This window comes from Streptomyces sp. BHT-5-2, assembly GCF_019774615.1.
GTDB lineage: Bacteria > Actinomycetota > Actinomycetes > Streptomycetales > Streptomycetaceae > Streptomyces.
In genome coordinates, this window is sequence record NZ_CP081497.1 from 2065242 (window position 1) to 2176623 (window position 111382).

At 71.1% G+C, this 111382-nt stretch carries 103 protein-coding genes and 4 pseudogenes; 56 read left to right on the forward strand and 51 right to left on the reverse strand.

The window, feature by feature from the left end; translation table 11 throughout:
* Positions 1-27: 27 nt before the first annotated feature.
* The 4 genes from ccrA to K2224_RS36835 form a co-directional block, all read right to left on the reverse strand.
* On the reverse strand, positions 28-1365 hold the full coding sequence (ccrA, locus tag K2224_RS36820) for a crotonyl-CoA carboxylase/reductase (RefSeq protein WP_221911443.1): 1338 nt from the start codon (positions 1363-1365) through the stop codon (positions 28-30).
* Positions 1366-1736: 371 nt separating this feature from the next.
* Positions 1737-4292, reverse strand: coding sequence for an NB-ARC domain-containing protein (locus tag K2224_RS36825; RefSeq protein ID WP_221911444.1), 2556 nt, complete (start codon positions 4290-4292; stop codon positions 1737-1739).
* Positions 4293-4371: 79 nt separating this feature from the next.
* On the reverse strand, positions 4372-5175 hold the full coding sequence (locus K2224_RS36830) for a TetR family transcriptional regulator (protein ID WP_221911445.1): 804 nt from the start codon (positions 5173-5175) through the stop codon (positions 4372-4374).
* A gap of 145 nt (positions 5176-5320) precedes the next feature.
* Positions 5321-7183 (reverse strand): 3-hydroxyacyl-CoA dehydrogenase family protein, encoded by a 1863-nt coding sequence (locus K2224_RS36835; RefSeq protein WP_221911446.1) that lies wholly within the window; start codon positions 7181-7183, stop codon positions 5321-5323.
* Between the two features lie 441 nt (positions 7184-7624).
* On the opposite strand from K2224_RS36835, the gene K2224_RS36840 reads away from it, so the two are divergent.
* Positions 7625-8305: a HEAT repeat domain-containing protein gene (locus K2224_RS36840; protein ID WP_221911447.1), complete on the forward strand. Its 681-nt coding sequence runs from the start codon at positions 7625-7627 to the stop codon at positions 8303-8305.
* A gap of 50 nt (positions 8306-8355) precedes the next feature.
* Here the strand turns inward: K2224_RS36840 and K2224_RS36845 are convergent, their stop codons facing one another.
* A complete protein-coding gene (locus tag K2224_RS36845) occupies positions 8356-8880 on the reverse strand; it encodes a GNAT family N-acetyltransferase (protein WP_221911448.1) in 525 nt (174 codons plus the stop codon).
* Between the two features lie 225 nt (positions 8881-9105).
* Between K2224_RS36845 and K2224_RS36850 the strand changes: the two genes are divergently transcribed.
* Together K2224_RS36850 and K2224_RS36855 are read left to right on the forward strand one after the other, a co-directional pair.
* Positions 9106-9897, forward strand: coding sequence for an SDR family NAD(P)-dependent oxidoreductase (locus K2224_RS36850; protein WP_221911449.1), 792 nt, complete (start codon positions 9106-9108; stop codon positions 9895-9897).
* Positions 9898-9976: 79 nt separating this feature from the next.
* Entirely contained in the window at positions 9977-10345 is a 369-nt protein-coding gene (locus K2224_RS36855; RefSeq protein ID WP_221911450.1) for a MerR family transcriptional regulator, read from the forward strand.
* A 16-nt stretch (positions 10346-10361) separates the two neighbouring features.
* On the opposite strand, the gene K2224_RS36860 is transcribed toward K2224_RS36855, so the two are convergent.
* A complete protein-coding gene (locus K2224_RS36860) occupies positions 10362-11399 on the reverse strand; it encodes an Rv2578c family radical SAM protein (protein WP_221911451.1) in 1038 nt (345 codons plus the stop codon).
* A 176-nt stretch (positions 11400-11575) separates the two neighbouring features.
* Between K2224_RS36860 and K2224_RS36865 the strand changes: the two genes are divergently transcribed.
* On the forward strand, positions 11576-12019 hold the full coding sequence (locus K2224_RS36865) for an SRPBCC family protein (RefSeq protein ID WP_221911452.1): 444 nt from the start codon (positions 11576-11578) through the stop codon (positions 12017-12019).
* 413 nt (positions 12020-12432) lie between these two features.
* Here the strand turns inward: K2224_RS36865 and K2224_RS36870 are convergent, their stop codons facing one another.
* The 3 genes from K2224_RS36870 to K2224_RS36880 form a co-directional block, all read right to left on the reverse strand.
* Complete coding sequence (locus K2224_RS36870) at positions 12433-13173, reverse strand: Clp protease N-terminal domain-containing protein (RefSeq protein WP_221911453.1); 741 nt, start codon at positions 13171-13173, stop codon at positions 12433-12435.
* Between the two features lie 155 nt (positions 13174-13328).
* Positions 13329-14213, reverse strand: coding sequence for a serine hydrolase (locus K2224_RS36875; protein WP_221911454.1), 885 nt, complete (start codon positions 14211-14213; stop codon positions 13329-13331).
* Between the two features lie 377 nt (positions 14214-14590).
* On the reverse strand, positions 14591-16273 hold the full coding sequence (locus tag K2224_RS36880; RefSeq protein WP_221911455.1) for a glycoside hydrolase family 13 protein: 1683 nt from the start codon (positions 16271-16273) through the stop codon (positions 14591-14593).
* 445 nt (positions 16274-16718) lie between these two features.
* Here K2224_RS36880 and K2224_RS36885 point away from each other — a divergent pair, with 445 nt between their 5' ends.
* From K2224_RS36885 to K2224_RS36900, 4 genes are all read left to right on the forward strand, one after another.
* The gene (locus tag K2224_RS36885; protein WP_221911456.1) at positions 16719-17225 is read left to right on the forward strand and encodes a PadR family transcriptional regulator; all 507 of its coding nucleotides are present in this window, start codon (positions 16719-16721) and stop codon (positions 17223-17225) included.
* Between the two features lie 219 nt (positions 17226-17444).
* Positions 17445-18278, forward strand: a complete 834-nt coding sequence (locus tag K2224_RS36890) for a M55 family metallopeptidase (protein WP_221911457.1) — start codon at positions 17445-17447, stop codon at positions 18276-18278.
* Positions 18271-19662: a M20/M25/M40 family metallo-hydrolase gene (locus tag K2224_RS36895; protein ID WP_221911458.1), complete on the forward strand. Its 1392-nt coding sequence runs from the start codon at positions 18271-18273 to the stop codon at positions 19660-19662. Before K2224_RS36890 ends, K2224_RS36895 begins: the two co-directional genes overlap by 8 nt.
* Before the next feature lie 300 nt (positions 19663-19962).
* Entirely contained in the window at positions 19963-21750 is a 1788-nt protein-coding gene (locus tag K2224_RS36900) for a CocE/NonD family hydrolase (protein WP_221911459.1), read from the forward strand.
* A gap of 113 nt (positions 21751-21863) precedes the next feature.
* Here K2224_RS36900 and K2224_RS36905 read toward each other — a convergent pair whose 3' ends face one another.
* On the reverse strand, positions 21864-22892 hold the full coding sequence (locus K2224_RS36905; RefSeq protein ID WP_221911460.1) for an Lrp/AsnC family transcriptional regulator: 1029 nt from the start codon (positions 22890-22892) through the stop codon (positions 21864-21866).
* A 190-nt stretch (positions 22893-23082) separates the two neighbouring features.
* On the opposite strand from K2224_RS36905, the gene K2224_RS36910 reads away from it, so the two are divergent.
* On the forward strand, positions 23083-23799 hold the full coding sequence (locus K2224_RS36910; protein WP_221911461.1) for an SDR family oxidoreductase: 717 nt from the start codon (positions 23083-23085) through the stop codon (positions 23797-23799).
* A 129-nt stretch (positions 23800-23928) separates the two neighbouring features.
* On the forward strand, positions 23929-24903 hold the full coding sequence (locus K2224_RS36915) for an amidohydrolase family protein (protein WP_221911462.1): 975 nt from the start codon (positions 23929-23931) through the stop codon (positions 24901-24903).
* A gap of 198 nt (positions 24904-25101) precedes the next feature.
* Here the strand turns inward: K2224_RS36915 and K2224_RS36920 are convergent, their stop codons facing one another.
* The 3 genes from K2224_RS36920 to K2224_RS36930 all read right to left on the reverse strand — a co-directional run bounded on the left by K2224_RS36920 (position 25102) and on the right by K2224_RS36930 (position 27392).
* Entirely contained in the window at positions 25102-25296 is a 195-nt protein-coding gene (locus K2224_RS36920) for a ferredoxin (protein ID WP_221911463.1), read from the reverse strand.
* A gap of 49 nt (positions 25297-25345) precedes the next feature.
* On the reverse strand, positions 25346-26533 hold the full coding sequence (locus K2224_RS36925) for a cytochrome P450 (RefSeq protein WP_221911464.1): 1188 nt from the start codon (positions 26531-26533) through the stop codon (positions 25346-25348).
* Between the two features lie 178 nt (positions 26534-26711).
* A complete protein-coding gene (locus K2224_RS36930; protein WP_221911465.1) occupies positions 26712-27392 on the reverse strand; it encodes a TetR/AcrR family transcriptional regulator in 681 nt (226 codons plus the stop codon).
* A gap of 46 nt (positions 27393-27438) precedes the next feature.
* Between K2224_RS36930 and K2224_RS36935 the strand changes: the two genes are divergently transcribed.
* From K2224_RS36935 to K2224_RS36950, 4 genes are all read left to right on the forward strand, one after another.
* Positions 27439-28347, forward strand: coding sequence for a DUF2867 domain-containing protein (locus K2224_RS36935; RefSeq protein WP_221911466.1), 909 nt, complete (start codon positions 27439-27441; stop codon positions 28345-28347).
* Between the two features lie 59 nt (positions 28348-28406).
* Positions 28407-29849 carry a CoA transferase gene (locus K2224_RS36940; RefSeq protein ID WP_221911467.1) on the forward strand — a complete coding sequence of 481 codons (1443 nt, stop codon included), beginning with the start codon at positions 28407-28409 and terminating at the stop codon, positions 29847-29849.
* 135 nt (positions 29850-29984) lie between these two features.
* Positions 29985-30599: a GNAT family N-acetyltransferase gene (locus K2224_RS36945; protein WP_221911468.1), complete on the forward strand. Its 615-nt coding sequence runs from the start codon at positions 29985-29987 to the stop codon at positions 30597-30599.
* On the forward strand, positions 30596-31000 hold the full coding sequence (locus K2224_RS36950) for a glyoxalase superfamily protein (protein WP_221911469.1): 405 nt from the start codon (positions 30596-30598) through the stop codon (positions 30998-31000). The genes K2224_RS36945 and K2224_RS36950 overlap by 4 nt, the downstream gene beginning before the upstream one ends.
* 183 nt (positions 31001-31183) lie before the next feature.
* Here K2224_RS36950 and K2224_RS36955 read toward each other — a convergent pair whose 3' ends face one another.
* Together K2224_RS36955 and K2224_RS36960 are read right to left on the reverse strand one after the other, a co-directional pair.
* Positions 31184-31339 (reverse strand): hypothetical protein, encoded by a 156-nt coding sequence (locus K2224_RS36955; RefSeq protein WP_221911470.1) that lies wholly within the window; start codon positions 31337-31339, stop codon positions 31184-31186.
* Between the two features lie 122 nt (positions 31340-31461).
* Positions 31462-32559 (reverse strand): hypothetical protein, encoded by a 1098-nt coding sequence (locus tag K2224_RS36960; RefSeq protein ID WP_221911471.1) that lies wholly within the window; start codon positions 32557-32559, stop codon positions 31462-31464.
* A gap of 403 nt (positions 32560-32962) precedes the next feature.
* Here K2224_RS36960 and K2224_RS36965 point away from each other — a divergent pair, with 403 nt between their 5' ends.
* From K2224_RS36965 to K2224_RS36975, 3 genes and pseudogenes are all read left to right on the forward strand, one after another.
* Complete coding sequence (locus tag K2224_RS36965; protein ID WP_221911472.1) at positions 32963-33298, forward strand: deoxyxylulose-5-phosphate synthase; 336 nt, start codon at positions 32963-32965, stop codon at positions 33296-33298.
* Between the two features lie 94 nt (positions 33299-33392).
* Entirely contained in the window at positions 33393-33647 is a 255-nt protein-coding gene (locus K2224_RS36970) for a DUF6332 family protein (RefSeq protein ID WP_221911473.1), read from the forward strand.
* Positions 33648-33729: 82 nt separating this feature from the next.
* Positions 33730-33925: pseudogene (locus tag K2224_RS36975) on the forward strand (transposase); the annotation flags it as partial.
* 86 nt (positions 33926-34011) lie between these two features.
* On the opposite strand, the gene K2224_RS36980 reads toward K2224_RS36975, so the two are convergent.
* Both K2224_RS36980 and K2224_RS36985 read right to left on the reverse strand, forming a co-directional pair.
* Positions 34012-34476, reverse strand: coding sequence for a GNAT family N-acetyltransferase (locus K2224_RS36980; protein ID WP_221911474.1), 465 nt, complete (start codon positions 34474-34476; stop codon positions 34012-34014).
* A gap of 71 nt (positions 34477-34547) precedes the next feature.
* The gene (locus tag K2224_RS36985) at positions 34548-35054 is read right to left on the reverse strand and encodes an NUDIX hydrolase (protein ID WP_221911475.1); all 507 of its coding nucleotides are present in this window, start codon (positions 35052-35054) and stop codon (positions 34548-34550) included.
* A 55-nt stretch (positions 35055-35109) separates the two neighbouring features.
* Between K2224_RS36985 and K2224_RS36990 the strand changes: the two genes are divergently transcribed.
* Positions 35110-35301, forward strand: a complete 192-nt coding sequence (locus tag K2224_RS36990) for a hypothetical protein (protein ID WP_221911476.1) — start codon at positions 35110-35112, stop codon at positions 35299-35301.
* 241 nt (positions 35302-35542) lie between these two features.
* Here the strand turns inward: K2224_RS36990 and K2224_RS36995 are convergent, their stop codons facing one another.
* Positions 35543-35797, reverse strand: coding sequence for a hypothetical protein (locus K2224_RS36995; RefSeq protein WP_221911477.1), 255 nt, complete (start codon positions 35795-35797; stop codon positions 35543-35545).
* Between the two features lie 301 nt (positions 35798-36098).
* Here K2224_RS36995 and K2224_RS37000 point away from each other — a divergent pair, with 301 nt between their 5' ends.
* On the forward strand, positions 36099-36542 hold the full coding sequence (locus K2224_RS37000; protein WP_221911478.1) for a hypothetical protein: 444 nt from the start codon (positions 36099-36101) through the stop codon (positions 36540-36542).
* A gap of 62 nt (positions 36543-36604) precedes the next feature.
* On the opposite strand, the gene K2224_RS37005 is transcribed toward K2224_RS37000, so the two are convergent.
* Together K2224_RS37005 and K2224_RS37010 are read right to left on the reverse strand one after the other, a co-directional pair.
* Positions 36605-36835 carry a hypothetical protein gene (locus K2224_RS37005; RefSeq protein WP_221911479.1) on the reverse strand — a complete coding sequence of 77 codons (231 nt, stop codon included), beginning with the start codon at positions 36833-36835 and terminating at the stop codon, positions 36605-36607.
* 401 nt (positions 36836-37236) lie between these two features.
* A complete protein-coding gene (locus K2224_RS37010) occupies positions 37237-37572 on the reverse strand; it encodes a DUF6204 family protein (protein ID WP_221911480.1) in 336 nt (111 codons plus the stop codon).
* Between the two features lie 139 nt (positions 37573-37711).
* Between K2224_RS37010 and K2224_RS37015 the strand changes: the two genes are divergently transcribed.
* From K2224_RS37015 to K2224_RS37045, 7 genes and pseudogenes are all read left to right on the forward strand, one after another.
* Positions 37712-38617, forward strand: coding sequence for an arginase family protein (locus tag K2224_RS37015; RefSeq protein ID WP_221911481.1), 906 nt, complete (start codon positions 37712-37714; stop codon positions 38615-38617).
* A 108-nt stretch (positions 38618-38725) separates the two neighbouring features.
* Complete coding sequence (locus tag K2224_RS37020; protein ID WP_221911482.1) at positions 38726-40801, forward strand: DUF5107 domain-containing protein; 2076 nt, start codon at positions 38726-38728, stop codon at positions 40799-40801.
* A 152-nt stretch (positions 40802-40953) separates the two neighbouring features.
* Complete coding sequence (locus tag K2224_RS37025; RefSeq protein WP_221911483.1) at positions 40954-41874, forward strand: NADP-dependent oxidoreductase; 921 nt, start codon at positions 40954-40956, stop codon at positions 41872-41874.
* Between the two features lie 341 nt (positions 41875-42215).
* Positions 42216-42469 (forward strand): annotated as a pseudogene (locus K2224_RS37030) (cold-shock protein).
* Between the two features lie 605 nt (positions 42470-43074).
* Entirely contained in the window at positions 43075-43641 is a 567-nt protein-coding gene (locus tag K2224_RS37035; protein WP_221911485.1) for a LuxR C-terminal-related transcriptional regulator, read from the forward strand.
* A 206-nt stretch (positions 43642-43847) separates the two neighbouring features.
* Entirely contained in the window at positions 43848-46535 is a 2688-nt protein-coding gene (gene lanKC, locus K2224_RS37040; RefSeq protein WP_221911486.1) for a class III lanthionine synthetase LanKC, read from the forward strand.
* A gap of 301 nt (positions 46536-46836) precedes the next feature.
* Positions 46837-48906: a prolyl oligopeptidase family serine peptidase gene (locus tag K2224_RS37045; RefSeq protein WP_221911487.1), complete on the forward strand. Its 2070-nt coding sequence runs from the start codon at positions 46837-46839 to the stop codon at positions 48904-48906.
* 152 nt (positions 48907-49058) lie between these two features.
* Here K2224_RS37045 and K2224_RS37050 read toward each other — a convergent pair whose 3' ends face one another.
* The 4 genes from K2224_RS37050 to K2224_RS37065 all read right to left on the reverse strand — a co-directional run bounded on the left by K2224_RS37050 (position 49059) and on the right by K2224_RS37065 (position 51083).
* A complete protein-coding gene (locus tag K2224_RS37050; RefSeq protein WP_221911488.1) occupies positions 49059-49370 on the reverse strand; it encodes a calcium-binding protein in 312 nt (103 codons plus the stop codon).
* Positions 49367-49687, reverse strand: coding sequence for a hypothetical protein (locus K2224_RS37055; RefSeq protein ID WP_221911489.1), 321 nt, complete (start codon positions 49685-49687; stop codon positions 49367-49369). Before K2224_RS37055 ends, K2224_RS37050 begins: the two co-directional genes overlap by 4 nt.
* Positions 49688-49794: 107 nt before the next feature.
* Positions 49795-50148, reverse strand: coding sequence for a VOC family protein (locus K2224_RS37060; protein ID WP_221911490.1), 354 nt, complete (start codon positions 50146-50148; stop codon positions 49795-49797).
* Positions 50149-50267: 119 nt separating this feature from the next.
* Positions 50268-51083: a methyltransferase domain-containing protein gene (locus tag K2224_RS37065; protein ID WP_221911491.1), complete on the reverse strand. Its 816-nt coding sequence runs from the start codon at positions 51081-51083 to the stop codon at positions 50268-50270.
* 454 nt (positions 51084-51537) lie between these two features.
* Between K2224_RS37065 and K2224_RS37070 the strand changes: the two genes are divergently transcribed.
* From K2224_RS37070 to K2224_RS37080, 3 genes are all read left to right on the forward strand, one after another.
* On the forward strand, positions 51538-52026 hold the full coding sequence (locus tag K2224_RS37070; protein ID WP_221911492.1) for an N-acetyltransferase: 489 nt from the start codon (positions 51538-51540) through the stop codon (positions 52024-52026).
* Between the two features lie 332 nt (positions 52027-52358).
* Positions 52359-53699, forward strand: a complete 1341-nt coding sequence (locus tag K2224_RS37075; protein WP_221911493.1) for an aminotransferase class I/II-fold pyridoxal phosphate-dependent enzyme — start codon at positions 52359-52361, stop codon at positions 53697-53699.
* 207 nt (positions 53700-53906) lie between these two features.
* Positions 53907-55166, forward strand: a complete 1260-nt coding sequence (locus K2224_RS37080; RefSeq protein WP_260693711.1) for an MBL fold metallo-hydrolase — start codon at positions 53907-53909, stop codon at positions 55164-55166.
* Between the two features lie 104 nt (positions 55167-55270).
* Here the strand turns inward: K2224_RS37080 and K2224_RS37085 are convergent, their stop codons facing one another.
* Positions 55271-56032, reverse strand: coding sequence for a DedA family protein (locus tag K2224_RS37085; RefSeq protein WP_221911494.1), 762 nt, complete (start codon positions 56030-56032; stop codon positions 55271-55273).
* The gene (locus K2224_RS37090) at positions 56029-56886 is read right to left on the reverse strand and encodes an MBL fold metallo-hydrolase (RefSeq protein ID WP_221911495.1); all 858 of its coding nucleotides are present in this window, start codon (positions 56884-56886) and stop codon (positions 56029-56031) included. The genes K2224_RS37085 and K2224_RS37090 overlap by 4 nt, the downstream gene beginning before the upstream one ends.
* 186 nt (positions 56887-57072) lie before the next feature.
* On the opposite strand from K2224_RS37090, the gene K2224_RS37095 reads away from it, so the two are divergent.
* The 5 genes from K2224_RS37095 (at position 57073) to K2224_RS37110 (ending at position 63080) form a co-directional block, all read left to right on the forward strand.
* Positions 57073-59184 (forward strand): phage holin family protein, encoded by a 2112-nt coding sequence (locus tag K2224_RS37095; protein WP_221912187.1) that lies wholly within the window; start codon positions 57073-57075, stop codon positions 59182-59184.
* Positions 59185-59327: 143 nt separating this feature from the next.
* Complete coding sequence (locus K2224_RS37100; protein ID WP_221912188.1) at positions 59328-60731, forward strand: amino acid permease; 1404 nt, start codon at positions 59328-59330, stop codon at positions 60729-60731.
* A gap of 277 nt (positions 60732-61008) precedes the next feature.
* A complete protein-coding gene (locus K2224_RS37105; RefSeq protein WP_221911496.1) occupies positions 61009-61407 on the forward strand; it encodes a nuclear transport factor 2 family protein in 399 nt (132 codons plus the stop codon).
* 415 nt (positions 61408-61822) lie between these two features.
* Positions 61823-61948: a hypothetical protein gene (locus tag K2224_RS41145; protein ID WP_260693712.1), complete on the forward strand. Its 126-nt coding sequence runs from the start codon at positions 61823-61825 to the stop codon at positions 61946-61948.
* A gap of 445 nt (positions 61949-62393) precedes the next feature.
* Complete coding sequence (locus K2224_RS37110; protein WP_221911497.1) at positions 62394-63080, forward strand: hypothetical protein; 687 nt, start codon at positions 62394-62396, stop codon at positions 63078-63080.
* Between the two features lie 168 nt (positions 63081-63248).
* On the opposite strand, the gene K2224_RS37115 is transcribed toward K2224_RS37110, so the two are convergent.
* Both K2224_RS37115 and K2224_RS41150 read right to left on the reverse strand, forming a co-directional pair.
* Positions 63249-63653, reverse strand: coding sequence for a hypothetical protein (locus tag K2224_RS37115; protein ID WP_221911498.1), 405 nt, complete (start codon positions 63651-63653; stop codon positions 63249-63251).
* A gap of 79 nt (positions 63654-63732) precedes the next feature.
* Positions 63733-64008 (reverse strand): cupredoxin family copper-binding protein, encoded by a 276-nt coding sequence (locus K2224_RS41150; protein ID WP_260693713.1) that lies wholly within the window; start codon positions 64006-64008, stop codon positions 63733-63735.
* 1376 nt (positions 64009-65384) lie between these two features.
* On the opposite strand from K2224_RS41150, the gene K2224_RS37125 reads away from it, so the two are divergent.
* Positions 65385-65597 carry a hypothetical protein gene (locus tag K2224_RS37125; RefSeq protein WP_221911499.1) on the forward strand — a complete coding sequence of 71 codons (213 nt, stop codon included), beginning with the start codon at positions 65385-65387 and terminating at the stop codon, positions 65595-65597.
* A 162-nt stretch (positions 65598-65759) separates the two neighbouring features.
* On the opposite strand, the gene K2224_RS37130 is transcribed toward K2224_RS37125, so the two are convergent.
* A complete protein-coding gene (locus K2224_RS37130) occupies positions 65760-66572 on the reverse strand; it encodes a helix-turn-helix domain-containing protein (RefSeq protein ID WP_221911500.1) in 813 nt (270 codons plus the stop codon).
* A gap of 233 nt (positions 66573-66805) precedes the next feature.
* Here K2224_RS37130 and K2224_RS37135 point away from each other — a divergent pair, with 233 nt between their 5' ends.
* Positions 66806-67117: a 4a-hydroxytetrahydrobiopterin dehydratase gene (locus tag K2224_RS37135; RefSeq protein ID WP_221911501.1), complete on the forward strand. Its 312-nt coding sequence runs from the start codon at positions 66806-66808 to the stop codon at positions 67115-67117.
* 47 nt (positions 67118-67164) lie between these two features.
* Here the strand turns inward: K2224_RS37135 and K2224_RS37140 are convergent, their stop codons facing one another.
* The gene (locus K2224_RS37140) at positions 67165-68085 is read right to left on the reverse strand and encodes a YihY/virulence factor BrkB family protein (RefSeq protein WP_221911502.1); all 921 of its coding nucleotides are present in this window, start codon (positions 68083-68085) and stop codon (positions 67165-67167) included.
* 188 nt (positions 68086-68273) lie between these two features.
* Positions 68274-69395, reverse strand: a complete 1122-nt coding sequence (locus tag K2224_RS37145; RefSeq protein ID WP_221911503.1) for a DUF1266 domain-containing protein — start codon at positions 69393-69395, stop codon at positions 68274-68276.
* 131 nt (positions 69396-69526) lie between these two features.
* Here K2224_RS37145 and K2224_RS37150 point away from each other — a divergent pair, with 131 nt between their 5' ends.
* Positions 69527-70489: a trans-aconitate 2-methyltransferase gene (locus K2224_RS37150; RefSeq protein ID WP_221911504.1), complete on the forward strand. Its 963-nt coding sequence runs from the start codon at positions 69527-69529 to the stop codon at positions 70487-70489.
* A 63-nt stretch (positions 70490-70552) separates the two neighbouring features.
* On the opposite strand, the gene K2224_RS37155 is transcribed toward K2224_RS37150, so the two are convergent.
* The 4 genes from K2224_RS37155 to K2224_RS37170 form a co-directional block, all read right to left on the reverse strand.
* On the reverse strand, positions 70553-71338 hold the full coding sequence (locus K2224_RS37155) for a VOC family protein (protein ID WP_221911505.1): 786 nt from the start codon (positions 71336-71338) through the stop codon (positions 70553-70555).
* A gap of 244 nt (positions 71339-71582) precedes the next feature.
* Positions 71583-72416 (reverse strand): aldo/keto reductase, encoded by an 834-nt coding sequence (locus tag K2224_RS37160; protein WP_313904826.1) that lies wholly within the window; start codon positions 72414-72416, stop codon positions 71583-71585.
* A 100-nt stretch (positions 72417-72516) separates the two neighbouring features.
* Positions 72517-74343: a long-chain fatty acid--CoA ligase gene (locus tag K2224_RS37165; RefSeq protein ID WP_221911506.1), complete on the reverse strand. Its 1827-nt coding sequence runs from the start codon at positions 74341-74343 to the stop codon at positions 72517-72519.
* A 462-nt stretch (positions 74344-74805) separates the two neighbouring features.
* The gene (locus K2224_RS37170; RefSeq protein WP_221911507.1) at positions 74806-75669 is read right to left on the reverse strand and encodes a LysR substrate-binding domain-containing protein; all 864 of its coding nucleotides are present in this window, start codon (positions 75667-75669) and stop codon (positions 74806-74808) included.
* A gap of 185 nt (positions 75670-75854) precedes the next feature.
* On the opposite strand from K2224_RS37170, the gene K2224_RS37175 reads away from it, so the two are divergent.
* Positions 75855-76943, forward strand: coding sequence for a bile acid:sodium symporter family protein (locus K2224_RS37175; protein WP_221911508.1), 1089 nt, complete (start codon positions 75855-75857; stop codon positions 76941-76943).
* On the opposite strand, the gene K2224_RS37180 is transcribed toward K2224_RS37175, so the two are convergent.
* The 3 genes from K2224_RS37180 to K2224_RS37190 all read right to left on the reverse strand — a co-directional run bounded on the left by K2224_RS37180 (position 76884) and on the right by K2224_RS37190 (position 80414).
* Entirely contained in the window at positions 76884-78818 is a 1935-nt protein-coding gene (locus tag K2224_RS37180; protein ID WP_221911509.1) for a sialidase family protein, read from the reverse strand. The two genes, K2224_RS37175 and K2224_RS37180, sit on opposite strands and share 60 nt — an antisense overlap.
* 217 nt (positions 78819-79035) lie before the next feature.
* Positions 79036-80070 (reverse strand): hypothetical protein, encoded by a 1035-nt coding sequence (locus K2224_RS37185; protein WP_221911510.1) that lies wholly within the window; start codon positions 80068-80070, stop codon positions 79036-79038.
* Complete coding sequence (locus K2224_RS37190) at positions 80067-80414, reverse strand: PadR family transcriptional regulator (RefSeq protein WP_221911511.1); 348 nt, start codon at positions 80412-80414, stop codon at positions 80067-80069. The genes K2224_RS37185 and K2224_RS37190 overlap by 4 nt, the downstream gene beginning before the upstream one ends.
* An 80-nt stretch (positions 80415-80494) precedes the next feature.
* Between K2224_RS37190 and K2224_RS37195 the strand changes: the two genes are divergently transcribed.
* Genes K2224_RS37195 through K2224_RS37210 form a run of 4 tightly spaced genes read left to right on the forward strand, consistent with a single transcriptional unit; the run spans position 80495 to position 83889 of the window.
* Complete coding sequence (locus K2224_RS37195) at positions 80495-82384, forward strand: glycosyltransferase family 39 protein (RefSeq protein ID WP_260693714.1); 1890 nt, start codon at positions 80495-80497, stop codon at positions 82382-82384.
* Positions 82381-83148, forward strand: a complete 768-nt coding sequence (locus K2224_RS37200; RefSeq protein WP_260693715.1) for a hypothetical protein — start codon at positions 82381-82383, stop codon at positions 83146-83148. The genes K2224_RS37195 and K2224_RS37200 overlap by 4 nt, the downstream gene beginning before the upstream one ends.
* Positions 83135-83575 carry a hypothetical protein gene (locus K2224_RS37205; protein ID WP_221911513.1) on the forward strand — a complete coding sequence of 147 codons (441 nt, stop codon included), beginning with the start codon at positions 83135-83137 and terminating at the stop codon, positions 83573-83575. Before K2224_RS37200 ends, K2224_RS37205 begins: the two co-directional genes overlap by 14 nt.
* Positions 83572-83889, forward strand: a complete 318-nt coding sequence (locus K2224_RS37210; protein WP_221911514.1) for a hypothetical protein — start codon at positions 83572-83574, stop codon at positions 83887-83889. The genes K2224_RS37205 and K2224_RS37210 overlap by 4 nt, the downstream gene beginning before the upstream one ends.
* On the opposite strand, the gene K2224_RS37215 is transcribed toward K2224_RS37210, so the two are convergent.
* On the reverse strand, positions 83868-84902 hold the full coding sequence (locus K2224_RS37215; RefSeq protein ID WP_260693719.1) for a hypothetical protein: 1035 nt from the start codon (positions 84900-84902) through the stop codon (positions 83868-83870). The two genes, K2224_RS37210 and K2224_RS37215, sit on opposite strands and share 22 nt — an antisense overlap.
* A 366-nt stretch (positions 84903-85268) precedes the next feature.
* On the opposite strand from K2224_RS37215, the gene K2224_RS37220 reads away from it, so the two are divergent.
* Complete coding sequence (locus K2224_RS37220) at positions 85269-86003, forward strand: helix-turn-helix domain-containing protein (protein ID WP_221911515.1); 735 nt, start codon at positions 85269-85271, stop codon at positions 86001-86003.
* Between the two features lie 63 nt (positions 86004-86066).
* Here the strand turns inward: K2224_RS37220 and K2224_RS37225 are convergent, their stop codons facing one another.
* Complete coding sequence (locus tag K2224_RS37225; RefSeq protein WP_221911516.1) at positions 86067-87008, reverse strand: zinc-binding dehydrogenase; 942 nt, start codon at positions 87006-87008, stop codon at positions 86067-86069.
* A gap of 149 nt (positions 87009-87157) precedes the next feature.
* On the opposite strand from K2224_RS37225, the gene K2224_RS37230 reads away from it, so the two are divergent.
* From K2224_RS37230 to K2224_RS37240, 3 genes are all read left to right on the forward strand, one after another.
* Positions 87158-87601, forward strand: coding sequence for a MarR family winged helix-turn-helix transcriptional regulator (locus K2224_RS37230; RefSeq protein WP_221911517.1), 444 nt, complete (start codon positions 87158-87160; stop codon positions 87599-87601).
* A gap of 169 nt (positions 87602-87770) precedes the next feature.
* Positions 87771-88115, forward strand: coding sequence for a helix-turn-helix domain-containing protein (locus K2224_RS37235; protein WP_260693720.1), 345 nt, complete (start codon positions 87771-87773; stop codon positions 88113-88115).
* Between the two features lie 50 nt (positions 88116-88165).
* Positions 88166-88459 carry a hypothetical protein gene (locus K2224_RS37240; RefSeq protein WP_260693927.1) on the forward strand — a complete coding sequence of 98 codons (294 nt, stop codon included), beginning with the start codon at positions 88166-88168 and terminating at the stop codon, positions 88457-88459.
* Here the strand turns inward: K2224_RS37240 and K2224_RS37245 are convergent.
* Together K2224_RS37245 and K2224_RS37250 are read right to left on the reverse strand one after the other, a co-directional pair.
* Positions 88431-89174, reverse strand: coding sequence for a hypothetical protein (locus K2224_RS37245; RefSeq protein WP_221911518.1), 744 nt, complete (start codon positions 89172-89174; stop codon positions 88431-88433). The genes K2224_RS37240 and K2224_RS37245 overlap by 29 nt on opposite strands.
* A pseudogene (locus K2224_RS37250) lies at positions 89171-92092 on the reverse strand (virulence factor); the annotation flags it as partial. The gene K2224_RS37245 and the pseudogene K2224_RS37250, both read right to left, overlap by 4 nt.
* A gap of 142 nt (positions 92093-92234) precedes the next feature.
* Here K2224_RS37250 and K2224_RS41155 point away from each other — a divergent pair.
* Positions 92235-92363: pseudogene (locus tag K2224_RS41155) on the forward strand (ATP-binding protein); the annotation flags it as partial.
* A gap of 607 nt (positions 92364-92970) precedes the next feature.
* Positions 92971-94170 carry a hypothetical protein gene (locus tag K2224_RS37255; RefSeq protein ID WP_221911520.1) on the forward strand — a complete coding sequence of 400 codons (1200 nt, stop codon included), beginning with the start codon at positions 92971-92973 and terminating at the stop codon, positions 94168-94170.
* 45 nt (positions 94171-94215) lie between these two features.
* Here the strand turns inward: K2224_RS37255 and fdhD are convergent, their stop codons facing one another.
* Positions 94216-95070: a formate dehydrogenase accessory sulfurtransferase FdhD gene (gene fdhD / locus K2224_RS37260; protein ID WP_221911521.1), complete on the reverse strand. Its 855-nt coding sequence runs from the start codon at positions 95068-95070 to the stop codon at positions 94216-94218.
* A gap of 189 nt (positions 95071-95259) precedes the next feature.
* On the opposite strand from fdhD, the gene K2224_RS37265 reads away from it, so the two are divergent.
* The 6 genes from K2224_RS37265 to ligD all read left to right on the forward strand — a co-directional run bounded on the left by K2224_RS37265 (position 95260) and on the right by ligD (position 99276).
* The gene (locus K2224_RS37265) at positions 95260-95943 is read left to right on the forward strand and encodes a GntR family transcriptional regulator (protein ID WP_221911522.1); all 684 of its coding nucleotides are present in this window, start codon (positions 95260-95262) and stop codon (positions 95941-95943) included.
* Positions 95944-96113: 170 nt separating this feature from the next.
* Positions 96114-96479, forward strand: a complete 366-nt coding sequence (locus K2224_RS37270) for a chorismate mutase (protein WP_221911523.1) — start codon at positions 96114-96116, stop codon at positions 96477-96479.
* Between the two features lie 481 nt (positions 96480-96960).
* Positions 96961-97206, forward strand: coding sequence for a hypothetical protein (locus K2224_RS37275; RefSeq protein ID WP_221911524.1), 246 nt, complete (start codon positions 96961-96963; stop codon positions 97204-97206).
* 11 nt (positions 97207-97217) lie between these two features.
* A complete protein-coding gene (locus K2224_RS37280) occupies positions 97218-97832 on the forward strand; it encodes a DNA polymerase ligase N-terminal domain-containing protein (RefSeq protein ID WP_221911525.1) in 615 nt (204 codons plus the stop codon).
* A complete protein-coding gene (locus K2224_RS37285) occupies positions 97829-98365 on the forward strand; it encodes a hypothetical protein (RefSeq protein WP_221911526.1) in 537 nt (178 codons plus the stop codon). Before K2224_RS37280 ends, K2224_RS37285 begins: the two co-directional genes overlap by 4 nt.
* Entirely contained in the window at positions 98362-99276 is a 915-nt protein-coding gene (ligD, locus tag K2224_RS37290; protein WP_221911527.1) for a non-homologous end-joining DNA ligase, read from the forward strand. Before K2224_RS37285 ends, ligD begins: the two co-directional genes overlap by 4 nt.
* 110 nt (positions 99277-99386) lie before the next feature.
* Here ligD and K2224_RS37295 read toward each other — a convergent pair whose 3' ends face one another.
* The 3 genes from K2224_RS37295 to K2224_RS37305 all read right to left on the reverse strand — a co-directional run bounded on the left by K2224_RS37295 (position 99387) and on the right by K2224_RS37305 (position 102359).
* On the reverse strand, positions 99387-100160 hold the full coding sequence (locus K2224_RS37295) for a GntR family transcriptional regulator (RefSeq protein ID WP_221911528.1): 774 nt from the start codon (positions 100158-100160) through the stop codon (positions 99387-99389).
* Positions 100161-100518: 358 nt separating this feature from the next.
* Complete coding sequence (locus K2224_RS37300) at positions 100519-101394, reverse strand: AraC family transcriptional regulator (RefSeq protein ID WP_221911529.1); 876 nt, start codon at positions 101392-101394, stop codon at positions 100519-100521.
* A gap of 173 nt (positions 101395-101567) precedes the next feature.
* On the reverse strand, positions 101568-102359 hold the full coding sequence (locus K2224_RS37305; RefSeq protein ID WP_221911530.1) for a phytanoyl-CoA dioxygenase family protein: 792 nt from the start codon (positions 102357-102359) through the stop codon (positions 101568-101570).
* A gap of 318 nt (positions 102360-102677) precedes the next feature.
* On the opposite strand from K2224_RS37305, the gene K2224_RS37310 reads away from it, so the two are divergent.
* Both K2224_RS37310 and K2224_RS37315 read left to right on the forward strand, forming a co-directional pair.
* Entirely contained in the window at positions 102678-103277 is a 600-nt protein-coding gene (locus K2224_RS37310; RefSeq protein ID WP_221911531.1) for a hypothetical protein, read from the forward strand.
* A 207-nt stretch (positions 103278-103484) separates the two neighbouring features.
* Positions 103485-103814, forward strand: coding sequence for a hypothetical protein (locus K2224_RS37315; RefSeq protein WP_221911532.1), 330 nt, complete (start codon positions 103485-103487; stop codon positions 103812-103814).
* Positions 103815-104027: 213 nt separating this feature from the next.
* On the opposite strand, the gene K2224_RS37320 is transcribed toward K2224_RS37315, so the two are convergent.
* The 5 genes from K2224_RS37320 to K2224_RS37340 all read right to left on the reverse strand — a co-directional run bounded on the left by K2224_RS37320 (position 104028) and on the right by K2224_RS37340 (position 111153).
* On the reverse strand, positions 104028-104312 hold the full coding sequence (locus tag K2224_RS37320; RefSeq protein WP_221911533.1) for a hypothetical protein: 285 nt from the start codon (positions 104310-104312) through the stop codon (positions 104028-104030).
* Positions 104313-104533: 221 nt separating this feature from the next.
* Positions 104534-105919: an OFA family MFS transporter gene (locus K2224_RS37325; RefSeq protein ID WP_221911534.1), complete on the reverse strand. Its 1386-nt coding sequence runs from the start codon at positions 105917-105919 to the stop codon at positions 104534-104536.
* Between the two features lie 179 nt (positions 105920-106098).
* Positions 106099-108261, reverse strand: a complete 2163-nt coding sequence (locus K2224_RS37330; RefSeq protein WP_399021096.1) for an acetate--CoA ligase family protein — start codon at positions 108259-108261, stop codon at positions 106099-106101.
* Positions 108261-109490, reverse strand: a complete 1230-nt coding sequence (gene frc / locus K2224_RS37335; protein WP_221911536.1) for a formyl-CoA transferase — start codon at positions 109488-109490, stop codon at positions 108261-108263. The genes K2224_RS37330 and frc overlap by 1 nt, the downstream gene beginning before the upstream one ends.
* Positions 109491-109509: 19 nt before the next feature.
* Entirely contained in the window at positions 109510-111153 is a 1644-nt protein-coding gene (locus K2224_RS37340; protein WP_221912193.1) for a thiamine pyrophosphate-binding protein, read from the reverse strand.
* Positions 111154-111382 lie beyond the last annotated feature (229 nt).

The window sequence follows — 111382 nt, forward strand, 5'->3', positions numbered from 1 at the left end:
CGTGTTTGTCAGTCCGCTCCGTTCCGCTTACGCGTCACGGAACAGGTTGATGGCATCGATGTGCTTGGCGCGCATCTGCTCGTCGCGCACGCCCATGCCCTCCTCGGGGGCCAGGCACAGCACACCGACCTTGCCCTGGTGGAGGTTGCGGTGCACGTCGTAGGCGGCCTGGCCAGTCTCCTCCAGGCGGTACGTCTTCGACAGCGTCGGGTGGATCTTTCCCTTGGCGATCAGCCGGTTGGCCTCCCACGCCTCCCGGTAGTTGGCGAAGTGCGAGCCGACGATCCGCTTCAGCGACATCCACAGGTAGCGGTTGTCGTACTCGTGCTGGTAGCCGGAGGTCGAGGCGCAGGTGACGATGGTGCCGCCCTTGCGGGTGACGTACACCGAGGCGCCGAAGGTCTCCCGCCCCGGGTGCTCGAAGACGATGTCCACGTCCTCTCCGCCGGTCAGTTCGCGGATGCGCTTGCCGAAGCGCTTCCACTCCCTGGGGTCCTGGTTGTGCTCGTCCTTCCAGAACCGGTACCCCTCGGCGTTGCGGTCGATGATCGCCTCGGCGCCCATCTTCCGGCAGATCTCCGCCTTCTGGTCGGAGGAGACCACGCAGATCGGGTTGGCGCCGCCGGCCAGCGCGAACTGGGTCGCGTACGAGCCGAGGCCGCCGCTGGCGCCCCAGATCAGGACGTTGTCGCCCTGCTTCATCGCGGCGCCGTTCTGCGAGACCAGCTGCCGGTAGGCGGTGGAGTTGACCAGCCCCGGCGCGGCCGCCTCCTCCCAGCTCAGGTGCTGCGGCTTGGGCATCAGCTGGTTGGACTTGACCAGCGCGATCTCCGCCAGGCCGCCGAAGTTGGTCTCGAAGCCCCAGATCCGCTGCTCGGGGTCGAGCATGGTGTCGTTGTGGCCGTCGGAGGACTCCAGCTCCACGGAGAGGCAGTGCGCGACGACCTCGTCACCGGGGTGCCAGGCGTTGACGCCGGGACCGGTGCGCAGCACCACGCCGGCCAGGTCCGAGCCGATGACGTGGTACGGCAGGTCGTGGCGCTTGGTGAGCGGCGAGAGCCGCCCGTAGCGCTCCAGGAAGCCGAACGTGGACATCGGCTCGAAGATCGAGGTCCACACCGAGTTGTAGTTGACCGAGGAGGCCATCACGGCCACCAGCGCCTCGCCCGGCCCGAGTTCGGGCACCGGCACGTCCTCGACGTGCAGCGACTTGCGGGGGTCCTTCTCACGGGTGGAGAGGCCGGCGAACATCTCGGTCTCGTCCTTGTGCACGGTGACCGCGCGGTAGGACTCGGGGAGGGGGAGGGCGGCGAAGTCCTCGCGCGTGCTGTCGGGCGCGAGGATCGCATCGAGTATCTGGTTCACGGTATGCCTCCGGCGAAGCGCGTCTGCGGAACGGCTTGAGGGAACGTCGGGGGTGGTGCGCGGGGTGGTGCCGTCGGTTCGGCCGGTGGTGCTCGGCATGTGCGCCGGTGAGCGCGATGGGTGCCTGTGACGCAGGCGTCCGGGCGCGCAAGGTGCTTGCGGGGACAGTCGGCGTGCCACGGTTGGGTGGTGCGCCGGCCGCCCGGACACCCACAACGTATGACACCGCGTGCCAGCCGACAAGACACTGAGTGCCAAGAATTTCTCTCAGATGTCATGCGTTGGGCACGCATGAGCAAAGAACGAGCCGAAGAAGGGTGGAATCGTCCCGCTGTGCACCGGCTCGTATGCGGACGGTATTGGCGCGTTCCTTACGCCATTCGGGTGAGGCATCGGCCGGATCGAGGGCGCTGCCGACGGAGCCGCCGGCTCCGCAACGCCGGCCACAGCTGGGCGGCGGAGTGCAGGGTCAGGAGGGCTACGGGGACGGCGGCGGTCCGCGGGGCCCCAGCCCAGGCGCCCACGGGGAGCAGTGCGCCGGCCGCCACCGCGTGCCACCGGTGCGCGACGGTCGCGACGAGAGCGCCCGTCCGCCCGCCCGAGCCGCGCAGCCACACCCGCCGGGCGGCCCAGGCGGTGACCCCGGCCAGGCCCAGCTGCGCCAGCCACAGCGCGATCGGGCGCGCTCCTCCTCCGGACGCTTCCGCGAGACACCCGGCGGCCCATAGGGCGGCGCAGAGCGGGAGCGCGAAGAGGCGGAGGAGCACGGGGTGGACGTGGGACGCGTGCCGGACAGGGGGAGCGGGGGCCGCGGGTGGCGCCGGCGGCTCGGAGGCGCCGAGTCCGGCCCGCAACCGCTCCGCGGCCGCCAGGTCCCCCGCCCGCTCTAGCCGGACCCCCTCCCGGGTCTGCAGCCGGAACCGGAGCAGCAGCAGGTTGTTCTCGCCGGCCATGTCGAGGGCTTCCTTGAGCAACGGCCCGGCGTCCGCCGGCCGGTCGTTCTCGATCAGCGCCTCGGCCTGCGCGGCCAGCGCCTCGATCGTCGCGCGGACGTCACCGGCCTTCCGCGCCGTCGCCAGACCGGTCTCGATCAGGTGCAGCCGGCCGTGCGGATCGTCGGCCCGTCGGGCCAACTGTAGCCAGACGTACGCCTGGACCGTGCGGTCCCCGGCCTCGAGGGCGGTCCGCCCCGCCAGCCGGTACGACACGGCCGCCGCATCCGGGTGGCCCTGCTTCTCCAGGGCCTCGCCCAGGGCGCTCAGGGATGCCGCCGCCCGCCGCGCCTCGTGCTGCGGCCACCGCGCCAGAGCCCGTTCCAGATGGTGTACCGCGTCGGCGAAATCCCCCTGGTCTGCTGCCTGTTCTCCCAGATCGTCGTGGAACGCGGCCGGTCGCACGCCCGCCCGCACCCAGGCCAGATGGCCTGCCTCCGCACACGCCTCGGCCTCCGCCGGCCGCCCCACGGCGCGGTACTGCTGCCGCATCGTCCGCAGCAGCTCCGCCTCCTGCTCGTGATCGTCCCGCCGCTGTGCGGCCCGCACCCCGGACTCCAGTACCGCCAACGCGTCCAACGCCAGCCCGCGGCGTGCGAGGGAGGCGCCAAGCGGGCGGGCGATCGGCCCCACCCGCCCGTCCAGTCCCTGCTCGTCCGCCGTCGCCAGGGCGGCCGTCAGTGCCTCGTGCTCGCGGTCGAACCACTCGTCGTCCTGGGCGGCATCGGCGTCGGCGTCGGCGCGCATGTAGTGGTCCAGTAGCCGGCTCAGCGCTGCGGCACGGACGGACTCCGGTTCACCGGCGGCAAGTTCACCCGCGTAGAGCCGGAGCAGGTCGTGGAAGCGCAGGTGGCCGTCCGGTCCGTCGGGGCGGAGCAGGTGCGCCCGGGCGAGGCGGCGCAGCGTACGGTCGGCTTCGGCCTCCGGGACGCCGGCCAGGGCGGCGGCGGACCCGGCGTCGATCCGGGGACCGGGGTGCAGGCCCAACCGGCACAGCATCCGCGCGTCGTCGTCGCCCAGGGCCTCGTAGGACGCGGTGAACGCCCGTCGTACGGGCCCGAGTTCGGCCAGCCGCTCACGCGGCGGGCGTAACGAGGACAGTACCCGCTCGGCGCTCTCGGCGGCGTGTCCCAGCCGCGCCGCGACGACGTACAGGGCGAGCGGCAGGTGCCCGCAGAGCCCGGCGATCTCGGCGAGTCGGGCGCGCGGTACCCGGGCGGCGGTCAGGGACTCCAGCAGGGCGACGGAGTCCTCGGGAGCGAGCGAGTCCAGCGGAAGGACGGTGACCGCCGGGTCGGTGGGCGCGGTGCGGACGGTGACCAGCAGCAGGTGGCGGCCGTCGGGCGGTACCACTGAGGCGATGTGGTCCTCGGCTGCCGCGTCGTCGAGCAGGATCAGCATCGGGTCGGGTGCCTCACCGAGCTTGGTGTGGAACTGGCTTTTCAAGCCGCTCCGGTGGGGCTCGAGCTGGTCCCCGGGGATGCCGATCGCCCGCAGATACGTACCCAGCAGTTCCTCGGCGGTCAGCGCATCCCGCCGGCTGTGTGCGCCCGCGTCTGCGGCGAGCACGCCGCCGGGAAACCGGGGCCGCACCGCGTGGGCGGCGACGGCCAGCAGAGCGGTTTTGCCCACTCCTCCCTCTCCGGCGAGTGCGATCACCCGCGGTGGTTCGTCATGCTGGCCGGGCACCAGGAGGCCGAGGAGTTCGGCGAGTGCTCCGGAGCGGCCGAGGAAGGCGGTGGGACGCGGGGGTAGAGCGTTCAGTGCGACGTGGTGGGAGGGACCGGGGAAGCCTATGGAGACCTGCCCGGCCTGGATGATGAGCCCTGCCGTTCCACCGTCGATCGTGTTGTACGTAGCTGGAGTTGGCCCGTCCCCGTTCGTGTCCCCCGCGTCGCCGCTCATGTCCGAGTTGTCCCCGCTCGCGTCCTCCACGTCCCGTGGATAGCACGAGCGGGGCGGGCCCGTCAGCCGCTCCGCGGATCTTGTCCGGGCCCGCCGGTGCGGGAGGCGGTCAGTGCCGTTCCTTGAGGGCCTTGCGGATGGTGCGCATGACCTCGTCGAGCGGGGCGTCGGTGCGGGCGACCGCGACCAGTACCTCGCCCTCTCGGGAGACCTTCGCCGAAGGCGTCTCCGTGGAGGTCGTCCGGCCCGCGCCGATGCCCGCGCCGAAGGTCTCCCGGACGATCTCGAAGGCGTGGTCCAGCTGCGTCTCGACGTCGCCCTCCGCGCCGGCCCGCAGCCAGCGGCGCAGGACGTGGTTGTGCGCGGTGACCACGGCGGACGCGGCGACCTCGGCGAGCAGCGGGTCGTCGTCGCCCTCGCGGTGCGCGCCCTCGTCGAAGTGGCCCAGGAGATAGCGGGTGAACAGCCGCTCGTAGCGGGCCACCGAGGCGATCTCGGCCTCCCGGAGGGTGGGTACCTCGCGGGTGAGGCGGTAACGGGCCACCGACACGGCCGGGGAGGCCGCGTACATCCGCATGACTTCCTTGATGCCGCGGCAGACCGTGTCGAGCGGGTTCTCGTGCGGCGGGGCGGCGTCCAGGACGGCCTCGGCGCGCACCAGAGTGTCGTCGTGGTCGGGGAAGATGGCCTCTTCCTTGGAGCGGAAGTGGCGGAAGAAGGTGCGCCGGGCGACGCCCGCGGCCGCCGCGATCTCGTCGACCGTGGTGGCCTCGTAGCCCTTCGTCGCGAACAGTTCCATGGCGGCCGCCGACAGTTCGCGGCGCATTTTGAGACGTTGGGCGGCCGCCCGGCGGGTGCCGGGAGTGGGGGCGTCGGAGGCGTCGGAGGACTGCGGGCGAGCGGGCTGGGACATGTGGGGAAGGTACTGCATATTCTCGCGGCCTGCGGCATGAGATACCGCTCCGGCCCCCGTGACCTGCGGCGGGCCGCCGGGGCGGGTGCCGGCCGGCTCCAGCAGCCCGCCCCACCCGCCCCGGTCCCGGGGGCGTCGCCGCGCGTCAGCGCCGGGCGTACTCACGGAAGCCGCGGCCGGTCTTCCGGCCCAGGCAGCCCGCCGCGACCAGGTGCTCCAGCAGCGGTGCCGGGGCCAGCCCCGGGTCGCGGAACGCGGCGTGCAGCACCTTCTCGATGGCGAGCGAGACGTCCAGGCCGACCACGTCCAGCAGCTCGAACGGCCCCATCGGGTAGCCGCCGCCCAGCTTCATCGCGGCGTCGATGTCGTCCAGTGAGGCGTAGTGCTCCTGGACCATCTTGACCGCGTTGTTCAGGTACGGGAACAGCAGCGCGTTGACGATGAAGCCGGCCCGGTCGCCGCAGTCCACCGGGTGCTTGCGGACCTTGGTGCAGACCGCGCGGACCGTGGCGTGCACGTCGTCGCCGGTCAGGACGGTGCGGACCACCTCGACCAGCTTCATGGCCGGCGCCGGGTTGAAGAAGTGCATCCCGATGACGTCCTGCGGGCGCGAGGTGGCCCGGGCGCAGGCGACGACCGGCAGCGACGAGGTGGTGGTGGCCAGCACGGCGCCCGGCTTGCAGACCTTGTCCAGCGTGCGGAACAGCTGCTGCTTGACGGCCAGGTCCTCGGCCACCGCCTCCACGGCCAGGTCGACGTCGGCGAAGGCGTCCAGCGAACCGGCCGGGGTGATCGCCGCGAGTGCCGCGTCGCGTGCCTCGGCGGTCAGCCGGCCCTTGTCCACCGAGCGGGCCAGCGACTTCGCGATCCGGTCCTTGGCCCGCTCCGCCTTCTCCTGGCCGCGGGCGGCGAGCACCACGGCGAAGCCCGCCTTGGCGAACACCTCGGCGATGCCGCTCGCCATCGTCCCGGAGCCGGCGACGCCGACGCTGCGGACCGGGCGGCCGGCCGCCGCGCCGCCTTCGGCGCCGTCCGCCGGGGTCTGGGCGTCCGGCACGACCGTCGCGGAGCCGGGCGCCTCGTAGGTGTAGAAGCCGCGGCCCGCCTTGCGGCCGGTCAGGCCCGCGTCGGCGAGCTGGCCGAGGATCGGCGCGGGCGCGTGCAGCCGGTCGCGGGACTCGGCGTACATGGCCTCCAGGACCGTGCGGGCGGTGTCCACGCCGATCAGGTCGAGCAGGGCCAGCGGCCCCATCGGCAGGCCGCAGCCGAGCCGCATCGCCGCGTCGATGTCCTCGCGGGTGGCGTACTTTGACTCGTACATCGCGGCGGCCTGGTTGAGGTAGCCGAAGAGCAGGCCGTCGGCGACGAAGCCGGGGCGGTCGCCCACCGCGATCGGGTCCTTGCCCAGCTCGTGGGCGAGGGTGGTGACGGCCGCGACGGCGGTCGGCGCGGTCAGCACCGAGGAGACCACCTCGACGAGCTTCATGGCCGGCGCCGGGTTGAAGAAGTGGACGCCGAGCACCCGCTCGGGGCGCAGCGAGTCGGCGGCGAGCCGGGTCACCGACAGTGCGTTGGTGCCGGTAGCGAGGATGGTGTCGGGGCGGACGATGCCGTCCAGCGCGGCGAAGACCTCCCGCTTGAGCTCGTAGTCCTCCGGCACCACCTCGATGACGAGGTCGGCGTCCCGGGCGGCCCGCAGCTCGCCGAACGTGCGGAAGCGGGACAGCGCGTCCTGGCGCTCCCGTTCGGTCATCCGCTCGCGCCGCACGGCGCGGGCGGTGGTGGCTTCGAGGGCGGTGCGGGCCCGGCGCACGGCCGCTTCGTCGGTGTCGATGCCGATGACCTCGCGGCCGGCCCGGGTCAGCACCTCGGCGATGCCGGTGCCCATGGTGCCCAGGCCGACGACGGCGATGGTGGCGAGGGCCGGCGAGGCGGGTGCGGCCGGCGGCGCTGCGGCGGGTGCGGCGGAGGGGGCAGTGGCGGGATCAGGGGTGGACTGACGGCCCATCGCGAGACTCCTGAGGGTGTTCCCCTGCGGCAGGGGAGAACGTGACGACTGAGGGGTTGAGGCGCACCGGTGCGTCCTGCGGCGACACGTGGCCGACCGGCGGCAGAAAGGCCGCGGAATGCCACGGCACTGCGGGCAGCGCCTGCGGTGGAGGAGCGCTGCCGGCCCTGTCCCGAGGCCGTGGCGCTTCCCCCCTGAGGGGCGTGCTGTGAGGATGTCTCGCGCGGGCTGCCGTGCCCGCGCGGACGGTGGTGCTGGGTGGTGTGCCGAACCGACGTCACACTCCGGCGGCTGCGTCACCAGGCCGCCCGAGCAGGGGTGCTGCTCGTTCCAGCAGGTTAACCGGTGGGTAACCGTAGCGCCAGGGGTAATGCGGGTCATTAGGTTGTGGTGCCGGCCACGCCCTGCGAACCAGGGCGGCCGGCAGGAGGGGAGCGGCAAATGGAAGACGAATTCCACGAGTTGACGGACCGGGTGCGGGCCGAACTCCGTTCCCCGCAGGATCTGGTCGCCTACGAGCGGCTGCTCGGGCTGGCCCGCAAGAACAGCCCCGCCGGACGCGAGGAACTCGCCCGGATGCTGACCGCGGTGGAGCGCCCCCTGTGGGCCCGGGAGATCGCCGCCTTCATCCTCGGCTGCGCCGGCGACAAGCGCGCCTTCGAGACCCTGGTCTTACTGCTCAACTACCGCGAACCGGTCCGCTGTGCCACCGCCGCGCACGCCCTCGGCAGGCTCAACGACCCCCGCACCGCCCGCGCCGCGGCCGCCCTCGCCACCAACCCGCTGCGCACCGCCTACGCCCTGCACCCCGTCCGGCTGCTCGTCGAGCTCCGCGCCCCGCAGTCCGTCCCCGCCCTGGTCGCCACCCTGGAACGGCTGTTGACCCCGCACACCCCGTACTGGCGTGTGGCGCTGGCCTGTGTGGAGGGCCTGGGCGCGCTCGGCGACAAACGGGCGGTGCCGGCGCTGCGGGCGGCCACCGGCCACCCCCGGCTCGCCGCGGCCGCCGCCGCGTCGCTGGCCCGGCTGGGCGTCCACGAGGACCCGCCCGTCCCGGGCCCGGGCGGGGCGCCGGCCGAGGGCGCGGCGGGAAGGGCGGACGGCACCGGTCCGGCCGGTTGAAGGCGCGGGTGCGGACCACCGGCCCAGGGGAGCGGACGCGGACAATCGGCTTACGGGAGCGGGCGCCGGTAGCGCACCTCCGGGACGCGCCACCCGCCCACGTCATACGCCTCCTCGGCCCCGTCCGGTGCAAAACCGGCCCGCTCGTAGAACCGCCGGGCGCGGGCATTGCCCCGGACCACCCACAAGGACAGCGTGCCGAACCCGCGGGCCCCGGCCCGGGCCGTCCCGGCCGCCAGCAGTGCGCGGCCGACACCCGTCCCGAGCAGCGCCGGTGTCACATAGAGGGCCAGCACCTCGGCCGCGGGCGGTGCTCCGGCCGGCAGAGCGCCGCCCGGCGCGAGATCGGTGTCCCGGGCGGGCCCGGCGGCCAGCCAGCCCACGACCTCGCCGCCCCGCTCCGCCACCTGCTCCCACGCCTCGGGCCGACGGCGCGCGAACCGCTCTCGGCGCCTGCGGGCGTCCTCCGCCACGCTCAACGCGTCCAGATACGCCTGCGGCATCAGCCCCCGGTACGCCGCCTCCCAGCCTTGGACCCGCACCGCCGAGACCGCGTCGACATCGGCCTCCGTCATGTCCCGTAGTCCGACTCCCCGCGGTGGCTGCCCATTTGTACCCTCGCGAGCCCCGTCCGCACCCCGCACTTCGGCCCCTGTCATGTCCGCCTCCCCGGTCCGGTCCCTGCCGCAGAGGGTCGAAGGCGCGGTGGACATCGGTCAACCGGGATTTCCCACCGGACGGCCGCCCTCCGGACACGGCGCTTGACCCTGCCCCTGGGGACAGGGTTCGAGACTTCCCGCATGGCACACACACCTCTGGAGACCACCCGCGTCCCGCACGCCCCGCACCGGGTCGTCGTCATCACCGGGGCCGGCACCGGCATCGGCCGGGCCACCGCCCGCGCGTTCGCCGCGGAAGGGGCGCACGTGGTGGCCGTGGGCCGCCGCCCCGGGCCGCTGGCGGAGACCGCCGCCCTCGCCGCCGGCACCGACGGAGCGGTCACCCCGTACGCCGCCGACATCACCGCGGACGGCGCGCCCGAGGCCGTCGTCCGGCATGCCGTGGAGACCTACGGGCGGCTGGACGTCCTGGTCAACAACGCCGCGGTGGTCGGCGACGGCGCCCTCGGCAGCCACACCAAGGAGTCCATGGCGTCCCAGATGGCGACCAACCTGATCGCACCCGTCCTGCTGACCCAGGAGGCGCTGCCCCAACTGGAGCGCGCCGGCGGGGTCGTGGTGAACATCAGCACCTCGGTGGGTCAGCGCGGCTGGCCCGGCAACTCCGTCTACGCCGCCACCAAGACCGGCCTGGAACTGCTCACCCGCAGCTGGGCGGTGGAGCTGGCGCCGCGCGGCGTGCGGGTGGTGGGCGTGGCACCCGGTGCGATCGACACCCCGATCGGGGACCACCAGGGCTTGACCCCGGAACGCCGGGCGGCCGTGCGCGCCTGGCAGATCGAGCACACCCCGATGGGTCGCATCGGCCGCCCCGAGGAGGTGGCCTGGGCCGTCACCCGCCTCGCCGCCCCGGAAGCGGCCTTTGTGACCGGGGTGATCCTCCCCGTGGACGGGGGCGCGGTGGTCGGCTGAACGGGGCCGGTAGCGTACGTCCGGGCCGGGAGGAGCGGCCGGACGCGGTGCGGCCGGCCCGGAGGACGGGAGGCGATCCGTGCGGATCGGAGAGCTGGCGGACCGTACGGGGACGACGCCGCGGGCGCTGCGCAAGTACGAGACCGCGGGCCTGATCGGCTCGCAACGGGCGGCGAACGGCTACCGGGTCTACGACGACCGCGCCGCAGTCCGGGTCCGCAACATCAGGTACCTGTTGGACGCCGGCCTCACCCTCGCCGACGTCGACTGCTTCCGGGGCTGCCTGGACGGCGACCTGTCCACCGCGCCGCCCTCGCCGGAGGGCCTGCGGATCGCCCGCGAGCGGCTCGCCGTCATCGACCGGCGGATCGCCGCCCAGACGGCCGCCCGCGACCGCCTGGCCCGCGCCCTGGACACCGCCCCGCCCGCGGCCGCCACGGGCGCCTGAGGGGCCGGAGGCGGCGCTACAGCAGCGTCAACTGCGTCGCCTGCGGGCCGTGTTGGGAGACCTCGTCGGGCTGGGCCGCCTCCTCGGTCCTCGGCGGTATCCGCCGTGCCCGTCCCGGCCGGAACGGCCCGAGACCGTACTCGGCCGCCAGCTCGTGGACCTGCCGGGTGATCCGGCGCTGGTACCACGTGGGGGCGTAGGAGCCGCCGCCGTACAGCGCCTCGTAGCGGCGCACCAGGTGCGGGTGGTGGTGGCCCAGCCAGGCCAGGAACCACTCGCGGGCGCCGGGCCGCAGATGGAGCACCAGCGGTGTGACCGAGTCGGCGCCGGCCTCTGCGACCGCCCGCACCGTGGCCCGCAGCTGCTCCGGCGCGTCGGACAGGAACGGGATCACCGGCGCCATCAGCACCCCGCAGGGGATGCCGTGGGAGGTGAGGGTCCGCACCACGTCGAGCCGCCGACCGGGCGCGGGCGTACCGGGCTCGACCGTCCGCCACAGTGCCTGGTCCAGGAAGCCGACGGAGACCGAGATGCCGATGTCGGTGACCTCGGCGGCCTGCCGCAGCAGCTCCAGGTCGCGCAGGATCAGGGTGCCCTTGGTGAGGATCGAGAACGGGTTGGCGCGGTCCCGGAGCGCGGTGATGATGCCGGGCATCAACTGGTAGCGGCCCTCGGCCCGTTGGTAGCAGTCGACGTTGGTGCCCATCGCGATGTGGTCGCCGCGCCAGCGGGCCGCGGCCAGCTCCCGGCGCAGCAGCTCCGGGGCGTTGACCTTGACCACGATCTGGGAGTCGAAGCCGAGACCGGTGTCCAGGTCCAGATAGCTGTGCGTCCTGCGGGCGAAGCAGTAGACGCAGGCGTGGCTGCACCCGCGATACGGGTTCACGGTCCATTCGAACGGCATACGGGAGGCGCCTGGCACGCGGTTGACGATGGAGCGGGCGCGCACCTCGTGGAAGGTGATGCCGCGGAACTCGGGGGTGTCCACCGTTCGGGTGACGACATCCGTACCGAACAGGGCGGACGGGCCTTCTCCCAGTTTGTCCCAGCGCATCGGGCCTCCTGTTGTGATCCTGGCGAGCCCCCCACCTCGCTAATAGAACACATGTTCGCGCCGAGGGTGTCAACCCGGATTTGGGCCCGCTGCCCAGTGGTGGTTGGCTTGGCCGCGCGCACCGCAGGTTGGCGGCGCACTCAGGTCCGGCAGCCGACTACTGGAGGAAGACACACATGGGGCAGGTAGAGGCCACCACGCAGCGCGAGATCGCGGCGGACCCGGAGGACGTGTTCGACGCCCTCGCCGACTACAGCGGCACGCGTCGGCAGCTGCTGCCCGAGCACTTCAGCGAGTACGAGGTCCGCGAGGGCGGCGACGGCAAGGGCACCCTGGTCCACTGGAAGCTCCAGGCCACCAGCAAGCGGGTCCGGGACTGCCTGCTGGAGGTGGACGAGCCCACCGACGGCCAGTTGGTGGAGAAGGACCGCAACTCCTCGATGGTGACCACCTGGGTCGTCACCCCGGCCGGGGAGCAGCGTGCCAGGGTCGTCGTCACCACCACCTGGCAGGGCGCCACCGGCATCGGCGGTTTCTTCGAGCGGACCTTCGCCCCCAAGGGGCTCGCCCGCATCTACGACGCGCTCCTCGCCAACCTCGCGGCCCACATGGAGAAGTGAGAAGCGTCGCCCCGTAAACCGCTCGGGGTGTTTTCATGCTCACCGGATCGGGTGGTTTTCATCGCTCGGGGCCGTCCGCTCTCCCGGGCGGCCCGCCGGCCGGAAACCCCTGATGGGAGCCCAAGTGCCTCACCCCGCACGGCACTTGACGTCCGTTCCCGCCCACCCTGCGCCGATCCTCCTCGGTTGAGCGCTGTTGTCGCCCGGTGCGAGAAACGGGCGCCCGTAGCAGCGTGACGAAGGGGAGCGGGACGTGGGCGGGACCACCCTGGGCGAACGCGACCGGCCCACCGAGGCACCCGCCGTCGAATACCGGGCCTCTCCGGGGCTTCGGCGCTAGCCGAATGAGCTCAGATTGGTGCAGGGGCTCCACAGTTGGCACCGTCGAGCCCCCGACTCCCCGAATGGTGCGGCTACTTCTCCATGCGGGCGGCGAGGATCGCGGCCACTTCCTTGGCGACGAACGCCTCGGCGGCCGCCTTGTCGACGCCGAGGCCGCTGAGCGGACCGGAGCCGTTCTCCTGCTCCAGCAGGGCCAGTAGGAGGTGTTCGGTGCCGATGTAGTTGTGACCCAGCCGCAGGGCCTCCCGGTAGGTGAGTTCCAGGGCCTTCCGGGACTGGGCGTCGAACGGGGTGAGGGCGGGCAGGGACTCGGCCGCAGGCGGCAGCGCCGCGGTCGCCGCCTCGCGGAGCGCCTCCGCGGTCACGCCCTGTGCGGCGATGGCCCGCATGGCGAGCGCCTCCGGTTCGCAGAGCAGGCCGAGCACCAGGTGCTCGGGGCGGATCTCGTCGTTGTGGGCCGCGTGGGCCTCGTTCTGCGACGCCACCACGACGTTCCGGGCGCGTTCGGTGAACCGGCTGAAGCCCTGGCCGGGACTGAGGTCGGACCCGCCGGCCGGGTCCTTGGGGACGAAGCGCTTCTGGGCGGCCTGCTTGGTGACGCCCATGCTCTTGCCGATGTCGGTCCAGGACGCGCCGGAGCGCCGGGCCTGGTCCACGAAGTGCCCGATGAGGTGGTCGGCCACCTCGCCGAGGTGGTCCGCGGCGATCACGGCGTCGGAGAGCTGCTCCAGTACGTCCGACTGGTTCTTCTTGATGGCCTCGATCAGATCGTCGAGACGGATGGGATGCGTCGTACGGACGGGTTCGGTCATGCGTCAACCATAAGTTGACGATCTCGGGAGCGTCAACCCTTGGTTGACGATCAGGTGTCGTCGCTCCTTCTGCGTTCGGCTCGTCGTCCCTGTGTGGTGTCCGACTCCTCGTGGTGCCCGACTCCTCGCCTCGGTGCGCGTCGCCGCTGTCCCGGCTACCGGCCGCCCGCCGCCAGATCCCGGTGGATGACCTTCGCCGCCGCCTCCACCGTGGCCACCCCGTGGTCCATGGTGTCGCTGCCGCTGGAGAGGACGGCCATCGAGTAGTCGTTGCCGCTGTCGGTGAACGAGCCGACGCTGTGCACCCGCCAGCCCTGGTCGGCGCGCGGCAGCCAGCCGTTCTTGAGGTACGCGGTGGCCGAGGCGGGCGCGCCCGCCGGCACGCCCCACCGCTGCTCGGGTACGACCCGCCGCATGAGGTCGAGGGCGTAGGCGCGGGACGTCGGGTCGAGCGCGTCGTTGTCCGAGGCCAGCAGGCGCATCAGGGTGAGCTGGTCGGCGGCGGTGATCTGGGTCAGGCCCCAGGCGCCGCCGGGCCCGGGCACCGTGTTCCGCATGCCTGCCAGGTCCAGGAAGTGCTGCACCCCGGACCGTCTGACCTGATGCCACAGGGCGTCGGTCGAGGCGTTGTCGGACTTGGTGATCATGGCGGTGGTCAGTGCGACCTCGTGCGCCGTCAGTGCGCGGTGCGCCTCCTCCGTCTGTCGCAGCAGTGCCCCGAGAACGGCGACCTTGACCACGCTCGCGGAGTCGAAGTGGGTGTCCGCCTGGAGCGTGCAGCTGGTGCCGGAGGTCCGGTCGTAGAGGGCGACCGCCGAGGTGCCCTGGCGCCCCTGGAGCGCGCCGGCGAGGTCGTGGGACAGGGTGAGGGCCAGGTCCGGGCGGTCGGAGGTGCAGACGACCTCGGCGCCGCCCACGGTGTCGCTGCCGGTGCTCGCCGAGGCGGGGGGCGCCGCGCCGCAGACCGTGAGCGCCGCTCCGGCGGCGATCAGGGCGGCCAGCCCGCGACGGGTCCGGCGAGTGCTGGGTGATCCGTGCATGAGGGGTTTCCTGTCCCGCTGCGGCGCCGCCCGCCCGGCTCCCCTGGGGGGCCCGCCCGGTATCCCACCGGCTGCGGCGATCAAGCGACGCCAGGTGCCCGACGACGGGCACCTCGCCAGAATGGCGGGCGATCGGCCGAGGGGAGAAGAGCGACCCGGTGTGACATTCGCTAACCGGACATCGAGGGCATTGCGCCTCGGGGTGCCCGTCGCCCACTCGGCGCTGTCATGTCCGCGCACCCCGCGGTCCGTTGTCGGGACGCCGACAACCTGCCTCCCCTGGGCCGCCGTTCAACGGCCACGGCCGCGCCTGCCGCCGTCATGCCCCGATCCGGCCCCGGTGCCACACCGCACCGGGGCTCGAACTCCCGCCCGCCTTACGGCAGCAACGGCCGGCCCGGGGCCATCCACCAAGCGGCCGTGGCCCCGGGGAGCGTCCCGGCCGGGCAGTCACCACTGGCCAGCAGCGGCACGCCGGGCACCGGGGCGGGCACCGACGCGGTGCCGAAGTTCACCGCGCACACCAGGCCGTCGCCGCGTTCGAACGCCAACACCTGTGGCGCCGACTCCAGCCAGCGCAGCGTGCCGTCGCCGAGCTGGGGAAGGCCCCGGCGCAACTGGAGCGCCTCGCGGTAGAGATGCCAGAAGGACCCGGTGTCGGCCACCGCCCGCTCCGCGGTGTGCTCGGCGAACGACGCGGGCTGCGGCAGCCACGTCCGCGCCGGCTCGCCCGTGCCGAAGCCGTACGGGGCATCCTCGCCCGACCAGGGCAGCGGCACCCGGCAGCCGTCCCGGATGTGCTGCCGGCTGCCCGTGCGGTGGAAGATCGGGTCGGTGAGCACCTCGTCCGGCAGGTCGTCGACCTCGGGCAGGCCCAGCTCCTCGCCCTGGTAGACGTACGCGGCCCCGGGGAGGGCCAGCATCAGCAGCGCCGCGGCCCGGGCCCGGGCCGGACCCGACGCGGCCTCCGGCGTGCCCGGTTCGCCGGCGTAGCGGGTGACGGTCCGGACCTGGTCGTGGTTGTTGAGCACCCAGGTGACGGTGGAACCGGTGTCGGCGATGTCGGTCAGCGCCTCGGAGATCACCCGGCGGAAGAGGTCGACGTCCCAGCGCGCGGTCAGCAGGTGGAAGAAGAACGCCTGGTGCAGCTCGTCGGGCCGGACGTAGGCGGCCTGCTCGCCCGGGGTGCGCACCGAGACCTCGCCCACCAGCAGCCGGTCGTGGCCGTCCCGGGCGGTGTACTCCTCGCACAGTGCCCGCCAGTCGCGCCACACCTGGTGCACCTCGGGCTGGTTCCAGGCCAGCGGATTGACCGAGTCGCGGGTCCGCTCGTCGGCCGCCGGGTCGGGGGAGTCGGGGAGTTCGGGGTGCTTGAAGAGCCCGGCGGCGACGTCGATGCGGAAGCCGTCCGCCCCGCGGTCCAGCCAGAAGCGCAGCACCTTGTCGAAGTCGGCGGCGACATCGGGGTTGCGCCAGTTCAGGTCGGGCTGCTCGGGCGTGAACATGTGGAGGTACCACTGGCCGGGGGTGCCGTCCTCCTCGGTGATGCGGGACCAGGCGGGCCCGCCGAACATCGCCCGCCAGTTGTTGGGCGGCAGTTCACCGCTCTCCCCGAGGCCGTCGGCGAAGTGGAAGAGCGCACGGGACGGACCGCCCGGCCCCTCTTCCAACGCCGCCTGGAACCAGGGGTGTTCGCTGGAGCAGTGGTTGGGGACGATGTCCAACAGCACCTTCAGGCCGAGCCGGTGGGCGTCGGCCACCAGGCGGTCGAACTCGTCGAGATCACCGTAGGCCGGGTCCACTCCGCGGTAGTCCGCCACGTCGTAGCCGTGGTCGTGCTGCGGGGACGGGAAGAACGGGCTCAGCCAGATCCCGTCCACGCCGAGCTTCTTGAGGTACGGAAGACCGCCGCGGACCCCGGCGAGGTCTCCGGTACCGTCACCGGTGGTGTCGCGGAAGCTGCGTACGTAGACCTGGTAGATGACCGCATCGCGCCACCAGCGCTGGGCCGTGTCCTGGGCGGGGGTCGGTTGGCCGCGTTCTGCGGTGGCTGTGAACATCTGCCGGTTCCACTTCGTACGGCGCAAGTCGGCGCGGCGCCTTGCGAGTTGCTGTTATGCATGCATGTTAGGTAGCCGCGTCTTTTCGGTGTCAACTGAATGACGAAAGTCGAACGATACGTGCCCGGATTTGTGGGGAATGGCATCGGGATCCTGCACCGAACGGCCCCTGTTTCTTTCTCGTCTTCCCCCTGCTCAGAACCTCAACTCCCGTATGTGGCAGGCGAGTACGGGAGTGTGAACGGAGGTTGATGGTAGGGGCTGCGCCGCCTCGGGAGCCCGTCGGACGACGCGACGAGCTCCGTTCGCCTCCCGGTTGCCCAGGCCCGGTGTCGGCTGCCAGGACGCGCCGATGTATAGCTGTTGGCCATACAGGGGAGAGGGACAGCGGGCACGGAACACGGGCACGGACAACAGGCGACGACGGCACAGGGAGAGGGAAGGCGTGCGGTTGCCACTCCTGGCGCTGCTGGTCAGCGGACCCGCGCACGGCTATGAACTCAAACAGTCCCTGGAGGCACTCCTGGGCGCGGCCTACCCCCGGCCCAACGTCGGCCAGATATACGTCACCCTGGGGCGGCTGGAGAAGGCCGGCCTCATCGAGGGCGAGGAGGTCGAGCAGCCGGACCGCCCGAACAAGCGGACCTACCGGATCACCGCGGCCGGCCGGGAGACGGTGGCCGTGTGGTTCGAGGAGGCCACCGTCGAACCCCGCGTCCGCGACGAGTTCTTCATGAAACTGGCGCTCGCCACCCGCGCCGGGACCGCCGGCCGGACCTCCCTCATCAACCGGCAGCGCCGGCGCTACCTCAAGAGCCTGCGGGAGCTCTCCCGGATGGCGGCGTCCGAGGACCGTGACAACCGGGTCGCGCAGCTGCTCATAGAGGGCGCGATGCTGCACCTCCAGGCGGACCTGGAGTGGCTGCAGCGCTGCCAGGAGGAACTGGAATGAGGAGAAAGGTACTTGTGCTGCGGCGCGGCGGAGCTCGTGGTGCAGGGGCGCCCGCGCGGGCGGGTGTGGCCTGAAGCCTATGGCCGTGCGCCATGGATGATCTTCAGTGGTCTGGACCGCCGGAGTTTTCCACAGTCCTGGCAGGGGCGTTGGGCGCCGCGTAACGTGATCGGTCGAGGGCCGCGCCAAGCCCTCTCACCTGCGAGGGGGCTGATAGCAGTGAAGATCCTCATCTCCGCGGACATGGAGGGTGCCACGGGCGTGACATGGCCCGCCGACGTCCTGCCGGGCACCCCGCAGTGGGAGCGCTGCCGCCATATGTTCACCTCCGACGTGAACGCGGCCATCGCCGGTTTCTTCGCCGGCGGAGCGGACGAGGTGCTGGTCAACGAGGCCCATTGGACGATGCGCAACCTCCTGCTGGAACAGCTCGACGAGCGCGCCGAGATGCTGACCGGGCGCCACAAGGCGCTGAGCATGGTCGAGGGCGTCCAGCACGGCGACGTCGACGGCATCGCCTTCGTCGGCTACCACACCGGAGCCGGCACGGAGGGCGTTCTGGCACACACCTATCTGGCCAACACCCTCACCGGCGTCTGGGTGAACGGCACGCGGGCCAGCGAGGGCCATCTGAACTCCCTCGTCGTGGCCGAGTACGGCGTGCCCGTGGTGCTGGTCACGGGCGACGACCGGACGTGCGAGGACGCACAGGGGTACGCCCCGCGGGCGCCCGCCGTGGCGGTCAAGGACCACGTCTCCCGCTATGCGGCGGTGTGCCGGCCGCCGGCCCGTACGGCGGCCGGGATCCGGGACGCGGCCCGTAGGGGCGCCGCGCTCGCGGTGCGCCACGAGCCGGTCCGCGGCGGCCCGTTCCGGTTCGAGTTGGAGTTCGACGCCGAGCATCTGGTGGGCGCCGCGACATGCGTGCCCGGCGTGGAGCGCTGCGGTGAGCGCCGCGTCGCGTATACCAGTCAGGAGATGTACGACGCCATCCGGTGTTTCAAGGCGGTCACCACGGTCGTCTCGTCCGCCGTGGAGGAACAATATGGCTGAGATCGAATGTGCAGAGCACCCGTCCGCCCCGGAGACCGGGGCGGTGGATCAGCAGGCGCTGGACGAGGTGGTGCGGTTCACCTCGGACCTGATCCGCATCGACACCGCCAATGCCGGCGACGGCGGCTGCCGGGAGCGACCGGCCGCCGAGTACGTCGCCGAGCGGCTGGCCGACGTGGGCATCGAGCCGGTCCTGCTGGAGCGCACCCCGGGGCGCACCAATGTCGTCGCCCGCATCGAGGGCACCGACCCGTCCGCCGACGCCCTGCTGGTGCACGGGCATCTGGACGTGGTCCCCGCCGAGTCCGCCGACTGGCAGGTCCACCCCTTCTCGGGGGAGGTCCGCGACGGCGTGGTCTGGGGCCGCGGCGCCGTCGACATGAAGAACATGGACGCGATGATGCTCGCCGCCGTCCGGCAGTGGGCCCGCAGCGGGGTGCGCCCCCGGCGCGACATCGTGCTGGCGTTCACCGCCGACGAGGAGGCGAGCGCCGAGGACGGCTCGGGATTCCTGGCCGACCGGCACGCCGAGCTCTTCGAGGGCTGCACCGAGGGCATCAGCGAGTCGGGTGCCTTCACGTTCCACGCCGGCGGCGGCATGCGGATCTATCCGATCGCGGCCGGGGAGCGCGGCACCGCCTGGCTGAAGCTGACGGCCCGGGGCCGGGCCGGGCACGGCTCGAAGGTCAACCGCGACAACGCGGTCAGTCGGCTGGCCGACGCGGTGTCCCGGATCGGCGCGCACGACTGGCCGGTGCGGCTCACCCCCACCGTCCGGGCGGCGCTGCGCGAGCTCGCCGCGCTGCACGGCATCGACGTCGACCCCGAGCGGCCCGATGTCGACGTCGACGCCCTGCTGGAGAAGCTGGGCCCGTCCGCCAATCTGGTCGGGCCCACGGTGCGCAACAGCACCAACCCCACGATGCTGGCGGCCGGTTACAAGGTCAACGTGATCCCCGGGTCCGCCGTCGCCCATGTGGACGGCAGGGTCGTCCCCGGCGCCGAGGCGGAGTTCCGGTCGACCCTGGACGAGCTGACGGGGCCTCATGTCGCCTGGGACCACGAGCACCGGGAGGTCGCGCTGGAGGCCCCCGTCGACTCCCCGTCGTTCGCCGCGATGCGGGCCGCGATCGAGCGCTTCGACCCGGACGGCCACACCGTCCCGTACTGCATGTCCGGGGGCACGGATGCCAAGCAGTTCTCCCGGCTGGGCATCGTCGGCTACGGCTTCTCCCCGCTGAAGCTGCCCGAGGGGTTCGACTACCAGGCGCTCTTCCACGGCGTGGACGAGCGGGTGCCGGTGGAGGGCCTGCACTTCGGCGTGCGGGTGCTCGACCACTTCCTGCGGAACGTGCCGGGGCGCGGACGGCGCGCCGCGGGCTGACGGTGGGCGCGCGGCCGACCGGTCGGCCGCAGCACACCGGCCGGCCCGGGCGTCCCGGAAGGACCCGCGCCGGAGGCGTCCGAAGACCCGCTGACCACCGCCGTTCCAACGCCTTCTTCGTCCGCGTTTTCCGACGGACGACCGTGAACTGACGTCCTATCACCGGCGCGTGTCAAGAGCGTTGACATGTCCGTTACTCGTGTCACAACATGATCCGTTACCGACTGGTTGGTGCGAAGTGTCCTTGTGGAGGTCTGCGTGCCCAGCGTGTCCCGAGCCGCATCCCGTCCCGTGATCCGCATGTCCCTCGCCCTGCTGGCCGGCACCGCCCTGACCGCCCCCCTCGTCCTCAGCGCCTCCGCCGCCGCCACGGACGGCGCCGATCCGTACACGGTCACCGCGCTGAAGGCGACAGTACGGGCCGGCTCGTACAACTGCACCGTGGACGCCGACCTCTACCGCCCGCGGGGCGTCGACGCCGCGCACCCGGCGCCCGCCGTGCTGACCACCAACGGCTTCGGCGGCAGCAAGGCGGACGGCTCGACCGACGCCATCGCCCGGACGTTCGCCGACCGCGGCTATGTCGCGCTCGCCTACTCCGGCCTGGGCTTCGGCAAGACCGGCTGTCCCATCTCGCTCGACGACCCCGGGATCGACGGACGGGCGACGAGCCGGCTGATCGACCTGCTCGCCGGGACACGCGCCGCCGACGACGGCACCCGGGTCGACTTCGTCGCCGAGGACGGGCCCGGCGACCCCAGCGTCGGCATGATCGGCGGGTCCTACGGCGGGGCGATCCAGATGGCCACCGCCTCGGTCGACCACCGCGTCGACGCACTGGTCCCACTGATCACCTGGAACGACCTCTTCTACGCCGTCACCCCGAACAACGCCGACCGTTCGCACGGCGCCGGCGGCTCCCTCCCGGGGGCGTACAAGCACGAGTGGACGAACGGGTTCTTCCTCATCGGCGAGGCACAGGGGCTGCTGCACCCCGGCCTGGACCCGTCGCGGCTCGGTGGCGCCGGTTGTCTGCACTTCGTCGCACCGGCCTGCCGCATAAAGCGCCTGCTGGACTCCCGCAGTTACCCGGCCGACGAGACGGGGGCGATGCTCCGGTACGCCCGGAGCGTCTCGCCGGTGTCCTATCTGAAGTCCGTGAAGGCGCCCACCCTGCTCGTCCAGGGCCAGGCCGACACCCTCTTCAACCTCAACGAGGCCGCGGCCACCTACCGCACGCTCGCCGCCCAGGGCACACCGGTCAGGATGATCTGGCAGTCCTGGGGGCACAGCGGCGGGATGAAGAACCCGGCGCCGGGCGAACTCGACCTGGCCAAGGGAAACTTGGAGAGCAGCTATGTGGGGCGGCGGATCCTCGCCTGGTTCGACCGCTATCTGCGACACCGCACGTCAGCCGCCACCGGACCGGCCTTCGCCTACTACCGGGACTGGGTCACCAGCGGCCCCGCCTACGCCACCTCGTCCACCTTCCCCGCCGCCGGCACCCGCCGGCTCTACCTCTCCGGGGACGGCACGCTCGTCGACGAGCGCGCCGGTGTGACCCGCGGCAGCCGTACGTACCGCAATCTGCGGCTGCCCACCAGCCACTCGGAGAGCTCGCTGGCCGGCCTGGTCGGGCTGCCCGACCCGGAGCCGTACGACATCCGGGGCACCTATCTCGACTGGACCTCGGCGCCGGTGGCGGGCGGACCGCTGGACGTGGTGGGCGCGCCCACGGTGACCCTGAAGGTCTCCTCACCGCAGGCCGAGCAGGACCAGCACTCCTCGGACGCGGCCGACAGGCTGGTGCTCTTCGCCAAGCTCTACGACGTCGCGCCGGACGGGGACAAGACACTGGTGCACCGGCTGGTGGCCCCGGCCAGGGTGCCCGATGTGACCCGTCCGTTCACCGTGGAACTCCCGGGCATCGTGCACCGCTTCGAGCCGGGGCACCGGCTGCGGCTGGTGATCGCCGCGAGCGACTCCGCCTACGCGGGAAATCGCGGGGTGAAGCGGGTGACGGTCACCAGCGCGCCCGAGGACACCGGGATCCTCGAACTCCCCGTCACCCAGGGCGCCGTGCCCTAGGCCGTGTGCGAAACGAGGTCGCGGGGACTGTCGGACGGGGGTGAGTCGGAGGCGCCTCGTGGCGGACGACGGGCTTTGCCGTAAGGCATCGCGACGCGGCGGGCCTGCCTACGTCACGCCCGAGTCGGTGACACGACGAGGCGATCGCCGGACAGTAGCGTGCCTGCTTGCTTGATGTGCCGTAGGACAGGCGAGACTTCCATGCTCTGCAGGCCGGGCAGAGCCCCGATGCGTTCCGACGTGAATTCGAAGAGTTCGTCGAGGTTCCGGCAGTGGGCGACGGCATGGAGGTTGTAGGGGCCGGAGATGGCCGCGGCGAAGGCGATCTCCGGTTCTCGTGCCAGCGAGCGTCCCACGCTCTTCACTTTTGACGGATGTACTCGCAGCCACAGGTTGGCCCGCGCGTGATAGCCCAGGGCTGCGGGGGCGATCTCGACGTCGATGTGGACGACGCGTTGTTGCAGCAGGACCTGGAGCCGGCGGGATACGCGGCCGGGTGTGGAGTCCGCCGCCGTGGCGAGGTCGACGAGACTGGCCCGGCCGTCGGCGGCGAGCGCGTCGAGAATCCTCTCGTCCTCGGCGCTGAGGTGTACCGGGTCGTCAGCGACGACCGGAGACTCCGTGAACGGGGGGCTGTCGCTCCCGAGCATGGCTTCCTGCTCCGGGGACAGTGCGCCATGGAGTGCGGCCCAGTAGTGGCCGCGGCCTCCCATGAACTGGCGGAGCATGGCGAAGGCGCTGATGTCGAGCACCGCCGCGGTGCGCGGAAGCCGTTGGCCGAGCAGTTCTTCCCGCTGCGCCGGATCCCGCGACTGAGTCGCACACGTGACTTCGGAGCCGGCTGCGCCGAGGGCCACCCAGTTGACGTCGTCCCGCTTGGCGAGCGCGCCCGCGATCGCCGCGACGCTGCCGGGCCGGCAGCGCAGTCGTACCAGCCATCTGCTCTGGCCCAACGCTCCCGGGTTGACCACGCCGGCGACGCGGATGACGCCGTCGGCGTGCAGGCGTCGATAGCGGCGGTTGACGGTGCCCTCGGTGAGGCCGAGCGCGGCTGCCATCGAGGCGAAGGAGGCTCTCGGGGCGACTTGCAGCGCACGAATGATTCGCACATCGTCGGGCTGGATCGCGAGGGATTGAGACATGGACACACCTCCTGTAGCCGGAATCCTACAAATTGACCTGCTGGGACCGCAGCTGCGGCAGCCCGGCCAGCAGACTTGCTCCGTCCCGATGAAGAGCCACAACAGTGCGCACCCCGGTGTCGCCCCGCGGCGGTCCGGGCCGAGGGCGCACGAAGCGTGCTCGCAATGCAAAGGAACGGAGATGACGCGTATGTCATTGGATGTCACAGGGCAGCGCACGCCGACCGCCCTCATCGTCGGGGCCTCGCGCGGCCTCGGACACGCGATGGCGGCCGAGTTCCTCGGCCGAGGCTGGGATGTCGTCGGCACGGTCCGCGACACCTCTGCGCGAACCCCCCTGCACGATCTCGCCGACCGGGCCGAGGGCCGCGTCGCCGTCGAGCATCTCGACGTCAACGAGCCCGACCACCTTGCGCCTCTGCACGAGCGGCTTGCGGAGCGTCAGCTCGACCTGCTCTTCGTCAACGCCGGTACCACGAACAATGAGTGGACACCGATCGGCACGGTGGCGACAGAGGATTTCGTCGAGGTGATGATCACCAACGCGCTCGGCCCCATGCGCGTCATCGAGGCGCTCGAAGACCTGGTGTCCCCCACGGGCCTCATCGGAGCGATGTCGTCCGGGCAGGGCAGCATCACGAACAACACGACCGCAGGCCGTGAGGTCTACCGGGGAAGCAAAGCGGCCCTGAACATGTTCATGCGCAGTTTCGCGGTCCGTCAGGCCGCTACGCAGCGCGGCTTCGCCCTGCTGGCACCGGGCTGGATCCGCACCGCGCTCGGGGGGCCGGACGCGCCGTTCACCGTCGAGGAGAGCGTCCCGCTGCTGGTGGACGTTCTGCTGTCCCAACTGGGCACGCCTGGCCTGGCATATCTGGACCGCTCGGGCCGGACCGTGCCCTGGTGAGCCCCGCCGAGCACCCCTTGCGGACAGTCCGACGACCGGCAGCCACCGTAAGCGGCCCCATCATTCCAAACGCCTCGTCACCCGCGTCTGACGTGGCCGCCATGCAGGAGACCGCAAAGGACGACGACCATGCCTCTCATCGCCATCGAAGAACACTGGATCATGCCGGACGTGACCTCCGCGCTCCGAGCCGAGCCACAGCCCGACGAAAGCCTTGCTTTCCATGAGGTGGGCGACAACCGGGAACGCCTGGAGGATCTGGGGGCCGGCCGCATCGCGGCCATGGACGCTCAGGGAATCGACATGTCCGTCCTGGCCCTGGCACCGCCGGGAGTTCAGCCGCTGCCGCCCGGAAAGGCACTGGCTCTGAGCCGCGCCGCGAACGATATGGCCGCAGCTGTCGTCGCCCGGCACCCGACCCGTTTCCGAGCGCTGTCCACTCTGCCCATGTCGTCACCGAAGGACGTCGCGGGCGAATTGGAAAGAGCTGCGGGCATGGGGCATGCAGGCACCATGGTCCATGGCCGATCGGGGGACCTGTTCCTCGACGACCCGGCCTACGACGACTTCTTCTCCGCTGCGGCAGAACTCGGCCAGCCCGTGTTCATCCATCCGCAGTTGCCCTCGACCGCGGTCCGAGACGCCTCATATCGCGGATTCGATCCCATGACGGACCTCGCCCTCGCCACTTTCGGGTGGGGGTGGCACCTGGACACCGCGACTGCGGCGCTCCGGCTGGTACTGCGAGGAACGTTCGACCGCCATCCCGACCTTCAAGTCGTACTCGGTCACTGGGGAGAGATGCTGCTCTTCTGGCTCGACCGAGCTGACGGCCTCTCCCGTATCGCCGGATTGGAGCGATCCGTATCGGACTACATCCGGTCGAACTTCTACATCACCAGCTCCGGCGTGCTCAATCCGGCACTCCTGCAGCACGCCCTGTCCGTCACCACCGTGGACCGGTTGATCTTCTCGACCGACTACCCGTTCCAACGGCCGACCAGGAAGGAAATCGATTCCTTTCTGAGCCACTTCTCGTCGGACGCGGAACGCGAGCGGTTCTCGTCGGCCAACGCGGCATCCCTGTACGGCATTGCCTTGTAGGCAAGTGGCCAAGGTGTGGAACAAGGTCGAGTGCCGGATCGGCCTGTCGAGCAGGCCCGCGGCGTCGCGGCACGTGACGCCAGGCTCGCCGTCCGCCGCGAGGCGACCGTCCGGCTCGCCGAGGCTGCCGGGTGCCGGCCGGGGGCCGGCGTCTTCCGTGACGTCCGCGGGCGGGGTCCTGCCGGCGTCAGAGGCGCCCTAGTCCTCGGTGACCGAGATGGCCTGCACGGGGCAGGCGCGGACGGCCTCGGCCACCATCGGGTCGCCGCCGCCGTCCTCACGGCCCGGCAGCAGGGCGCTGAAACCGTCGTCGTCCTGGGTGAAGACCGACGGGGCCGTCAGCGCGCACTGGCCGGCACCGATACAGAGGTTTGTGTCAATGGTGATCCGCATCTCGGGACCCCTTTCGTTGGCGGTGCCGCCTCCGGTGGTGCCGATCGCGCTACCAGGCCAGCGGCAGTTCGATCATTCCCTGGAGAGTGTCTCCCGGCTTGAACGGAATCTCGGCAGCCGGCACGGCGAGTCGCAGATCGGGGACTCGCCGGAAGAGCGAGCGTAGCGCGATCTCCATCTCGGCGCGGGCCAGATTCTGGCCGAGGCACTGGTGGATGCCGAAGCCGAACGCGACGTGGTGGCGGGCCGAGCGGCCGACGTCCAGCTCGTCCGGTGCCGGATAGGCCGCCTCGTCGCGGTTGATCAGCGAGGTCGGGAACACCACGCCGTCCCCGGTGCGGATGGTGCGGTCGCCGATCTCGATGTCTTCGGTCGCAACCCGCAGCATGCCGTCTGCTATGGACAGGAACCGCAGCAGCTCCTCGACCGCGGCCGGCACCAGGCTGTCGTCGGACCTCAACTGGGCGAGCTGCTCGGGGTGTTGGAGCAGGGTGAAGGTGCCGAGCGAGATCATGTTGGCGGTGGTCTCGTGGCCGGCGACCAGCAGGACCATGGCCAGCCGGACCAGTTCCCCGCGCCGCAGCGAGCCGCTGCGGAGCCGCTCCGCGATCAGCTCGTCCAGCAGGCCGTCGCCGGGCTCGCTCTCCTTACGGGAGATCAGTTCCCCCAGGTATCCCTCCAGTTCGAGCCGGGACGCCTCGCTCTCCTGGGCCGAACGCCCGCGCAGGAGGCGGCGGGAGCAGTCCTCGAAGAACTCGTGGTCCGCGTACGGGACGCCGAGCAGCAGGCAGATCACCATCGAGGGGACGGGCACGGCGAAGGCGGAGACCAGTTCGGCGGGCGGGCCCTGGGCCAGCATCCGGTCCAGCAGTTCGTCGACGATCCGCTGGATCCGCGGCCGGAGGGCGGCGGTCCGCTTGAGGCTGAAGCTGGGGATCAGCATCCGCCGCTGGGCGTTGTGTTCGGGATCGTCGACGCCGAGCAGCGGGGTCCGCACCCGACGGGCCGTCTCGAACCGCTTCAGGGTGATGGGGAACGCCGGATTCTGCCGGTTGGAGGAGAGACGCCGGTCGACCAGCAGGGCCCGCGCCGTGGCATGGCCCGTCACCGCCCAGATTCTGCGGCCGTCGTAGAGCGTGACGTGGGCGAGCGGGCCCGACTCGCGCAGCGGCCGGTAGTTGGTCGGCGGGTGATAGGGGCAGGTGCGGTCCTGGGGGAAGGAGATGGTGTTGGTCACGGATCCTCCCGTGCGGGTGGCGTGAGGTACTCGTCACCGGGACGTCACCGGGGTCCGCCGTGTGACATGCCTGGAGCGAGCGGTCTGTGCCGCGCTGATCTCCGTGGGGTGCGGTGGGTCGGGTGCCGCTGTGGCGCCTGCGGTCAACGCGGCGCGACGGCGGTGCGGTTGGGCGCGGTCACCTCCCCTCGGCGGCTGCTTTCGCTGCTCGGTGCGGCGGGTTCGCCTGTCGAACGTCCGGGCCCGCGCCGGGCGTTCCCGCCGGGCGCAGGAGAGTTTCCAGCACTCCGTCCACGTGTCGTTCGCGGTCCGGGCCGTCCGGCAGGGAGCGCGGGACGGAGTGGCTGAGCTGGGTGTGGCCGAGGTAGGCGGTGTACGCGAGCAGGCCGCGGTGGTGGGCCTCGTCCTCCGGGAATCCCAACTCGACGAAGAGGTCGGCGATATGGCCGATCCGGCGGTCGGTGACCCGGGCGAGTGCGGTGGCCACCCGGGGATCCGTCGCGGAGGCCAGCAGTGAGACCTCCAGGGGGTCCTCGGCGGCCCGGCGGGTGGCGCGCCGGAAGAGGAGGCGGAGCCGCTCGCCGGGGTCGGGCTCGTCGGCGAGGTCGTCGATCACGGCTTCGGTGCGGGATTCCGCCCAGCGGTCCAGGGCGGCCTCGATGAGTGCGTCGCGGTTGGCGAAGTGCCAGTAGAAGCTGCCCTTGGTGGTGCCCAGGCGGGCCGCCAGCGGCTCCACGGCGACCGCCGCGAGGCCGCCCTCGCCCATGGCCGCCAGGGCCGCATCGGCCCAGTCCTGCACGGTCAGTCGCTGCCGCGCCGTGCCGCCGTTCGCCTTCGTCCGCTCTCGCACCATGACCATACGCTACCGTACGGTAAAAACATACGCCACCGTACGGAGGTGTCCTGTGCACATGGTCCGCGACGTCCACACCCGCACCGTCCAGGCCCCGGCGGAAGCCGTGGGCGCCCTGGTCGACCGGCTCGGCGGCGAGCCCGACCCGCTCTTCCCGACACCCGTCTGGCCACCCATGCGCTTCGACCGCCCCTTGGCCGTCGGCGCCGACGGCGGCCACGGAACCGTCCGCTACCACGTCGCCGCCCACGAGCCGGGCCGCCGCATCCGCTTCGCCTTCGCCCCGGGCCCCTCCGGGGACAGTCCCGGCCACCACGAGGTCACCGTCCACCCCCTGGGCCCGGACCGCTGCCGGGTCGACCATGTCCTGGAGTCCCGGCTCCCGTTGGGCCGCCGGATCGCCTGGCACCTGGGCATCGGCGCCGTCCACGGGACGGTCGTCGAGGAGCTCTTCGACAACCTCGAACGGGCGGCCACCGGAAGCCTCCGCACCCCCGCCCGCCGCTCGCCCCGGGTGCGGCTGCTCAACCGCCTCCTGTGGGACCGGCCGACGCCCGCCGCCCTCCCGGAAGGGGCGCTCCTGGCACGCGGTGCCTTTCCTCGTACGGACTTCCAGGACGCCTGGCAGTTGCCGCTGCGGCCCGGTATGCCGCGCGAACCGGAAGCCTGGCAACGGGCGTTGCGCACCGCCCGGTTCCCCGTGGTCGACCGGAGCGGCGGCGAGACCCTGCTCGGCAAGGACGCCGGGCACCTGGACTTCCGCGCATCGCTCCTGGTCGACGACGACCGCGTCACGCTCGGCACGGTCGTCCGCACCCACCACCTGGGCGGCCGTCTCTACTTGGCCGCCGTCCGCCGGATACACCCCCTGATGGCGCGAGTTCTGCTGCGCCGGGTCCATCGCGCGGTGGCCCTGGCGGCTCCCGGCGCGGCTGAGCGGTGGGAGGGCGCCGCCCCGTAGGGAGGTCAGGGAACCCCGAACCACTGGTCATGGGTGGCACTCAGTGCCACACTCGCTGCATGGTGCAACGAGACGACACGGCACAGCGGCAGACCCTCGGCACGGAGCAGGCATGGGCGGCCCTCGGCGGCGACCCCGGGCTCACCCGGTGGATCTCCTACGGCGGACCGCCCGGCCTGCTGGCCGCCCGCCTCCCGGTCATGGCCCTGGCCCGCGCCACGGTGGCCGTCTGCGGACTCGCCGCGGCCGAACTCGCCGCACAGCGCGACGGCGGCCCGCTGCCGGCCGTACGGGTCGACGACGGCGCGGTGGCCACCGCCTTCGTCAGCGAACGGCACCTGCGGATCGACGGCCGCGCCCCCGCCAACTTCGCGCCGCTCTCCCGCTTCTGGCGGACCGCCGACGGATGGCTGCGCACCCACGCCAACTACCCGCACCACCGCGCCCGCCTGCTCGACGCGCTGGGCCTCCCGGACACCGCCGGCCCCGATCAGGCCGCGGCCGCGATCGCCGCACGGGGCGCCGAGGAGCTCCAGGAGGCCGTCTACGCGGCCGGCGGGCTGGCCGTCGCCGTCCGCACCCCGGGGGAGTGGTCCGCGCACGCACAGGGCGCCACCGTCGCCCGGCATCCGCTGCTGACGCGGGAAATCCTGGCCGCCGGCGCCCCGCCGCGCGGGCTGCCGGCCCGCGCCGGCGACCCGGTGCTGCCCGCCGCCGGACTGCGTGTCCTGGATCTGACCCGGGTGCTCGCCGGCCCGGTCGCCACCCGTACGCTCGCCCTCCTCGGCGCCGACGTCCTGCGCATCGACGCCCCGCAGCTCCCCGAGCCCCAGGACGTCCACAGCGACACCGGTTTCGGCAAGCGCTCCACCCCGCTCGACCTCGGATCGGCCGCCGGCCGCGCCTCCTTCGAAGAACTGCTCACGAAGGCGGACGTGGTGGTGACCGGCTACCGCCCCGGCGCCCTCGACCGCTTCGGACTCGCCCCCGAGGCCCTCGCGGAACGCCGCCCCGGACTGGTCGTGGCCCGGATCTCCGCCTGGGGCGACGGCGGCCCCTGGGGCCGCCGTCGCGGCTTCGACAGCCTCGTCCAGGTCGCTACGGGCATCGCCGCCGTGGAGGCGCACGCCGACGGCACCCCGGGCACGCTGCCCGCCCAGGCACTGGACCACGGCAGCGGCTACCTGCTGGCCGCGGCGGTGCTGCGGGCCCTCACCGAGCAGGCCCGGACGGGCGGTTCGCATCTGGTGACACTGGCGCTGGCCCGTACGGCACGCTGGTTGATGTACGACCTCGGGAACAGGCCCGAACCGCCCGCCTCCGAGGACGCGACGGAACCCGCGGCCCCCACGGACTACGACCCTGCCCACTACCTCCGCGAAACCGACAGCCCCGCCGGGCGGCTGCGGTACACCCTGCCCGCGGTGTCGTTCGAAGGCAGTCCGGTGAACTGGGCGACACCGCCGGGGCTTTGGGGCACCGACACACCCACGTGGCGCTGAACGGGCCCCGCGCGGGGGCGGCGACCTGCGGCTCCGGGCCGGTCACCCGCCGCCCCCGGAGCCGCCCCGGAGCGACATACCACGCCCGAATAGGGGTGGTTGGCCCACCCGACCCGCCCCTCGTACGATCTGCTGATGACGAGCACCGACCGCTATCTCGCACGTGGCCCCCGGGTGGGCATCCGGCACTTCGCCGCCGAGGACCGGCAGGAATTCACCGCCCTCGCCCGGAAGAGCGCCGAACTGCACCGGCCCTGGCTCTTCCCCCCGGATACCGACGACGCGTTCGACGGCTATCTGGCGCGCCTCCAGGAACCGCTCCGTGAGGGCTTCCTGATCTGCGAGCACGACAGCGGACGGATCGCGGGCTACCTCACCATCAACAACATCGTGCACGGCGGCTTCCTCAGCGGCGCCATCGGCTACGGCGTCTTCGCGCACGCCGCCGGGCGGGGTCTGATGAGCGAGGGACTGCGGCTGGTGCTCCGCCACACCTTCGGCCCCCTGGGCCTGCACCGCCTGGAGGCCAACATCCAGCCGTCCAACAAGGAGTCGATCTCCCTGGTCGAGCGCGCGGGCTTCCGCCTGGAGGGCTTCTCCCCGGACTTCCTCTTCATCGACGGCGCCTGGCGCGACCACGAACGGTGGGCCATCACCCGCGAGATGCTCCCAGAGGACGAGGACGACCCGGCGGACGAGGAGGGCGACGAGGCGGCCCTGGACGCCCGGAGGGGCGGCGAGACGCGGTGAGTGCCCCCAAGGAGCCGGGGGACGTCGTCGTCCGCCGCGCGGTACCGATCTTCCGGATCTTCGACGTGGCCACCGCACACGCCTTCTACGTCGGCTACCTCGGCTGCACCGTCGACTGGGAGCACCGCTTCGAGCCCGGTATGCCGCTCTACACCCAGATCTCCCGCAGCGGACTGGTCCTGCACCTCTCGGAGCACCACGGCGACGCCACCCCCGGCTCCACGGTGTACGTCGAACTGACCGGGGTGCGTGCCCTGCACGCCGAACTGGCCGCCAAGGACTACCCGAACCTGCGCCCCGGCCTGGAGGAGGACGAGTTCGGCACCTGCCTCACCCTGACCGACCCCTTCGGCAACCGGATCCGCTTCAACGAGCCGCTCCCGGAGGGGGAGTGGAGCTGACGACTCGGTCCGCGACCGAGGTCCGGACGTGCTGGCCTGACGGGTCGGCCGGGAACACACCCGCGGGTCGTGTTTCGTGCCGTGCGCCGAGGCGCGGGACGCCTATGGGTGCCGGCCGTGGCGTCTGTCCGGCATCTGCCGGACAGACACCCTTCAACCGTGCCCGGATAGGTGGGTTGGCGCCTACCGGGGTGTGGGGTGGAGGTAGAAGGTCTCGTTGCCCACGGGGTAGGACTGCCCGTCGCTGCTGGCATAGGGGGTCTGGACGGCCCAGGCGCCGTCACGGGTGGAGTTGCCGCTGATGCTGACGTAGTAGCCGGTGCCCTCATCGTGGAGCACGGGAGGACGTGATCCACCCGGCCATGAGCCTGCACCTTTCACGGCGACTCTCAAAGCCCCCAACTGCGCCCGGCTGACGGGCTTTTCAGATACCCGCTATCTACAGCTGCCGTAGGAGTTCATCACAGGCACCACCGATCGCCCTTCAGCGCCGTCGAAGCGATGCTGAACGCAGGGCCGGACCCGGCCGTCGCGCAGACGAGGGCGAAGTAGAGACGGTCGGTGGCATTCGCCGTCCAGGACGTGGAAAGCTCCTGCATCACGGAATCCATGTCATCTGGCTTGACGGCCGAGTACGCCGCCAAGGCCGACCGTACGAACGAGGAATCCGCGGTGAGGGGTTCGTGATCGGTGGGAATGACCGTGACGGCCCAGCCGCGCTCCTCGGCCAGTTGACGCAGCCAGTCGGCTTCGAGGTCATGCTCGTTGCCGAGAATCATGGCATTCGCCACCAGTCTGCCGTGTTCGGCCAGTGGGACCCGCTGCATCACCGCGTTCAGCAGCATGGTGCCGTCCGGTCCACCGTGTCCCGTCCACGGCAGATCGAGAATGCCGAATGTGGGCATCATCGGGGCGTTGATGGCGATGGTGTCGAAAGATGTGTCAAATTCCGCTTCACGCACATCACACCACAGGGCATCCACCTTCGCCCGGGACCTGTTGATGCACATGTTCAGCTCGAACAGGGGCGCCACTTGCTCATCGATTTCGACTGCCGTCACAGAGGTCGCCGAGGCGGCCATGACGGTCGTCTGGCAGCCGGTGGACGAGCAGACGTCGAGACACCTGCCCCGTGCACCTATGAGCTGCCGCCCGATGCCTATCGAGTCGCGGCCGTACCAGCCGAATCCATTGTTGTTGACGGCACCGACGAAGACAAGCCGACCGAAGTGCTCGACCAGCCTGATGTGGGAGAGCTCGACATCTCCACCGGATGCCGTTGCGGCGCCGATACCGAGGAGATGATCGAGTATCGGATCGGTCAGTATCGATACTGCTTTGTGGGCGGGAACCGGCCGGGACAGACAGAGCAGATCGACGGCATCACCCATCTCCGGCACAAGGCGCGGACGGTCCCGGACGATCGCGTCCTTCCGCAGCCCGCTCGTTCCATAGGCGCGAAGCAGACTGGCCAGGCCGACCCTTTCCACCTTGTCCACGAATTCGGTTGCCGCAGTTTGCAGGACGTGTGCGTAAGTGTTCTGGTGAACTGTGGACACCTTGTATCAGTACCTTCCTGGGGGTGCGCATACTTGCAACTGCTGTCGGCATCGGCAACGTCGTCTCAGCCCCTGTCTGTCTCCTGCTCCGGTCTTGACGCCGGTCGGGGCTCAGACGAGCCTGCCAATCGCCGGTGGCCCCAGACAACCCCCTATGGGCCCCTCACTTACCCCCAGCAGCGCCGCATCCCGGAACGCACAACCGAGTTCGAGCACTGGATGTACCGCGGCGACAGGCTGGTGTGTCAATTTCCGGCCCTGAAAGTCAGGGCGACGCACCGAACCGAAGACGGAGCACTGGTGGCCACCGCGTCTCCGTGACCAGGCCGCGGTACCCGGGCCGCAACACGGCAAAATTCCATCGAGCCGGCGCTTCGGCCGATTTACGCATGCCGCATGCCGCATGCCGCATGGAAAGACCTCGTACGTTTGCCTGCCCTGCCGGGGTTCGTACAAGCAGCCCTACCCCGACCGCTACAGCCACGACCGGGTCTGTCCACGCTGCGCGGAACCGCTGATCCACGTCGGCTCCGCCTTCGCGGCGCCCAAGAGGCGGGACACGTCCGCCTGGCGCACGCTCTCCGTGCTGCTGCACGCCGGAGTGCGCTTCCACAAGAGCTGCTGCGGCGGGCCCGGCTACCGCCCTCGCACCCTCAGGGAGGTGCGCGAGCGAATGAACTACGCCCAGACCACTGGAGAGCCGTTCGCCCAGGCGTTGGTCCGCCGCGAACTGCACTGAGAAGCCACCTCAATTGGTAAGTGCGCCTCCGCACGTGAGAGTCAGGCTGCCCGGCCCAGGCGCCATGGCCTGACCGTGATGTGAGACTGGCAGCATGGACCTGGAGCGTGAGTCACGGTGGGAAGAGGACGCAATGACGGTGGAGATCGTTTTCGCCCTGGTGACTGCCGTCGCGCTGGCAGCGGCGGTCTTCGCTGTCGCTCTGACTCTCGCACCGGCCTTTGGCATCTCTGGCTCAGCGAAGAAGAGTGTGCTGGCGGTGGGGGCATTGCTCGGAGCGGCGGCCGGAATGTGGCGGCTGGTCCGGGTGCTGCTTCGGTTTGACAAGCAGCGCCGACTGGGGCGCTGACTGCGGGCCTTCTCCTTGATGTCGGCAGCCTGCCGGCGCGGGGATCGTCGAGCGGCTGGTGCCGGGTGAGTTGTGGCAGTAGTTGTTCCAGCGGGTGGTGCCGGAGGCGCCGTCGCGGCCTCAGGGTGGTGGCCGACGCCGCCACGGTGACCGGGTGGTGCCGGCGGCGATCGTGTTCGTGGCGACGTCGGGCTGTACGGGGCAGCAACTGCCTGCCGCGTCGTTCGGGCCGTCCGGTGCGGAGACCCACCGCAGGTTCACCGAGTGGACGAAGGTCGTGCGGATCTCCGGCGCGAATCTGCACGAAAGCCGGGCACTCGAACCGTTCGTGCGGGGAATCCCGTCCGTCCCATCGCCTGCACCCTCATCTGCTGGCGCAGACTGTCCGCTCCCCTCCCGCCTCGGCGTTGAGAATCATGAAGTTCTCGGGGTTCGGCACCGGGGCGAATCCGGCCTTCGCATAGACCTCGTGCGCGTCGAGGGTCGACAGGAGGACACGCTTGAGCCGATAGGGAGCAAGGTGGTCGCGAACCGCGGTCGCGAGCCACGTCCCAAGTCCCTTGCCGCGATGGGCGGGTGCAACGTAAACGTCGCAGAGCCAAGCGAAAGTGGCACGGTCGGTGACCACGCGAGCGTAGGCAGCCTGGTCACCGCCGGCATCGTAGATGGCGAAGTTCAGTGAGCCGCGCACCGACTCTTCGACGGTTTCCCGGGTACGTCCCAGAGCCCAGAACGCGTCCGTCGAGAGCCAACGGTGCACTCGTTCCACTTCGAGGCGATCCGGGTCCGTAGAGAGCTCGTACCCGTCACCTCTACCGCTAGTGATCATGGGGCGGCAGCGTATCCATGATGCTTGGTTTTTCCAAGTGGCTGTCATGTCATATGTGCCGCAGGCAGCCCTCAGTGGCGCCAGGGCAGTTGAATCGGATCGGCGGGGACATGACCAGCCACGAGCCCGGCCGTCAATTTGGCCAGGCCGAAGGGATAGATCGTCTCGTTAGTGGCTGCCAGGTCAGCGATGGGCCACCAGCGATACCCGGCGTGGTAATTGCGCTCATTCGGCTCCTGGCCAGTCACGTCAACCTGGTGGCTCGTGACGCGAAGTTGGAAGAAGACGTCCCGGAAGATGCCTTCGGACCATCCGAGATCTGCATATCCGGAGGTTTCCGCAACCGCTGATCCCAGAGCCTCTGGTGCCACGGACAGGCCCGTCTCTTCGCGAAGCTCGCGGGCTGCCGCCTCCGACAGGGTCTCCCCGTCCTCGACACCGCCGCCGGGCGTGCACCATCCGTGGCCGCTCTCGGGAGCGTCCGGGTCGACATGGAACTTCAGCAAGAGCAGGCGGTCCAGATCGTCGAGCAACAGAACACGAGCGGAGTCGCGGCGATAACTTCCCTGATCAGGCATGTCAGCAGCGTAAGCGGAGGCCGCCAACCGTTCGTGCACGCACATCGGTTGACCCATGATGGTGGACCGCCGTACGCCGGTGCTCGAACTGGCCGTGTCCGTCACCATTCCAAGCCGGAGCGTCGGCATCATGAGTGCCATGGACGAGTCCAGCGAAGTCGTCACCGAGGACGAGGTGGACGGCCTGCCCGATGAGGACCGAACCGTCGACTGGCACGACGAGGACGCGTATCCAGAGGATCGCTGACGCCGGTGTCCGGACAGGGGCCGTCACGCGTCCTGTCCGGACGCCGGCAGTGTGCGGACGACGCGGACCGGGGCCGGCGCACGGCTGTGCATGCCCTCGGCGGTCCGGTGACCGGCCAGACCATGGCTCGACCGATATCGCCAGAGGTTCATCGACGGCCGCAACGTGCCCAGTCGGCTCCGGGGCGATGGTCGCCGCCGCTCCGCCCGGCAGAGGTCAGGAGGCAAATCTGCTCGACTGGTCAGACGAAGTAGAGGCGTTCGAGTTCGTCGCTGTCGGCCGACCTGGTGTAGAGGGTGCCGCCTTCTTGTGTGACCTTCTCCAGGTACGCGTAGATCTGCAGGGCGCGGTTGATGGTGTCGGTCTTGGTGTCGCCGGTGAGCTTGACGGCCTGGTCCAGTGCGGTGGCCGCCTTGGGGGCGAGGTTGACGGTGATGCGAGTCGGGCCGGCGCTCTGCCACTCCTGGGCAGCGGCTCCCTTGTGCGAGGTGGGCATGTGACGGCTTCCCCTTCGTCCGATCCGTCCGCGGCCTGATCCGACCAGACCCCTACACCATCCAAGATGCCCGACCGGCCATACGCTGTCAATCAATCGTATGCATGATACGCGCACCATGCATGCGCAAGACGTGCATCGCGTATGAACATTGCCCGGCCCCGTCACCGTTGCGTCGGGGCTGAGTAACAGTCACGTAAGGGTAGGGAAAGTGAAGTTGATGCACTTCACACCGGATCGCTAGCGTCGGGGCGTGAGCGGTTCAGGAGACGGAGGACAGCTGAGGGGAGATGGGTGGGAGATGGCCACCAGGGATCTCGACCTCAGCGTGGAAGAACCCAGCAACCGCGCGGACGCGGCCGTACTCAGGGAAACCACCGGACTGACCTTCAGGTGGGAGCTCGGCCCCGCCAAGATGGAGGTCGCCACCAACGAGGCCCAATCGATGTCGCCGTCCGCGATCGGCGTCGCCATGCTGCTGCTGTCCGCAGGAAGCAGCGTGCCGGCCGTGGTCCTCGCCCTGGCCAACCAGATCCTTCACGCCCCCGCCGTACTGATGGCCACCGGATCGATCGCGCTGTTCCTGGTGGTCTTCACCACCGGCACATTGCTGATGCTGCACGGCGGAGCAGTGGGGAGATCCCCGCAAGCCCCGGCTTTCGGAGACCGACCGGCTTCGGGCCGCAGGCACACGCGCTACCGCCGGCTGCGGCCACGCCGCCGCGCATCGGGTAGCTCCCGCTGATGCCCCGCCCCTCGTGGTCCGGTGCGAGGGGCTCGTCGCCCGGGAGGGCTCAAGCCCAGTCTTCAGCCCTCTTCCGGGAGGCTGTCCCACTCCGCACCCTCGCGGAAGAGCTCGTAGTCGTTCTCCGCGGCGATCTCCTCGGCGTGCGCGCGGCTGCGGACCGGGGTCTCGTACCGGTGGCTGGCCACCTCGCCGTGGACGCCGCCGTCATCGACCACTTCGATCGAGTGTGTCTCGTACACGACGATCCCGGCCTCCACCGAGCTCCAGACCAGATGCATGCTTGTCGCCACCGGAACTCACCCTCCGAAGCTTGGCGCTGACCTCCTACCTCCAGAGTCCCATCTTGAAGCGGTGAGTCGCCCACGTAGGCACCCGTGTCGGCGTGTGCGCCGACGGTGGCGCTCGTTGCGGTGGTGCAGCTGGTCCACCAGATGGCCGCTGCGGAATGCTCCCCGGTGATCTGCCAGCCCTTTGCCAGTTGTCAGTGGAAACGAGCCGAATGCCGGACGACACCCTGGGGCCGGCCGGATTCCCGGGCCCGGAGGACATCGAGGTCAGAAGCTGTGCCGGAACCGGTGATCGAAACGCACTGCCGGCCCCTCTCGCCCCATACAGGTGCGTTCCCTTGCGCTCACAGGGATCAGCACTCGACTTCGTCCAACCCGCTTGGCGCACGCCGACGGGAGGGCCGCTACCGGCCCTTCCGGTTGATCTTCATGGTGTCCATGTCGGTGGCGGTGGCCCGCAGTTCCCGGTATCCCAGGTCCGCGGCCCGCAGCGCCTCGGCCGCCTTCTCCTCCCCGAGCGCGGCGGCCATCTCCTCGCCGTACTCGGCGTCCGAGACGATGACGTAGCGGTAGCTGAAGGCGTGCAGCGCGGTGTCGTAGGTCAGCGAGCCCTTGGGGGTGAACCTCATCTGGGCGAGCCCGTGGTCGTCGGCCTCCGTGAGCAGCGTCGTCCGGGCCTCCTCGGTGAGGTTGTCCCACTTGCCGCGGACGATCACTCGGTAGGTGTGCTGCGTGGTCATCTCCACCGCTTCCGTTCTGCCGTGCCGTTCCCGTGTGCAGCAGTAGAGGCTATGCGTCCGTACGCCCGGCCGCCTGGGCATTTTCGTGCAACCCCCTGCAACCACAGGCCGTTTGCGCACCGCCCGATAAGATCGTCGTATGCGCCGGAACGTGCTGATCGATGCCCCGTCCAACCTGGGACTGCGGCCGCCCGCCCCGGGAGCGGTGCCTGGTTGCTACAAACTCGCCGGAGCACTGCGGGAGCAGGGACTGCTGCGGCGGCTCGGGGCACTGGAGGGCGGCGTGGTGGTGCCGCCCCGTTACGGCCTGGGGGACTGGCGTGAGGGAGACGGGGACTTCCACGCCGCGGCGATCGCCGGGTACACCGTGCGGCTCGCCCGCCGGGTGCAGGGCCATGTGCGCAGCGGTGACTTCCCCGTCGTCCTCGGCGGCGACTGCAGCATCCTGCTCGGCGCGGTGCTCGCGCTGCGACGCCTGGGACGGTACGGCGTGGCCTATCTGGACGGGCACACCGACTTCCGGCATCCGGGGAACACCGATGTGTGCGGCCCCGTCGGCGCCGCGGCAGGAGAGGGCATCGCCCAGATCACCGGCCGCGGCCAGGCCGATCTGACGGACATCGAGGGGCTCCGCCCGTATGTCCGCGACGAGGACGTGAGCCTCCTCGGGGCCCGCGACGCGGAAGAGGGCCAGGAGGAGCTGGCCAGACTGGGCATCAGCTGCACCACCGTGGCGGAGATCCGGCGGCGCGGCCCGGAGGCGGTCGCCAGGGCGGCCCTTCGGCACCTCCAGAACTCCCCGCTGGACGGCTTCTGGATCCATCTGGACGCCGATGTGCTGGACCCGTCCGTGATGCCCGCGGTGGACAGCCCCGATCCCGGCGGCCTGTTCACCGACGAACTGCGTGCCCTGCTGGCCCCGTTGGCCGCCTCCCCGCGCTGTGTGGGCATCACCGTGGCCATCTACGACCCGGACCGCGACCCCGATGGGTCCGGGGCGGTCCTGCTGGCCGATCTCCTCGAAGGCGTCTTTGCGCAACCCTGACTCCAGCTGGCCGACAGGAGCCCTGTTCAGACGGGCGATCACGTTGTTCCATGGTCAACAGGGGGCCGCCGCAGCCGAGGGGGTCCGGTCCGAACCTGCGAGGCGACTGTGGCCACGAGTGTGCGACGCACCACCCTGACCCTGCCCCTGGCCGCCCTCGGCCCCGACAACCCGCTGCCCGCACTTCGGGACCCCGGTGACGTGCACCGCGTCGAGATCCCCAAGGACGCCGCGCTCCCTGCCGACATGGCACGGCAGATCGGCCGGCAGCCGCTGCGCTCCCTCCTCCCGGTCCGGATGCGGGACGGCTACGGCCGGGACCGCCACAGCACCGACCTCGACGCACTGGTCATCGAGAACGACCGGCTGCGCGCCACCGTCCTGCCCGGCCTCGGCGGCCGGATCCACTCCCTCCACCACAAGCCCACCGGCCGCGAACTCCTCTACCGCAACCCGGTGATGCAGCCCGCGGCCTTCGCCCTCAACGGCGCGTGGTTCTCCGGCGGCATCGAGTGGAACATCGGCGCCACCGGGCACACCACCCTCTCCTGCGCCCCCCTGCACGCGGCCCGGGTCCCGGCCCCCGACGGCGGCGAGATGCTCCGCCTGTGGGAGTGGGAGCGGCTGCGCGACCTGCCCTTCCAGGTGGACCTGTGGCTGCCCGACGGCGCCGACTTCCTCTACGTGGGCGTACGGATCCGCAACCCGCACCACCACACCGTCCCGGTGTACTGGTGGTCCAACACCGCTGTCCCCGAGGACGCGCACACCCGCGTACTGGCTCCGGCCGACGCCGCCTGGCACTTCGGATACGAGCGCACCCTGCGGCACGTCCCGGTACCGGAGTCCGACGGGGCGGATCGCACCTACCCGTTGGAGAGCGAGTTCCCCGCGGACTACTTCTACGACCTGCCCGAGGGCGCACGCCCCTGGATCGCTTCCCTCGACCGCGACGGCCGCGGTCTGGTGCAGACCTCCACCGCCACCCTCACCGGCCGCAAGCTGTTCGTATGGGGCGCCGGACGGGCCGGACGGCGCTGGCAGCGCTGGCTCACCGCACCGGGCACCGGCGGCTACGCCGAGATCCAGGCCGGGCTGGCCCGCACCCAGCTGGAGCACGTCCCCCTCGACGCCGGCGGGGAGTTCAGCTGGCTGGAGGCGTACGGGCCACTGGCCGCCGATCCCGCGGCCGTGCACGGCGCGGACTGGTCGGCGGCCCGCGCCGCCGTGGAGGACGGCCTGGCGGCGGCGCTGCCCCGGGACGACGTCGACGCCGCGTACGCGGCCTGGCTCCCGTATGCCGACATCGAGCCGAAGGAGAAGCTGGCCACCGGCTCGGGCTGGGGCGCCCTCGAAGTGGCCCGCACCGGCCTGGAACTCCCCGGCACACCGTTCGACCCCGCCACCATGGGCGCCGAGCAGCAGCCCTGGCTGGCCCTGCTCAGGACGGGCGAACTGCCGGCCGCCGGCCCCGTCCCCGGCCCGGCGCCGGTCGCCCCGCCCTGGCGCGACCTCCTGGAGTCCGCCAGTCCGGGGCCGGCCGTCGAGTACCACCTCGGGCTCGCCCAGTGGCACGCCGGCGACCGGGCGCAGGCCGTGCGCAGTTGGGAGCGGGCGCTGGCGCACGGCGCCGGGTGCCTGCCGCTGTACTGCCTGGCCGTCGCCGAGTCCGTCGCGGGCGAGACGGCGCACGCCGCCGACCGGTTCACCGAGGCGTTCGACTGCGCCACCGGGGCGGCCGCCTCCGACGACGCGACTGCCTCCGACGCCTCGGCTGCCTTCGGCGACCCGGCCGCCGCCCGCGCCGGGCGGGAGGTCCTGCCCGCCCTCGTCCGGGAGGCGGTGCCCGTGCTGCTCGCGGCGGGCCGCGCCGAGACCGCCGCCGGAATGCTGGCGGCCCTGCGCCCGGCCGAACGCGCCCGCGGCCGCTTCCGTCTGCTGGCGGCACAGGTCCTGCTGGCCCAGGGACAGCCGAGGGCGGCGCGCGAGATCTTCGACGAGGGCTTCGAGATCGCCGATCTCCGGGAGGGCGACGAGACGTTGAGCGATACCTGGTACGCCATCGCCGAACGGCTGCTGGCGGGGGATGGCCCGGTCACCGCGGACACCGTCGCGCGGGCCCGCGCGGAGGATCCGCTGCCGGAGCGCTACGAGTTCCGGATGCGTCCGGCGAAGCGTACATAGCGGGTGCGACTCCGACGCCGCCCGGGCGTCGCGGATGCCCCCGCCGGCAACGCCGTCCGGCCGGCACCCACCTCGCACGAACTGGCATATGCCACTTCGAAAAGATCGCAGAGCCGCGGAATCATCACCGAGCGTCACATGTTGTGACGGTCATGAAGGCAATCACTACGAACAGTTATGGCGGCCCCGAGGTTCTCACCTACTCCGACCAGCCCGATCCCAAGGTCGGGCCGGACTCGGTGCTGATCCGAGTGAAGGCCGCCGGAGTCAATCCGGTCGACTGGAAGATCGTCGCGGGCTATCTGGACGGCATGATGCACGCCCACTTCCCGCTCATCCCGGGGTGGGACGTGGCGGGAGTGGTCGAGGCGGTCGGCGCCGACGCCCCCGAATACGCGGTGGGCGACGAAGTCATCGGCTACGTCCGCAAGGACGAGGTGCAGCACGGCACCTACGCCGAACTGGTCGCGGCACCGGTGCGCACCCTGGCGCGCAGGCCCGCGTCGCTCAGCTGGCGGCAGGCCGCCGGACTGCCGCTCGCCGGGCTGACGGCCTATCAGTCGCTCAAGCGGGTCCGGGTCAAGGCCGACGACCTGGTGCTGGTGCACGCCGCCGCAGGTGGAGTCGGCTCACTGGCCGTCCAGATCGCGGTCGCCGAGGGGGCCCGCGTGATCGGCACGGCCAGTGAGCGCAACCACGACTTCCTGCGGTCCCTGGGCGCCGAACCGGTGACCTACGGCGACGGGCTCGCGGACCGGGTGCGGTCCCTGGCGCCCGAAGGCGTCGACGCCGCCCTGGACTTCGTCGGCGGCGGTGCGGTGGAACTCTCGCAAGAGGTGCTCAAGGACCGCAGCCGGGTGGCGTCCATCGCCGACGGCGAAGTGCGCGCGAAGGGCGGCCACATGGTGTGGGTCAGACCCGACACCGCCGACCTGACCGCACTGGCCATCCTCGCGGACGCGGGCAAGCTCACCGTGCCTGTCGATGCGTCCTTCCCGCTCCGAGAGGCCGCCGAGGCATTTCGACTCAGCATGGCCGGCCGAACCCGAGGCAAGATCGTCCTGGAGGTGTGACAGGGCGTGACGGAGCGGAGGGCAGGGAGGCGGGAGGCAACCAGGAAGGCGGCGAGGCGCCGAGTGGAGCGCGAACGATGACCTGGAAGCCCTCTGCCCCGCCCGCGTCACGAGCTTGAGCGCGAGATGCCCGAGGCGCCCGAGCGGTGGCCCGGGAGCTTCGCCGTTTGGGTCTCAGCGGCGGTCGTCGAGCCCACTCACGGCCTTCACGGGCCGCTCCGTGGCCATGCCGGTGCCATGCCGGTGATCAGACGGAGGCCGCCCTGACATCCGGCGACGGCAGGCCCCAGGCACGTTCGATGCGACGCCCAACCTCGGTTGGCAGACGCCAAGTTGGGTGATTGGGGAAACTCGCTACCAAAGGCCAGAACGAATCCGTGAAGTGGTTCAATGGGGAAAAGGGGTATGTCTTCATCGCGCCGGAATCCGGGTCCGATCCGTACGTTCATTCCGGGGCGACCGAGGGCAACGGCTTCAAGTCCCTGAAGGCGGGGAGAAGTTCTCCTGTGAAGCCGTTCAGAGGCACAAGAAGGGGATGCGGGCCGAAAGCGGCCGCCGGAGTAGGCGCCCCTCTGGGGTGGCGACGGGCCCGTAGTCGGGTCGGCTGATCGGCCGGCTCCAGTACGGGCCGGGCCCGCTGTCCTGCTCATGCGCGATCGCGGTCGTGGAAGCGCTTGGCCACCGGGGACCTCCTCGACGGATTCGGGTCGGCGCCGGTGACCGCGGAGGTGATCGGGCGGGGTGCTGCACCACGTGACACCTCCGGGAACCGAGGTCGGGGCGCGCGAGGGCTCGCCCCGACCATGGCTGTCACGAGACCTTGATCACCCATGCGAGTGAGATCCTCGGGAACCCCGGGCCACGTGGCCCGAGTCTTGGTGAAGTGTCGATCGCAGGGCTTCTCTGCCTGTTGGTGCAATGGGCCGGGAATTTCCTGCCAGATATTCGCTTTCACCGACCCCTGACGAAACAAGGCATCGCCATAAGGCATCGCCATCGAGGTGCGGCCGGCCGATGGGACTCCGATCTGCCCCGCACCCCCGAGGCGGTCGTGAATTCATCGCAAGGGAGAATGAGTTGGTAGCGGAGCACGAGTCTGTCGGCTTACCTCGTCCGAGTAATCGGCAAGACCGCCGGTACGCGGGAATCTCCGTCGCGGTGGTGGGCGAGGCCCCGGTCATCCGCCACGGAATCCCGCCGATGTTCGCATCCACTCCCGAGATCCGGTCGATGCGGTGTTTCTCGGAGATGCCGGCGGTCGACGAGCTGTCCGGTTATGACGTGCTGGTCCTCGGCCTCCACTCGCGGCGGGACCTGGGCCTGCTGCGGCTGGCCCATGACCTGGCCGTCGTCTGCCGTTTGGTGCTGCTGTGCACGTCGGTCACCACGGCGGCTGCCCTGGCCCTGCTCGATGCCGGAGCCGACGGCTATCTGACCACGGACGCCGACGCGATGGCCTTCCGGGAGGCGGTGCTGCGTGTGGCCCGCGGCCACACCTATCTGCATCGACCGGTGGCGGAACTGATCCGCGGCAACAGCAGGCCGGTCACCCCGAAACTGGCGCCGCGGGAGGTGGAGTTGCTCGGCTATCTGGCCATCGGGCTCACCCATGCGCAGGCGGCCCGTCGGATGGGCGTGGCCGTCGGCACAGTGGAGACATACGTCCGCCGGGTCCGAGCGAAGTGCGCCATCTCCGGGCCCATTCGCCTCGCCCGTGTCGCCAGAGAGGCGCGGCTGCAACTGATGCTCGGCTGCCAGCCGAACTGACGGTGGTCAAGTCCCCGATTCCGGGACCTCGGATGCGACATCATTTCGGGGCTTTCGTCCCACCGTTCTCACGCGCCCCGGACAGCGGCCGCATTATAGGGGCTTCGGAAACTCGACACCCTCCGGACCGACCGGATTCGGCCGCTCCAGTCCGCGGTGTGGGCACTGGCAAGTCCTCAGTTGTGTGGACTCACCCTTAGTCGGACGTGCCGATAATCATGATTACTCCCGGCCGTGACTGCGGCGACCTTTGGGGGCTGATTCCGATGGAGCTGGCGGCGTTCTACCTCGCCCACTGTCTGGCCGATCCGGACTTCTACGACACCGCGCAGCGCTGGGACGACTCGGCAAGCCGATTCACGAGGGCCGGTGCCGAGCCGCCCGGCGGCTGGCAGCGGTTCGAGCAGGGACTCTGGGTGCTCCAACTCCCGCCCGACCACCGCCTTCCCGAGCAGGGCTGGAAGGTCCATGTCTCGGCGGGCCTGGACAATGCGGAGGAGGTGTTGGGCGTGGTGTGGGAGCACTGTGTCGAGCGCCGGATCGCGTTCAAGTTCCTGCGCAGCCGGCAGGTTCTGCAACTGACCAACGCCAAGTACGCCGACCGCGGATCCAGCGGCAAGTTCTGCACGATCTACCCGAACTCCGCCGAAGAGTTGTCGGGGGCGCTCACCGAACTGGGCGACGCGCTCGACGGCCGGCCCGGCCCGTACGTCCTCAGCGACCTCCGGTGGCGCAACGGCCCTCTGTTCGTGCGCTACGGCGCCTTCCAGCACCGCACCTGTCGCGGCCGGAACGGCGAGCCGGTCCCGGCGCTGACCGATCCGCGGACCGGACAACTGGTGCCGGACCTCCGCGGGCCGGCCTTCCGCGTGCCGCCGTGGGTCGAGCCGCCCCCCTTCCTGACCGAGGCGATGGCCGCGCGCAACAACGGCGCCGGCACGTTCCCGTACGAGGTACAGAAGGCGTTGCACTTCTCCAACGCGGGCGGCGTCTACCTCGCGACCGATCCGGACACCGGGCGGAGCGTGGTACTCAAGGAAGCCCGCCCGCTGGCCGGGTTGGACACCGACGGGGTGGACGCGGTGGCGCGGCTCCGGCACGAGCACGCCATCCTCGACCAGCTCGCCGGACTGGCGGTGGTGCCCCGGGTGCTCGGGGACTTCACCTGTTGGGAACACCACTTCCTGGTCCAGGAGTACATCGAGGGGGAGACCCTGACCCAGGCTGCGGCCGGCCGGCATCCGTACACCAAGCCTGAGCCGTCGGCCAGGGAGATCGCGGACTTCGCAGCCTGGGCGGTGGAGGTCGTCGGGAAGGTGCGCGCCGCGCTGAGTGCGATCCACTCCCGGGGCGTCGTGGTGGGTGACGTCCACCCCTCCAACATCCTGTTGCGCCCGGACGGCAGCGTCGTGCTGGTCGACTTCGAGCTGGCGCTGCCCATCGGCGCGGCGGACCGTCCGACGTTGGGCGCGCCCGGGTTCGTTCCCCCGGAGGGCTGCACCGGCCCGGCCATCGACCACTACGGGCTCGCCGCCACGGCGTTGTGGGTGTTCGTGTCCGTCGCGCCCGTGCTGCAGACCGGGAACCCCGGCAAGTCCGAGCTCTTCCTCCAGGTGCTGGCCGACCGCTTCGGAGTCCCCGAGCCCTTCGTCGCCGCCCTGCGCCGCGACCTTCGGCCTCGGCACGAGACCTCCGGAGCGACGGCCGACCACGTGCACCAACCCGTTCTCCAGGCACTCGGCGACCCGAAGCCGGAGGACTGGCCGCAGCTGCGCCGGTCGATCGCCGAGGGCATCCTGGCGGCGGCCACCCCGCAGCGATCCGACCGGCTGTTCCCGGGCGACGTCGAGCAGTTCCGCACCGGCGGACTCAACATCGCGCACGGCGCGGCCGGTGTGCTGCTCGCCCTGGCCGAGGCCGGTCTGCCGCCCGACCCCGAGCATGTCGACTGGCTGATCCGCGCGGTGAAGCGCTGGGACGCGCCCCAGCCCGGCTTCTACGACGGGCTGCACGGAATCGCCTACGTCCTCGACCGGCTGGGGCACCGCGTCCCCGCACTGGCCGTCCTGGACCGCGCGGTGGATCTGACGGATGCCGAACCGCCCCTCGCCGGCCTCCACTCCGGGCTCGCCGGAATGGGGCTGAACCTCCTGCACTTCGGCACCGCGGACGCGGACTGCCGACACCGGGCACTGACGGTCGCCGGGCGTCTGGCCGACGCAATACGCACCGGCACACTGCGGCCGGACCGGCCCACCGCCGCCGGGCTGATGTTCGGGTCGACCGGCGTCGCCCTGTTCTTCCTGCACTGCTTCCGTGCCACGTCCGACCCGGAGTTCCTCGACCTGGCGCGGGCCGCGCTGCACCGGGACCTGGCAGACTGCGAGACCGGACCGGGCGACACCTTGCAGGTCCGCGAGCAGCACAGGTTGATGCCCCATCTGGGCATCGGCACCGCCGGAATGGCCCCGGTGCTCGGCGAACTGCTCCGGCAGTGCGACGATGCCCAACTCGCCCACGCGTACGAGCGGATCCGCCGTACCTGCCGGGCCGAGTCCGGGATCTTCCCAGGGCTGTTCACCGGTCACGCCGGGGTGCTGGCGTCTCTGGCGGCCACCGGTTCCCGTCCCGCTCTGGACGACCCCGCCGTGCGCACGCACCTGAACCGGCTGTCCTGGTACGCCGAGATCCGCCACGGCCGGCTGGTCTTCCCGGGCGAACAGCTCTACCGGCTCTCCACGGACCTGGCGACCGGGGCGGCAGGCGTACTGCTCGCCCTCACCGCGGTCTTCGACGACCGCCGCGACTTCCTGCCCTTCCTGCCGGCGGGCGCCGCCACGCCCCGGCAGACCCAGACCTGCGATCCCGCAGGACCTAGACAAGAAAGGAGGTGAACCACCATGGCCATGATCCTGGAGCTGCAGGAGATGGAGACCACGCACGGTCCCTCGCTCACTCCGAGCAACGTGCTGAGCACGCTCCTCCACGCCGACATCGGTTGTCTGTGACGCATCGCGCGACGCACCAGGTGAGGGAATGCCTGACGCGTCGATGATCACAGCGCTGGGTGGGGCAAGCCACCGTACCGCCCCACCCAGTGGCCGTCATCGCCACCGGACGCCGCCCGTGCCACCCACGGCTTGGCCCGGTCCGGCCGATTCCCCTGATTCCCCCCCGCTTCGTACGGAGGCCGCGGTGCCCGACCGGTTCCGGTTCCCACCCACACCGACTCGCCCGGAGTTCAACGAGATCGGCGGGATCGGCTTCACCGACCCGTACCAGTGGCTGGAGGAGGACAGCGACGCAACGCGCGCCTGGGAGGCGGCGCAAGACCGGCTCGCCCGCGACCTGCTGCACACCGACCCGCCCTGGAGCCTGGCGCTCGCCGCCACCCGACGGTTCAACGCAAGTGCGCTGCACCACCGCCCGCCGGAACTCCACGGGCGCCGCTGGTTCGTGGAGCACGTGCCCGAGGGCCGCGCGCTTCCGGTGCTCGACGTCGCCGATTCCCCCGACGTGTCGACGACTTCAGCCTCGGCCCGCCGTGTGCTGGATCTCGCCGTGGAGACGGCGGGGCTGCCCCTGCGCGAGCCGGCCACCATGCAGTGGCAGCCGTCGCCCGACGGCGGGTTGCTCGCCTACCAGTTCTCCGGCCCCGGGCGGGAAACGCTGTTCCGTGTCCGCGACGTGGACTCCGGTGAGGTCCTCGTCGACGGGTTGCCCGAGACGGGCGTCTACCGGGTCGGCTGGCTGCCGGACGGTCGGCGGTTCTTCGTCGTGGTCATCGACGGGGAGCGGCCGCAACGGTGCCCGGGGCTCTTCCAGGTCACCCTCGCCGCGTCCGGCTCGCGGCCGACCGTCTGTCGGGAGGACCTGCCGTCGGAGTTCCCGGCCCGCGGGGTGAGTGTCTCCGCCGACGGTCGGTGGGCACTGGCTCATGGCCCCGGCAGGCCGTACTACGTACGCGACCTCACGGCGTCCGGCGCGGAGTGGCGGCCGTTCCTCCGGGGCTCCCGCTCGGTGTTCCGCGGTGGGATCGTCGGCGACGAGTTCATCGCGGTCACCGACGACGGCGCACCGTGCGGAAGGGTCGTCGCCCTGCCGTTGTCCGGCCCGGGCCGGGACCGCAGCGGCTGGCGCGAACTGCTCCCACCGGGAGACACGGTGCTGTTCTCGATCACCCCGGTGGGCCGGGAGCTGGTCCTGGCCGAGCTGGCGAACGGCGCGACCCGGCTGCGCCGGATCTCCTGCCAGGGCGCACCCCTGGGCGAAATCCCGCTCCCCGAACCGGGGATGGCATGGCCGGGCGGCGGCCGGGACGGTGGACTGGTCACACCGGCCGGCAACGGTTGCACCTTCGCCTTCTCCTCCCTCACCCGGTCTCCGGCGGCCTATCGGTACGATCTGGCCACCGAGAGGCTGCTGCCGCTCAGCGAGCCGCGAGCCGTCGTCGCGGATGCCGTGACCCGCAGCGGAACCGCACACAGCGCCGACGGAACGGTGGTCCCGTACAAGATCGTCGCCCGCGCCGACGTCGATCTCGGCACGCCGCAACCGCTCATCATCAGTGGCTACGGCGCCCTCAACATCGCCTGGCCACCGGCTTACCTGTTCGCGCTGCCCGCAGCCTGGGTCGAACTGGGCGGCGTCTACGTCCACGCGCACCTGCGCGGCGGCGGGGAGTTCGGCACCGACTGGTGGCGCGCGGCCCGCCGCGAGACCAAGCAGCGCACGTTCGACGATCTGCACGCGGTGGCCACCGACCTGATCCGCCACGGCCACACCACACCCGGGCGGCTCGGCGTCTTCGGCTACTCGATCGGCGCACTGACCGCAGTCGTCGCGGTGACCCAGCGCCCCGACCTGTACCGGGCGTGCGTGGCCGCGCTCCCCGTACTGGACCTCCTCCGCTGCCGGCGGGATCCGGTCACCATGGCCGACATCGTCTCCGTGGACTTCGGGGACCCGGACGACCCCACCGACGCGGCCGTCCTGCACCGCTACTCCCCGTACCACCAGGTGCGCGACGCCGTCGGCTACCCGGCCGTGCTCCTCGACTGCGGGACCGCCGACCGCAGTTGTCCCGCCTGGCACGGCCGCAAGATGGCAGCCCGCCTCCAACGGGCCACGTCTTCACGGCATCCGGTACTGCTGCGGATCCGGCAGGCCGGACACACCGTGGAGATCTCGCCGGAAGATGCACTACTGCGCGAGGCCGAACAACTGGCCTTCCTGATCGGCGAGCTCGGCCTCGACGTCACATAGCGCGGCGACTGTGCGATGGCGGCTGATCGAGGAAGGACGCCGCCGCACGGCGGTGTGGCCGACGGCCTGCCTCTCGCGGCGCACTGGGGACCCGACGACCTCGTCCGCGCCTGGCAGTAGCCGGGAGAGCGGCTTGGTTTTGTGTGCGGGGCTCAGGGGGCCCAGTGCCGGTAGGCCTCCACCCACGCCCACCCTTCAGGCGCTGGTTCGGGTAGCGGCAGGTCGAGGATGCCGATCGCCTGGCGGTGCCTGCCGCGTTTGCAGAGAGCGACGATGCCGCTGCCGGACCGAAGTTGGAGGGCGGTGACGGTGACCGGGGCACCGAGGACGGTGGTGTCGAACGGGAGGGCAAGGCGGTCTTCGAGTACCGCGTGGAAGGCGTCGAGTTGTTCGTCCTCGTCATAGGCGTCCACGATCGCCTCAGCGACCATGGCATCGAGTTGGGCCGCGGTGGGCTTCCTCATGACCTACGCGGCCTCCTTCCGCTGCGGACGAGTTCGGCGAGGCGGGTACCGACCGGGGTCACGCTGGGCAGGGGCTCACGTCCGTAGTGGCGCTTCTTGCGGCGACGTAGCAGCGCTTCGCCGTCCCGTTCCCAGGTGAAGGCGGGTTTGCGCAGGAGCGTGCGGAAGACGGCATCGGCTCCGCCGGGGTGCCGCCCCATACGTCTGGCGAATCGTGGACCCTGCGCGAAGGCCACCAGCTCGCCCTTGAGATCCCCGCTCCGCGCCACCAGCCGCTCGACCTGGGGGAACACCGTGGAGGAATCGCTCTGTCCCACGTACTCTGCCTGTCTTCCGCTGTCTGTTCTCCGTGTTGTGCTTGCTGTCGCAAGCCGTTGGCGTCACGACCTGACGATCGGCCGGGTCCACGCTGCGCGGACAGGGCCTAGGAGCCCTGCGCGCGGTCGACGTATTCGAAGACCGAGCCGTCGGGATGACGGGCAATCAGATTGCGGCCGATGGGGGTGGACAGCGGCCCGGCGATGATGTCCGCGCCGACCGCGGTGAGATCGGCCACCGCCTCGTCGACGTCCTTCACGGCGAGCGTCGCAGTGATCTTCCGCAGCACCGACAGCTCCGCCTCGGGGCCGCTCATCAGGAAGAAGCACCCGACCGCGGCGACCGCCACCCCGCCCCGCTGGAAGCGGATCGCCTCGGCGCCGGTCAGCCGTTCGTAGACCGTGACCGCGGCATCGAGATTGCCGACACATACCCGAAGAGAGGTCCCCAGAATGTCCATGTGAAACAGCCTAGTTGGGCCGCCTGCGACTGCGCGAACCCTGAACGCGGTGTGATCGCGGTGTGCCGGGAAGGTGGAAGCGGGGTGGCGGCAGTGTCGCCTGCGGTGCTGACGCTACGTCAGACACGGCACCGGATTTCGCCGTGCAGCATGGCGAACCAGCCGTCCTGCCGAGTGCCCCACTCCCGCCAGGCCGCGGCGATCCGGGTCAGGTCGTCCTCGGTGGCGTGCCCGCCGTCGATCGCGATCTCGGCGTAGGAGGAGGCCACCGTGCGCTCCGCCCACAGATCGGACCACCAGGCTCGCTCCTCGGGGGTCTGGTAGCACCAGGTGCCCGCGGTCGCGGTGATGTTCTCCTGCGGGAAGCCGGCCCGGCGTGCCCAGGCGTGCAGTCGGCGTCCGGCGTCCGGTACTCCGCCGTTGGCGCGGGCCACCCGGCGGTACAGGTCCAGCCAGTCGTCCATGCCGTCCACCTCCGGGTACCAGGTGAAGGTGGCGTAGTCCGCATCGCGGGCGGCGACGATGCCGCCCGGCTTGGTGACGCGGCGCATCTCGCGCAGCGCCTGCACCGGATCGCCCACGTGCTGCAGGACTTGGTGGGCGTGCGTCACGCAGAAGGTGTCGTCCGGGAAGTCCAGGGCGTGGACGTCGCCGGTCGTGAAGCGGATGTTCTCGACTCCGCGGGCGGCGGCCGTGGCGCGGGCCTGGTCCAGGATGCCGGGTGCGTGGTCCAGGCCGGTGACCTGACCGTCCGGCACCAGGGCCGCCAGGTCGGCGGTGATGGTGCCGGGGCCGCAGCCGATGTCCAGGATTTGCATGTCGGGCAGGAGTGAATCCAGCAGGTACCCCGCCGAGTTGGCGGCGGTGCGCCAGGTGTGCGAGCGCAGTACGGACTCGTGGTGCCCGTGGGTGTAGACGGCGGATTCCTGCGGCATGGTTCGGCTCCTTCAGTGACATCGGGGGCTGCCGCACGAGGCCATGGCGAACCGCGGCCGAGGTGCGGGCGCCCTGCGGCGTACTGCTTCACACGGTACGCGGGTGTCTCGTATGACGAGAGATGCGTCTTGCCATGTGGACGTCGCGTCGGGGTGGGGCGGGGGAGGGGTCCCGGGGGGAGGGGGAAGTGTCGGGCGGCGTTTGTCGAGTGCGGTGGTGAGTTGACGGAGACGGCGAGTGGGACGGCGTCCAGCGGCGGCATGGGTGACCTGAACCCGGGGAGGGGCGAGGCGGGCGGGGCCGAAGCCGATGGGTTGTTGGGGGCGGTTTGCCGTGCCGGGGTGGCGGCAGTTGGTGTTCCGGGGTGCGGGCGGTGAGTTCTGTGTGCTCTGCTTCAGGCAGGGGCGCGTGCCTGCGCGGGCCGTGTGTCGGTACGGGAGGGTGGCGGAACGGATGTCGTGGGTGGTTCGGCGGCGGGAAGATGTTGATCTTGACGTCTGTGTGGCGGTGCTCGGTGAGGTGCACGCGCACAGCGGCTATCCCCATCACTGGCCCGACGATCCGGTTCGGTGGCTCACTCCCGAAGGGCTGACGGCTGCCTGGGTCGTCGAGTCGGGCGGGACGGTGTTCGGCCATGCCGCGCTGTGCGGACATGAGGTCAGCCGGCTTTACGTTGCGCCCGGCGCCCGGGGGCACGGACTCGGCACGCGGCTGATGGCCGTCGTCGAGGCGGAGGCGGCGGCTCGTGGGCTGCGGCTCGTACTGGAAGTGAAGACCTCCGACACGTCGGCCGTTGCGCTGTACGAGCGCCGGGGCTGGGTGCGGCGCGGCACCGAGCGTCAGGAGTGGCGCATGGCACGGGCGGCACCGGAAGCGGTGGAGGTGGTGGAGGTGCATCGGTATGAGGCGCCGGTGGGTGGGGGGAGGGAAGTGGAGGTTTAGGAGGCGAGTGGCTTGGCGGTGTGTGTGGCGGGGGAGCGGGTGACGGTGCTCCATCCAGGGGTAGTGGTCTCGTTCGATCCAGGCGTAGTGGTCTCGTTCGCCGTCGTGTGGTCTCGACCGGCCTCGGCCGGTGGGGCTCGGCGACTTCCGGTCGTGGCCGGTGCGTCGAGGTGCGCTCGGTCGGGGTGGGGGCCGTTGGCCTCGGGGGCAGCGGTAACCCTCCGCTGACGTGTCGCCCCCCGTCGCCACCTCCCTGATCTGCGAAGGTGGTCGGGGCCGTCAATCATGTGATGGGCCCACGATCGACCGGCCGCCGTCGAGTGGAGGTACGGATGCAGCGGACCGCACCGGATCCGCAGCGGGAGCCGGATCCGGCCCCGCCGGTGGGTTTGCCGGTCCTCCCGGAACTCGCCGCGCATCTCGCCGCGGCGGCCGACCGCACCGTCCCCGAGCCCCCCGGTGGTTCCCTGCCCCTGCGCACCGCCGCCTGCGGCTACTGGGAGCGCCGCGGACTGTTCACCCCCGCCGACCGGGTGCTCGCCGCCCCTGGGGCGGCCGCTCTGCTTCTCGCCCTGTATGCCGCGACGGAGGGTGCGGTGCTACTGACGCGGCCGTGCGCCGAGTGGTACGCGCCGCCCGCCCGGTTGCTCGGGCGGGCGGTCCATGTGACGCCGGTACCGGCGGAGTCGGGTGGGCTGCCGGATCCGTTCGCGCTGCTGGAGACCGTACGGCGGGCCAGGATGCACGGCGACACGCCGCGCCTCCTCGTCCTGTCCGTCGCTGACGACCCGACCGGCACCTGCCCGCCGCCGGAGCAGCTGCACGAGGTGTGCGAGGCGGCCGCCGAGGAGGGGCTGTGGGTCGTCAGCGACGAATCGAGCCGGGATCTGCTGCACGATCCGCATGACACGGTGGTGCTCAGCCCCGCCGAGATGCTGCCCGGCGAGGTCGTGGTGCTGACCGATCTGCGGGCCGCCCTGCTGCCCGCCTCCTGGCCCGCCGCGCTGGCCCGTTTTCCGGGTACGCGACGGGGCGCCCTCCTGAGGGACGCGGTGCGCCAGACACTGGCCCGTCTGTACACGCCGCTCGCCGGGCCGCTGGCCCATACGGTCACCCATGCGCTCGGCGAACCGGACGTCGTACGGGAGCGGACCGCGACCGCGGCCCGGGTGTACGGGGCACTCACGAGGGCGCTGCACCGCACGCTCACCGGGGCCGGGGCGCTCTGCCGTCCGCCCCATGCGGGCAGCCGTCTCTACGCCGACCTCGAACCGTTGCGGCGTCCGCTCCGGGCCCGTGGCATCACCGGGTCGGTCGCGCTGGAGGGGGAGTTGGCGCGTTGGGGGGCTCGCGGGGGACATCGTTTCGAGGATGATCCGGACGCCCTGCGGGTGCGGCTGGGGGCGGACGTTCTGCTGGGCGCCGACATCGGGTTGCGGCAGCGGGTGCTGGATGCGGCTGATCCGCTCGAACTGCCGCATGTGCGGGACGGGTTGGGGGAGTTGGCGCGGGCGTTGGCCGAACTGGGCGGCGGTCCTTCTTCGCCCGGCCCGGGGGCGAGGGCGGGGGAGGACGGCGAGGGTGGCGGGGGCGGCGGGGGCGGGGTGTCGCCGGACGGGGGGTCGTTCGTGGGTGGTTGGGGGACGGACGTGGAGGGGAGCGCGGGGAGTTGATGCTTCGTCAGGGTGTGGGTGCGGGATGTGCCGTGGCCTCCGTGATCGCCACCGGCTCCGCCTCCGCCTCCGCCGTTCCGAACTCCGCCACCGCCGTGACGGACTCCGCTTCGTTGCCGTTGCCGTCCTCCCCTTCATGCCACAGGCACGACGCACCCGATCGCCTCGTGACTCCGGTTCCGCCCGGCCATCGAATGGAGCTCCTGGATGACCGAACAGACCGAGCGCTCTCTGACGGGGCGCTCCCTCGACGAAACCTCCCGCGGGGGCACCTCGCGTGCCGAGCCCTCCGGTGCCGAACGGGGGCCGCATACCGACGACCGCTACGAGGGGGACCGTCAGGAGGGGGAACGCCCCGACGGGGACCGTGACGTCGTTGCGGAAGCGGCCAACAGCGGTGGTGGGGACGGTGGTGGTGGGTCCGTGGGGACGGCGGCTGCCGTGCGTACCACCACCGCCGCGCTTCCCGAGACCGCGCCGCCGCCGCTCGCCGAGCCGCGACCCCTGGGGGAGCCCCGTACGTGGCCCCGGGACTTCACCGACCGGCTGACCGCGCCGCTGCCCGGTGTCCGTGCGTTGGCCCGGATCGCGCGGGAGGGCAAGCTCCGCCCGGCACCCGAGACGCTGGAGCAGATCCAGCAACTCCCCTTCGAGCCCGGCCCGATGCCGGACGCCGGGCCCTCGACCATCGCGCTGACCTGGGTCGGACACGCCAGTTGGGTCGTCCGGATCGGTGGGCTGACCGTCCTCACCGACCCGGTGTGGTCCCGCAAGATCCTCGGGACGCCGGCCCGGGTCACCCCCGTAGGGGTCCGCTGGGAGGACCTGCCCCCGATCGACGCCGTCGTCATCAGCCACAACCACTACGACCACCTGGACGCGCCGACGCTCAAGCGGCTGCCGCGGGACGTTCCGCTGCTGCTCCCCGCGGGGGTCGGCACCTGGGCCAGGCGGCGCGCGTTCACGCAGGTCACCGACCTGGACTGGTGGGAGGCGGTGGAAGTGGCCGGGCCCGGCGGCCCGGTGCGGTTCGACTTCGTGCCGGCGCACCACTGGAGCAAGCGGACGCTCACCGACACCTGCCGCTCCCTCTGGGGCGGCTGGATGCTCACCGCCCCTGACGGACGGCGGATCCACTTCGCGGGGGACACCGGTTACGGCCACTGGTTCGAGGAGATCGGGCGCCGCTACCGGGACATCGATCTGGCGCTGGTGCCCATCGGGGCGTACGACCCGCGGTGGATGTTGCGGCCGGTGCACACCGACCCGGAGGAGGCCGTACGGGCCTGCCAGGACCTGGGAGCGCGGATTCTGGTGCCGATGCACTGGTCGACGTTCCTGCTCTCCGCCGAACCCCCGTTGGACCCGTTGCACCGCATCCGGGCGGCCTGGGCGGCGGCCGGCCGTCCACGGTCCGACCTTTGGGATCTTCCGGTGGGGGCGTCGAGGGTGTTGGGGGAGGGCTGACGGCCTTGTGCTGCCGGCCGGTCGGCCGGTCGGCGTGTCCTCATCCGTTCCGCCCGCTCCCCGACGTTCTACTCCCTGGCGTTCTACTCCGCGACGCTCTGCCGTCAGCTGTCCCCTTCGACCGGCCGTTCTTCCCCGTTCGCAGGCACTCCGCCGCTCCTGTTCACCGCGGCCGTGTTCGTCCCGTTCGACGGTGCAGGGCGACGGAGCCGGCGCCAGACGGTCGGGAGGGCGCCGAACAGCACCGTCAGGGCGAGGGCCGCGGCCACGCCCTGCCAGGGTTCGGGGAAGAGGGAGCCGCCCAGCACACCGATCAGCTGGTAGGTCGCCGCCCAGGCCAGGCAGGCGGGCAGGGCGCCGCGGACGAAGCGCCGGGGCGGCATCGCGGAGAGCAGGCAGGCGAGCATGACCGGGACGCGGCCGGCCGGTATCAGGCGGGAGAGCACCAGCACCAGCACGCCGTGCTCCCGCAGCCGGTGCCGGGCCTGGGCCAGGCGCTCGGGGGCGGCGCGGTCGCGCAGCCGGGCCAGCCAGCGGGAGCCGTTGCGGGAGCGGACGCCGCGCCGCCCGAGCCAGTACAGCCCCATGTCCCCGATGAACGCGGCACCGGACGCGACCGCGAAGACGAACAGCGGGGCCAGCGGTGAACTGTGGTGGAAGGCGACCGCGGCCGCCGAGCTGACCACCGCGCCGGTCGGGACGACGGGCACCAGCGACCCCAGCACCACCAGCAGGAACAGCGACGGGTAGCCCACCGCCTGTTGCGTCGATTCCGGCGGGACGTGGGTGATCACCTGGTGCAGGCCGTCGGCCAGCGCCGTCCCGAGGAGGGCCGTCCCGGCCAGTGTCGGCCCGGTGGGCGTCATCGGGTGGTCCTCGGGCGCACCGACTCGCCGTGGCCGAGCCGGTGCACCGTGACCTCCGGCGCGACCAGCGCGGTCTGCCGCTCGAACTCCTGGCCCGGCGAGTGGAACTCGTGCGGGCGGACGGCGTCCAGGCCGATCGGCCAGTACGTGCCGTAGTGCACCGGGACGGCGCTGCACGGGGCCAGCCGGGACGCCGCCACCGCGGCCCGCCGGGGGTCGAGGTGGCCGTGGCCGAGGAACGGCCCCCAGCCGCCCACCGGCAGCAGTGCCACCTCGCACGGCCCGACCTCGTCCGGCAGCTCCGGGAACAGTCCGGTGTCGCCGGCGAAGTAGGTGCGGGCCGCGCCGTGGATGACGTAGCCGAGCGCGGGGACGCGACGGGGGCCGCAGGGGAGCCGCCGGCCGTCGTGCGCGGCTCGCACCGCGCGGACGGTCACCGCGGGGGCGGTCACTGTGGGGGCGCCGATCCGGCATTCCTCGCCGGGTCGCAGTTCGATCAGCGGCAGGTGCCCGGCCGCGGCTACCCGGCGCAGTCCCGGGACGGCGGCCGGTGCGCCGTACGGGACGACCAGCCTGGTGCCGGGGGCGAGCCTGGCGAGCGAAGCGGGGTGCAGATGGTCGGCGTGCAGATGGGAGATGAGGACGGCGTCGGCGCGGGCCGCCTCGGGCGGTGGCAGTGCGCCCCGCCGGCGGCGCAGGTGGGCGAGCCGGGCCACGAACAGCGGGTCGGTCAGCACCCGCACACCGGAGTCCTCGACCGTCACCGTGGCGTGACCCCACCAGGTGACTTCCACCGACTCCGCGGATTCCCCGGATTCCACGAATCCAGCGGAGTCCGCCGACTTCGCCGACATGCTGTGCCCACCTCCGTTCCGCCCCCGACCGATCCTCCCCCATCCACCCGAGAAACCAACGCCGGGGCGCACCCCCGGCCCCTGCGCCCGATCCCCACACCCCACCGCCCCGAGATGGCACCCTTGGCGCGAATGCCCGCCCCGTCGGAGCGGTGGGCCCGAGTGCGGATGCGAATGCGGATGCAGATGCGGAGGACGGGACGGGTGCGGACCGTGCGGTGGAGGGCTCTCGGTGGTGCGCTGCTGAGGGTGCTGGCCGTCTGGGCCGTCTCCAGCCTGACCCTGCTCGCGCTGGCCGCGGTGCTGCCCGATTTCCGCCTCCAGGCCGACGGCGGCGAGAGCCTCACCCGTACCGCGCTCACCGCCGCGCTGGGCGCCGGCGCGTTCGGCCTGCTCAGCGCGCTGGTGTGGCCGCTCCTGGTACGTGCGTTGCTGCTGGTGCCGGCGCTGGTGCTGGGGTTGCTGGTGTTCTTCCTCAACGGTTCGCTGCTGCTGCTCGCGCTGGGCGTGATCCCGGAGGGGCGGGGGCAGACGACGCCGGAGACCGCGGTGATCGTGGCGGCGGTGATGTCCGCGGCGTCCTCGGCGACCTCCACGTTCCTGGCGGTGCGCAACGACGAGGCGTACCGGCGCCGGCTGGTGCGGCTGGCCGGCCGGCGGGGCAGGCGGGCCGACGGGGGTCGTGGGCGGGTCACGCCCGGGACGCTCTTCCTCCAGCTCGACGGCGTCGGTCACGACGTGCTGCGGGCGGCGACCCGTGGTGAGCGGCCACTGATGCCGACCGTCGCCGAGTGGCTGGGCACCACCCACCGGCTCGCCCCGTGGCGCACCGACTGGTCCAGCCAGACCGGCGCCAGCCAGCTCGCCATCCTGCACGGCAGCAACGAGGACCTGCCCGCCTTCCGCTGGTACGAGAAGGAGACCGGCGACGTCATCGTCAGCAACCGGCCCAGCAGCGCCGCCGAGCTCCAGCGCCGGGCCGTCGCGCGCACCGGCGACGCCGGGCTGCTCGGCCACGACGGGGCCAGCCGCGGCAACCTCTTCAGCGGCGGGGCCGACCAGGTCGCACTGGTGATGTCGGTGGCCGCCCGGCGCGGCCGGTACAACCGCTCCCGGGCCGGCTACTTCGCGTACTTCTCCGACCCGGCCAACGCCACCCGGACCGCGGTCTCCTTCGTCGCCGAGGTCCTCCGGGAGGTCGGCCAGGCGCTGCGCAGCCGCTGCCGCCGCGAGCGTCCACGGGTCGGGCGCGGCGGCCTCTACCCGGTCATCCGGGCGTTCGCGACCGTCGTCGAGCGCGATGTGGTGGTCGCGGCGGTCGTCGGCGACATGCTGGCCGGCCGCACCGCGGTCTACGCCGACCTCGTCGCCTACGACGAGGTGGCGCACCACTCGGGTCCCGGGCACCGCGACACCCACCAGGTGCTGCGCCGCCTCGACCGCAGCATCGCCCTGATCGCCAAGGCCGCCCGGCACGCGCCCCGGCCGTACCGCGTCGTGCTCCTCTCCGACCACGGCCAGAGCCCCGGCGCGACCTTCCGGGACCGCTACGGGCTGACCCTGGGCGACCTGGTCCGCGCCGGGTGCGGGCTGCCGGTCCGGCGGCGGGTCGGGCGCACCGCCAGCGGCGCGGAGGCCCGGGAGGCGGCGCGGGCGGCGCTGGGCCGGCCCGAGGGGACGGCGGACGGCGACCGGCGTGGGGCGCACCCCGTGGTGCTGGCGTCCGGCAACCTCGGGCTGGTGTCGTTCCCCGACGTCCCCGGCCGGCTCACCCGCGAGGAGCTGGACCGCCGGCATCCGGCGCTGCTGGACACCCTCGCCGGCCACCCGGGCATCGGCTTCGTCCTGGTCCGCTCGTCGGCGCACGGTGCGGTGGTGCTGGGGCCGGGCGGCGGCGAGCACCACCTCGACACCGGGCGGATCATCGGCGCCGACCCACTGGCGCCCTTCGGGCCCGGCGCGGCCGAGGCGGTCCGCCGCACCGACCGGTTCCCGCATGTCGCCGACCTCATGATCAACTCGGTGTGCGATCCGGCGACCGGGGCGGTGCACGCCTTCGAGGAGCAGATCGGCTCGCACGGCGGGCTGGGCGGGCCGCAGAGCCGGCCGTTCCTCCTGTGGCCCGTAGAGCTGAGCCCGCCGGTCCCGGACGGGGCGGTGCCGACCGGCGCCGAGCAGGTGCACCGGGTGCTGCGCCGCTGGCTGCGGGAGGCGGACGGCCCGCAGGCGCCACTCGGTGCGGGCGCGGAGGCGCCGCACCGGCCGCTCGGACCGGAGGCGGACGACCTGCGGCGCTAGGCCGGACCTCCCGAAGGTTTTGCCGGTCGGCACCCCCCTCGCGGGACAAAACCCGGTGATTTTGCGGGGGCCCTCCCGTCGCCGACCATGGCTGCGCCCGGTAATCCCGGATGAACAGCGCACGACGAGAGGCCCACCACGCCATGCACGACCGGCATACCCGCCGTTTCGGTCTGGGGACCGCAACCGCCCTGGTGATGGGCAACATCATCGGTGGCGGCATCTTCCTGCTGCCGGCTTCGGTCGCCCCCTTCGGCACCGTCAGCCTGGTCGCCTTCGGTGTCCTCACCCTCGGGGCGATCGCCCTGGCCCTGGTCTTCGGGCGGCTCGCCCAGCGCCATCCGGACACCGGCGGGCCCTACGTCTACGCGCGCGAGGCGTTCGGCGACTTCGCCGGGTTCCTCTCCGCCTGGTCGTACTGGACGATGACCTGGGTCAGCAACGCCGCACTGGCGGTCGCCGCCGTCGGCTACGTCCATGTGCTCGTCCCCGGCCACGCCTCCCGGGGCATGGACCTGATGGTGGCGCTCGGCGCGCTGTGGCTGCCGGCCCTGGCCAACTTCGCGGGCACCCGGTACGTCGGCGCGGTGCAGTTGGTCTCCACGGTCCTGAAGTTCGTGCCGCTGCTGTTCATCGCCATCGTGGGGGTGTTCTTCTTCGACCCGCACAAGCTCGGGGCGTTCCACGAGGGCGGCGGCAGCACCATGGGCGGACTGTCCGCGGCGGCCGCGATCCTGCTCTACAGCTATGTGGGTGTGGAGTCGGCCGCGATGAGTGCCGGCGAGGTCCGTGACCCGGAGCGCAACGTCGGCCGGGCCACCGTCCTGGGCACCGTCGGCGCCGCCGTGGTCTACCTCCTGGGCACCCTGTCGGTCTTCGGCACCGTTTCGCACGACCAGTTGGTCAAGTCCAAGGCGCCGTTCTCCGATGCCGTGGACGCGATGTTCGGTGGCCACTGGGGCGGCACGCTCATCGCGGCCGCCGCGGTGATCTCCATCGTCGGCGCGCTCAACGGCTGGACGCTGATGAGCGCCCAGTCCCCGTACGCCGCCGCCAAGGACGGCCTCTTCCCGGCGGCGTTCCTCACCAAGCGGCGCGGGGTGCCGACGTTCGGCGTGCTGGCCGCCGCGGTGCTGGCCACCGCCCTGACCGTGCTCAACTACTTCATCGGCAGCGGCGGCGTCTTCGAGATCCTGGTCCTGATCACCACCTTCTCGGCGACCGTCCCCTACCTCCTCGCCGCCGGCGCGCAGATCTACTTCCTGCTCTCCGGCCGCCGCGACAAGGTCCGCCCGGCCCGCTTCGCCCGCGACCTGACGCTCGCGCTGATCGCCTTCGGCTTCACCTTCTGGCTGGTGGCCGGCGCCGGCTACGCGGCGATCTACCAGGGCGTGCTGTTCCTCTTCGCCGGAATCCTGGTGTACGCGGTGATGGCCGCCCGCCGCTCGGCGGGCCGCGAACGCCCGCAGGACGAGGCCGAGAAGGCGGCGGAGGAGGCTGCGGAGGCGCCCGAGTCGGCGCCGCAGCCCGCCCCCGTGGCGGGCTGACCGCCCGGCTCCACCCCACCCCCGGTCCACCGGACCCGATGCCCCTGGCCGCACACCCGCGACCAGGGGCATTACCTTGCGCGTAATCGCCTCCCGTTCCTCGCTCCGGCAGAGTTCGGGCATCGGTTCACGGGCCGGCGCACTCCGGCCCGTGGATCGGTACCGACAGACCGTCGGTCACCTGACGTCCGGCACTCGCCCGGACACACGACGACGGCACCACGGCACGTACACCACGGCACGGACGCCACGACACCGATACCACCAGGAGTTCGCGATGACGCAGAACGTGCAGCAGGGCACCCAGCAGGCCATCGACCACGCGGCCGCCGCCGAGCGGTACCTGGCGGCGTGGAACGCCACCGAGGCGGGCGAGCTGGCCGGGGCGGTCGCCGCGGCGTTCACCGAGAACGCCACCTACACCGACCCGCTGGCCGAGGTCGCCGGGCACGAAGGGCTCGCGGCGGCGATAGCCGGGGCGCACCAGCAGTTCCCGGGCTTCGTCTTCCGGCCGCTGGGCGCGGTGGACGGCCACCACGACATCGCGCGGTTCGGCTGGGAGTTGGTGGCACCCGACGGCACGGCGCCGGTCGCCGGGTTCGACGTGGTACGCCTGGCAGAGGACGGCCGCATCCGGTCGGTGAGCGGCTTCCTGGACCGGGTGCCGGCGATGTGACGCATCCACCTCGTTCACGGGGTGGATTCCCAACTCACGTCGCCTGCGGCCCGGCGGGCGCGCAGGCGGGCCTACGGCGGCGCCCCGTCCGGAGAGATCTCGGCAGGGACGCCGCCGCGCACGGGGCGGTCACTGGCAAGCACTCCCACCGGCCTTGATGCGGTCACGCGAAGGCCCGCCGCTCCGACGGGGGAGAGCGGCGGGACTCGGCCAGCTGTTGGGTCCGATCAGCCGTGAGCCTCGGCGAAGGCCACCAGCCCGGCGAAGGCGTTGGCGGTCCGCCGCGGTTGCTCCAGGGACACCACCGGGACAAACGCCCCGGCCGCTGGCGGGACGGGCCGCTGTATGTCACCGGCCCCGACGACCCCCGCTCGTGCCTGCCTGCACCGCCCCCGATTCCCAACACGTTCCGGAGTTGAAGCTGGATCCGCACGGCAAGGCCCGTGCCCGTCACTACGGCCCTGGCCCGCGCCTGGAGGCCGCACAACAGGCGGTCCGCCAGTCCTTGGAGCCGTTCGCCGACCCCTACCAGCGCAGCTGAGCGCTGGCCTTCGCGATCGGCTCGCCGGCGCTGAGTGAAACGACGTCGAGGAATCCGCCGCCTCACCCGGCGGCGCCGGGATAAAACACCGCGCAGTGAGAGGCGCAGTCGAGTGCGGAAGATCCCTCGGGTAATGGCCAGGGAGGGCCCCTTGTAGAAGTCGTTTCTTTCGGCGGTGGATCTCTCTGATCGAATTCCGTCCGCTTCGGTCACCCACTCCGCTCCGCCCGTGCACGTTCGGTAGCCGCCGCGGTGTGCGGCGCGGTGCCCCAGGGGCGTTCGCGTGCACTCAGTGCATGGGCGGGGCGGCCTGTGGATGGGGCGATGACATCGAGCGAAAGGGGGCGTGGTCTTCCATAGGCGCCAGGCAATCTCTTGGCGCGGGCGGACCGTACATAAGGGTGTGCAGAGGTTGCAGCATATGGCGCATTTCAGGAGGCCACCAATGAACGCGCCAGTACTTCGGCGCGGTGCCGCCACCCTAATGGCCACCGCCATCGCGAGCACCGCCGGCGTCGCCCTTGCCGGTCCTGCCAGCGCGACCACGTCCTACGGTCACCCGCACCAGAACGTCATCGTGATCGTCGTGAAGGACTCGCGCCATTGCAGGGATTTCTATGTCGTCAAGACCGTCGTCGTCAAGAAGGATCGCAAGGTCATCATCATCAAGCAGTTCCTGAGTTGCGAATTCCGGAGGCACAACGGTTACTTCGCCAGAGATTTCTTCTTCAGGCACGAATTCCGCACACCGCACAAGGTGCACACGTTCAAGGCACCGGCCCGCGGGACAGTCCCGCTCAACCCTGCGAAGGTCCCGGTCGGTACCAACCCGACCCGCGTCTCGATCAACGAGCCGCGGACCCCGATGAACCTCACCTCCCCGCCCTCGCCCGGCAGCATCACCCCCGGGCACGTCAACGTGTCACCCGGCGGCATCATCGCCGGCTCCGGTGCGGCCGGTGCCAGTCTGGGCGCCGGAGGTATGACGACCGGCTCCGGTGCGGCGAGTGCGGGCCTGGGCGCCGGCGGTGTCGGCGCCGGCTCTGCCGGGGCCGGCTCCGGTGGGGCCGGTTTGAGCTCCGGTGGGGCCGGTTTGAGCATGGGTACCGGCGGCATGGCAGGGATGCGGTGAGTCGGCAGGCGGACGGACAAACAAACCGATCGATCGGAGGCTGTGGGACGGGCCCGGAAGCATGGGCCCGTCCCACAGCCGCCTGCGGCAACCGTAGTTACGAGTCTGCGGTCACGTCAGACCAACCCGATTGACGCCGCGTGGCCGTCGTGCCGTGCCGACTTCTGCTCATGGTCGCCGGCTCGGCGTGCGGTGTCGGCTGGCGGTGACGAAGCCGATCGCCGCGCCCAGTGTCGCCACCGCTTCCGCCACAGCGGAGGCCGTCTTCTGCGGATACCACTCGGGCTCATGCATGTTGGGCAGCGGTCCCAGAGAGCCCACGTCCACGTACCGGTACAGGAGGACCGCGCCGAGCGCCGAAGCGGCCACCAGGAAAGCGAACGCCCACGCCCACCGGTTCCGCCCGCTCACCAGCACCAGAACAGCCGCGAACACCGCCGCCGCTGCCTGGGCGCGGAACAGCGTCCCCTGGCTGACAGCGGTGCCTACCGGGTCGTAGGCATGCGCGAGATCGAAATGGACGTAGGCGTCGACAGCGAGCCCAGCCGCGGTGAGCAGCCGTAGCAACCACATCTCACACCCCCGGTACCATCGTCACCGGCAGCCAACTCGCCCTGTTCGAAGGACGCCGGCCGCCACGTCTTACGTCACGTCACTTCACTACGACCGTGCCGTGCATGAACTGGTGGATGTCGCAGCCATAGTTGAACGTGCCGGCGGAGTTGAACGTAAAGCTGTAGGAATCGCCGCCCCTGAGCACCGGCGAATTCAGCCCGCCCGCGCCGGTCACTGTATGCGGAGCTCTGTCCTCATTGATCCAGGTCACCGTGGTGCCCTTGCTGACGGTCAGGGTGGACGGCGAGAACGCGAAGCCGGCGATCGCCACCCCGTTGGCCGCCGCTGGTGCGCCCGGAGCAGCGGGCGCCATCGCGACCGTGGTCGCTCCTCTGAAGTACCCGTGCTCAGCGAAATGCCGGCCGTGTCCGCCACCTGCCCACGCACCCGCCGTGGAGAGGCTTGCGGCTGTGGCGGCAGCCACCAAAACGATCGCGATGCGACGGCGGCGAGTCCACTTCGAGGAATCCGTAACTGGTCTCGGTGTCATGATGTCGACCCAATCCAACTCTGGTGCGGGTCTATGCGCATCCCGCGAGGATGCGGGTCGCGCATCCGGACATAATCGACGATACTCTCCACGTTCCCGGGGCGTACAGCGGCTGTTGGGGCCGCAACGCCGCGACCGGACGTGACGACACGCTCCACAGACACCGCATCCGCGCAGCCCTCCGGCGGTACCGCAACCACGCCATCCGACCTGGCCACTCGCGTCGGCTTCCGCCGTCCGTGCGCCTGTACCGGCCCGGCCGCTGGGCGTAGTGGTCAGCGACGGCATGCTTCTCGGCTTCGCACGGTCCCGCACCGTCGGGCTGCCGGGCAACCAGGAGGAAGGCCGGGACCCGCCGTACGGAATTCTGTGCATGGTCGCCGAAGCATTCGGTAGTCACCGAGCCGAGTGGCTGGCAATCCAAGACCACCCGGTTCGCGTATACGAGATAGAGACGCGCATGACTGCATGGGAGGTGTGGCATTTGGTACTGCCGGAACTTCCTTGCTGAACCCTCGACTGGGAAGGCTCGGACAGGCGAGAGGAGTGCATCATGATCGCCAAGCTGCTCGGCAAGCTGTCCTTCACCCGTCACTACGGTGCGTACGGGGTCGGGTGGGATGCGTACACCGGCGAGGACCGGAAGTGACCGCACTGCCGGCGGGTGCCCTAGAGGTCCCGCCGGCTCCCCGTGAGCTGCCGGCGGCGCATCGAAGGATCCGCGGCCGTACATCTGCCGCTTGATCGTCTTGAACGGTTGATGTGGCCTTCGACGACGCCGGAGCCGTAGGTGAGAGTGAGGCCGTTCATGACGGGGTCGAGGTCCTGGACAGATCACCACGCGCATGGACTGGACCTGCTTCACGGATGGCGCGGGAGCCCTTTCGAGCGGAGTTGGCGTCACTGCTAGTGTCGTCGGCGTGCCTGAAAGCGGTGGGACGGCGTCCGCAGCCAAGGGCGTCGCCGACCACTGCTTCCAGGGAATGTGTTAATGCGTCTCGGGCGGATACTCGCCATCGTCGCGCTCATGGGCGCGCTCGCAGCCACGGCTGTCGGTGTTTGGCGTGGCGATACGTTGGGAATTCTCATCGGCATCGTCGTGGTACTCAGTACGGGTACTATCGCTGCTCTGGCCTGGCGAAAGCGCTGAGAGAAGCTGCACCGCTGTAGCGGTGTCAATGTGCTGATACGGGGACGTCATGAAGCAGCCGCAGAAGACCGTCATGGCAAGGTGCACCCTTGCCGTCCTGGCTGTCGCAACGATGGTGGCGGCGGTCCTGCTCTTCGTGCATCCGCAGTCCAGCGCGATACCCACTCTCGCGCTGTCGACGCTGACCGTCGCTGTGACCGCTGTACTGCGGTTCGCAGGTTGGATCGGGCAGCCTGCGGATCGGGACGGAAATTCCGCCTGACCCGGCGATCGGACTGCCGCTCGCATTGAGCGGGCATGCAGCAAGAAGCCCCTGTGGCAGCGTCATGTCGGCGCTGCCACAGGGTTTTTCGTGCGTGCGTGCCGTGGAGTGTCCGCGGTTCTCGGCAACCGCTCGTTGGCCGGAGGAAACCGTGGGTCGCGCTCACCCCGCCGCGTTGCGCAGATGCTCGGCCGTTTCGGGGTCGGCGGGCAGGAACGCCTCCAGGGCCAGCTCCGAAACGGTCACGTCCATCGGGGTGTTGAAGGTGGCGATGGTGGAGAGGAACGACAGCGTCCTGCCGCGGTGCTCGATGAGCAGCGGCAGGGCGAACGGCGGATGGTCGCCGTCGGCCGCGGTCTCCCGTCCGCCGTCCGGCAGCGGGTAGGAGCGCAGCTCGTCGTGGAGTGCCCGCAGCGGCGCGGAACGCAACAGTGCCAACTGTCGGTCCAGTTGGGCGAAGAGGTGTTCCCGCCACTCCAGGAAGTTGCGGATGCGGGGGGCCATGCCGCGCGGGTGGAGGGTGATCCGCATGGCGTTCAACGGCGGTTCGAGCAGCGCCGGATCGACGCCTTCCAGCAGTACGTCGACGCCTTTGTTGGCCGCCTGCACGTGGTACATGCCGTCGACCACCAGGGCGGGATAGGGGTCGTAGCCGGTCAGCAGCCGTTCCATGCCGGTCCGCAGCGCGGACATCGACGGGTCGTCCAGGGGTGTTTCGGGGAAGGCCGGGGCGTAACCGGCCGAGATCAGCAGGGCGTTGCGCTCCCGGACCGGAACGTCGAGGTGTTCGGCCAGCCGCAGCACCATCTCCTGGCTGGGGCGGGCGCGGCCGGTCTCGATGAAGCTGATGTGGCGGGCGGAGGAGTCGGCGCGCAGGGCGAGTTCCAGCTGGCTGATCCGGCGCCGGTCGCGCCATTCCCGCAACAGGGTGCCCACACCCGTCGTCGCCGGCGCGGACGCCGTGGCAGTCGTCATGGGGGGAAGGTAGTCGAACGGCTGAAGTTACCAGTGGTAACTTCCTGGTGTGGGTGGGGCGGAGCGGCCCGTCCGCACCCGAAAGCCCCCGCCCTCCTGCCCGTCCTAGTCCCCGTTCGCCCGCTCGTCCCCGCCCCTCCGTCGTGGACAGGCGCGAAACCGCCCCCGACGTGACAGGCTGGAACCGCCGCACCCCAGCGGCGGCGCACGGCACCCGGCGGAAGGCGAGCACGATGAGCGCACAGGTGGCACCCCTCGACGACGCGGAGATCCAGGACCGGCTCCGCGAACTCCCCGGTTGGACCGCCGACGGCGACCGCCTGCACCGCGGCTACCGCTTCGACCGGCACTTCCAGGCCGCCGCGATGGTCATGCACATCGCCCAGATCCAGGAGGAGTTGGGCCACCACGCCGACCTGACCCTGGGCTACAACACGCTGGGCGTCTCGGTGAACACCCACAGCATCGGCGGCCGGATCACCCACCTCGACTTCGGGCTGGCGCGCCGCATCGAGGAGATCGCCGCGGGGCACGGCGCCCGCTGACCGGCCGTCCGCCGTCGGGCGCGGTCCGTCCTCGGTGCCGTCCGGCGTCAGCTAGGGCCGCGCTGCCGGACGACCCGCCCGGCCCGGGCCAGCTCCACGTTGAACTGCGCCCCCGACAGCAGCGACAGGTTGGAGAACCACAGCCAGATCAGGAACACCACCGGCCCGGCCAGCGACCCGTACAGCCGGTTGAAGGTGCCGACGTACGAGGCGTAGAACGCGAAGCCCGCCGACGACACCAGCCACAGCAGCACCGCCAGCACCCCGCCCGGAACGGCCCGCCGCACCCCGCGGGAACTCGGCGGCCCGGAGCGGAACAGCACCATCGCCAACACGGTCGCCAGCACCAGCAGCAGCGGCCACTGGAGCACGTTCCACAGCGCCTCCCCCGCCTCGCCGAACCCCAGCGTGTGGCCGAGCGCCGTCGCCACCGGCCCGCTCACCAGCAGCGCCACCGCACTGCAGATCAGCAGTGCCATCAGCAGCAGCGCGGTCACCAGGATCCGGGGGGCCTTCCGCCACGGCGGCCGGTCGTCCTTCGTCCGGTGCATGGCGTGCAGCGCCCGCCGGAACACCGCCAGATAGCTGCACGACGACCACAGCGCGCTGACCGCCGCGCCGCCCACCACCACCCAGGCCGCGGTGCGCTGGTGCGCCATCACCACCAGCGCGTGCCGGACCGTCGCCCCCGACTCGGCCGGTGCGATCGAGCTGAGGTGGTTGATCAGCTGCTCGGTGCCGGCCGGATCGGCGAGCCCGATCAGCGAGATGGTGACGATCGCCGACGGCAGCAGCGCCAGCACCGAGTAGTACGTCAGGCTCGCCGCGTAGTCCGTCAGGTCGTCGTGCCAGACGGACAGCGGTGTCCGGCGCAGTGCCGTGCGGTACCGCCGCCAGGCCGACCGGCGGGGCGGGCGCCCGGCGCCGGTCCGTGCTAGGGCCGTGGACGACGCGGTCTCAGTCCCCATGCCGGACCCCCGACGTCCCGGCCCGTCGCCAGGCGACGTCCCGCATACCGCTCCCGCCCATGTCGTATCCGTCCTCTGTGCCGTGCCGGCCCCGTGTGGTCCGGGGCCCGGCCTGCATCATCCCCCGGCGCGGCGGCCACGTGCGAGGGGCGGGGGCCCGGCGCCCGGCGGCCGGTGCGCCGGCTCCGTCAGCCGAAGGGCAGCCCCCGCCACGGGGACGCCGGATCCTGCGTCAGCACCCGGTGGAGGTGTGTCGTCTCGGCGTAGGCCGGTCCGAACCAGCCGTTGTCGAAGGCCAGCACCCGCCCCAGCGCATACCCGGCGGCGAACTCCTCCCACGACCCGTAGACCTCCGCGGCGCGGGTCGCCACCCGCAGCACCGCCTGCTCGGCCTGCGGCGGCGCGCACAGCCGGGCGCCCAGGCCCCAGCGGACCAGGCCCACCGCGTGCGCCAGGTCCAGCGCGGCCAGCGAGCCCACCCGGCCGTCGGGTGGCAGCACCCCGTCGGTCCGGAACCGCTCCTCGTAGCGCTCCACCAGCTCCGGGACCGCGGCCGCCGCGCCCTCACCGGAGCCCTCAACGGACTTCCCATCGGGCGTCACATCGGACTCCGCGCCGGACTCCGTGCTCGATCCCGTGGCACGGGCGCGCAGCGCCGCCTCCGTCTCCGCCGGTACGAACTGCCCGTCGAGCAGCTGGTCGAAGCGCTGCTGCCAGCTCGCCGGATCCCCCACCGACCACTGCGCGTGCAGGGTCTCCGCGTCCGTCGCGTAGTCCAGGAACGCGGTGCCCAACTCGTTCCACGGCACGCTGTGGTGCACCGCCAGCGGTGCGCCGCACGCCAGCCCCTGCGCCACCGGACCGTGCAGCGGCCTCCCGATGGGGGCACCTCCCATGCCATTAAGGCAATGGGGGAGGGTCACCAGCAGCCCGCCCGGCCGCACCCCGACCTGCGCCCGGATCCGCTGCCAGCCGGCGCGGTGGGCGGGCGTGGCGAGCAGGTACGCGGCGAACGGGGTGCCCGGATTGACCGCCAGCCGCCACTTGTCGTTGGGCCAGTCCTGGGCCAACTCCTCGATCGAGACCCGGTCGAAAAACCCTTGCGGTTCCCACGGCGGCAGCATGCCGCGCGTCAGTACGGGAATGCACTTACCGCCCGCCACCGGATCGTCGTAGACGGGCAGCGGTTCCTGCCCCTGCTGCGGAGCAGCCAGATACAGATCCTCACCGGCGATCGCCGCGACCTGTCCGTCCCCGTCCCCACGTGCCGTTGCCTCGTACAGCCGCCGCTCGGTCTCCGTCGGCGGCATCCATCCCGGAGTACCCACAGGCCAAGACCCTACGGTGACCTCGTCCACGGCCGGAACCAGGGGCCGCGGAAGGACCGCAGGACCGGCCCGGCCGTTTGCCGGAGCCCATCCCGTATCGGAGGCTCGATGCCATGAGCAGTGACGATCGCCCCGCGTCCGGGCACCTGCCGCACGTCGGCGCCGAACAGGACGGCGCCGCCGTCGACTGGGAGGTGCTCGGCCCGCTCCTGGAACGGGGCGCCGAGATCCAGACACCGCTCCACGAGCAGGCCGCCGCCTGGCTCCGTGCGCTGCTCGCCGGCGACGGCCCGGACCAGGGGGCCGCCGTGCCCGGCCCGCCGGTCCGGCCGGTGACCGTCCGCCGCGTCCTGGACGTCGGCAGCGGTCCCGGTGTCGTCAGCTGCCTCCTGGCGCGGGCGTTCCCGGACGCCGAGGTGTGCGCGGTGGACGCCACCGAGGCCCTGCTGGACCGGGCGCGGGACCGCGCCGCGCGGCTCGGCCTGACCGACCGGATCCACACCCACTGTGCCGAGGTCCCGCACGGCCTGGACGCGCTCGGCGGCGCCGACCTCATCTGGTCGAGCAAGGCGCTGCACCACGTCGGGGACCAGCGCGGCGCGGTGGCCGCCCTCGCCGCCCATCTGCGTCCCGGCGGGCTGCTCGCGATCGCCGAGGGCGGCCTCGCCCCGCGCTTCCTGCCGCGCGACATCGGCATCGGCCGCCCGGGACTCCAGGCCCGGCTGGACGCGGCCGCCGAGGACTGGTTCACCGCGATGCGGGCCGCCCTGCCCGATGCCACCGACACCCTGGAGGACTGGCCGGCCTTCCTGGCCAACGCCGGTCTGCGCACGCCGCTCACCCGCAGTTTCCTGCTGGACCTGCCGGCCCCGCTCCCCGACGATGCCCGCCGCTACCTCCAGGCCAACCTCGCCCGGGCCGTGGAGCATTACGGCGACCAACTGGACCCGGACGACGTCAGCACCCTCACCCGCCTCACCGACCCCTACGACCCCGCGGGCATCACCCGCCGCCCGGACGTCTTCCTGCTCTCCGCGCAGACCGTCCACACCGCCCGCGCGCCGGAGCAGGTCTAGGGCGTCGCCGCCCGGCCGTGCGGTGGGCGTCGGCGTCCCCCGCACCCACACCCTCGTCGTGCCTCACCCCATCGGTTTCGGGTGGATCATCGCGAAGACCGCGCCCTGGGGGTCGGTGACCACGGCCATCCGGCCGGCGATCATGTCGAACGGTTCCAGGATCGCGCCGCCGCCGGCCGCGTCGACCTTGGCGACCGCCGCGTCGGTGTCCGGCACCGCGAAGTACGTCAGCCAGTGCGACGGGGTGTCGGCCGGCAGGTGTTCCGGCATCGGCTGCATACCGCCCACGGGGCGGCCGTCCACCTGGAGCGCGTAGTAGTGCTCGATGCCCTCCATCGTCGTCGGCTCGATGCCGAAGGCCGCCCGGTAGAAGGCGGAGGCCGCGGAGCGGTCGGAGGTGTTCAGCTCGTTCCAGACCAGTGCGCCGGTCTCGTTGACGACTCCGGCGCCCGGGAAGTCGACCGGCTGCCAGACACCGAAGACCGCCCCGGTCGGGTCGGCGGCGATAAACATCCGGCCCAGGGACATCACGTCCATCACGGGCATCAGCACCGTGCCGCCGGCGGACTCCACCGCCCGCTGGCTGGCCTCCGCGTCGGCGCTGGCCAGATAGGTGGTCCAGACGGTCGGCGGGGCGGGCTGGTCGCCCATGGCGACCGCGGCCATGATGCCGGCGACGGGCTTCCCGTTCAGCTGGCAGACCGCATAGCCGCCCGTCTCCGGAGGGCCGACCTCACCGGTCCAGCCGAGGAGGCCGGAGTAGAAGTCGATGGCGGCCTTCTGGTCGGGGGCCGCGAGATCGACCCAGCAGGGCGTCCCGGGCGCGTAGGGAGTGGTGACGTCGGGCATCGGTGCCTCCTCGGAGCGGAGTGGTGGCCGCCCGGCGGCCTCCGTCCCTGCGGCCGGCGCCGCCGCGGCCGTCCCCTCTCCACATTTGCCGCCGCCCGCCGCCCCCGCCACTCGGGGCCGCGCCCTTCGCTCCGCCCGGCGGAACGCTCCGCGGCGGCCCCCGGCACACGGCGGCGCCGCCCGCCCCGACGGGACGGGCGGCGCCTGGCCGTGTGGAGCGAGCCCTCGGGCCTCGATCGGGCTCTCAGGCCGCGTCGAAGGTGGCCGGGTCCGGGCCGAGGCGGGTGCCGGCGTCGAGACCGGCCAGGGCCGAGAGGTCGTCGCCGTCCAGCTCGAAGCCGAAGACGTCGAAGTTCTCCCGGATCCGCGACGGGGTGGCGGACTTGGGGATGACCACGTTGCCGAGCTGGAGGTGCCAGCGCAGCACGATCTGGGCGGGGGTCTTGCCGTGCTTCTCGGCGATCTTGGCGACCGTGGCGTCGGTCAGCAGGTCCTTGCCCTGGCCCAGCGGCGACCAGGCTTCGGTCGCGATGCCGTGCCGGGCGTGGAAGGCGCGGGACTCGGCCTGCTGGAGGTGCGGGTGCAGCTCGATCTGGTTGACCGCCGGGACGATGGAGGTCTCTCCGAGCAGCCGCTCCAGGTGGGCGGGGAGGAAGTTGGAGACGCCGATGGCCTTGGCGCGGCCGTCCGCGTAGATCTTCTCGAACGCCTTGTACGTGTCCACGTAGGTGTCGCGGGAGGGCAGCGGCCAGTGGATGAGGTACAGGTCGACGTACTCCAGGCCCAGCTTGGCCAGCGAGGTGTCGAAGGCGCGGAGGGTGGCGTCGTAGCCCTGGTCGGAGTTCCAGAGCTTGGTGGTGACGAAGAGCTCCTCGCGGGCGATGCCGGAGGCGGTGAGGGCCTTGCCGGTGCCCTCTTCGTTGCCGTAGATCGCAGCGGTGTCGATGCTGCGGTAGCCGGCTTCGAGAGCGTGGCCGACGGCGGTGGCCGCCGCGTCGTCGGGGATCTGCCAGACGCCGTAGCCGAGCTGGGGCATCGTGACGTTGTTGTTGAGCGTGATGGACGGAACCGTGCTCACGGGGGGTCGATCCTTACGTCGGCTTTCGTTGTACGGGGGCGTCAACGATCGTCCGTCTCCGGACATTCCCGCGCACCCGGACAGATTCCACCCGGGTTCCTCACCCCCGGTACAGCGCGTCGACCTCCGCCGCGTACGCCGTCTCGATCGCCTTGCGCTTGAGCTTCAGCGACGGCGTCAGCAGGCCGTGCTCCTCGGTGAACTGGTTGGCCAGTATCCGGAAGGTGCGGATCGACTCGGCCTGCGAGACCAGCGTGTTGGCGGCGACCACGGCGCGCCGGATCTCGGTCTCCACGTCGGGGTCGCGCACCAGGTCGCGCGGCGGCATCTCCGGCTTGCCGCGCATCGTCAGCCAGTGCGCGACCGCCTCCGGGTCCAGCGTGACCAGCGCCGCGATGAACGGGCGGTCGTTGCCGACGACGATGCACTGGCCGACGAGCGGATGCGCCCGCACCCGTTCCTCCAGCGGTACCGGCGAGACGGACTTGCCGCCCGAGGTGACCAGTATTTCCTTCTTCCGGCCGGTGATCGTCAGATAGCCGTCCTCGTCCAGGGCGCCCAGGTCCCCGGTGGAGAACCAGCCGTCGTGCAGTACGGCGTCGGTCGACTTGGGGTCCTTGTGGTAGCCCTGGAAGACCTGGCCCCCGTACAGCCAGACCTCGCCGTCCTCGGCGATGTGGACGGTGGTGCCGGGGACCGGTGTGCCGACGGTGCCGAAGCGGGTCCGCTCCGGCGGGTTGGCGGTGGCCGCCGCGGTGCTCTCCGTCAGGCCGTAGCCCTCGAAGATCCGGACGCCGGCGCCGGCGAAGAACAGTCCCAGCCGGCGCTCCATGGCCGAGCCGCCGGACATCGCGTGCCGCACCCGGCCGCCGAGTGCCTCGCGGACCTTGCTGTAGACCAGCTTGTCGAAGAGCTGGTGCTGCATCCGCAGCGAGGCGCCGGGGCCGGAGCCGGTGCCGAACGCCTTGTGCTCCGCCGCCTCCGCGTGGCGGACGGCGACGTCGACGGCCTTGTCGAACGGTCCGGCCTTGCCCTCGGCCTCGGCCCGTCGCCGGGCGGCGGCGAAGACCTTCTCGAAGATGTAGGGCACCGCCAGGATGAACGTGGGGCGGAACGCCTGGAGGTCCGGGAGCAGGGCCCGGGCCGAGAGTTCGGGCTGGTGGCCGAGTTTGACCCGGCCGCGGATCGCGGCGACCTGCACCATCCGGCCGAAGACGTGCGCCAGCGGCAGGAAGAGCAGGGTCGCCGCCTCGTCGCCGGGCTTGGAGCGGAAGACCTTGTCGTAGCGCAGCACGATGTTGTCGGCCTCGGCCATGAAGTTGGCGTGGCTGATCACACAGCCCTTGGGGCGGCCGGTGGTGCCGGAGGTGTAGATGACCGTCGCGACGGCCTCCGGGGTCACGGCCATCCGGTGCCGGTGCACCACCTCGTCGTCGATGTGCGCGCCGGCCGCGGTCAGTTCGGCCACCGGGTCGGCGTCCAGCTGCCACAGCTTCCGTAGCTGGGGGAGTCGGCCGACGACCGAGCCGATGGTCATCGCGTGGTCCTCGTGTTCCACCAGGCAGGCCGAGACGTCGGCGTTGTGCAGCATCCAGAAGACCTGCTCCGCCGACGAGGTGGGGTACAGGGGCACGGACTGGGCGCCGATGGACCACAGCGCGTAGTCGAAGAGGGTCCACTCGTAGCGGGTGCGGGACATGATGCCGACCCGGTCGCCGAACCGGACGCCCTGGGCGAGCAGGCCCTTGGCGAGCCCGATGACCTCGTTGCGGAACTGTTCGGCGGTGATGTCCTGCCACTGCCCGGCGGCGTCCTTACGCCCCAGCGCGGTCCGTCCGGGATCGGATTCCGCGTTGTCGTACACCGAGTCGGCCAGCCCGCCGACCCGGGGCGCGGTCGCCAACGGAGGGACGGTGAACTCGCGCAATGACCCAGCTCCTCGTGGTGCTTCTCACAAGGCCGCGACCGTACCCCACGGGAACGCCCGGGGGGAGTGCGCTACCACGCTGCGAGCGAGGGTCGGCCGGAACCGGCCAGGCCGGGAAATCGGGTTACTTCGGGTAACGCCGGACATTATCCAGTCGATACGTAGCCGGACGAACACCGAGCCGGGACCGGATCTGCACCAAATCTCTGCATCTGTCACGGCGTCAGAGCATGTCGGAGGCACATTCCGGGAAACTGCGACGATCCGCGGGAGGTTCCCTGGAGATTCCGGACGAGCCAGGGGGCGCACCGGCCCGGCCCGTCGGCACCGGTCGGGGCGAGCCTGGCGGCCCGAGCGGTACGACGGATTCCGGGCACCTCGGCGGCCTCCGGACCGGGCCGCCCACGGGACAGCGGCCGCTCGCCACGGGATGCAACGGCTCGCCACGAGGGCAGTCGCCCGCTACGGGAGGTGCAGCCGGTCGCCGCCCGCCAGGATCGCCTCGGCCAGCGCCTCCGCCGGGCCGCGCGCCGTCCCCGCCCGCTCCCCGGACAGCAGCACGAAGTCCACCCCGCCCAGCTCCGGCAGCCCGGCCCGGGACGGTATCCGCACCAGTCCCGGCGGGATCATCCCGAGCGTGTGCGCCATCACGCCCAGCCCCGCCCGGGTCGCCGCGATCAGGCCGCTCAGGCTCCCGCTGGTGCACGCGATCCGCCACTCCCGGCCCTGTTGCTCCAGCGCCTCCAGGGCCCGCGCCCGGGTCACCGCCGGTGGCGGGAACACCACCAGCGGCACCGGCCGTCGCGGATCGAGCCGCAGCCGCTCACCGCCCACCCACACCAGCCGGTCCCGCCACACCAGCCGCCCTTGCGGGCCCTCCGGCCGCCGCTTGGCCAGCACGAGATCGAGCCGGCCGGCCGCCAGCAGTTCGTGCAGGGTGCCGGACAGCTCCACGGTCAGCTCCAGATCGACCTCCGGATGGTCCCGCCGGAACCCCTCCAGCACCTCCGGCATCCGGGTCAGCACGAAGTCCTCGGACGCCCCGAACCGCAGCCGCCCGCGCAGCCGGGTCCCGGCGAAGAAGCTCGTCGCCCGCTCGTTGGCCTCCAGGATGGTGCGCGCGAACCCCAGCATCGCCTCGCCGTCCTCGGTCAGGTCCACGGCATGGGTGTCCCGGACGAACAGCCGCCGCCCCGCGGCCTCCTCCAGCTTCCGCACGTGCTGGCTCACCGTGGACTGGCGCAGCCCCAGCCGGTGCGCGGCCTGCGTGAAACTCAGCGTCTGCGCCACCGTGAGAAAGGTGCGCAGCTGCACCGGCTCGAACACGGACACCTCCCGCTCACCCCACCGTCATCGTCCTGCCGTCGACCTGCCGGTGACGTCTATCGCACTTCATGATGGCAGTCACCACAGTAAGAGGGGTTCCCGATCGCCGACCGGCCCGGCAGGCTGGCGGGGGCACCGTCCCGTCCATGCCGCCGTCCGCGAGCCGTCGAACCGAAGAGAGACCAATGCGCCGCCCTCTGTTCCGCCTGCCCTCCTGGTTCCCGGTGGACGGTTACCTCCTCGCCCTGCTCGGCACGGTCGGGCTGGCCGCCCTGCTGCCCGCCCGCGGCGCCGCCGCCGGCGTCGCGGACGGCGCCTCCACCGGGGCCGTCGCCCTGCTCTTCTTCCTCTACGGGGCCCGGCTCTCCACCCGGGAGGCGATGGACGGACTGCGCCACTGGCGTCTCCATCTGACCACTCTGGCCTGCACGTTCCTGGCCTTCCCGATACTCGGTCTGGCCGCCCGCGCCCTGGTGCCGTATGTGCTGCCGCCCGCCCTGTACACCGGTCTGCTGTTCCTGTGCCTGGTGCCCTCCACGGTCCAGTCCTCCATCGCCTTCACCTCCATCGCCCGCGGCAACGTGGCGGCGGCGATCTGCGCCGGCTCGTTCTCCAGCATCGCGGGGATCGCCGTCACCCCGCTGCTGGCTGGCCTGGTGCTGGGCGGCGACGGCGGCGGCTTCTCCGCGCACTCCCTGGTCTCGATCGTCTGCCAGCTGCTGGTCCCGTTCCTCGCCGGGCAGCTGCTGCGGCGCTGGGTGGCCGGATTCCTCACGCGGCACAAGAAGGTCCTCGGCTACGTCGACCGCGGCTCGATCCTGCTGGTCGTCTACGCCGCCTTCAGCGCCGGCATGGTGCAGGGCATCTGGCACCAGGTCTCCCCGCTGCGGCTGCTGTGCCTGGTGGGCGTGGAGGCGGTGCTGCTGGCGGCGATGCTGACGCTCACCTCGTACGGCTCCCTGAAGCTCGGTTTCCCGCGCGCCGACCGGATCGCGATCACCTTCGCCGGTTCGAAGAAGAGCCTGGCGGCCGGGCTCCCGATGGCCAGCGTGCTCTTCGGCGCCCAGGCCGGGCTGGCGGTGCTGCCACTGATGCTGTTCCACCAGATGCAGTTGATGGTGTGCGCGGTGCTCGCCAAGCGGTACGCGGCGCGGGCGGACGCCGAGCCGCGGCCGGCGGCCGGGCCCGGTGACGAGGGGCCCGGCCGGGAGCCGTCAGCTGCCGCCGTCCACCCGGTCCAGCGGGAGCCCGAGCACCAGCGGGCCGGCCACTGAGGCGTTGCGCTCGCGTACGCCGGAGAGTTCGGCGTCGGTGAGGACCCGGCGGTAGACCCGGACCTGGGCCAGGTCGCCGGTGAACTGCGCCCGGCGGTCCGGCCGTTGGCCCAGCTGGACGGCGAACACCGAGGTGCGGCTGACCGATCCGGGAACGCCGGCGGCGGAGGCGGTCGCGGCGCCGTCCACGGTCAGCAGCAGCCGCCCGTCCGCGCGCCGCAGCGCGAGGTGGTGCCAGTCCCCGTCGTCGAAGGCGCCGCGGGTCGCGACCTGGGCGGTGGCGGGCGGTCGGGCGCCGTCGACGGCCGTGAGGTGCGCGGTGATCCGGCCGTGTGCCGGGTCGCCCTCGATCGCCACCTGCGGGGAGGTGCCGCCCACCCCGCCCATCCACAGCAGCGGCTGCTCGCCGCGGGTGGCGCGGTAGCGGAACCACAGCGAGCAGGTGAAGTCCCGGCTGCCCAACGGGAGCGAGTCGCGGTAGGGGAGGCGCACCACGTCGTCGGTGCCGTCGAAGGACAGGGCGCGCCCGAACGGGCCGTCGGTGAGCCGGGCGCCGCCGAGGACCAGCGCCGGCCGGGCGCCGCCGGCCCGGTCCGGGGTGGTCGGGTCCGGGCCGCGGCGCGGGCCGAGCCACTGCTCGGTGAAGCGGGCGAAGCGGATCTCGTCCCGGGCGTCCGCGGCCCCGCCCTCGTAGAGCAGGCCGGTGACGGTGGGGGAGACGGCGACCAGGTCGGAGTAGCCGGACCAGCCATTGGTGACCCGCGCGCCGCGCTCCACGCCCTCCCAGGTGCGGCCCTCGTCGTACGAGGAGCGGATGGTCATGGAGCGGCGGCGGTCCGGATCGGCGGGGGCGGCGAGCAGGGTGCGGCTGCCGCCGCCGCTGGACGAGTGCGGCAGCCGCAGCGCGGACGCCTGCACCATCGGGGCGGCGAAGTCGGGGAGGGTGCGGAACGGGGCGGTGAAGGAGTCGCCGCCGTCCCGGCTGACCGCGGCGGTGCGGTTGCCGAGGTCGGTGCCGTCCTGCTCGCGGCCGTTGACGTAGATCGAGCCGTCGGAGCGCTCCAGCAGGGTCATCTCGGACGGCTTCTGGCGGAAGGTGCCGTCCGCCGCGACCGGCCAGGAGTCCCGCGCGCCCACCTTCCAGGTGCTGCCGCCGTCGTCGCTGTGGACGAGCGCGGCGTGGTTGGCGGTGATGCGGTTGCCCGCGTAACTCTCGGCGTTGACGCCGAAGACCAGCCGCCCCGCGTGCCGTCCGTGGGTGAGCTGGATGCCGTGCACGGGTCCGGTGGCGTACCAGGAGTTCCACCGCCGGGGGCGGATGCTGCCGGTCAGGTCGTGGGGCGCGGACCAGGTGGCGCCGTCGTCGTCGCTGTACTGGAGGTGCGGGGTGCGGTCGCAGGGGACGTCGCAACTGAGGCCGTCGGTACGGCCCTTGTTGTAGGTCTCGGCGAGCAGGATCCGGCCGGTGCGGCGGTCCACCAGGGGCGCCGGGTTGCCGTGGGTGTCCCCGTCGCCGTGGTTGACGACCCGGAGGGGGCCCCAGCTCCGGCCGCCGTCGGTGGAGCGCCGGAGGACGAGGTCGATGTCGCCGGCGTCCCCGCAGTCGTGCACCCGGCCCTCGGCGAAGGCGAGCAGGGTGCCGCGGACGGTCCGCACGATGGCGGGTATACGGAAGCAGAAGTAGCCCTTCTCGTAGGCCGCCTTGAAGAGGACCTGCTGGGCGAAGCCGCCTGACGGGACGTCGGTGGCGGCCCGCGCCGGGGCGGTCGCCAGTACGGCGAGCGCGGTGGCGGCCAGTGCGACGGCGGCGGCCGGGGCACGGTGGTGTCGGGGTCCGCGGCGGGGGCGGGGGAGCGCGCGGAGAGCTGACGTCATGGTCCGGCCTGCCCTTCGAGGCATCGGGTCGGGTCATCAGGACATCCAACGTCCTATGTGCGGACGTGACGGAAGCTACTGCCGTGGGGGAGGGGCGACAAGGAGCCTGCGTCGGTTCTCCGCCCCCGGCCCGGAATTCACTCTCCCGGGCCGGGCGTACTGCGCCGTGTGCGCCACCGGGGGCCGGCGGCCCGGGAGCCGGGCCACCACCGCGGGCTCAGGCTGGCCGTGCCGGCGGCCTGCGGCCGGCGCGGCGTCGGTGCCGGAGCCGTACGGCGATGGCCGCCAGTGCGGCGGCGCCGAAGGGGTAGGCGGCGATGAATCCGTCGTCCGGCAGGAAACCGAGGGACGTGAAGTCGCGCCAGGCCAGGATCGCGGCCGCGGTGAGCACACCGGCGGCCGTGGGGAGGGCGCGTCTGCCGCCGCGCGCCAGCGCGATGAAGAGGAAGACCGCGAGCAGCGCCGGGGGCGCCAGCCTTTGAACGGACCACAGCACTCCGTCGACACCGGGCCTGCCCCACCAGGTGAGTTGGGGAAGGTGGCCGGCCCCGGCCGCCACGGATGTGGCGAAGACCGTCACGGCCATGACCGCGGTCATCGTCCGGTCGCGGCGCGAGACGGCAGGCAGATCAAGGGGGCAGCCCAGCAGGATCAGGGCGACGCACGCCGGGCAGAGGATATTGACGAGGACGGCCGGCGGACTGTCCGCGTAGTGCTCGTAGACGAGGTAGCCCCCCGCCCCCGCCAACTGCGCGAGCTCCTCGGCCACGACACCGAACGCCGCGAGCATCCGCGCCGGGCCCCACCGCCCGCCCGCCGCGCACAGTGCTGCCATGGTCAGGGCCAGGCCGGTGCCCACCCCTACGGCCCAAGACCAGTTCGCCCCGTCCTTCTGGACTAGGGGGTGGTCCGCGTTCCTCAGCAGGCGGAAGAGGGCGGGGGCGCACACGACGGCCAGGACGTAGGGCGCGGCGGCGGCCAGGAAACGGCCGGCCGGGTCGGTGGAGGTCAGGCCCAGCCGCACCCGCAGGGCATGGCCGGTCAGGTCGGCGGCTTCGCGGAGGCGGGCCGCTCTCGTGGCGCCCTGGGTGGCGTCGGCGTAGATGGCGGCGATCTCCTGGCCGTGCTCGCGGCGGTAGTGCGCGGGGTACAGGAGCAACAGCCTTGGTTCCGTGGCGTGTTGACTCTGCGTTTCGCTGTCCGGGGCCGGGGTGTGCCCGGTGGTGCAGCGCGGGGAGGGTGCCTGGCTCATGCGGTGGCCCCCTTCGGGCCGGGGCGGTGCAGGGCGAGGCGGCGCTCGGCCTCGGTGGCGGTGGCATGGAGGCGCTCGGCCTCGGCGGCCAGCGTGGCGCGTCCGGCGGGCGCCAGGGCGTAGGTGCGGCGCAACCGCCCGCTGACGATCTCCTCGCTGTGGACCTGGATCTGTCCGTCGTTGAGCAGGCGTTCCAGTGCGCTGTAGAGAGTGCCGGTGCGCAGGGTGACGCGACCACCGGAGATCTTCTTGACCTCCTGGAGGATCGCGTACCCGTGGCGGGGCTCGTCCGCGAGGGCGGTGAGGAGGAGCAGAGTGGGTTCCTGCAGGGCACGGTCGGGCATGTGGCAAGTATATGCCGATGGACGTCATATGCTGTTCGAATGAGTATCGATGAGTCGGTGCTGGGCGTCAGGCGGTCTCCATGAGCAAGTACCGGGCCGACGGCGGCTCCGCATGCGGATGCCCCGTCCATGGACCCTGCGCGCACAACGCACGCACAGCGCCCGCCGCACCGCGTGACACGCTCCTCGCTCCGCCGGCCACCACTACTGCCGCCCCGGCGCCGGACACCGGCCGACGCCGGACGGCGGGAGTCCTCGCCGTCCCCGCGATCCCCGGGCTGCTGGCCCTCGCCCTCGGCCTGTGGGGTGTCGCCCGGGACGGCGCCGCCTGGCGGGACGAGGCCGCGACCTGGCAGGTGGCCCGACGCTCCCTGCCGGAGATCTGGCACATGCTGGACACGGTCGATGTCGTCCACGGCCTCTACTACGTGCTGATACACGGTGTCTTCGAGTTATTCGGCGCCTCGCTGCCCGCCCTGCGCGCGCCGTCCGTGCTCGCCATGGCCGCCACGGCGGTGTGCACCGCTGCTGTCGGCCGCAGGCTCGCCGGGCCGTGGGTCGGTGTCGCCGCCGGAATCGCGCTGGCCCTCCACCCCGACATGCAGCGGTACGCGCAGGAGGGACGTTCGTATGCGCTGGTCGCCGCTGCGGTAGCCCTGGCCACCTGGCTGCTGGTGGGCACCGCAGCCCCGGTGGCCGGCACGCGTCCGACCCGGTGCCTGCGTTGGAGCGCCTACGCCGCCACGCTGTTGGCCGCCGCCTACCTCAACTGGTTCTCCCTGCTCCTCCTGCCCGCGCACGCCATCACCGTCCTCGTCGCGCACCGGCGCGGCGCCCGCCACCTCCTGGCCCCCTGGACGGCCGCCGCCCTGGTGGCGGTGGCGGGAGCGCTGCCGCTGATCGCGGCCAGCTATCCCCAGGCGGGCCAGATCTCCTGGATCCAGCCGGTCACCTGGACCACCTTGGCCGCCTTGGCCGCCGTCTTCTCGGCGGCAGTGATCTGCGCCCGGCTCCCCTACGGTCCGGCCGCCCGTACGGCTGCGGCGGCCCACATGACTCCGGCCTCCGTCGGACTTCCGCTCCTCGCGGCACCCCAACTCGGGCTGTTCCTGGCCTCGTTCGTCAAACCGCTCTACGTGGAGCGCTACGTCCTCTTCGCAAGCATCGGCTTCGCGCTGCTCCTGGGGACAGGCATAGCCGCCGGGGTCCACGCGCTTCCCGTACGCGGCGGACTCGCCCTCGTGGCCACCACCGTCATCGCCTTCCTCGCGCTGCTCCCCGTGGAACTCCATCTGCGCTCGGCGACGAGCCGGACGGACGACGTCATGGCCACGGCCGAGAAGGTCGCCTCGGTCGCCCGCCCCGGCGACGGAGTGCTCTTCCTCCCGGCCCTCCGCCGCGACACGGCCTCCGTAACCCCGTCCGCTTTCACCGGACTTCACGATCTCGCCCTCGCCGAAGATCCCATATCCTCCGGCACCCTGGAGGGCATCGAGGCCGGGCCCGGAGCCATCCGCGCCGCCGTGCTCGCCCAGCCCCGTGTCGTCCTGGTCACCGATCCGGACGTCGCACCCGCCGACCTGGCCTCGGAGCGCGAAGCCACCAAACGACGTGTCCTGGACGAGCACTTCACCCGCACCGGCACCTGGAAGGTCGGCGGCCGTCTCGTGGAGACCTACGAGCGAGCCGTCCACTCGGGGGGCGCCCAGCAGCTCGAACCGCTCAGCGCTACGTCGATGCCTTCTACGGCCGTGTTGTTTTCTCCGGGCCGCACCATGTTCGGGCCGGCGGTGACTGGGTACCATCTCGCCGCGCATGTGGCTGAGCACGGGGGGATGGACCACGAATGTCGGGCGATTGGGACAACATTCGCTCCCGGTGGGAGAGCGTTCGCCAGGCCGTCGACGGCGCATATCTGGAGCCCGTCAAGGGATCGGCGTTCGGGAAGGGGCGGATCGGCCTGGCCGTGAACCCGATAGCCATCACTGGTGAGGCGGGCGCCGGGAAGACCGTGTTGTACGACGCCCTGGCGCAGACGATCAGGACCGGTGACGGGGACAGCACTCGCAGCCCGGACAGTGAGAAGCATCGTGCGGTCTTCCGCTCCGGCTCCCGTCGAGCCCAGGCATCGGTGGTGGTGATCCCGGGCCAGGCATCCGCGGAGCGGGAACGCGCTCTGGCCGCCACCATGGGTGGGACAGCATCGCCGCACGGCATCATCCACGTCGTGTGCTGGGGTCACAACAGGACCTGGCGGCGCCCCGAACAACGGGCCATCGAAGAGGCGTTGCGCGCCGAAAACCCGGACGTCGACAAGGAATCGGTACGCGACTGGCACCTCCGCAAGGAGGTCGAGGACTTCCGGGACCTGTGTGAACGGATCATCGACCAGCGTGCCGCCAGGCGCCTGCGCTGGATGCTCATCGCCGTCACCAAGTGCGATCTGTACTGGGACCGCATCGACGAGGCTCGCGATCACTACATCCCCGGTGCGCCTGGCCACGAATCGGAGTTTCACGCCGCGCTGGGTGACCTGGTGGACGAAACGTCTGTAGACCTCGCCGTGCTTCCGATGAGTTCGCGGCTCATCAGGCATCAGTTCCTGCCTCAATTGCAGACGCAGCTCTTCCAACTGGATGACGAGCAACTGGGCGTCATCCGAAGCCACTTCGGAAGCACCCTCCGGGGCTTCCTTGCTGCCGGTGCGGGGGAAGCGGGGCATGACGATCATTGATGACGGTGACGCCTTCGACCGGGCCCTCGCCGAATCCGAATCGCGGCTGGCTGTTATTCGTAGAGCGCGGGCCCAGGTAGGGGTGGCGCGACGGGTGCAAGCGGGGAGTGGCGCCGTAGCGCTCGGGGTGATTGCCGTGGCACTGCTGAGCACCGATCGGTTCGACGGCCAGGGAGGCCCACGGGTCGTGGTCTCACTGTTCATCGCCGCATTCGGCCTGGCAGCCGTTCTCGTGGCCCAGGCGGTGGTCGTCCTTCCGCTGTGTCGGAAGGTGGCGACGGAGGAACGTGTCATGCTGAGCGAGGTCAACCGGCTGCGTGAACTGTTCGTCAATGTCGCGCGCCGCGAGGAGTGGAGCAGGGAACGGATCCGCGCGGCCAGGCAACGTCTTTCCCAGTTCCCCATCGAAGGCGGGGCGTTCCGATGATTCAGCGATTGATGAAGTTGTCTGGTGTTGCCGCGTTCGTCGCCTGTATCCTCACGCCCCTCGGATATCTGCTTGCTACTCGTCACCCCAGCAGATTCCAGGGCGCGTTTCAGGACCACTGGGAGATCATCGTCGCAGGGCTGGTTCTGGCCGTGCTCGGCCTGCTGGAAATGGGCCGCGGGCTCGTACTCTGCTTCAGCGTGCTGGGGGCGTTCGAGGAAAGCAACCTGGCCCGCGGCGGGGCGAGCGTATTGGTCGGTGCAGTGATCAGCGCCTTGGGCACGGCGATCCTCTACAACTTGCTGCTCGGCTGAGGCAACGCGGACCTTGCTGATCGGTATGCCTCAGCCATGGCGTGGAATGAGCGTTTCGGTGTGAGGCTGCCGTCGGACATCACCTTGCACACTCCGTAGGAGGCCATGTCGAGGTCGAAGCGCGGGTCCTCGTGGTGCGGGTACTCGTAAGCGGCGAAGGTGAACCAGAATGCGGTGTCCACGCCTTCCTCGTTGAAGATGTCCAATTGCTGGCGCAGATAGTGGGCTTGTTCTTCCTCGTCGCGGACGTAATCGCCGTTGATGTGGGGCGGATTGGCGTCGTGGTCGACGACATCCACCCAGCCCATGCCGCCGCGCTCGGCTGCGCCTCGGTAGGTGCAGCAGCCGAATTCGGTCGCCGCGAGCGGCTTGCCGTGCCGGAAATACTCGCGCAGGCCCTGACGGAAGGCGTCGCTGGCATCGCCGTAGGCGTCCGCACTTACGATGTCGAAGGGCGCCCAATCGACCTGTTCCCAAGTTCCGGAAGCGTAGGTGATCTTTCCGCCGAACCGTGAGCGCACCGTCTCTGCGATGTCGGCCAGCAAGGAGTTCAGTCGGGCCGGAACCTCGGCGAGCCCGGCCGATGCCTCGGGGGCGCCGCTGGTCAGGGCCTCGATCCTGGCGAGGCTGTCGTCTCCGGGGAGAATGCCGGCGGCAAACAGGCTCAGCTCGCAGCCGGTGACGAAGACGTCCGCTGCCACCTCCTGGGCGTGGTCGGCGCAGGTGGCGAAGTAGGGCAGCAGTTCTTCGGCGGACAGTTCGCAAGGGAATGGGGAGAACCAGACCTCAAGCCCGGCGTCGGCGGCGTGCCGGGCCGCGAGGGCCAGTCGTCCAGGGTCGCCGCCGGTGATCCGCACGGCATCGCAGTGCAGGTCGTCCGCGATGACGTGGATCTCGCGTCGCACCGCGTCGGCGTCGAAGACGGGACGCGAACTCTTGCCGCCCGGAGTGAAGCCGGTGTCGTAGGTGATGCCTTTGGCTCGCACGGAATGCTCCTGACAGTCGATCGACATCTGTTGCTGCGCTGCTGCGTCTCACCGGGCGTCGATGGAAATCGGTTCGGCGGACGGATCGTATGGACGACTCGGGGTGCTTCTGGAGGTCAGCTCGACGGCGCCCTTGGCCGCGCTGCCACCTCGCTACTCCCTGGGAGACCGCCTGACACCCGTGTTCGGCGATCGGGGTCGAACGTTAGGCGCGAGTCGAAATGCCAGTCAATGGCGATCTCCTTGAGACCCTGCCGTTTGCGCTGGTCAGCTGCGCAACTGTCGGTTGCAATGACGGTGACGGTCAATGCACGCCGAAAGAGAGGGTGTTGCAACGATCGGCGACCAGTGCACACTGTGTGCCGAGGCGACCGAACCAGAGGAACCGAGCCGATGCCAGGACGCAGGCTGACCAGAGCCGACCGGCAACAGATCGCCGCGGGGTTGGCGCAGCGCCTGAGTTACGCCGACATCGCCAGACGTCTGAACCGTCCCTCCTCGACGGTGAGCCGCGAGGTCGCGCGCAACGGCGGACCTGCCCGGTACCGCGCGGAACTGGCACAGCTCGCGACCACCCACCGAGCCCGGCGTCGGCCGCGGCTCCCCGCCCCGGTGCAGCGGACCATCGAGCAACTCGGCCCCGACCCCGACGCAACGGCCGCGTTCGTCACCGACCTCACCTCGGCACTCGTCGAAACCGGCCTCCCGCGCACCGCCGCCCGCGTGATGGCCTCCCTGTTCGCCTCCGAGACCGGCAGTCGCACCGCCATCGAGCTGGCGCAGCACCTGCAAGTCGGCGCGGCGACCATTTCGCACGCGGTCCGCCTGCTGGAACGGCAGGATCTGATCCGCCGCGGTCGCGATGACGGTGGCCGCCGCCACCGGTATTTCCTCGACGACAAGGCGGGCTTGCGGACCGTCGCGGCCAGCGTCGCCGCCAACCAGCGGCTCGCCGCCGCCGCGCTGCGCGGTGCCGAGCTCTTCGGAGCCGAGACCACTGCCGGATCCCGGCTCGCCCTGGCAGGCGGATTCCTCGAACGCCTCGGCGACGACCTCATCCGCTCCGCTGAAAAGCACTGGCGCGACATGGTTGGCGACGCAGACACGCTGACGAGCCACGCGGAGTAGTACGCGGCCCCACTCACCCTGGCAATCGACCGGGCATTCGGGAGGCCCGGAGCCGGTGGCGCCTCACGGCCGCAGCACCACCTTTCCGAGGTTGGCCCGTGCCTCGATGATCTGGTGCGCCTTCGCCGCGTCGGCCAGCGGCAGTTCGGTGTGGATCGCGGCCCGCAGCCGGCCGGCCGCGGCCAGTTCCCACAGTTGCTCCCGGTGCCGCGCGTACAGCTCCCGGTGGACGGTGGCGAAGCGCCGCATGGTCAGCCCGGTGATGGTCTTCGAGCCGGCCAGCAGTTCGTACGCCGGGACCGTGCCGCCACCGGAGTTGAAGAAGACCAGCCGCCCGCCGGGCGCGACGGCGGCCAGGGCCCGCGGCAGCAGTTCCCCGCCGACCCCGTCCAGCACGATGTCCACCGGCTCGCCCCAGGACTCCTGGTCGTAGGTCACCACCTCGTCGGCGCCCAGCTCGTACAGGAACTCCGCCTTGGCCGGCGAGCTCACCGCGGCCACCACCCGCGGTACGCCCTGGAGCTTGGCGAGTTGGACGGCGAGGTGCCCGGTGCCGCTGGCCGCGCCGGTGATCAGCAGCGACTCGCCGTCGGCCGGCGCCGCGGTGCTCAGCGCGGCCAGCGCGACATGCCCGCCGCGCACCAGCGCCACCGCCTCCACCGCGCTCGCCCCGTCCGGGATGTGGCCGGCCAGGGCGGCGGGGGCGAGGGCGAGTTCGCCGTAGGAGCCGCTGAGGGTGATCGAGGTGACCCGGTCGCCGACCGCGAAGCCGGTGACGTCCGGCCCCAGGGCGATCACCTCGCCGGCGATCTCGCCGCCGATGACGCCAGGCAGCGGATCGCCGCCGCCCTTGCCGTCGCCGCGCACCCGGCGGACCGCCGGCAGGCTGACACCGATCGCCTCGGTGCGGACGAGGAGTTCACCCGGTCCGGGCGTCGGGTCCTCGGCCTCCTCCAGGCGCAGGACCTCGGGACCGCCGTAGGCATGGAATCGGACTCGGCGCATGGGCCGTCACCTCCGTGGGAACGGGCCGCGGGGTGCGGCCGCTTTTATTGGATGGCCCAACGATAACCAGAAACCATTGGGCCTGCCAATGGTTTTTCGTTGGCCATCCCTACGTTGGTTGCCCCCACGGTTTCCGGTACCCTGCCCCCATGGCCGACACTCCCTACGCCCCCAGCCGCATCCGTGCCCTCCCCAGTTGGCTGCTGGGTCGCGCCGCCGCCCGCGGCCACCGCCTCGTCGCCGAGGCCCTCGCCACCGAGGGCATGCGGATGACGCACCACGCCGTGCTCAGTGCCGTCGCCGAACTCGGCCCGGTCTCCCAGGCGGAACTCGGCCGGACCGTCGGCATCGACCCCAAGGACATCGTCGCGATCGTCAACGACCTCCAGAACGACGGGCTGGTCACCCGCACCCCCGACCCGAAGGACCGACGGAAGAACGCCATCGGGATCTCGGCCGACGGCAAACGGCGACTGCGCCGCACCGAGCGCCTCGGCGACGCCGCCAACGCCGAGCTCACCGCCGCCCTCAGCGACGACGAGCGCGCCCAACTGATCGCGCTGCTGAACCGCATCGTGGCGCCGGCGGAGTGACTCGCATCGCGGCGCCGGTGAAGTGAGTAACGGGCCCGAAGGGCGTGTACGTCCGCCCTGAGGGGTGTCCCGTAAACGGTCTCCGGGTCGGTGCGGGGCGCGGTTGGTCTCGGTCAGGTTTCTGAACTTGATCGGGTGATGCCGGACCGGTTCGCCTGACGGTGATCGGTTGGCTCCGGTAGCCCTGTGGCGTGAGGTATGCGCAAGGCGCTGGGTCGGCCGACGCCGGGAGGCCACGCGGGAGCGGATCCGGCTGGAGGCCGTGGAACGCTTCGGCCGCGGGGAGAAGAACCGGGAGATCGCGACCGCGTTGCGGGGCGGTGAGCGGTCGGTGGAGCGGTGGCGCCGGGCCTGGCGCGAACGGGGCGAGACCGGCGTTCTGTCGAACGGCTCGCCCGGCCGCCTGGGACTCGGCCCGGCGCAAACGGCGAGGCTGGAGCGGGAACAGCAGCTTGGTCCGCTCGCCCACGGCTGGGCGGACCAGCAGTGGACGCCGGCGCGGGGGAGACGCTGATGGGGCGGCTGTTCCACGTCTCCTATGCGGTGTAGGGCATCTGGCGCCTGCTGAAATGGCACGGCTGGTCGTGGAAGCAGCCCGCCTGGCGGGCCATCGAGCGTGAGGACACCGCGGTGCAACTGTGGCAGAAGGAGGTCTGGCCGCAGGGAAGAGCACCACGGCGGCGTCCGGCGGCTGGATCATCTTTGCTCTTGCTGAAACCAGTCACCAGTCTTGCTGTCGTTCCGACCTGGCACTCTCGCGACGGCTCATCAAGCACGCTGGGCCCGCACTTGGGTGAGTGCGGGCCCAGTGGCGCATGGAGTGCGAGCGTTACAGCTGCCGGTCCCCCTGCCAGGTGATGGACGTGAGCGCGGCCAGACCTCCATTGGCCAGGCCCTTGTAGGTCACCGCCCGGGCGGGACCCAGCTCGTGTGCGAGCCGCTTCGCCAGTTCCATCCCCTCCTGGAACAGCCGCTCCCACTCGGCGTCGTACTTGCCCTCCTCCCGGTCCCGCAGGTGCAGGTTCAGCGTGGTGTCGATGCTCTTCGCCCACGTGTACAGGTCGGCGATGAGGTTGTCGGACAGGTCCAGCGCGGCAGCAGGGTCGTCCGGGAAGAAGTCCCCGAACCCTTCGGCGCGCAGCGGACCGAACGCGTACTCGCCCTCGACCGTGACGTCGACCGGGTGCGGGGGCGTGCCGTGCTCGTCGCGCTCCCAGTGCAGTCGGTCGCAGCCCCAACACAGCCACTTCGCGGTCCGGTGGCGCTCGTCCCAGTAGTGCACGGACCAGGTCGACCCGAGCCGCCGGGCTAGTCGTTGGGCGGTCGCCAGCCCCTGCTCGACGTGCTTGCGCAGGTCCGGGCGAGAGGCGAAACCGTCCGTCGGGCGGGACAGTGACCAGGCACGCAGTGCGTCCGCCAGATCGGCCGGGAGGGCCAGACGCTCGTCGTCCAGCGGGACGGTGCGGGTGTAGGCGCCGAGGTCGTCGTAAGCCGCGGGGTCCTCGGGCTCGTGCAGCGGGGACGCCTCGCCCCGGGCTTGGACGAGCAGGGGGTAAGGGTGTTCGGCTGTCATGCGGGATTGGCTCCGATCACATATCCGTTGTCGCCCACGCTAATGGCCAGACGCTGGGTCTTGCCCTGGAAGGTGACCTCGTAGATCATCTTGTTGGCCCCCTGGGCGCCGACCCGCGTGCCCTCGGTCAATGCGCTCTTCACCAGGGCCGGGATGTCCTCCACCCTGACTCCCGCGGTCGCGAACTCTCCCGCGTGCCGGAACATGATGTGGATCAGGCCCGAGTAGACGTCGCCCTTCTCCAGCCAGGCGAGGGGCACACCGGGCTTGGAGAACTCGGCGATCCAGATCGTGTTCGTCTTGTCGAACTTCACCCCGGCGTCCGTGAGCCTCTCGAGCAGCTTCGGGTCGAGGGCGGGACGGTGGATCTTGGCCCGTTCCGCCACACCGGCTGCGATACGCAGCCCAAGGCCGGCTGCGCTCGTGGCGTCGCCGACCTGGGCGGCGCCCTTCTCCCCGTAGATCTTCTTCAGATCCGCGAGAACCTGAGCGGCGTCCTCACCGGTTTTGATGGCCTGTTCGGCCCGTACGGCGAGCTTGGCCGCTTCGGCGAGTTTCTCGGCCATCGAGGGCGGTACGAGCGCCGCGGCGGCCCAGGCGCAGCTGGACTTGTCACCGTGGTAGCAGCGGACGGCGTCGCCCAGCACGATCTCGTACAGGACGGCACCGGCCTTGTCCCCGAAGAGGTTCTGCCAGCCGATCCGGGTGATGTCACCGAAGCTGAAGTGGTGGGTCCAGTTGTTCGTCTGGTTCTTGAGCGTCTCCGTGCCGAGGAACAACGTGTCCGGCTGCGGGCAGCCGGCCTCAGTGGCGGGGACGTCGGGATTGAGGCAGTAGTAGTAGCTGACGGTGACATCGAGGTGCAGCTCGTACGTCACTGTGCAGCCCTGAGGCACGTAGTCGCACTGGTTGAGTTGCTTGGCCGGTCCCGCCTCCGTGACCTTGTCGACGACGTAGAAGACACGGCCGAGGCCGGTTCCGGCGCCCGTCGAGACCTGCTTGTTCGCGTCCCCGCGCTCGGTTTGTTCGGCTGCCTGCTGAGCGGATTCCGCGTACTTCTGAGCGTCCTTGGCTGCTTCTTCGGCGGCGGTGGCGTCCGCGTCGGCTCGATTGGCTGCCGCGCGGGCCTCGTTGGCGGCCCGTTCCGCTGCGTCGGCGGCCTGGCGGGCTGCCTCGGCATCGAGGGCCGCCTCGTCGGCGGAGGCGCGGGCGTCCTTGGCATAGCCCTCGGCCCTGCCGGCTGCCGCGTCGGCCGCTGCGGCGTCCTCCGTGGCCTGCCGGTCGTATGCGATCGTGCGTGTCAATGATTGCGCGGCCTTGGACGCGGCTTCAGCGGCATCGGCCGAGTAGCCGAGTGCTTCATTGGCGTAACCGCGGGCCTGTGAGGCGTAGTTGGCGGCGTCGGCGGCGCTCTGGTAGGCGGCCTTGGTGTCCGCGGCTGCCTTGTCGGCGAGGCTCTGGGCGAGGGCTGCTTCCTTCTTGGCGTTCTTGGCATGCGCCTCGGCCACAGCGACCTGTTGCTCGGCGATGATCTTCGACCCCTGGCCGGAGAGCACCACCAAGGGGGCCGCGGAGTCGGTGGTGATGTAGGGCGAGCCCAGTTGGATGGCGTCGTTGGCCGGCTTGGCGACCTGCGCTGCCGCCTGACGGGCGTCGGCGGCTGCCTGGGCGGTGGCATAAGCGAAGCCGGCAGCCTTTGCCGCTGCTGCCCGGGCTTTGTTGGTCTCCCTCTGCGCCTCGTCGGCATGGGACTTGGCGTCTTTGGCGTGCTGCTCGGCCTCGTCGGCGTCCTTGACGGCAGCGTTGGCCTCGGCGGCGGCGTGCTGGGATGCGGTGATGGCGTCCGCTGCGGCGCTGGTGGCCGTCCTTACTGCGGCGTCGGCCTTGAGTTGGTCTGCCTGGGCTGCGTCGGATGCAGCTCGGGCCCTGGTTGCGGCGGCTTCAGCACGAGTGGCTGCGGCATCGGCGTCCGCTGCGGCCTGCGTAGCCGCGTTGGCTTCACCTCGCGCCGACTTGGCCGCTGATTCGGCGGTGTCGGCTGCGTGGTCAGCCGTGTCGGCTGCGGCGCGGGCCTCGGTGGCATTGTCGTCGGCGTCGTGTGCGTCGGCGTACGCATCCTTCGCGTCCGCCTTGGCGCGTGCGGCATCCGCCTTCTGCTCGGCGTCCCAGGCATCATCTCGTTTGGCTTTGGCGTTGTCGCGGGCCGTCTCCGCCGCTTGACGTTTCTGGGAGGCCGTGGTTGCCGCGGCGTCGGCCTTCTTCTTTGCTTCCTCCGCCGTCGACTGGTAACTCTGGGCGTTGCGCTTGTGCTCGGCGGCCTCCGCCTGCTTGGCGTCCGCTCTCTCCTTCTGTGCCTCGGCCGTCTTCTCCTCAGCCTCCGCTGTCAGCCGCTTGGCGTGCGCATCGGCCGCCGCGGCCTTGGCGTCGGCCTCGGCCTTGAGTGTCTCCCGCAGCTTGCTTTCGGCAGTCTCCTTGTCCGTTTTCGCGTTGTCGCGGTGTTCCTTCGCGGAGGCGGCGGAGGCTTTGGCCTGCTGCTCGGCGAACTGCGCCGCCTCTTTGCGGAACTCTGCCTTCGACTGGGCGGCCTGTGCCAGTGCGCGCTGCGCGATCGTCGCACTGTCGGAGGCCGAGGCGTGCGTGGCTGCCTCGGCGGTCTGCGCGGCGACGACCATGGCGTCCAGTGCGGCTGCCGCGCCATGGGTGACCTGTGCCTTTTGCTGGGCGACCAGCAACCCACGGCCGCGCGGGGCCCCGTTGGTGTCGGCGGTGGCGTAGGCGGCCTGTTCGGCGGTGTCGGTGGTGGTGACGGCCCGCTTTGCTGCGGCCGCCTGCTGCTTGAGCAGGATCAGCTGAGACTTCGTCACTGACTGGGCACTGGCCAGGCTCTTCTTGGCCTTGTCGAACTGTGCGGCATCGGGCTTGGTGGGCTTGCTGCTGCCGGCTCCGCCGGGGGACCAGTAGGACTGCCACCGGGCAACGTGGTCGGCCACCCAGGCGTCGTGCAGCTGTGGACTCGCCCCAGGACAGGTCGGCGCACCACTCTGCGGCCAGGCCGCTGCCCTCATGCCAAAGACGCTCGACACCACCGCCGTCGACAGGCTCCTGTGCCATGCTCACGTCGTCCTGACGGAAGTCCCCTCGCCGCGACTGTCCCAGGCCACCAGTGGCCAAGGCGTCCAGCCCCTCACCGGCCCAGCTGACCGCAGCTGCCTCAGACTGCCGGTTCGGAAGGTAGCCGACGTGCTTGATGACCCGGTCGCGCAGGAGAAGGCACTCCTCCCGGCGGCGAGGGAGAGAGCCAAGCGGACGCTGGACCGCACGCGCTGCGATCACAGTTTGTCCTCGCCGGAACTGCGCGTCGCAGCCACCATTGACACCGGGTACAGCGCAAGCATCATCGGGCCGTTCGTTCGGCGTTCACACCGACCGCCAAACGGTGCACCTTCGTCCTCACGCATCGTCTTCGTCCTTGGCGTGCGGTGACCGGGAAGGCCGGGAAGATCCGTCGGGGTGCCGGCCCATCCGGTCGGATGACCAGGGGACATCCGATCCGGCAGGGGGCGCGGTGGCGGAACCCGTCCGGGTGCGCAGTCTGGCCGAACAAGCAAGAAAGGCAGCAGTCGCAGCGCCTCGTGCGCCGGGACGGCGCCGGTACGACGCGCCGCACACCTGACAAAATTCGCTGGCGCGTACAACCTTCCTGCTTCCACTCTGGTCTCCTATACCGGTACCAATCGCACCGAGCAGGAGCAGAAGCATCTCCATCAAGCACAAGGGCCTGGCCGCCATCGGCTGTGTGGCCCTGATATCCACCGCGTCCGCCGCATGCGGCCCGTTCGAGAAGGTCAGTGCAGGCACCAAGGTCCAGCGCGGATTCCAGAAACTGGGTGAGCGGAAGGCGCTCACCGCGGAGTTCCGGATCTCGGCGAACGAGAAGCAGATCTGGTCCGCGCTGAAGAACACCAAGGGCTTCCGGCGCGACTACGCCAAGATCATGGCCGGCCTCAGGCTCTCCGTGTGGTCGGCCCCCGACAAGCCGGTCAAGGACGTCTTCAAGGACCCGGAGGCCAACGTCCACATCCCGAGCGGATACGCGTTCGCGGTGGATGGCGGGCAGCCCGTCGTGGATGTCCGTTCCGACGGCAAGAAGATGTACCAGCGCATGGACTTCCAGCGCCTCGCCAAGCTGACGCCTCAGGGCAGCGCGAACCTCGCGCGCCAGAAGGGCGAGCTGGACAAGCTGCCGTCGCCCCTCAAGGAGATGACGAGCGGGCAGTGGGTGGCGTACGACGTCAAGGACTTCGAGGAGTTCGCGAAGAAGAAGCAGCCCGGCCCCGGCGCCGGCCCCGCCACCCAGCTCAAGGTCGAGGACCAGAAGAAGGTGATGGACGCCTTCGAGAAGGCGTTCATCGACAACGCCGACCTCAAGGACGCGGGCAGCAAGGGCGGTGCGGACCACGTGACGGCCACCGTGCCCGCGAAGAAGGCCATGACGACCCTGGCCAAGGGGCTGGAGCCGATCGCGGAGAAGAACCCGTCCCTCGGTTCCCTGAAGGGCAGTGTCGAGGACGTCCCCGAGAAGGACATCGCGCTCGACATCGCCATCAAGGACGGCGCCGTCTCCGAACTCACCCTGGACCTGGCCCAGTTCGCCGACGACGACCAGAAGGTCGACGGAGAGCTGCCGCTGTCCATCGAGCTCAAGGGCGAGGCCCCCGCGTTCGAGGCTCCGTCCGGCGCCAAGGTGATCAAGCCCAAGGACCTGGAGCGGGCTGTCCGCGAAGTGCAGTCGGCCGAGCGGCGCGAGGCCGGTAGGGGCGCGGACTCGGACTCGACCGGCGGCAGCTCCGCCGAGATCGAGCAGCAGCTGGAGAAGATGCGCAAGCTGGAACGGGAGAACCCCTCCCCGGCGATGACGAGGCTCCGCCGGCAGATGGAGGACCTGCTCGAAATGGCGCGCAGCGCGGAGGCGCGGCAGCACGAACGACAGGTGTGAACGAGGACGCCCCCGTTGAATCAGCCATGCGCGGGGGCGTCCGCCCTAGCCCGTCGAGGCCGCCGCGTCCAGCGCCAGCCGGTGCGCGCCGGCGTAGACGTTCATCGACCGCCCGCGCAGGAAGCCGACGAGCGTCAGCCCCGTCTCGGCGGCGAGATCGACGGCCAGTGAGGACGGCGCGGAGACCGCGGCCAGCACCGGGATGCCGGCCATCACGGCCTTCTGCGCCAGTTCGAACGAGGCCCGCCCGGAGACCATCAGCACGCCGGACGACAGCGGCAGCCGGCCGCTCTGCAGCGCCCGTCCGACGATCTTGTCCACCGCGTTGTGGCGCCCCACGTCCTCGCGGGCGTCGAGCAGTTCGCCGTCCGCCGAGAAGAGCGCCGCCGCGTGCAGCCCGCCGGTCCGGTCGAAGACCCGCTGGGCGGACCGCAGCCGGTCGGGGAGGTCGGCCAGCGTCTCCGGGGATATCCGGAGCGCGGAATCGGGGGCGGCCGCCAGCGGCCAGCGGGCGGTGGTCCGCACCGCGTCCAGGCTCGCCTTGCCGCACAGCCCGCAGGACGACGTGGTGTAGACGTTGCGCTCCAGCGTCAGGTCCGGGACGACGACCCCGTCCGCCAGCCGCACGTCCACGACGTTGTACGTGTTGCCCCCGTCAGCCGTTGCCCCGGCGCAGTAGACGATGTTCGCCAGCTCGTCCGCGCTCGCCAGGACGCCCTCGCTGACCAGGAAGCCCGCCGCCAGGGCGAAGTCGTCGCCGGGGGTGCGCATGGTGATCGCCAGCGGCTTGCCGTTCAGCCGGATCTCCATCGGCTCCTCGGCGACCAGGGTGTCCGGTCGGCTGCTCACCGCGCCGTCGCGGATCCGGATGACGCGGCGTCGCTCGGTGACCCGTCCCATGTCTGATCAGCCCCGGTTCTGTGTGCGGTGGTGGCCCGTCCGTCTGCGGTGGTGTCCCGTCCATTGTCCGGTAGGTGCGGTCGTCCGGCGTCGCCGGCACCCGGCGCCCGCGGAACGCCGCGGCGGCCTGTGGGGGAGCGGATGCGCTCGGTAGACTGTAGACGATAGCCAATTGAGGAGGGGGCCACGATGCTGTCCAGAGGTTTGCCGCAGGGCACCGTGCCCAAGCTCGAACGCCCCGGCCCGCTGCGCGAGCGCGTCTACGAGGCGCTGCTCGAACTCATCACCACCCGCGCCCTCCGCCCCGGCCAGCACCTGGTCGAGAGCGAGCTGGCGAGCCACCTAGGGGTCTCCCGCCAGCCGGTCCGCGAAGCCCTCCAGCGGCTCGACGCCGACGGCTGGGTCGACCTCCGCCCCGCCCAGGGCGCCTTCGTCCACGAGCCCACCGAGGAGGAGGCCGACCAGCTGCTGACGGTGCGTACGCTGCTGGAGGCCGAGGCCGCCCGGCTCGCCGCGGCGCACCCCGACCCGGGCGGCGTCGCCGAGTTGGAACGCCTCTGCGACCAGGGCGAACGCGCCGTCCAGGACGACGACGTGGAGACCGCGGTGGCGCTCAACGCCGCCTTCCACGCCAAGGTGACCGAACTGGCCGGCAACGCCGTCCTCGCCGAGCTGGCCGCGCAGGTCGGGCGGCGGGTGCGCTGGTACTACACCCCGGTCGCCCGCAGGCGCGGCAAGCGGTCCTGGGCCGAGCACCGCGAGCTGATCGCGGCGATCGCCGACGGCGACGAGGCCCGCGCCGCCACCGTCATGCGCACCCACACCGAGCACACCCGGCGCACGTACCACGAGCACGCCGGCGAGGACGCCTGACACCGGGGCGCGACCGCCGACGGCCGATCCTCGCCCCCACCCGCCCGCACCCGTCCGATCCGCGAGACCAGCAGCGATGACCGGCCCGCCGCCGGGTAGGGTGCAGGCGATCACGCACCACCTGATCACGGACGAACCATCTTGAACCCGACCAGAACGGCGAGACGTACATGAGCGAAGGGACAGCACCGGCGGCCGGCGACGCGGCCTCCGTCGCCGACGAGGCGGCCCGCGAACGGCTGCTCCACCTGCGCAGCAGCATCGACAACCTCGATGCCGCACTGGTGCACCTGCTCGCCGAGCGGTTCAAGTGCACCCAGCAGGTCGGCGAACTCAAGGCCCGGCACAGCCTGCCGCCCGCCGACCCGGCCCGCGAGGCCGCCCAGATCGCCCGCCTGCGCCGCCTGGCCGAAGACGCCCGCCTGGACCCGGCGTTCGCGGAGAAGTTCCTCAACTTCATCATCGGCGAAGTCGTCCGCCACCACCGAGCCATCGCCGACCGGGCGGGGACGAACGGCGAGGCCAAGGCCGAGTAGCCCACTCGTTGGCCGGCAGCTGATCATTCGGGGGCCGGGGCGACCGCCGAGGAAGGGCCAGGGCGAGGCCGTGCGGGCGAGGACGGCATGGCTGCGACGAACTGCAACCTGCGGAAGGGCCAGATCGGCAACACGTTCGGCCAGGCCGATGGGAACGTCGCCGAAGCGGTCTCGGACTCGCCCCGCTCCACCGCCCGCCGCTCAGGCCGCTACAGAGGATGCTCGCGTTTTCTCGCTCATGAGACGTCGCATCTCCCATCGACCACATATCGGCGGCCACCGCACACAACCAGCACGGCATGGTCAGCCCCTTGCGTAGCCGACCGGTTACCGACGAGAGCCGAAGCGAGATCTCACGGCATGCGCGGGTCGGGACGGCCGGCCGGTTGTGCCCTGTTCGTCTCGGTGTCCGGCTCGACCGGGACTGCGGACCGGTCCGGTGCCACAGTGGAACGTGTGACGTCGTAGAAGGGCGGACGGCATGTTGGTTCTGGGGCTTCTTCTCCTTGCAGTGACCGGGGCCTTCGTCGGTCTGCTCATCGCCGCCAACCTCTCCGGTGGTCCCGATTACGGTGTGACGGTCCTCGGCAACCACATCGTCACCTTGAACAGCCTCGCGATCTTCCTTGCGGGAATCGCCCTGACCTTGATCATGGGCTTCGGCTGTGCGTTGATCGCGTCCGGTTCCGCGAGGGTCCGTCGGCGGCGGCGGCTGTCGGTCCACTGAGGAGGGTGACCATGGCGTCGAACGAGGCACTGACGGACTACCGCCGTAAACGCGACTTCACGAAGACCGGGGAACCGAAGGGCGACCGCTCCGAAACCGCTCGTCACGGCCCGTGCTTTGTGGTGCAGATCCACGATGCGAGCACCCTCCACTTCGATTTCCGCCTGGAGGCGGACGGGGTGCTGAAGTCGTGGTCCGTTCCCAAAGGGCCGTCGGACGACCCCCACGACAAACGTCTCGCCGTGCCGACGGAGGACCATCCGCTGGACTACCGGGACTTCGAAGGCGTCATCGCCGAGGGCGAGTACGGCGCCGGCACCGTCATCATCTGGGACGAAGGCACTTATCGAAACATCACCACCGACCGTCACGGCAAGGAGGTCGGCCTCGCCGACGCTCTGGAGAAGGGCCATGTGTCGTTCCGGCTCGACGGCTCCAAGCTGCACGGTGGCTACGCGCTCACCAGGATCCGCAAGAGCCAGGACGAAGGCCGCGAGGCGTGGCTGCTGGTCAAGCACGACGACCAGCGAGCCTCCCCCCACGGCACGCCCGACCCCCACCGTGCGCGGTCGGTGCGCAGCGGACACACGCTCAAGCAGCTCGCGGCCCGCGGCGGCAGCCGATGACCGGGTTCCTCGACCGCCTGCCGAGGCAGCAACGACAGCCGCTCCGCCGCGCGCCACGCGACCGGTCGGCCGGGCCGCCGATGCCGGCCGTACTGGGCGACCGCCGCGCCTTCGGTGACGGTTGGCTCTTCGAGCGGAGGCTGGACGGCGTGCGGGCCCCGGCCATACGCGACGGGGGCGAGGTGCGGTTGTCCTCCCGGAGCGGTAAGTCCCTCAACGCCACTAGTCCGGAGCTCGTCGACACGCTGACCGCGCAGGACTGCGGAGCCAAACGCACCGAGGGCACCTGTGTCCACTTGCGTTCCGCCGGCTGGCTGAGGCTCAAGTGCAGTGCGGGGCAGGAGTTCGTCATCGGTCGCTTCACCGAACCGGCCGGCAGCCGCGTGGGGTTCGGGGCCCTGCTGGTCGGCCAGATCACCTTCACCGAGTGGACTCGGGCCGGCCGGTTGCGTCACCCGCGCTTCCTTGGCCTGCGCGACGACAAGCGCGCTGTCGACGTGGTCCGCGAAGAGCCGGCCGGAGGGGCACCATGAGCGCCGCGCTGAAGCTGCGGGCCGGACGCCGCACCGTGGAGATCAACCGCCCGGACAAGGTGCTCTTCCCTGACGACGGCCTCACCAAGGCCGATCTGGCCGAGTACTACCGCAGTGCCGCCCGGGCGATGCTGCCGCACCTGCGCGGGCGCCCGTTGATGCTGGAGCGGCATCCCGACGGCATCGGCGACGAGGGCTTCCTGCAGAAGGACGTGCCGGACTACTTCCCTGACTGGGTGCACACCGCCGAACTGCCCAAGGAGAACGGCAGCGTCACCCACGCGCTCTGCGACGACACCGCCACCCTTCTCTACCTCGCCGACCAGGCATCCATCACACCGCACCGCTGGCTGGCCAAGGCCGACCGCCCCGACTGCCCCGACCGGCTGGTCTTCGACCTCGACCCACCCGGCAACGACTTCGCGCCCGTACGGCAGGCCGCCGGTCTGCTCCACGACCTGTTGGACGAACTGCGCCTGCCCAGCGCCCTGATGACCACCGGCTCCCGGGGACTGCACGTCCTGGTCCCGCTGGACCGTCGCGCGCCCTTCGACGACGTCCGCGCCTTCGCCCGCGAAGCCGCCGAGCTGCTCGCCGCCCGGCACCCCGACCGCCTCACCACAGAGCCCAGGAAGGACGCCAGGCGCGGCCGGCTCTATCTCGACGTACAGCGCAACGCCTACGCCCAGACCGCCGTCGCACCCTATGCGGTGCGCGCACTGCCGGGCGCCCCCATCGCCACGCCACTGGCCTGGTCGGAGCTGGACGAACCCGACCTCACCGCAAGGCGGTGGACCCTCACGACCATCGGAAACCGCCTGGACGACACCCCATGGCACGACAGCCTGCGGCGCGGCCGGTCCCTGGCTCCCGCCCGCCGACGCCTGGCACGTCTGGGCGACGACGCGTGACGCGCCTGCCCCCGGGGCTGCACCGTTTCGGCGACCGACAGCACGCGCTATCCCGACCGCCGACCGGGGCCGGGCCGAAATACCGCTCATCCGGCCCGGCGAAGCCGCGTCTACTCGCTGCGCTCGGCCTCGCGCGGCCAGCGCGCGGTCTCGTCCCGCGTGACCCGGTACGCGACCTCGAACCGATCGGCAGACATCCGTGTGCGGTTCACCTCCACGGCCTGATCGCCCACGCGGGACACGCGTGTGACCACCAGAACCGGCAACCCGGCTCCGATCCGCATCTGCCGCTGCTCGCGGTCGTTCGCGGGGCGAGCCCCTACCGTCTCCTCCCAGGAGATCGCCGCGCCGAAGTGCTCTTCAATCCGGTCGTAGATGCCCCCGGGCCCGGTCTTGGCCGCACCGAGGACCGGCAGTTGGCCGACGAGGGTCATCGGCAGGTAGGACGTGGCCAGTTGGAGGGGGTGCGAGGCTTCCGGCGGGCCCACGGCCCGGTCCCGGATCATGACGTGCTCACCCTTGGCGACGCCGAGCAGTTCCGCGACGTCGGCCGGCGGTACGCCCACTTCCTGGGTCGGTGTGCCGATGCCGCGCCAGTCCTGCGCGTTCTGGTCGAAGAAGTAACCCAGCTCGTCCCGGTAGACGTGCTGATCCCGAGCCGCTGTCGGCGTCGGGGCCGGCGGCCGGATGAACGTGCCGCGGCGCCCCTCGCTGTAGAGCAGTCCCTCCGAGACCAGGTGCTGGACCGCGCGATTGGCCGTCTGGCGGGCCACTTCGTAGCGATCCTTGAGCTTGTCGATGCCGGGGATCGGTCGGCCGGTCGGCCAGATGCCGGCCTCCACGTCGGCGCGGATACGGGCCGCAACCTCCCGGTAGCCGGACATCTCTGACTCCTCTCGGGCCACTCCTCACCTCCTATCCTAGGTAAGACCCATCTGTACGGGGTGGTGTCCTCGCCGTGCAAGTTGCCCAGAACTCATGCCAGTTCAGGCCCGTGCGACCCCTGCCCTGCCACGGGGAGGAACCCGCATGCCCGCGAACACTATCCCGGCCAACCAGCCTCTGGCCGACCCGACGAACCCCCTCGCTGCTCACCCTCACCGCACGCCACCTCTACGGCGTCACCGCCCCGGCCCGAGCCCATCGTGCAGCCGCACGCCGCCACTTCCGCACGGCGACGCCCAGTGGCGGGACCACGCCCACCACGACGCCACCTGACGTGACGACCCTCGGCCACCCGGATCAGACCCTGGTGCGGGTCACCGGGATCCACAGCTGCGCGTCGGACTGCGCCGGGTCGTCCTGCGACGGGCGGGTGCGCAGGATCTCCGGGCCCGGACGGTACTCGTACGGGTTGGACGGGATCCACTGGGCGGCCACGTCACCCCACATCTGCTGCAGCGCCTGCGGGAACGGTCCGGTGTTCTCGAACACGGCCCAGGTGCCCGCCGGGCAGTCCAACACGTCGAGGTCCTCGGGCAACGCGGCGACAGTGGTCACCACGGCGTGGTAGTAGTCGAGTTCGCTGCCCTCCTCGAAGCCGTCCGTCGACACGCGCACGGTCGCCGCCACCACGCCCTCCGGGTCCTGGTCCGAGAGGTCGACGATCCGCAGCACCGTCTCCGGCGAGATGCTCCGGACGTGCTCGGCGATGTGCGGGTTGACGCCCTGGTAGATCAGCGGGACGCGGGCCTTCTTGCCGACGACCCGGAACGCTTCCTTCTCCACGATGCGGTAGCGCATGGTGCTGTTCCCTTCGACGGTGAGGCGGAAGGACAGCCGGGGCTGCGAGTTGAGAGCCGCGCCGGTACGCCTGGCCTCGCCGGGACCGACACCGTGCAGGGCGCGGAACGCCCGGGCGAATGCCTCCCCCGAGGTGTAGCCGTACCGGATCGCGATCTCCAGCAGGGTCGGTTCCCCGGCCAGTACTTCGGCCCCCGCCACGGTGAGCCGCCGGCGTCGGATGTACTCCGACAGCGACATCCCCGCCAGTGACGAGAACAGCCGCCGGAAGTGGTACTCCGACGTGATCGTGATCCGGGCCAGGGCGGACACCTCGATGTGCTGGTCGAGATGATCCTCGATGTGCTCCATGGCCTGGTTCAGCCGGTCCAGCAACCCCGGCCTCCTTCCCTCTCGATCACCAACGTCAGGAAGGAGCAATCCTGCCGCACCCGACATCCTGTGCCCGCTCCGGTCGGGTGCCGCAGCCCCACCGGGCAGTCTCATTGGGCAGTCCCACCGGGCCAGGCCCACACGATCTCGCCCAGTGACGAGTGCCGCTCAGCGCCTCAGCGCAGGCTGGTGACGGGGGTGTCCTGCCCCCGGCCCTGGCGGATCGCGATCTCCACGGGTGAGTACGCGCCGTCGGCCCGCTCCAGTTCGTACGGCGCGGCCGGCATCAGCGGCGGTTGGGCCATGAAGCGCGGCCGCGCCCCATGGTGCGGTTGCGCCGCGTGCACCAGGAACGGGTGGCACAGGAAGACGTCGCCCGGCGACCCGGTGGCGAGGGCGAGTGACCGGTGGTCGGACGCCGCCACCAGATCGGGCGCAAGGTCCAGCCCGCTCGCCCCGTCCTCCCCGTATTTCTCCAGCACCTTCGGCACGTCGAGGTGTGAGCCGACCCGGATCCGGGTCGGGGCGTCCTCCGCACCGACCTCGCTGAACAGGAACAGCATCAGCAACGCCCGGCCGCGGGAGCGCAGATTCGTGAAGTACCAGCTCTCGCCCTCCGGCAGATAGCTCCCCTCGATGTGCCAGCCCGCGTCGTCCGGCTCCTCGTCGTGCGGGAAGCGCAGCGGGAACGAGCCCAGCGAGTAGCGCGGCTCCCAGCGTCCCGCGCCGACGAGCAGGTCGTACGCGTGGTGCAGGACGGGGGAGTTGGGGGCGGCGGCGAACGGTCCCTGTGCCATGCCGCCCACCCAGTGCACCGGCTGCGTCCACGTCGCCGGATCGTCCGGGTCGCAGCCCGTTTCCCGCCACAGCAGCCGCGCGCAGTCCGCGGCCACGCGCGGTGCCACGGCGCCCTCCAATTTCACGAAGCCGTCGCGGAGGAAACGGGATACCAAGGTCGTGTCATCCATGCCGTCATCGTGCAGCGGCACCGGCCCCGATCACCCGACCTGTTCCGCACCGCTTTTGTCGGGTGTCCACCGAGCCCAGTCGCTCGGCGAACCATCGGATGGTGCGTCGCACTCGTGCGGACGTGCCAGGCCGGGGTGCCGACCGAGGTCCCGCCGTCCAGTCCGAGCCGCCGGCGAGTCAAGCCACCGTCCCCCTACCGGCTGAATCCACCCGCGGCTCGGCCTATCTGGTCGGCCCTCGGGTAGGCCGCGAGGAATTGGCCTGCCGACGGGCCGAAGCGTGCGCACCGAGGAACGAGGACAGGGAGTCACCCGGCCATGAGCATGGAACAGCAGTACCTGAACAACCAGCAGCTGAAGGATCTGGTCGCCATCAGCGACTTCCAGGGCTTCCAGCCGGTGTCGACGGACAGCTACTCGGACGGGGAGATCCTCAAGACCATCACGGCCAAGAGCGGCATGAAGATCCTTCTCTTCTGCGCCATCCAGACCGCGGTCGTCGGCTCCGGCAACAAAGTCTTCGGCGAGTTCGTGATGAACGGCGAGAAGATCAACGTCAAGGAGATCTACAAGGAGTTCGACGTGCGCGACGACCTGAGCCTCCAGTCGAAGATCGATCCCGGTGAGCTGACGCCGCGCCGTCTGCAGCGTTTCTACCGTGTCCAGATCAACGAGTACCTCCTACAGAACCCGGATATTGCCCCGTATCTGTGGAAGAAGTACTCCACTTTGAAGGAGGAGTTCCGGGCCGTTACGTTTCCGGGCGCCGAGTCTCTGGTGGCAACCCGAGAGGAGGGGCTCTACCTGCTCGAAACGTACAAAACCCTCGATGACCGTCTGGGCCTCAACATCGCCGAGCGCATCCGACGGGTGCTGCTCGCACGGGGGGTCATTACCATCCAGGACATCGTCGAGTAGTGGCCGCGCCGGGGCCGGCGAGGCGGTTCCTGCTGGTCCAGTTCTTTGGGCTCCAACCGGTCTCCCGTGCGTGGGATGTCTTGGCGAGGGGCACGGCGTCAAGGCCGAGACCTGGGGTCGCACGGTCGAGTGGTCCTCGTTCGCTCGTCTCGCCCGGTGGGGAGATATCGCTCCGGTCAAGTGGTGTCGAGACGTAGGAGGCAAGGCATGGATATCCCGGCAGTGGATGAAGTCCTGGTGGAGGGGCTGAAGGAGGGGATCGAGGAGTCGGTCCCCTTTGAAGGCTCCGAGGTGACACCGGAGACGCTGGCGGCCCATAAAGAGAGCGTGGGCGGGTTTCTACGTGGCAAGTGGGAGCAGGGGGTGCTGAAGGGCAGCATTCCCGAGGAGGCGTTCTCCGTGCAGTGCGACGAGAAGAACAACCCGCCGGCTGCCGTGGCTGAGGGCATCGTGACGTGCGACATTGCCATCGCTCCGACCCGCCCCGCGGAGTACGTGGTGTTCTCGATCTCGCAGAGTGTCCTGAAACCGGCGTGAGCAGGTCTGCGGGTGAAGGGGCGGGAGTGCAGGGTTGTCCGGGTATTCCGAAATCCCCTACGTCCGGTAGGCATCGGAGAGGGCCGGGTGTTCGACCACCAACTCCCGCCGGAAAGGCGCCCCGCCCCTGCCGCAGCAGGGACGGGGCGTCTCCTATGCCGTGCTCGGGCCGGCGCGCGGTGGCCCGAGCGGTGGCCGGACGGCGGGGCGTCGTCAGTGGTGCGAGTGGGCGTGCTTGCCGAGCGAGGACTTGCCGAACGCGGACTTGGTGGCGCCCTGCGGCGACTTGAGCTTGTCCGCGGTCTTGGCGACGGCGTTGACGACCGCACCCACGTTGACCGGGGGCTTCTTGACGACGTTCTTGGCGATCGGACTGCTGTCGATCAGGTTCTTCGCGTCTGCCGCGACCCCCCGGTGGCCGTCGGCGAACGCGGGGGCGGCGACGCCCAGGGCCATTACCGCGCCGGCAACAACCGCAGCGGCCTTGGAATACGTCATGGTGGACAGTCCCTTTCTGCTTCGGAGAACAAGCGGCGTCTACCGCCGGCTCGACGGACGTCCCGCGAGCGCTCTTCCGCCCGCGGCACGTCTTCGTCGGCACACACCCAAACGGCCCCGTCGCCCGCAGGACACGGCACCGGTCCCCGCTGGTGCGGAATGCACCCGAACGTGTCGAAACAGTCAGGACATTTCCCGGCTGATGGGGCGGGGGCCGGGTGTCACGTCCGTAAGCGCCTCCGGCCCGGCTGGTGCAGCAGCAAGGTGAACGCCGCCGCCACCAGGGACACGCCTCCGGCCAGCAGATATGCGCCGTTGTAGCCCCAGGCGCCGACCACCGCCGAGCCCAGCCCGCCGCCGAACAGGCCGCTGACGAGCTTGCCGCTGTAGACCAGGCCGTAGTTGGTGGCGTTGTAGTTCTCGCCGAAGTAGTCGGGCGTGAGGGCCGCGAAGAGCGGATAGAAGGCACCGCCGCCGAAACCGGAGAGAAAGGCGAAGAACAGGAACAGCCACTGGCTGCGCAGGTCCCCGGCCCAGAGCACCCCGAACTGCGCCAGCCCCAGCACCACGATCACGAAGACCAGGGTGTTCTTCCGGCCCCACAGGTCCGACAGCCAGCCGACCACGGCCCGTCCGACGCCGTTGACGACCGACATCACCCCCATCGACGATGCCGCCACCAGCGGGCCGAACCCCACGTCCTTGGCGAAGTCCACCTGGAACGAGATCCCGAAGATCGAGACGCCGGCGGTCAGTACCACGCTCACCCACATCAGCGGGAGCATGCCGCTGCGGACCGCCTCACCGGGCGTGAACTGCCGTACGGCCGGCGGATTCCGCGCCAGCAACACAGCGCTTTTCCCGCTCTTCCCGCCGGAGTGCGGTCGCCCGCCGGTATGCGGCGGATCGACCTCCGCGGGCCACCAGTTCTTCGGTGGATCCTTGAAGAACCAGGCGCAGGCCGTCACCACGATCAGTACGTACACCCCGATGCCGTCCAGGATCTCCTTGAAATCACTGCTGTCGAAGGCGTAGTTGAAGACGAAGATGAACGGCAGTGCGCCGTAGGCGAATCCGCCGTTGACGAACCCGGTCTTCGCGCCACGCCGTTCCGGGAACCATTTGCCCACCATGTTGATGCAGGTGGCATAGACGAGTCCGGAGCCGATCCCGCCGACGAACCCAAAGCCGAAGATCGCCGCCAGGACATGGTGGAAGTGCCCCAGGGCGACGAAACCCAGCAGGGTCAGCACCGCCCCGACGAACATCGCCCGCCGCGCGGTCAGCAGGCCGCGTTCCCGTAACCAGCCTGCCGGAAAGGCGATTCCGGCCTGGCAGAACACCCAGACGCTGAGAATCCAGAAGGTGTCGCCCTGCGTCCAGCCGTGGGCGTGCGACAGCGTGCCCTCGGCCGATCCATAGGCGTATTCGGAGACGCTGATGGCCATCATCGCGACCCACGGCAGATACACCATCAGTTTTCGCGAGCGGTCACCGAGCAGTTCCCGGTCGCTTTCGCCGACCCGGTACACCCGCCCCTCTCCGTCGACGATTTCCTGAAATGTCGTTGCCGTCGTTTCCGCGCCGTCCCGCCCGCTGCGGTCCATACCCTCACCTTGAAATCCTCGGAATGGAAAGAACTCGACCGGCAGAACTCGGTCGGCAGAAACCAGTCGGCAGAGTCCGGTCGGCGCGGCGCGCCCGCCGCCCACCCCCGTCGTGCACCCGGAGAACTGCCTGCCCGGAGAACGGCCTCCCCAGAGAGCTTCCTGCCGGTAGGGCGGGTTCAGGAGCCGAGCAGCAGCCCCGCGGCCCGCGCCCAGCGGTACTTCGCGCCGAGCACCGCCACCGGCCGCTCGGTCGTGTACGGGTACGCGACCACCCCGCGCTCGAAGAGCCGCGCGGCCGCCTCCTCGACCTCGGTGTCGCCGGCCAGCGACGCCACCACCGGCTTCTCGATCCCCTGCGCCCGGAACTCCTCGACCACCCGCCCGGTCAGCTCCGCGAAGACCGCCGGCGGGGTGACGAGGGTGTGCCAGTAGCCCAGCACCAGCGCATGGATCCGCGGGTCCGACAGGCCCAGCCGGAGCGCCGCCTCGTAGGTGGCGGGCGGCTCGCCGCCGGTGATGTCGATCGGATTGCCCGCGGAGCCGAACGGCGGGATCAGGCGGCGGAACGCGGCGTCGAGATCGGCCGGGATGTCCATCAGGCGCAGCCCGTTGTCGACCAGCGCGTCCGACAGCAGCACCCCGGAGCCGCCCGCACCGGTGATGACCACGACGTTGTCGCCCCGGGGGACCGGCAGTACCGGCAGCGCCCGGGCGTACTCCAGCAGGTCGGCGAGGCCCGGCGCCCGGATCACCCCCGCCTGCCGCAGGATGTCGTCGTAGACCGCGTCATCGCCCGCCAGCGCACCGGTGTGCGAGCCGGCGGCCCGCGCCCCCGCACCGGTCCGGCCGGCCTTCAGCACCACCACGGGCTTCCTCTGCACCGTCTCCCGGGCCGCCGCCACGAACGCCCGGCCGTCCTTGAGGTCCTCCAGGTGCATCGCGATGCAGTCGGTGTGCGGATCCTCGCCGAAGTACGTGAGCAGGTCGTCCTCGTCCACGTCCGCCTTGTTGCCGAGCCCGACGATCGCCGAGACGCCCGTCCGGGTCGTCCGGGCGAAGCCCAGGATCGCCATCCCGATACCGCCGGACTGCGAGGTCAGCGCCACCCCGCCCTTGACGTCGTACGGGGTGCAGAACGTGGCGCACAGGTCCTGCCAGGTGGAGTAGTAGCCGTAGATGTTCGGCCCTAGCAGCCGGATGCCCCACTGCGCGCCGATCGCCACGATCCGCTCCTGCAGGGCGTGTTCACCGGTCTCGGCGAAGCCGGACGGGATCAGCACGGCGTTCGGGACGCCCTTGCGGCCGGCCTCCTCCAGCGCGGCCGGCACCAGCGGCGCGGGGATGGCGAACACCGCCACGTCCACCTCGCCCGGCACCTCCAGCACCGACCGGTACGCCTTGCGGCCCAGGATGTCGTCCGCGGTGGGGTGCACCGGATGGATCTCACCGGGGAACCCGCCGTCGAGCAGGTTGCGCAGCACCGAGTGGCCGATCTTGCCCGGTGTGCCGGACGCCCCGATGACCGCCACCGAACGGGGCCGCATCAGCCGCCGCATCGCCGCCAGGATCTCCTCCCGGCTGTGTCGCGGACGCTCCGTCGGCGGCCCCGCGCTCAACAGCATCCGCACGTCCGCGGCGACCGCCCCGTCCGCCGACGCGATCACCGGATTGAGGTCCACCTCCGCCAACTCCGGGAAATCCGCGGCGAGTTGTGAGGTCCGAACGATGAGATCGACCAGTGCCGCGCGGTCCACCGGCGGCCCGCCGCGCACCCCGCGCAGCACCTCCGCAGCCCGGATGCCGTCGAGCATCGACGCGGCGTCCTCCGCCGAGGCCGGCGCGAGCCGGAAGGTGACGTCCTTGAGCACCTCGACCAGGACTCCGCCCAGCCCGAACGCCACGACCTTCCCGAACGTGGGATCGGTGACCGCCCCGACGATCACCTCCTGCCCCTCCGGCACCATCTGCTGCACCTGCACCCCGGCGATCCGGGCCTGGGGCGCATACGCCCGCGCGTTCGCCACGATCGCGGTGAACGCCTCGCGCACCTCGGCCGCCGAGTCGAGACCGGTCCGCACTCCGCCCGCCTCGGTCTTGTGCGGAATGTCCGGCGAGACGATCTTGAGCACCACCGGGAAGCCGATCCGGTCGGCGAGCGCCACGGCGTCCTCGGCTTGCTCCGCAACCCCCTCGGCCGGCACCGGAATCCCGTACGCCTCCGCGATCACCCGCCCCTCGGGAGCGGTGAGCACCTCCCGTCCCTGCCTACGGGCCTCCGCCAACACGCGGCGGATCACGAGTTTCTGACTTTCAGTCACCCTGACTGTCTCGCCGGCCATCAGATCACCCCCTCCGCCTGCAACACCCGCAGCTCTTCCTCGTCCAGTCCCATCTCCGCGCCGTACACCTCGGCGTTGTGCTCGCCCAGCAGCGGTGAGCGGCGGACCTCGACGGGGGAGTCGGAGAGCTTCAGCGGTGAGCCGACCGTGGTGAAGGTGCCGCGTTGCGGATGCTCGACCTCGACGACCATCCCGTCGGCGGCCAGCGACGGGTCCTCGATGATCTCCTTGGTCGACAGGATCGGCCCGCACGGGATGTCGTGCGCGGTCAGCCGCGCCAGCACCTCCCACTTGGGCAGCGTGCTGCTCCACTCCTCGATGAACCGGAACATCTTCGACAGCTTGGGCAGCCGGGCCTCAGGCGTCGCCCAGTCCGGGTCCACGGCCAGTTCCGGCCGCCCGATCAGCTCGGTGAGCGGCCGCCAGCCGACCGGCTGCACGATCACATAGACGTAGTCGTTGGGCCCGCCGGGCGCACACCGCACCGCCCACCCCGGCTGCCCGCCGCCGCTGGCGTTGCCGCTGCGCGGCACCTCGTCGCCGAAGTCCTCGTTCGGATACTCGGCCAACGGGCCGTGTGCCAGGCGCTGTTGGTCCCGCAGCTTGACCCGGCAGAGGTTGAGCACCGCGTGCTGCATGGCGACGTTGACCCGCTGGCCGCGGCCGGTCCGGGTGCGCTGGAAGAGCGCGGCGAGGATGCCCGCGACGCAGTGCACACCGGTGCCCGAGTCGCCGATCTGCGCACCGGTCGCCAGCGGCGGCCCGTCCTCGAACCCGGTGGTGGCCATCGCGCCGCCCATCGCCTGCGCCACCACCTCGTACGCCTTGAAAGCGGTGTACGGGCCCTCCCCGAAGCCCTTGATACTGGCGTAGACGATCCGCGGGTTGATCTCCTGGATCCGCTCCCAGGTGAACCCCATCCGATCGACCGCACCCGGCCCGAAGTTCTCCACCAACACATCGCTACGGGCGATGAGCCGCGCCAACAACTCCTCCCCCCGCGGCGTCTTCGTGTTGAGAGTGACACTGCGCTTGTTGCAGTTGAGCATCGTGAAGTAGAGCGAGTCGGCGTCCGGGACGTCCCGTAGCTGACGGCGTGTGATGTCGCCCGTCACCGCCTCCACCTTGACCACATCGGCACCCAGCCAGGCAAGCAACTGCGTTGCGGAGGGCCCGGACTGAACATGCGTCATATCCAGCACGCGAATACCTTCAAGCGCCTTCGACACGACGGATTCCTCCCGCTCCCTACTTGTACATGGTCTGGTTCATCGTTCCGGGGGCGTAGGCGTCCGGATCGATCCACACATTGATCAGCGAGGGCTTCCCGGACTCCCGCGCCCGCCGCAGCGCGGGCCCGATGTCCGCCGGATCCCGCACCTCCTCGCCGTAGCCGCCCAGGATCTGCGCGAACTTGTCGTAGGGCACGTCCCCGAGGGTGTTGCCGACCCGTTCCCGCTCCGCGCCGTACTTGGCCCGTTGGCCGTAACGGATCTGGTTCATGGAGGAGTTGTTGCCGACGATGCCGACGAACGGCAGGTCGTAGCGGACCAGCGTCTCGAAGTCCCATCCCGTCAGGCTGAACGCACCGTCCCCGAAGAGCGCGACCACCTCCTTGTCCGGCCGGGCCTGCTTGGCGGCGAGCACGAAGGGGATCCCGACGCCGAGCGTGCCGAGCGGCCCGGGATCCATCCAGTGGCCGGGCGACCGGGGCTGCACCACCTGACCGGAGAAGGTGACGACGTCCCCACCGTCCCCCACAAAGATCGAGTCTTCCGTCAGAAAGTCATTGATCTCGCTCACCAGCCGATACGGATGGATCGGCGAGGCATCCGACCGCAACTGCGGCAACCGCTTGTCCAACGCGGCCTGCTCCACCGCCCGCAGCTCGTCCAGCCACTCCTTGCGCCGGGCCGCGCCGCCGTCGATCCGCCCGGACGCGGCCTCCGCGACCGCCTTGAGCACCAGGCCGGCATCCCCCACGATCCCCAGATCGACATCCCGGTTCCGGCCCACCGTCCGGTAGTCCAGATCGATCTGGACCACCGTCGCCTCGGCCGACAACCGCTTGCCGTACCCCATCCGGAAGTCGAACGGTGTCCCCACGATCACGATGACGTCGGCGTTGGCGAACGCATACCGCCGTGACAGCTGGAAGTGGTGCGGATCGCCGGGCGGCAGTGTCCCGCGCCCGGCCCCGTTCATGTACGCCGGGATGTTCAGCGCGCGCACCAGTTCCACCGCGGCCGCCGTCCCGCGCGTCGTCCAGACCTGGCTGCCCAGCAGGACCGCCGGCCTCTCGGCCCGGACCAGTAGATCGGCCAGCCGCTGCACGTCCTCGGGATCGCCGGCGGAACGGGTCGAGGCCCGGTAGTGCCCGGCCCGCGGGACCCGCGCCGTGTCGGCCGGCACCCTGGTGTCCAGCACATCGCGCGGAATCTCCAGGAACGACGGCCCCGGCGCACCGTGGAAGCACTCCCGGAACGCCATCGAGACCATGTCCGCGACCCGCGCGGTGTCCGGCACGGTGGCCGCGAACTTGGTGATCGGCGTCATCAACTCGACGTGCGGCAGGTCCTGCAACGACCCCATCTTGTGCTGGCTGCGCGCCCCCTGGCCCCCGATCAACAACATCGGCGACTCGGCCCGCAAGGCATTGGCGACACCGGTGACCGCATCAGTCGTCCCGGGCCCGGCGGTCACCACCGCACACCCCGGCCGCCCCGTCAGCCGCGCATACCCATCCGCGGCATGCGCAGCCACCTGCTCATGCCGCACATCCACCACAGCGATCCCCTCATCCACACACCCGTCATAGATATCGACGATGTGCCCCCCACACAGCGTGTAGACCACCTCGACCCCTTCGCCCTTGAGCGCCTGAGCAACCAGGTGCCCACCGGAGACGAGGCGGGTAGCACCCTCGGCCCTCTGGACCTCCCGGACGCCGCGGGCAGCTTGAGCGTCCTGCGCGTCACGGCGGTCTCCGCCTCCTCGGCCGCCTCCGCCTCCCCGGCCGTCCTGAATTCCGCCGGCGTTCTCGATCTCCCGCCTATCTCCGGGCATGTGCATCGCTTCCCTTCGGGGTGCTGTCGCTGTGCCGCGAGCGGAGGCCCCGGGG

Excerpts from the sequence above, each read along its gene's own strand:
- K2224_RS36830 (WP_221911445.1), bottom strand. The coding sequence starts at position 5,175 with ATGTCCCAGCCCGCTCGCCCGCAGTCCTCCGACGCCTCCGACGCCCCC.
- K2224_RS36835 (WP_221911446.1), bottom strand. The coding sequence starts at position 7,183 with ATGGGCCGTCAGTCCACCCCTGATCCCGCCACTGCCCCCTCCGCCGCA.
- K2224_RS36840 (WP_221911447.1), top strand. The coding sequence starts at position 7,625 with ATGGAAGACGAATTCCACGAGTTGACGGACCGGGTGCGGGCCGAACTC.
- K2224_RS36845 (WP_221911448.1), bottom strand. The coding sequence starts at position 8,880 with ATGACGGAGGCCGATGTCGACGCGGTCTCGGCGGTGCGGGTCCAAGGC.
- K2224_RS36850 (WP_221911449.1), top strand. The coding sequence starts at position 9,106 with ATGGCACACACACCTCTGGAGACCACCCGCGTCCCGCACGCCCCGCAC.
- K2224_RS36860 (WP_221911451.1), bottom strand. The coding sequence starts at position 11,399 with ATGCGCTGGGACAAACTGGGAGAAGGCCCGTCCGCCCTGTTCGGTACG.
- K2224_RS36865 (WP_221911452.1), top strand. The coding sequence starts at position 11,576 with ATGGGGCAGGTAGAGGCCACCACGCAGCGCGAGATCGCGGCGGACCCG.
- K2224_RS36870 (WP_221911453.1), bottom strand. The coding sequence starts at position 13,173 with ATGACCGAACCCGTCCGTACGACGCATCCCATCCGTCTCGACGATCTG.
- K2224_RS36875 (WP_221911454.1), bottom strand. The coding sequence starts at position 14,213 with ATGCACGGATCACCCAGCACTCGCCGGACCCGTCGCGGGCTGGCCGCC.
- K2224_RS36880 (WP_221911455.1), bottom strand. The coding sequence starts at position 16,273 with ATGTTCACAGCCACCGCAGAACGCGGCCAACCGACCCCCGCCCAGGAC.
- K2224_RS36895 (WP_221911458.1), top strand. The coding sequence starts at position 18,271 with ATGGCTGAGATCGAATGTGCAGAGCACCCGTCCGCCCCGGAGACCGGG.
- K2224_RS36900 (WP_221911459.1), top strand. The coding sequence starts at position 19,963 with ATGTCCCTCGCCCTGCTGGCCGGCACCGCCCTGACCGCCCCCCTCGTC.
- K2224_RS36905 (WP_221911460.1), bottom strand. The coding sequence starts at position 22,892 with ATGTCTCAATCCCTCGCGATCCAGCCCGACGATGTGCGAATCATTCGT.
- K2224_RS36910 (WP_221911461.1), top strand. The coding sequence starts at position 23,083 with ATGTCATTGGATGTCACAGGGCAGCGCACGCCGACCGCCCTCATCGTC.
- K2224_RS36915 (WP_221911462.1), top strand. The coding sequence starts at position 23,929 with ATGCCTCTCATCGCCATCGAAGAACACTGGATCATGCCGGACGTGACC.
- K2224_RS36920 (WP_221911463.1), bottom strand. The coding sequence starts at position 25,296 with ATGCGGATCACCATTGACACAAACCTCTGTATCGGTGCCGGCCAGTGC.
- K2224_RS36930 (WP_221911465.1), bottom strand. The coding sequence starts at position 27,392 with ATGGTCATGGTGCGAGAGCGGACGAAGGCGAACGGCGGCACGGCGCGG.
- K2224_RS36940 (WP_221911467.1), top strand. The coding sequence starts at position 28,407 with ATGGTGCAACGAGACGACACGGCACAGCGGCAGACCCTCGGCACGGAG.
- K2224_RS36945 (WP_221911468.1), top strand. The coding sequence starts at position 29,985 with ATGACGAGCACCGACCGCTATCTCGCACGTGGCCCCCGGGTGGGCATC.
- K2224_RS36965 (WP_221911472.1), top strand. The coding sequence starts at position 32,963 with ATGCCGCATGGAAAGACCTCGTACGTTTGCCTGCCCTGCCGGGGTTCG.
- K2224_RS36970 (WP_221911473.1), top strand. The coding sequence starts at position 33,393 with ATGGACCTGGAGCGTGAGTCACGGTGGGAAGAGGACGCAATGACGGTG.
- K2224_RS36980 (WP_221911474.1), bottom strand. The coding sequence starts at position 34,476 with ATGATCACTAGCGGTAGAGGTGACGGGTACGAGCTCTCTACGGACCCG.
- K2224_RS36985 (WP_221911475.1), bottom strand. The coding sequence starts at position 35,054 with ATGCCTGATCAGGGAAGTTATCGCCGCGACTCCGCTCGTGTTCTGTTG.
- K2224_RS36990 (WP_221911476.1), top strand. The coding sequence starts at position 35,110 with ATGATGGTGGACCGCCGTACGCCGGTGCTCGAACTGGCCGTGTCCGTC.
- K2224_RS36995 (WP_221911477.1), bottom strand. The coding sequence starts at position 35,797 with ATGCCCACCTCGCACAAGGGAGCCGCTGCCCAGGAGTGGCAGAGCGCC.
- K2224_RS37000 (WP_221911478.1), top strand. The coding sequence starts at position 36,099 with ATGGCCACCAGGGATCTCGACCTCAGCGTGGAAGAACCCAGCAACCGC.
- K2224_RS37010 (WP_221911480.1), bottom strand. The coding sequence starts at position 37,572 with ATGACCACGCAGCACACCTACCGAGTGATCGTCCGCGGCAAGTGGGAC.
- K2224_RS37015 (WP_221911481.1), top strand. The coding sequence starts at position 37,712 with ATGCGCCGGAACGTGCTGATCGATGCCCCGTCCAACCTGGGACTGCGG.
- K2224_RS37025 (WP_221911483.1), top strand. The coding sequence starts at position 40,954 with ATGAAGGCAATCACTACGAACAGTTATGGCGGCCCCGAGGTTCTCACC.
- K2224_RS37035 (WP_221911485.1), top strand. The coding sequence starts at position 43,075 with ATGTTCGCATCCACTCCCGAGATCCGGTCGATGCGGTGTTTCTCGGAG.
- K2224_RS37050 (WP_221911488.1), bottom strand. The coding sequence starts at position 49,370 with ATGAGGAAGCCCACCGCGGCCCAACTCGATGCCATGGTCGCTGAGGCG.
- K2224_RS37060 (WP_221911490.1), bottom strand. The coding sequence starts at position 50,148 with ATGGACATTCTGGGGACCTCTCTTCGGGTATGTGTCGGCAATCTCGAT.
- K2224_RS37065 (WP_221911491.1), bottom strand. The coding sequence starts at position 51,083 with ATGCCGCAGGAATCCGCCGTCTACACCCACGGGCACCACGAGTCCGTA.
- K2224_RS37070 (WP_221911492.1), top strand. The coding sequence starts at position 51,538 with ATGTCGTGGGTGGTTCGGCGGCGGGAAGATGTTGATCTTGACGTCTGT.
- K2224_RS37075 (WP_221911493.1), top strand. The coding sequence starts at position 52,359 with ATGCAGCGGACCGCACCGGATCCGCAGCGGGAGCCGGATCCGGCCCCG.
- K2224_RS37080 (WP_260693711.1), top strand. The coding sequence starts at position 53,907 with ATGACCGAACAGACCGAGCGCTCTCTGACGGGGCGCTCCCTCGACGAA.
- K2224_RS37085 (WP_221911494.1), bottom strand. The coding sequence starts at position 56,032 with ATGACGCCCACCGGGCCGACACTGGCCGGGACGGCCCTCCTCGGGACG.
- K2224_RS37090 (WP_221911495.1), bottom strand. The coding sequence starts at position 56,886 with ATGTCGGCGAAGTCGGCGGACTCCGCTGGATTCGTGGAATCCGGGGAA.
- K2224_RS37095 (WP_221912187.1), top strand. The coding sequence starts at position 57,073 with ATGCGGAGGACGGGACGGGTGCGGACCGTGCGGTGGAGGGCTCTCGGT.
- K2224_RS37100 (WP_221912188.1), top strand. The coding sequence starts at position 59,328 with ATGCACGACCGGCATACCCGCCGTTTCGGTCTGGGGACCGCAACCGCC.
- K2224_RS37105 (WP_221911496.1), top strand. The coding sequence starts at position 61,009 with ATGACGCAGAACGTGCAGCAGGGCACCCAGCAGGCCATCGACCACGCG.
- K2224_RS37110 (WP_221911497.1), top strand. The coding sequence starts at position 62,394 with ATGAACGCGCCAGTACTTCGGCGCGGTGCCGCCACCCTAATGGCCACC.
- K2224_RS37115 (WP_221911498.1), bottom strand. The coding sequence starts at position 63,653 with ATGTGGTTGCTACGGCTGCTCACCGCGGCTGGGCTCGCTGTCGACGCC.
- K2224_RS41150 (WP_260693713.1), bottom strand. The coding sequence starts at position 64,008 with ATGGCGCCCGCTGCTCCGGGCGCACCAGCGGCGGCCAACGGGGTGGCG.
- K2224_RS37125 (WP_221911499.1), top strand. The coding sequence starts at position 65,385 with ATGAAGCAGCCGCAGAAGACCGTCATGGCAAGGTGCACCCTTGCCGTC.
- K2224_RS37130 (WP_221911500.1), bottom strand. The coding sequence starts at position 66,572 with ATGACGACTGCCACGGCGTCCGCGCCGGCGACGACGGGTGTGGGCACC.
- K2224_RS37135 (WP_221911501.1), top strand. The coding sequence starts at position 66,806 with ATGAGCGCACAGGTGGCACCCCTCGACGACGCGGAGATCCAGGACCGG.
- K2224_RS37140 (WP_221911502.1), bottom strand. The coding sequence starts at position 68,085 with ATGGGGACTGAGACCGCGTCGTCCACGGCCCTAGCACGGACCGGCGCC.
- K2224_RS37145 (WP_221911503.1), bottom strand. The coding sequence starts at position 69,395 with ATGCCGCCGACGGAGACCGAGCGGCGGCTGTACGAGGCAACGGCACGT.
- K2224_RS37150 (WP_221911504.1), top strand. The coding sequence starts at position 69,527 with ATGAGCAGTGACGATCGCCCCGCGTCCGGGCACCTGCCGCACGTCGGC.
- K2224_RS37155 (WP_221911505.1), bottom strand. The coding sequence starts at position 71,338 with ATGCCCGACGTCACCACTCCCTACGCGCCCGGGACGCCCTGCTGGGTC.
- K2224_RS37175 (WP_221911508.1), top strand. The coding sequence starts at position 75,855 with ATGCGCCGCCCTCTGTTCCGCCTGCCCTCCTGGTTCCCGGTGGACGGT.
- K2224_RS37180 (WP_221911509.1), bottom strand. The coding sequence starts at position 78,818 with ATGACGTCAGCTCTCCGCGCGCTCCCCCGCCCCCGCCGCGGACCCCGA.
- K2224_RS37185 (WP_221911510.1), bottom strand. The coding sequence starts at position 80,070 with ATGAGCCAGGCACCCTCCCCGCGCTGCACCACCGGGCACACCCCGGCC.
- K2224_RS37190 (WP_221911511.1), bottom strand. The coding sequence starts at position 80,414 with ATGCCCGACCGTGCCCTGCAGGAACCCACTCTGCTCCTCCTCACCGCC.
- K2224_RS37195 (WP_260693714.1), top strand. The coding sequence starts at position 80,495 with ATGAGCAAGTACCGGGCCGACGGCGGCTCCGCATGCGGATGCCCCGTC.
- K2224_RS37205 (WP_221911513.1), top strand. The coding sequence starts at position 83,135 with ATGACGATCATTGATGACGGTGACGCCTTCGACCGGGCCCTCGCCGAA.
- K2224_RS37210 (WP_221911514.1), top strand. The coding sequence starts at position 83,572 with ATGATTCAGCGATTGATGAAGTTGTCTGGTGTTGCCGCGTTCGTCGCC.
- K2224_RS37215 (WP_260693719.1), bottom strand. The coding sequence starts at position 84,902 with ATGTCGATCGACTGTCAGGAGCATTCCGTGCGAGCCAAAGGCATCACC.
- K2224_RS37220 (WP_221911515.1), top strand. The coding sequence starts at position 85,269 with ATGCCAGGACGCAGGCTGACCAGAGCCGACCGGCAACAGATCGCCGCG.
- K2224_RS37225 (WP_221911516.1), bottom strand. The coding sequence starts at position 87,008 with ATGCGCCGAGTCCGATTCCATGCCTACGGCGGTCCCGAGGTCCTGCGC.
- K2224_RS37230 (WP_221911517.1), top strand. The coding sequence starts at position 87,158 with ATGGCCGACACTCCCTACGCCCCCAGCCGCATCCGTGCCCTCCCCAGT.
- K2224_RS37245 (WP_221911518.1), bottom strand. The coding sequence starts at position 89,174 with ATGACAGCCGAACACCCTTACCCCCTGCTCGTCCAAGCCCGGGGCGAG.
- fdhD (WP_221911521.1), bottom strand. The coding sequence starts at position 95,070 with ATGGGACGGGTCACCGAGCGACGCCGCGTCATCCGGATCCGCGACGGC.
- K2224_RS37265 (WP_221911522.1), top strand. The coding sequence starts at position 95,260 with ATGCTGTCCAGAGGTTTGCCGCAGGGCACCGTGCCCAAGCTCGAACGC.
- K2224_RS37270 (WP_221911523.1), top strand. The coding sequence starts at position 96,114 with ATGAGCGAAGGGACAGCACCGGCGGCCGGCGACGCGGCCTCCGTCGCC.
- K2224_RS37275 (WP_221911524.1), top strand. The coding sequence starts at position 96,961 with ATGTTGGTTCTGGGGCTTCTTCTCCTTGCAGTGACCGGGGCCTTCGTC.
- K2224_RS37280 (WP_221911525.1), top strand. The coding sequence starts at position 97,218 with ATGGCGTCGAACGAGGCACTGACGGACTACCGCCGTAAACGCGACTTC.
- K2224_RS37285 (WP_221911526.1), top strand. The coding sequence starts at position 97,829 with ATGACCGGGTTCCTCGACCGCCTGCCGAGGCAGCAACGACAGCCGCTC.
- ligD (WP_221911527.1), top strand. The coding sequence starts at position 98,362 with ATGAGCGCCGCGCTGAAGCTGCGGGCCGGACGCCGCACCGTGGAGATC.
- K2224_RS37295 (WP_221911528.1), bottom strand. The coding sequence starts at position 100,160 with ATGTCCGGCTACCGGGAGGTTGCGGCCCGTATCCGCGCCGACGTGGAG.
- K2224_RS37305 (WP_221911530.1), bottom strand. The coding sequence starts at position 102,359 with ATGGATGACACGACCTTGGTATCCCGTTTCCTCCGCGACGGCTTCGTG.
- K2224_RS37310 (WP_221911531.1), top strand. The coding sequence starts at position 102,678 with ATGAGCATGGAACAGCAGTACCTGAACAACCAGCAGCTGAAGGATCTG.
- K2224_RS37315 (WP_221911532.1), top strand. The coding sequence starts at position 103,485 with ATGGATATCCCGGCAGTGGATGAAGTCCTGGTGGAGGGGCTGAAGGAG.
- K2224_RS37320 (WP_221911533.1), bottom strand. The coding sequence starts at position 104,312 with ATGACGTATTCCAAGGCCGCTGCGGTTGTTGCCGGCGCGGTAATGGCC.
- K2224_RS37325 (WP_221911534.1), bottom strand. The coding sequence starts at position 105,919 with ATGGACCGCAGCGGGCGGGACGGCGCGGAAACGACGGCAACGACATTT.
- K2224_RS37330 (WP_399021096.1), bottom strand. The coding sequence starts at position 108,261 with ATGGCCGGCGAGACAGTCAGGGTGACTGAAAGTCAGAAACTCGTGATC.